This window comes from Paraburkholderia sediminicola, from assembly GCF_046027355.1.
Classification (GTDB): domain Bacteria; phylum Pseudomonadota; class Gammaproteobacteria; order Burkholderiales; family Burkholderiaceae; genus Paraburkholderia; species Paraburkholderia sediminicola_B.
In genome coordinates this window covers 113921-227734 of the sequence record NZ_JAQQEK010000008.1, presented here as the reverse complement: position 1 = coordinate 227734, position 113814 = coordinate 113921, and the positions used below count along the sequence as shown (strand labels likewise).

Below are 113814 nucleotides of genomic sequence, written 5' to 3'. Positions count from 1 at the left end.
GCATCGACACGACGGCGCGTCACGAGGCCGCATCGGCTGCGTTGCAGCGCGAAACGGAGCGCCTCGCCGAACTCGATGCACGCTGGCACAGCGAGCGCGAGATGGTGAAGGACATTCTCGCGCGCCGCGCCCAGCTTCGCGATGGTGCGCCCGAGGCCGATCTCGCCGCGCTGCGCGAGCAGCAAGCGCGCCTCGCGCAGCATCAAGGCGACGCGCCGCTGATTCTGCCGGGCGTCGATCGTCACGCGGTCGCGGCGGTCGTGCAGGACTGGACGGGCGTGCCCGTGCTGAACATGCTGAAGAACGAAATAGGCAACGTGTTGCGCCTGAACGAACTGCTCGATGGCCGCATCATCGGCCAGCAGCACGCCACGCAGATGATCGCCCGGCGCGTGCGGACTTCCCGCGCGGGATTGGACAATCCGGACAAGCCCGTGGGCGTATTCCTGCTCGCCGGCACGTCCGGCGTCGGCAAGACCGAGACCGCGCTGGCGCTGGCCGAGGTGTTGTACGGCGGCGAGCAGAATCTGATCACGATCAACATGAGCGAGTACCAGGAGGCGCACACGGTCTCGCTGTTGAAGGGCGCGCCGCCCGGCTATGTCGGTTTCGGCGAAGGCGGCGTGCTGACCGAAGCCGTGCGCCGCCGCCCGCATAGCGTCGTGTTGCTCGATGAAGTCGAGAAGGCGCATCCCGATGTGCACGAGCTGTTCTTTCAGGTCTTCGACAAAGGCCGGATGGAGGACAGCGAAGGCCGCTCCATCGACTTTCGCAACACGCTGATCCTGTTGACCACGAACGCGGGCACCGACTGCATTGCCGAACTGTGCCGCGATCCGCGCGACTGGCCGCCGCTGGACGTCATCGAACAGGAACTGCACGCGCAATTGCTGCACACGTTCCCGCCCGCGTTGCTCGGGCGCATGGTGACAATCCCGTATTACCCGCTCTCCGACGACATGCTGCGCGCGATCATCCGCCTGCAACTCGGGCGCGTGGCCGACCGCGTGACGCGCACGCATCAGGTGCCGTTCACCTACGACGAAGCGGTCGTCGCCCAGATTGCGCTGCGCTGCACGCGCCTCGAAAGCGGCGGCCGCATGATCGACGCGATTCTCACCAACAGCGTGCTGCCGCGCGTCAGCACGGAGTTTCTGGCGCGCGTGATGGACGGCCGGACACTCGCGCGCGTGCACGTCGGCGTCGAGCAAGAGGAGTTCACCTATGCCTTCGACTAGCACGCGCCATGTGCGCATGCAGTGCGCGCCGCTCGGCGACGAGGCCATCTTCCTGCGGATGTCCGCTAGCGAAGCACTGGGCCGCCTGAGCCGTTTCGAACTCGTGTTCCTGAGCACGCGCAACGATATCGACCCCGGCACGGTGCTGGGGGAGAACCTGTCCGTCACGCTCGACTATCCGGCCGGCGGCGAGCGCCAGTTCAACGGCATCGTGACGACGCTGCGTCTGATCGCGCCAGGCGACACCACCCGCAACCGCATGGCGCGCTACGACGCCGTCGTGCACCCGCGGCTTTGGCTGCTCACGCAGGCGTCGCACCGGCGGTTCTTCTATCAGCGCACGGTTCCGCAGATCGTCACGCAGGTGCTGGAGTCGTTCGACATCGACTTTCGCAATGCCTGCACGGCGAGCTATCCGGCGCTCGAGCATTGCGTGCAGTACCGGGAGACCGATTTCGATTTCGTCAGCCGGCTTCTGGAACGCGAAGGCATCCACTATTTCTTCGAGCATGCGGGCGGCAAGCATACGCTGGTGCTTACGGATTCGAGCGCCGAGTATCGGCCGATCTCACACTACGAGTCGATTCCGTTTCAGGCCTGGGATACGCCCGAGCAGGATGAAGAATGCGTGTACCGCTGGATGTCGGGTGCGACGCTCCAAACCGGCCGCTACGAAGTGAACGACTACGACTTCGAGAAGGCCTCGGTCAGCAACAGCGAAGGGATGGTCGCGCGCGCGACGCGCAGCGCGCCCTTCGATCCGCCGCGCTATCTGATGCAGGAGCACCTGACGGGGCACGTCAAGGCGGGCGATGGAGAACGGCTTGCCCGCGTCAACGTCGAGATTCACCAGGCGCAGAACGATGCCATCGAAGGGCGCTCCACGTCGCGCGGCATGGCGGCGGGCGGACTGTTCCGGCTGAGGGATCATCCGGGCAGCGCGCAGAACCGGCAGTACCTCGTGATCGAGAATCGCGCGGAAATCGTCTCCGACGCGTATGTGTCGACGAGCGATTCCACACTGCCCATTTTCGATTGCAGCTTCCGCGCGATTTGCAGCGACAACACGTTCCGCACGCCGAAGACCACGCCGGTTCCGAACGTGGGCGGGCCACAGACGGCTGTCGTGATCGGTCCGCCGGGCGAGGAGATTCTCACGGACCAGTACGGCCGGGTGAAGGTGCAGTTTCACTGGGAGCAACTCGCGCAGCCGGACGGCGCGAACCGGCTCGACCGGTGCTGGGTGCGCGTCGCGCAAAGCTGGGCGAACCGGCGCTGGGGCGCGATGTTCCTGCCGCGCGTCGGGCAGGAGGTGCTGGTCGAGTTTATCGAGGGCGATCCGGACCGGCCGGTCATCACGGGCGCGGTCTACAACTCGACGAACATGCCGCCCTACGAGCTGCCGGCCGGGAGCGCGGTATCGACGATGAAGAGCCAGTCCACCAAAGGCGGCAATGGCTACAACGAGGTGCGCTTCGACGACCGCAAGGGCGACGAACAGTTGTTCTTCCACGCCGAGCGCGATCACGAGACCTGGGTCCGGCACGACGCGCTGATGAACGTCTCCGGCGAGCGCCACGTGCGCATCGGCGGCGACGAATTCCGCGAGACGCGCGGTACGCGCAACGACGCGGTGCGCGGCAACAGCAAGTCCAGCGTGCTCGGCAGCGTGTCCGCCGCGACCATGACCACGCACAACCAGTTCGTCGGCGAAGCCTATGCGCTCAACGCGGGCGTGGCGGTGCAGATCAAGGCGGGCGCGGCGGTCGAGATCGAGTCGAGCGCGACCATCGCGCTGCGAGCCGGGGCGTCGTACATCCTCATCGGTCCTGAAACGATCGAGATGTCGAGCATCCCGATTCCGCTCGGCCCCGGCGTGCCTCCCGTGCCGCTCACGACACCGCCGCCGGCGCCCACGCCGCCGCGCGACGCCGACGACGGCACGCGCAAGGTCCGCAAATAGGAGAACCCGATGAAATTGATATTGACGGTGCAAAGCGGCGAGGGTGCGTCGCCGCGCGCTATCGAGATCGAAGGCGAGAGCGTCACGCTCGGCCGCGCGCCGGATTGCACGATGGTGCTGAGCGACGGGCAACGCGGCATCTCGCGCATCCAGGCGCGCATCGAGCGGCGTGAGAACGCGTACGTGCTTGTCGATGCGGGCAGCAATCCGACGCTGCTCAACGATCGCGCGCTGGACGGCACGCACGAGGCGCCTCTGAAGGAGGGCGATCGCCTGAGCATCGGCGCATACATGCTCGTCGTGTCGGTAACGGGCGAGATGCGCGGCGAGGCGGGCGGCGGCTTGGTGGTCGACGAAACCATCATGACGCAGTCGTGGCCCGACGCGCGGCCGTCCGCGAGTTCGTGGGGCAAGCCGGGCACACCGGAGTTCGAAGCGCCCCCGCCAGCACCCCTGATCCCCGACGACTGGAACGGACCGCACGACGCGGCACCCGCCGATGGAGCGCACGCGCTCTTCCTGCCGGACCCGCTGGCCGCGACGCCGCTCCTGCGCGAGCCCGGACACTTCCGCGGCGACGCTGATCAGGCGCTGATCGACGCGCTCAGTCCCGGCGATCCGCTGCGCGATATCGGCGCGCGTGCGGTGGAGAAGCCCGTGCCGTTGTTGCGGAGCTTCGAGCATGTGTCGCCGGAGCAGGCTGCGTCGGTGATGCCCGCGGTGCGGGAGCCGCCTTCGCTTTCGCTTTCGCGGGATGACGAGATACCAGGCCTGTCTCTGCCGAATCCCGAATTCACGTCGATGCCATCGCGCTTGCCGGTTCATGAAGCGCGCGAGCGCCGCGATCAGCACGTCGATCAGCAGGCCGATCACGCCTCGTTGCTCGACGCGCTGATCGAAGGACTCGGCATCGAGCCCGCCGCCGTGAGCCACGTCGAGCCCGCGGAACTTGCGCGCCTCGCGGGCGCGATGCTGCGCGAAGCGACGCAAGGCGCCATGACGGCCTTGCGCTCGCGCGCCATGACCAAGCGCGAGACGCGCATGGCGATGACGATGATCGAAGAGCGCGATAACAACCCGCTCAAGTTCTTCCCCGATGCCGACCGGGCGCTGGCGCAAATGCTCGGCGCGCGCGGCAACGGCTATCTGCGGCCGCAGGAGGCCATGCGTGCGGCGTTCCGCGATATCCAGGCGCACGAACTCGCGATGGTCGCGGGCATGCGCGCCGCGCTCGCCCACGCGATGGAGCGCATCGATCCGAGCGCCATCGAACGTTCGCTCGACGCGCCGACTGGTTTCGACGCGCTCATCGGCAATCGCCGCGCGCGCTTGTGGCAACGCTTCGTCGAGACCTGGGAGCACGTGGCGCGCGATGCGGGCGACGACCTTCAGCGCAGCTTCGGCGAACCGTTCGGCCGTGCCTATCAGGCACAGCTCGACGCACTGCAATCCTCAAAAAACTGACGCCATGTACTGGAACAACAAGGTTATCTGGTCGGAGGGCATGTTCCTTCAGCCGCAGCATCTGCAGCAGCATGACCGGCACATCGAGACGCAACTCGAGGGCCGCGCGGGCGGCCTGCGTGCGTACGGCTGGGGCTTCACCAAACTGGAGCTCGACGAGGCGCTCCTGAAGCTCGGCAAGCTCGCGCTGCGCTCGGCCGCGGGCGTGTTGCCCGACGGCACGCCGTTCAATCTGCCCGCCGACGGCGACTTGCCGGTGCCGCTCGATATTCCGGAAGGCACGTCGAACCAGTCGGTCGTGCTGGCGTTGCCGGTGCGCCGGCCGGGCTCGCCGGAGTCCGGAGGCCCCGAGAGTGTGGAGAATCTCGCCCGCTACAGCGCCGGCGATTTCGAGGTTCACGACAGCAACGACCCGGACGCGCTCGCCACGCTGTTGCAGATTGGCAAGCTGCGCCTGCGTCTCGCGCTCGAACCCGACGTGGCGCACGCGCACGCGTATGCAGGGGTCGCGCGGGTGACCGAACGCCTGAGCGACTCGCGCATCCTGCTCGACGGCGACTATTGCCCGCCGTGCCTCGACTATCGCATCGCGGGCGGGCTCGGGCGCTTCGCGGCGGAACTGAGCGGGCTCCTGCAGCAACGCGGCGAAGCGCTCGCGGGCCGGCTTGCGCAGCCCGACGGCGCGGGCATGGCGGAGATCTCGGACTTCCTGCTGCTGCAGATCGTCAACCGCGCGCAGCCGCTCGTCGCGCATTTCGGCGCGATGACCGGCCTGCATCCCGAAACGCTGTATCAGGCGTGCGTGGCGCTCGCCGGCGAGCTCGCGACCTTCAGCCAGCGCGAGCGGCGGCCGCCGCTGTTTCCGGCGTACCGTCACGAGCGCCTGAAGGAAACCTTCGCGCCGGTGATCGACGCATTGCGGCTTGCGTTGAGCCGTGTGGCGGACCCGCAGGTCGTGTCGATCCCGCTCGAGGAGCGCAAATACGGCTTGCGGGTGGCGCAGGTCGCGGATCGGTCGCTCTTCACGAGCGCGGCGTTCGTGCTCGCCGTGCGCGCGCAAGTGCCCACCGAGACGCTGCTCTCGGCGTTCGGCAGCCAGGTGAAGATCGGCAGCATCGAGAAGATCCGCGATCTCGTCAATCTACAACTGCCCGGCATTGGGTTGCGCGCGCTGCCGGTGGCCCCGCGTCAGTTGCCGTTTCACGCGGGCTACACCTATTTCGAGCTCGACGACAAGAGCGATGCCTGGGCTTCGCTCGGCTCATCGGCCGGCATGGCGCTGCACGTGGCGGGCGAATTCCCCGGGCTCGCGATGGAATGCTGGGCCATTCGCCGCTGACCGTGCCGACGACGCCACGCCCATGACGCCACGCCATTCAAAGGCGCCGAAACAAGGACTCTGCCATGACCAACGACACCGATCCGACGCTTGACGACGCGGATTTTCTCGACGCCGCGCGCACCATCAGAATGCCGACGCCGGGCCGCGGGCGCGAGTCCGCCAGGCCAGAGGCGAGGCTGCAGGGAAGGCCGGACGCGCTCGCGCCGCTCGATGCCTCGCTCGCCGGGCGCAATCCGCTCTTGCGGGCGGCCAATCCGCTCCTTGAACTCGCGCTGCCGCTGCGGCGGCTCACGAGTCATCCGGACCTCGACGCCTTGCGCACGCAACTGATCCAGATGATGCGCCGCTTTGAAGCCGACGGCCGTTCCTTCGGCGTGCCGGACGCGCAACTCGGCCCCGCGCGCTATTGCCTGTGCACGTTCATCGACGAGGCGATCGCGGCGACGCCCTGGGGCGCGGGCGTGTGGGGCCGGCGCAGCCTGCTCGTGACGTTTCATAACGAAGCGTCGGGCGGCGAACGGCTCTTCGTGATCCTGCAGCGCCTCGTGCAGACCCCGGCGGTCGACATCGACATGCTCGAGCTGATCTACGTGATGCTCGCGCTCGGCTTCGACGGACGCTACCGGCTGATCGACGGCGGCAAAACGCAGCTCGACGTGATCCGCGAACGGCTCGAGCAGATGATCCGCACGCAGCGCGGCACGATCGAACGGGCGCTCTCGCCGCACTGGCAGCCTGCGGCGCGCGAGCGCAAACGGCTGCTGCAGTTCGTGCCGCTGTGGGTCGCGCTGGCGCTCGCCGGACTGGTTCTGATGGCGACGAGCCTCGTGCTCGCCATTCGCATCAACGACTTCTCCGACCCGGTGTTTGCCTCCATGCGCGCGATCCGCGTTGCGCCCGCGCCGGTGCTCGCGGCGAAGACGAGCGCCGCGCCCAGGCTCTCGGCGGCGCTCGCCGGATTCCTCGCGCCGGAGATCGCGCAAGGCCTCGTCTCGGTCGGCGAGTCCGCCGACCGGACCACCGTGACGATCAACAACGCCGCCGAAGGCACCCAGCTCTTCGCCTCGGGCAGCGCGGAGCTCGACGCGCACTTCGCGCCGTTGATGCTGCGCATCGCGCTGGCCTTGCGGGACAAGCCCGGCAACATCGTCGTGGTCGGACATACGGACAACCAGCGCATCGTGTCGGCGCGGTTCCCGTCCAACGTCGCGCTGTCGCAGGCGCGCGCGGACACGGTGCGGGCCATCATCGCCGCGAAGCTCGACACGCCTTCGCGTGTCACGGCCGAAGGCCGCGGCGACACTGAGCCGGTCGCATCGAACGACAGCCCGGCCGGACGCGCGCGGAACCGGCGCGTGACCATCGACATTCTTTCGCCAGGAGCGGCGCCATGAAGTGGTTGAACGGATTGAGGAGACCGGTAGCCGTATCGTTTGCCGGCGTGCTGGCGCTGTCGGCGCTCGTGTGGTTCGAAGGCCCATTGTTCGCCTTCGACGGCCACGCGCCGCTCGAAAGCGTGTCGCGCCGCTGGCTGGCCGTCGCGTTCATCTTCGCGTGCTGGGCGCTCTGGTGGGGAATCCGCTTCGTGAAGACGCGCATCGCGAGCTCGAACTTCGTGCGCGGGATCGTCGCCGATGCGCTCGATCCGGCGAATCGCGAGCCGAGTCCGGCGCGCAAGGCCGCGGCTGCCGACCTCGCGGTCTTGCGCACGCGCTTCGAGGAGGCCATCAAAACGCTGCGGCACGTGCCGGGCCCGTCGGAGGGCAAAGGTAAAGGCCAAGGCAAAATGCGCGGCGTTCTTGCCTGGCTGAACCTGCGCCGCCGCACGCTCTACGACCTGCCCTGGTACATGTTCGTCGGCGCGCCAGGCGCGGGCAAGACCACCGCGCTCGTGCACTCGGGCCTGCGCTTTCCGCTCGCGGACCGGCTCGGCGCGCAGGCGATCGGCGGCGTGGGCGGCACGCGCCACTGCGACTGGTGGTTCGCCGACGACGCCGTGCTGCTTGACACCGCGGGCCGCTTCACGACGCAGGACAGTCACGAGGAAGCCGATCGCGGCGCATGGCTCGGCTTTCTTGCGTTGCTGCGCAAGTATCGGCCGCGCCGTCCGCTGAACGGCGTGATGGCCGTCGTGTCGGCGTCCGACCTGTTGCAGCAGTCCGACGCGGCACGCGCGAAGCATGCCGCGTCCGTGCGCGAACGCCTCGCCGAATTGAACCGGCAACTGGGCGTGCAATTGCCGGTCTATGTCGTCGTCACGAAAAGCGACCTGCTCGCCGGCTTCGCCGAATTCTTCGACGACCTGGGCCGCGACGAGCGCGAGCAGGTCTGGGGCGTGACGTTCCCGCTCGCGGAGCGCGACGACGCGGCAAACGCTGACTCGCCGCTGCAGCGTTTTCCCGATGAATTCCGCTTGCTGCACCGGCAGTTGCAGGATCGCGTGCTGCAGCGCATGCAGCAGGAGACCGACGTGCGCCGGCGCGCGCTGATCTACGCCTTTCCGCAGCAGTTCGCGGGCATTGAAGGCGCGTTGCAGCGCTTCCTCGACGACGCGTTCGGCGAGTCGCGTTTCGCTCGCGCCGCGATGCTGCGCGGCGTCTACTTCACGAGCGGGACGCAGACCGGCAGGCCGCTCGACCGGATGATGAGTTCGATGGCGGCGTCGCTCGGACTTCAGCGCGAGGTGTTGCTGACGGATTCATCGAGCGGGCGCGCTTACTTCGTCAAGCGCCTGCTTCGCGATGTGATCTTCGAGGAAGCGGGCATTGCGGGCAGCAATCCGCGCGTGGAGCGCCGCCGTGCGCGTTTTCAGCGGGTCGCGATTGGTGTGATCGGCGTGTTGCTGGCGGCGGGGCTGATCGGCCTTTTCGCGGCCGACCGGGCGAACCGCCGCTTCGTCGACGAAAGCCGCCAGCAGATCGCCGCGCTGACCCAGCGCGCGCAACAGACAACGGCCGGCGACGATCCGCTGGCGGTATTGCCGCTGCTCGACGCCGCGCGCGATCTGCCCGGCGGCGAGGCCGAACGCTCGGCGGGCCGTGACGCATGGTGGGCTAAGCTCGGCGTCAACCAGCGGCAGAAGCTTGGGCTGGAAGCGCAGCGCGTGTATCAGCGCCTGTTGCGCCAGACGTTGCTGCCGATCGTCGTGCAGCGCATGGAGGAGCAACTGCGCCGCGGCGATGCCGACAACGCCGCCACGCAATACGAGGCGCTGCGCGCGTATTTGATGCTCGGCGATCCGGCGCACTTCGATCCGGTTGCGCTGCGCGTCTGGGCGATGCACGCCTGGCAGCGCGGCGCGCTCCAGAACGCGACGGATGCGCAGCGCGCCAGCATCGACGGACATCTGGAAGCCTTGTTCCGCCGCGGGCAATTCGATGCGAACCTGCCGCTCGACCAGAACCTGATTGCGCAGGCGCGGGCCACGTTGAATCGGGTGCCGCTCGCGCAGCGTCTGGATGGCCGCATCGAGCAACAACTGGCGCAGCTTCGCCTGCCGGACTTCACGATCGCGAAAGCCGCCGGGCCGAGCGGCCTGCTGGTATTCGTCAGGAAGAGCGGAGCGCCGCTCACGCAAGGCGTCGATGGGGCCTACACGCGCGCGGGCTTCGACGCGTTCGTGCGTCTGCGTGAAGCCGCGCTCGTCGACTTGTCGAAGGACGACTGGGTGCTCGGCCGTGCCCAGGCGCGTCCCGATCCCGCCGGCACGGATGAACTGCGCGCCGCGCTGACGCGGCTCTATTGCGAGGCGACGATTCGTCAATGGGACGGCCTGCTCGCCGATGTGGGCGTCGTGCCGTTTGCCGCGCCGGATCAGGGCGCGCGCATCGCGAATCTGCTGGGGTCGCCCGCGTCGCCGTTGCGCGGTCTGATTCAGGCCGCCGCACGCGAGACGACCTTCACCCCGGCGCCCGCACCGCCGGGCAAGCTGGATGCGCTCAAGCAGAACCTCGGCAAGGCGCTCGTGACGGGAGCAGGCGCGGGGGACGCGCCTGCTCCCACGCTCGTCGATACGCATTTTCAGCCACTGCACGACCTGGCCGGTCCGGCACTCGATGAATCCATCGGCGCGTTCAAGGATGCCGCCGCCACGCTGCAGGCCGACGACACCGCGCGCAAGCAGTCGTTGCCGCTGCCCGCGACCGGCCCGCTCGATCGCCTGAAGCTGCTCTCACAGAACGCGCCCGCGCCGCTCGCGGCGGTGCTGCAAGGCGTGGCCGGCAATGCCGACACCGTGCAGCTGCAGAGCCAGCGCGCGCAACTGAGTGCGCTCTGGGCGGCGAGCGTGGCTCCCGCGTGCAGGCAGGCGCTCGACGGGCGCTTTCCGCTCGTGAGGACCTCGACGCGCGACGCCGCGCCGGACGACTTCGCGCGCATCCTGGCGCCGGGCGGCCTCATCGACGACTTCTTCCAGAAGAACCTGCAGAATCGCGTGGATACCTCGGGCACGGTGTGGAAATGGCGGCCGGAAGCAAAATCGCTCGGCATTCCGGACGATGTGCCGGTGCAATTCCAGAACGCGGCCATGCTGCGCGACGCATTGTTCCGCGACGGCGGCCGGGATGTCTCGGTGCGCTTCACGGTGAAGGTCGCGTCGGTCGATCCGTCGCTCAAGCGCTTCGTGCTCGATATCGACGGTCAGCAACTCACCGCGACGAGCGACGCGCCGAACGCCACCGCCGCGTTCCAGTGGCCGAGCGGAAAAGGCACGGCGCAGGCGCACGTCGAACTCGACCCGGCGCAAGGCACGCCGCCGCGCGCGGACGGGCCGTGGGCGCTGTTTCATCTCTTCGCTGCCGCGCGTATCCAGCAGTCCGGTCAAGCCGATCACTTCAACGTGTCCTTCGATGGAGGCCGCGTGTCGCTAGCGCTCGTCGCGAACAGCGTGGACAATCCGTTTCGCGCGGGCGTGCTCGACCGCTTTCGATGCCCCGCCTCGCTATGAAACCTGATGATCGGACGCGCGCGGGCTTCTACGGCAAAGTTCGCACGCACGGCGATTTCGTCGGACGGGGCTTGTCCGCCGGGTTCGTCGCGCAATGGGACGCATGGCTGCAGCGCGGCCTCGTCGCCGCGCGCGAGCGCTATGCCGACGACTGGCTGAACCGCTATCTCGCCATGCCCGTGTGGTGCTTCGCGACGCGGCGCGGCGTGATCGCCGAGGACGCGCACACGGGCGTGCTGATGCCGGGCATCGATGCGGTCGGACGCTACTTCCCCTTCGTGATCGCGCGGCCGGTCGACGGCGACGCCTGCGTGAGCGCTTCATCGTGGCATGCCGATGCCGCGGCACTCGCGCTATCCACGTTGAAGCCGGCTTTTTCGCTGATCGAGTTCGAGGCGTCATTGAGCCGATTGCGAGTGCAGGCATCCGGTACTGCGTCGCGTGCGGCAGACAGCGTGTGGTGGTCCGATGCGGGTGAGATCGTGCATCGGCATGACGGGCCGCTCGATGCCGCGTTGTTCCTGCGCCTGCTCGATGCCGATTAGTCGTGTTCTAGCCGTGTTCCTCATCCCACTCGCGACGTAGCGCGTCGCGGTCTTTCTGTTGCGGCACGGCGTCGAGCAGACGCGCATGGAACGTCTGCAGATCGGGGGCGCTCGCGGCCGCACGGCGCGCGATGACGCGCGCGATCGGGCCCAGATAGGTCGTGAGCTGACGCGCGGCGTCGCTCACCTGCTCGCCGCTGATCTTTTGCGCCGGCAGCGCGCGCGAAGAACCGGCCTCCAGTTGCGACAATAGCGAATCGAACTCGCGGCGCGCGGCGCCTTCGGGCAGGTACGTGACGAGCCGCTCGCGTAGCGCGCCGACGTCCGCGGCGCTCGCCGACGCGCGCCGCAGCAGCAAGGTCGCCACGGGGCCTACGTGACTGGCGAGCCGTTCCTCCAGTTGCGCGATCCATTCGGGCGGCCAATCCCTTGATGCCTTCGACGCCCCTGACGCGGGCGCTGCATCGAGCGTGGCGGCGGGACTCGCGTAGGCGAGCACGGTGCGCTCGGGGTCCTCGGCGTTTTCGTTATAGGCCGCCAGTTCGGCAAGCAGCGTGTCGCGCCATTCGCGCGCGGAAGCGAAACGGTCTTGCGGACGCTTCGACAAGGCTTTCATCAGCATGGCGTCGATATAGCCGGGCAACTCCGGTGCAATCGCACTCGGGGCAGGCGGCGTGTCGTTGAGGACCTTTTGCATGACCACGCTCGGCGTTCCCGTGAACGGGCACACGCAGGTCAGCATTTCGTACAGTACGACGGCGGCCGAAAACAGGTCGGCGCGCGCGTCGATGGCGTCGCCGGTGAATTGCTCGGGCGACATATAGCTCGGCGTGCCGAGCATCGTGCCGGATTGCGTCAGGTACGAGGTATCGAGATGCGCGATGCCGAAGTCCGCGATCTTGCATTCGCCACGCTGCGCGATGAGCAGATTGGCCGGCTTGATGTCGCGATGAACGATGCCCGCCGCGTGCGCGAAGTCGAGCGCATCGAGCAACTGCACGAACCATCGCAATGCACGCGGCGCACCCATGCGCGAGCCGGCGCGCACGTGCTGCGCGAGACGCGCCGCGAGGCTCTCGCCGCGCACGTATTCCATCGTGATGAAGGCGGTCTCGTCGGCTTCGCCGTAGTCGTACACCGCCACGATGTTCGGATGAACGAGACGGCCCGCCGCCCGCGCTTCGTTCAGGAAACGGGCGGTGAGATCGTGCGTGGAGTCGTGCGGCGTGTCACCCGGCGTCAGCTCGCGCCGGATGGTTTTCAGCGCCACCTGGCGCTCGATATGCGGATCGAAGGCCAGATACACGACGCCCATCGCGCCGCGTCCGAGTACCCGTTCGATGACGTAGCGGCCAAGCCGGGCGGGGAAGTCGGCCGGGGAGGGCATGGCCTAGGCCTCCTCTTCGTCGAGGATCCTGAACGCCTCGACGAGACTCGTCTGCATGCGTCCGAACGACACGGCAAGCGAGGCGATCTCGTCCGATCCGCTCGTCGGCAAGGGCGTCGCGCCGAGCTTGCCGAGGCTCATTTCATCGGCGGCGCGCGACAGCGACTGGATTGGCCGCGTGATCAGCAGATGCATCATCACGTTCATCACGATCAGGACGACCGCGAACACGCCGCCGAGCGACAGCATGAACGCGCGCCAGATCGCGCGGCCGCGCTCGATCGGCTGCGCCATCGGAACCGACACGAATTCCGCGCCGATCACTTCGTTCATCGGCCAGTTGAAACCGTTCGCGGAACCGTACTTGTCCAGCATGGTGGCGGGCGCCGCGCTCGGGTTGCTGTGGCATTGCATGCAGGCGGTATCGGTGATGCGGCTCGGGCGCGCGAGAAACAGCGTGCGGCCGCCGGGCGAATCGCGCTGGCCGGTCAGCTCCTTGAGTTCGGGCCGGTCATGCAGATGGCTGATGACATCGGCCTCCCAATCGGTGGGCCGGTCGCGCGGATTGGTCGGGTTGACCATCGTCGACTTGTACGAGAAGTTCGGGAAATCCTTCTGCAGCAGATTGAGCATTTCGATCGCCGAGAAGGCGGGTATGGATTCCGGCACGAAGCGATATTTGATCTGCGTGGCGAGGAGCGGCGTGATGTGGGCGGCCGTATAGTTCTGCATCGACGCCGCCGCGCTGATGAGTACGTTGGCGTCGTGAACGGTTTCTTCGAGCGCCTGTTTTTGCAGAAGGCGATCCGCAACGATACCGGCCGCGACCAGCCCGATCGAAAAGATCAGCAGGAACACGAGGTTGAATTTGACGCTGAGCGAAAGCTTGAGTTTCATGGCGTGCTTTGAGCGGTTTTGGCGCGACGTGTCATGGATAACGAACTGCGCTGCGAGCGGTACGCGCGGGCGGATAAAGGAACACGCGCCAGTCGGGCAGCGCATTCAGATGACTCTCGATCGATGCGCGGAACGCGCTGTCGGCGAGCCGCGTATGAAAGCGCCCGGCGAAGCGTTTGCGCGCGGGCAGCGTGCTCGTGAGCCACGGCGCGATGTCGTCGTAGGTAGCCGGGCGCAAGGGCTTCAAGGCGGCGTCGCTGGCAGGCGTGGCGCCGATGGCGAGCGGCTGCAACGCGTCGCGAAACGCAGCCGGCATGGCTGCAAGGAACGCGCTCGATGGACGCGGCGAAACGTGGGCGGGTGTGTTCCCGGAGATATCGGCGAAGCTTCCGGCGTCGATCGTCAGTGGCGGCTTGAGGGCGAGCGTTTGCACGCCGCTTTCGCTGAACACGGCGATATCGCCTGCGTCGTCGGGCGTGGCGACGATTGCCGCCGCGCTCGCACTGGTGCTCAGGCGAATGACGCCGCGCTCCGTTTCCACGATCCGCTCCGGACACGCCGCAGCCTTGCACGCGGAGGCGATCTTCATCCAGCCGCGCAGCAAGCCGATGCGCTCATCCGACTGCAGCATCACGCGCGACTGCGCACCGAGTGCGACGAGCGTGCCGTTGTCGTCCTGAATCTGCACGACGCCTTGTCGCGGCGACAGGATCAGATCGTCGGCGCGCAAGGATTCGCCCGCGCCGAACGCGAACACGTTGGCCGCGCGCACCACGGTGACGGGAGAATCCGCGCTGACGAGCGTCCAGGCCGCGCGTGCCGGCGAGGACAGCGCAGCCAGCAAGACGATACCCAAGGTCCATGCCCGCAGTCGAAAAACCATGTGCTTTGCTCGGAAGTTGACGATGCCGGACAACGCCGGTCTCTTCAACACAACAGCGAAGCGGCCGGATTATTCCGTGGCTGGAAGAAGCGGCGTGTCGAGGGCGGCAAGCGGAATGGATGCGGGCAGGGAACCGAACAGCGGCGCGGCGCGGTGGCTGGAAATGCTGTTGCTCAGCGCATTCAGATCGATGCCGTCGCGCGGGCCGATCAATGCGTAGCCGAGTTCGGACTGACGCCAGGTGACGACGTTCATCGACGCAACCTGCTGCGATGCCGAGCGCGTGTCGGGCTTGGCCTCCTTCATCACGCACAATGCGACGGGCGCGCCCCGTTCGGGCAGATAGACGATCTGAACCAGCGGCTTGTCGTTGAAACGCAGACGCTGCACGCGCTTGAATGTGAGGCCGTAAGCGCTCAGATCCGGAATGCGAACGGCGAGGCCATCGTCGTCGCGAATCTGCGCGGTGGTTTTCGCCACCAGCGCGGGATCGGCTTCGATGTTGGCGAGCGTGTCGCGAGAATAGAGTTGCTGATAGCTGGCGGCGGCCGCGACCCAGGGCGACACCCCCGTTCCGACCGACGCCAACGATGCGCCTGCCGTCGACGCGGGCCCAACCCCGCTGCCGAGACGTAGCACGAAGCCGCAGGCGAACGCACCCGCGACGAACGCGACGGCCAGCCACGCGGGCGCGATGCGCAAGCGCGAGCGGATCGCCGCTGACGCCGCGGCGCCAACAGGATGCGGCACGACGGCGTCGTTGGCGCTCGCATCGCGCCCGACCGGCGCGGCTATGGGCTGCGGGCCGGGCGGATCGTTCCACGCGAAATCCCGCGCGGGATTTTCCGCCGCGCGTGCCATGTCGCCAATCCGCGCGCTAAGGCTTTCGGGCACCGGCGGCAGCGTCTGCTGCGCGAACGCTTGCGCGTACGGCAGGCGCGACGTCCTGAGCCACGCGACGCGTCGCGTGGCCTCGGCAGAGGCACTCAGCGCGCGCTCCACGGCTACGCACTCGCGGGCCGGCAGTGTGCCGTCCACGTAGCCCATCAATTCGATGTCGTCCAGATTCATAAGGCCTGTCTTCGCTCTTGGCGGGAATGGGACGCCTCTCCCAAACCTGCATGACGCCATAAGGGCTAATGACATAACACCCGTGGCTCGACATTATTCCGTCGGGACCTCGAGATTTTTTCGGGCCCGCGCGAGCGCGTTCGCCATTGAGCGGCGGGGTGCGCGGCTGTGTTTTGTCGGCGTTTGAGTATGTCGTCTAACGCGCGCCTGGTCACGGTAAGGACTTACCGTCATTCACCGCGCCACGGCCCGATGCGTCGCTGTCGCGCGACGCATCGGGCATGCCGTTATCCGGACGTGGGACGCGTGATCAGCGAGGCATCGCTGAAAAGCGGGGCCATGTCGAGATTGGAGATGCGCTTGCCGAGCGCGGCAAGATCGACGTCACCCGACTGCCCGATGAGCGCATAGCTCAACTCCGCTTGCCGCCACGTCGCGACGTCCATTGCATCGACCGTCTTCGTCGCGACCGGCTGGTCCGGCTTCGCGTCTTTCATCACGCACAGCGCAACGGGCGGGCCGTTTTGCGGCAGATAGACGATCTGCACGAGCGGCTTGTTGTTAAAGCGCAGGCGTTGCACCGACTTGAACGTCAACCCGGCGCTGGTCAGGTCCGGAACGCGCAGGGCGAGCTTGTCGTCGCTGCGGATATCTCTGACGATCTTCGCGGCGGCCGCCGGATCTTCCTGCAAGTACGCGACGGTGTCACGCGTGTACAGCTTCTGATAACCGACCGCCGTCGCCACCCACGGCGATACGCCGGAGTTGGCGGCCATCTGCGCGCCGCCGCTCGTAAGCGGGCCGAGCTGCACGAACAGGCCGCAGGCGAAAGCGCCGGCCACGCAGGCCGCGGCAAGCCAGACCGGCACGCCGCGCAGGCGCGAGCGCACGGGTTCGGAGGGCGCTTTTTCGCTGGCAGGCAGGACCGGGTCGTTCGATTCCCGGGCGCGATGCGCGCGGACCATCTCATCGACCTTGAGCTTCAGCGAATCGGGCACCGGCGGGAGATTCTGTTGCGCGAAGGCGTCCGCGAAATCGAGCCGCGAAGCGCGCAACAGCGCGACCTTTTCCCTTGCTTCGGCGGACTCGCGCAGTCGCGCTTCGACCGCGCTGCGATCCTCGGGCGACAGGCCGCCATCCACATAAGCGAGTAGTTGAGCGTCGTCAGCCATCATGCGATTGAATCCTTTTGTGTCTTCGCGGGCCGAGTCTTCGGCGTCTCGCCGCCAAGCAGCGCGCCGACCGCCTGGCGGGCGCGCGACAGGCGGCTCATGACCGTGCCGATGGGCACCTCGAGCACGTCGGCGGCTTGCTGATAGCTCAGGCCTTCCACGGCGACGAGCAGCATCACGACGCGCTGCGCCTCCGGCAAGCGTTCGACCGCGTCGATGATCTGCCCGTGCATCAATTGCGTTTCGGGACCCCGGTCGACGGGGTCCGGAAGATTTTCGAGGAAGTCGTCATCCCAATCGAAACTGGACCGTCTTCGCACGCTGCGGGCGCGCAGTTCGTTGATCCAGGTCGAATGGACAATCGAGAACATCCAGCTCAACGGAGCCGTGTCGGGCTGAAGCTGGTGGGCGCGTTCGAGCCCGCGCAGGCAGGCGCGCTGCACGAGATCCTCGGCGTCATGCTGGTCCCCCGACAGGCGAAGCGCGAACGCCCACAAGCGCGGCAGCATTTCGGGAAGCATGCCAGGTAAATCTACACCGTTCATTGAACGAAAATCTCCCATGATCCCCGAGACGGGTTCGACAGCATTGCGAACCCGTCGACCTCGCACAAAAAATTGCACTATCGTTCGCCATCGTTTTTTTTCGTTACGAAGTTCGAACGGTGTAGTTTAACTTGAGACCGCGCAACGCGTGAAAGCGGTCTTCTCTTCAGTGCGTCGAGGAGGTCTCGATGCGGCCCGTTCTAGCGGCGATGCGTGCCAATTCCCGCCTCTTCGCGCGTGCGCCGGTTGAACGAAACCGCGTAGGCCGCCGAGCGCGCGGCGAGCAGCGGATCGTCCGAGGGCGCGATGCCATAGGGAAGGATCAGCGGATCGAAATTGATGTCGCGGCAGGCGCCGTCGATCTGGCTCTCGGCGCGCTCGATCACGATCGTGCCGGCGTCTACCCGATGCAATTCGCGCTCGGGCGGCCATGCGCGCGTCGCGTCGTCGACCGGGTCTCCCGGGCCTGCAGGCGTCAGCATGAGGCGCCAGGAGACGGGGCCTGCCTGCAAGCGCAGATAGAGATCGTGCGCGAGAAAGTCGGGATCGCGTGCCGGGTTGGTGCGTTCGTTCGACGGCGCATAGGGCGTGTCGGGAACCACACTCCAGCGGACGAAGCGCGCGTTGCCATTGGCATCGACGAAACGGAACGCGTCGATGCCGAAGTAACTCGCGTTATAGAAAGCCGTGGAAGGCGGATGGGTATCGACCCACTGGTGAAAGGCCGTTGTTTCGGGGTGCTTCGCAAGAAACGCGTTCAGTTTCGCGGGGTCCGGCTGGCCGGTTCGCGCATCCGGGCGCAGCGCCACCAGTTGCTCGTACAGCGCCTGTGGCGTGGCGACCTGGAAGATCGGCACGGAGTTCATTGCAGTGCGCCATTGCTCTCCGTTGCGCACCGAGAAGAGCAGTGCGAAGCTGCGCACGGATGCGTCGGCGTCGTCACGGGCGGGATTGCCGCCCGGTGCGGAGAGGCGGCCGATCACGGGCGTGCGGCCGCGCTCGAACACGCTCGCGCGCGAAAGCGCCGCGCCATTTCCGTTGCTGTCGAAATAGCCGCTCACGCATACGCCCTTGGCATGATTGCGGCGAAAGCCGGGGTGCCGGCCCATGCTGCTCTCGAAGGCGTCGATCATCCGGGCGGGCGTCAGTGCCGGCTCGCTGCCCGGCCAGCGAATCCAGCCCGCGACCCACGCGAACGCTCCTGCGACAGCCGTAACGACGATCACGATGAGGGCGTGGCGGAGCACAAGCGCCGGTGGTTGGGGTCGGGACATGATGCAGCGTGAAAGCGAACGCGCCGATCCAAAAAGTTGACGAGTATAGAGCAGGCTACGTTTCGGTGCAGGGCCGCGCAATGGAATCCATTCGCGGCGAAACGCGTGTTTCGCTATCTCGCGGCGGAATAAAAAAGCTTATGGAGTGTTATGCGAAGACGCACAGGGGGCGACGTTCTGCTCATCGGCGTCGGCATGGGTGGCGACGATGCGCGGCTGGCACCGGGTCTTGCTTGCGTGGTCAGAGTCGGCGTCCGCGGCGCCTGCGGATGCCGAGAGCGTCCTATGCATGCGCCGCTCGCGCCGCGTCCGCCGACTCGTTACTGGGCGACGTCGAGCCGACCATAGACGCCGGTCGTCGGTGTCGGGCCGGCGGCGAAGAACAGGGTATTGAGCGGTTGATTGGCAGCGTTGTTGCCGAACGAGATGCCCCAGATACCCGGTTGTTTGAAAGTCGATCCGTCGGCTTGCGTCACTGCACCGATGAACGCCCCGGAATTGGGATCGAACGCATCGAGCGTGCCGTCACCGAAATTTCCGACCAGCAGATCATTGCTAAGTGCACCGAAATTCGCCGGCGCGACCGCAAGACCCCAAGGCGAATTCAGCGATCCGCCCAAGGCAATGCGCTTCGTGAGGTGCCCCGCTGTATCGAACGCGTCGACCGCGCCGTTGCCCGGGCCGTTCACCTGTGTGTGTCCATCGGGACCGAGCTTCGCAAACGTCACATACACGGTTGTACCGACTACACGTATGCCGAAGGGGGACAAGCCGGCAGGCAAGTTGGGATCCTTGAATTGTCCGTCGAGTTGGATCTTGTTGAACGATTTGTCGAACACATCGACCTTGCCGTTATGAAAGTCCGCCGCGTACAGCAGGTTCTGACCGGCATTCGTGCCGATCGCGAGGCCTTTATAAACAGCGCCGCCGGTGCCGTCGTCGTGCGCGTTGACCGCTTGCGTCGGCAACACCTTCGGTGACCAGGCGGCGATCGTGCCGGCGTCGGTGGCCCAGAGGAAGACCGCGTTGCTCGTGAGGCCGTTTGCGCTAATCCCGAAGTCGGTGCTGGTATTGAACACGATGCCGGTCGGACCGGCAGCCTGTCCACTCGCTGCTGGCGGGATCGTCACGACGAGCGACTGCACCACGCCATTGCCGTCATAAAGCGTCGACTTTTTCGTATTGTTGTCGGACACCCACATGACGCCGGTTGGGTTGAAGGCGATACCCCAGCCGTTCTTGAGATTGGCGTCCGTGTTCGGTGCGCTCACGCTGCCATCGGAAACCAGCACGGTGGCTTTGAAAGGGCCGGTGGCCGGGGCCGGTGGCGTGGAATTGTCGCTGCCGCCGCCACACGCGGTGAGCGTTGCCGTGCAAGCGGCGAATGACCAGGCAAGGACTGCCTTTTGACGCAGTTTCATTTCGCGATTCCTTTTATGTTCGGAGTAGCGCCCGCCGCAATCGTCCTTGTATGTGCGATGCACGCGAACGAACGATCCCTGAGTGCGCAAAGGGATGGGCGTGCAATCAGGGAACAGTCATTCGCGGATTGAATTACCCGATCTCGTTGGCGCTGAATCGTCCTTCTCCGAACGCCTGGGGTTGCGGTTTTATTCCGTGACGGCAAACAGCCGCGAGCGAAAAGAAACGTTGCGCTTTTTCTGGAATACCTCGTCGGCCACGGGTGTTATGGGAATGACAGAACCGCCGCCACTCCCTTCGTCGCACGATTCGAGGATCCCATGCCTGACCACTACAATCTGCTCGTCTACTACGATGGATCGCCTGAATCCAGATCAGCGTTACTGCGCGTGACCCGTTTGGGATATGCGTTGACCGCTACTGTGCACGTACTGTCGGTCGTGGATATTGGTGCGGCTGTGGGCGGCAGTCTTGGATACCTATCGGACGTGGCGTGTTCACAGATGGAGGGCACGGCAAAACAGACCTTGCAGGAAGCGCTGGATCATTTGAGAGAGAGCGGAACGGTTGCGCGCGGCTATGTCTCAGTGGGTAACGTGGTCGATAGCATGGCTAACTATGCAAGCTTGCTCAACGCGGACCTGCTCGTTCTGGGTCACCGGAATCCGCGCGGACTGGCAAGATGGTTAGGCCAGCCATCCAACCACGCGGAGTTGGTAAAACGCGCGGCAGGGCGTGCTGTCATTACCGTGCCGTTGGACTAGTTCATGGCGCCATGGAGCGACTTGTCGTTGACGTTGTCGTCGTTGTCGAAGCGGGAAAAGAAATCGGCTGCGACACAGGCGCCGGAATAATCCAGGAGCGGTGCGTGTTGTGAGGGTAGACCTGTCATCGACAGCCAATCGACCCTTGGAGCAACCGCCATGTCTTGTCCCGGAACACGCCCGCAACCCATACAGGCACCGCAACTCATTACGCTGCACGAGCGTCTGTTCGACTCTGCCGCAGCCCGCCCGCATGCCATTGCGCTGATCGCCGGAGATGACACATGGACCTACGATCGCCTGACACGGTATATCAGAAGGCTTTCGCACGGCCTGCTCGCTCACGGTCTGAGACGTGGCGATCGCGTCGCGCTGCACATGACGAACAAGCCGGAAACCGTCGCCGCGTTTTACGCGTGCATGCTGACAGGCATGATTGCGGTGCCGCTGAACAACCGGCTCACACGCGCGGAACTCGAGCCGCAACTGCGACGCTTGCAGGTTTCGTTGTACCTGGGCCAGATTGATCTATACGGTGCGATTGCCGGCATGGATGCTTCGATTCTCGTTGCGGACAAGCGCTTTCTTGTCGACGGCTCGGCGCAAGGCACGGGCGCCAGAGCCTGGAGCGAGTTGATCGAGCACGAGGCAGACGAGCTGCGGCTCGAGCCGGTGCGCGTCGACGAACCGGCGCTTCTGCTGTCGACGTCCGGCACCACGGGAGAACCGAAATTCGTCACGCACACCCCGCGCACCGCGTGCGCGATGATGCAAGCTTGCCAGGCCATTGCGTCGAGGCCCTACGACGTCACGCTGATTGCCACGCCCATGATGCATGGTGCAGGGCTCTTCACTGCGCTGACGACGCTCGCCACAGACGGCACCTGCGTCCTGATGGACCGATTCGAACCGGCGGCCGCGCTTGACCTGATAGAACGGCACCGTTGCACGATGATGATGTGGTTGCCGTTCATGTATTCGGGGGCGATCGCCGAGCAGATTGCGCAGCCACGCAACGTCACGTCACTGGGCACCTGCCTCGTCGGAGGCGACACGACGCCACCGAGTTTGCAGGAGGAGTTTTTGCGGGTGTTCGGCGTCAGGATGCGCAATTTCCTCGGGATGAGCGAAAGCGCGGGCACCTTCACCTATGGATTCGATACCGGGCCCGTGTGCCGCGCGGTCGACATGGACCGGGTCCGTCTCGCCGACGCGGAAGGCAACACCGTCAGCCGCGGCGAAGCGGGCGAACTGATGCTGCGCGGACCGAACCTGTTCGTCGGCTATTGGCTCGGCCCCGGCCGCATCGACGACGCACGCAAGGATGGCTGGTGGGCCACCGGCGACGTGATGCGCCAGGACGAGTCCGGCGATTTCTGGTACGTCGCCAGAAAGAAAAACCTGATCATTCGCGGCGGCTCGAACATCTCGCCGACCGAAATCGAGCACGCGCTCACGGTCCATCGCGGCGTGCGCGAGGCGGCGATAGTCGGCGTGCCGGACGCCGTCCTCGGTCAGCGCGTGATCGGTTTCGTTGAACTGACCGAAGCCGCGACGCAGATCGAGGACGTGTTGCGCGATCTGTCCACCAGAGTTGCGAACTACAAGATGCCGGAGCGGCTCATCGTCGTCGACCAGTTGCCGCGCAATTCGTTAGGCAAACTGGACCGGGTCAAGCTGAAAGCAATCGGAGAACGTCTGGACGATTGGCGCGCGGCGTGAGCGGGCAATGTACGTCCGCTGGCTATCGAACACGAATCCGCACGATACGGGCTGCGCATAGTCAAATGGTCATCGTTCCGGTTGTTCGTCTTTGGTGTGTCCAGCGCGTTAGTTCTTCCTCACCTGCGCATTGCTTTCGAACGACGTGCGCTCTCAGGGGGAATCAGGCGCCAGGTCAGCAACACCACCAGACCGAAAGCGACGTACAGAAGCGTGAATACCCAGCCCGGCAAATCGTAATAGAGCAGGCGGCTCACCCAGCGCTGGATGAAGCCTTGTGTGAATCCTTGCGTATCCAGCGAACCCGTGCGCAGCCAATCTTCCAGCGTCGTCAACGGGCACGCGATACCTAGCAGCGATAGCGTGGCCACGATAACGATCGCTGACAGATGTACGAGCCGGAAGAGCCGCTGGCGTATCCACTTCCAGCGAAGGCCGGCACCCACCCAGATCGCGACGAATCCGCACACGATGAACAACGCAAGCAGCGCGTGCACGACAAGCACCGCATTGGCTAGCCAGTTCATGATCGGCTTTCTCGCGACTCGCCCGCTGCGGGTCCGATTGAATCGAACAGGTCTTCAGCGCCTGTGGCGCATCACTTCCCAGCAGTCGCGATGGTCCATCCGCCTGAGTTGCCGACGCCTTAGCATCTCGCGCCAATAATGTCCGGCGACCATCAGCACGGCGACACTCAGTCCACACAGACCCACGACGATTCCTGCCCCTGATTCGGCCATGCAACACTCCTTGACTGTGCAACTGATCAAGCGATACGTGTCATTCGTCGTTCAGGATACGAGCGGCGGCCTTCAGAAATATCTGTCCGTCATCGGTAATGAGAGGGCGTTGCTGTCCGGAAGCGAGTTCTTCCAGCGTGACGAGTTGGCGCTCCAGAAGCGCTTCCAGATCGGCACCGTCCAGACTCGGCAGATCCGGTGCATCCTTGAGCAACATGAGGGTCGCGAATTCGTGTGGACTGAGCATCGTCGTCTCCTGGCTGAGCTTGCTGCCTGGCTGGGAACCTGATCCGTTGGCCTCGCTTGGCGAGCAGGATCAATTCGGTGATGGCGGCTGCGGGATGTCACCTTGCGTTCAGGGTGGCATGTCGCGCGCCGAGGTGCTCATCTTAATGCGGACGCCTGCAATAGATCAACATGTGGGAAAAGCTTTTTTTGGATCTGCTTTGCGGCATGTGCTGGTCAGCGCCATACTTGTGCGTGCGAGATTTATCCTGATGAATATCCTGGCAGCGCTTCCATACGCCGGCCTCCATACTCGAAGCGAGGCCCGTATGTCCGGCGCTGCGATCGAAACCTGAAGGAGATAACACTTGACCAGCTTCCTCCTACGTAACGGCGCGCTTCTCGATCCTACCCACCCTGATCTGCTGGAAGGCTTTGAAATACTCATCGAGGACGGCTTCGTCCGCGAAGTGTCCGATAAGCCGATCAAGAGCAGCAACGCGCGCGTGATCGACGTCAAGGGCAAAACGATCATGCCGGGTCTGATCGATCTGCATGTGCATGTCGTTGCAATCGAGTTCAATCTGCCGCGCGTGGCGACGCTCCCCAATGTGCTCGTCACGCTGCGCGCCGTGCCGATCATGCGCGCGATGCTGCGCCGCGGCTTCACCACCGTGCGCGACGCGGGCGGGGCAGGGTATCCATTCAAGCAGGCGGTCGAGTCGGGGCTGATCGAAGGTCCGCGCCTTTTCGTATCCGGCCGCGCGTTGAGCCAGACGGGCGGTCATGCCGATCCGCGCGCCCGCTCCGACTACATGCCGCCCGATTCACCTTGCGGATGCTGCGTGCGCGTCGGCGCGCTCGGCCGCGTGGCGGACGGCGTCGATGAAGTGCGCCGGGCCGTGCGCGAGGAACTGCAGATGGGCGCCGACCAGATCAAGATCATGGCTTCGGGCGGCGTCGCTTCACCCACCGATCCGGTCGGCGCATTCGGTTACTCCGAAGACGAGATCCGCGCCATCGTCGCGGAAGCTCAAGGGCGCGGCACCTATGTGCTGGCTCATGCGTATACGCCCGCGGCGATCGCGCGCGCCGTGCGTTGCGGCGTGCGCACGATCGAACACGGCAATCTGATCGACGAGGAGACCGCCCGCCTCGTCGCGGAACACGGCGCGTATGTCGTGCCGACCCTCGTCACTTACGACGCCCTTGCAAGCGAAGGCGAGAAATATGGACTGCCGCCGGCCAGCATTGCCAAGGTCGCCGACGTGCATGGCGCGGGGCTGCACTCGATCGAAATCATGAAGCGCGCCGGCGTCAAGATGGGCTTCGGCACCGACCTGCTCGGCGAAGCGCAGCGGCTGCAAAGCGATGAGTTCCGGATTCTGGCCGACGTCATGTCGCCGGCCGAGGTGATTGCGAGCGCAACCGTGGTTGGCGCGGAAGTGCTCAATATGCAGGACAAGCTCGGCAGAATCATGCCGGGTGCTCATGCCGATGTGCTGGTGGTCGACGGCAATCCTTTGAAGTCCGTCGATTGCCTGTTAGGTCAGGGCGAGCATATTCCGCTCGTGATGAAGGATGGCCGGATCTTCGTCAACGAACTCGAAAGCGCTTGATCTTGAGAGTCGGCCCGCGTTCGCGGTACCCCAGAGTCCTAATCGGAGCTTGCCCATGTCGATGATTGCCGCCCGCATCGAGCGATTGCCGTTTTCAGGTTTTCACCGCCGTTTGCTGCTGATGGGCGGCCTCGGCTACACCTTCGATGCGATGGACGCCGCCGTCCTCGCGTTCCTGCTGCCGGTGCTGCGCACGCAATGGGGGCTCACGAGCGTGCAGACCGGCGTGCTGGGAAGCGGTACGTTCATGGGCTATTTCTTCGGCGCGATGCTCGCGGGCATGCTCGGCGACATCATCGGCCGACGCAAGGTCATGATGTATGCGCTCGTGATCTACTGTGTCGCGTCGCTTGCCAGCGCGCTCGCGAACGACTGGGGATTTTTTCTGGCGACGCGCATTGTCGCCGGCTTGGGGACGGGAGCGGAAAGCGCCATCGTCGCGCCGTTTCTCTCCGAATTCGTGGCGCGGCGATATCGCGGCAGTTTCACCGGCAGCCTTGCGGGGTTTTTCTCGTTTGGCTTCGTGGCGGCCGCACTGCTGGGCTATCTGGTGATCCCGCTCGCACCCAATGCGTGGCGCGCGGTCATGGTCATCACGGCGCTGCCCATTGTGATGCTGCTCTGGTGGCGCCGCGCGTTGCCCGAGTCGCCGCGCTGGCTCGAGGCACGCGACCGGCACGCGGAAGCCGATGCGATCGTGTCGCGAATGGAAGCGGAGGTGATGAAAACCGGCGTGCAGTTGGAGCCGCTGCCTCCCGCGCGCGAGGGAGCCGTTCCGCTCGCGGCCGGACGGGCCTCGATCATCGCCAACGTGAAGGCGTTGTGGGCGGCGAAGCTCGCGCGCATCACGGCCATGACGTGGCTGATGTGGCTATCCATCACGTTCAGCTATTACGCGTTTTTCACGTGGATTCCGGGCTTGCTGGTTCAGAACGGAATGACGATCACGCGGAGCTTTTCGTATTCGCTCGTGATATACATCGCGCAGATCCCGGGATACTTTTCGGGCGCGTGGCTCAACGAGAAGATCGGCCGCCAGGCGACGATTGCGTCTTACATGATATTGGGCGGCATCTCGGCGCTCGGGCTTGCGTTGACGGGTACGGATACAGGCATCATGGTGTCGGGCATCCTGCTTTCGTTCTTCATGAACGGCACCTATGCCGGCGTCTATGCCTATACCCCGGAGGTGTTTCCCACCGACGTGCGCGCGACAGGCACCGGGCTCGCTTCGTCGATTGGCCGGCTGGGCGCGATTGCCGCGCCTATCCTCGTTGGGTATGTCTATCCGCTGCTGGGCTTTGCCGGGGTGTTCGGGGCGACGACGCTCGTGCTGCTGATCGGCGCGTTGGCGGTGTTGCTCATGGGCGTGCCGACGCGCGGAAGATCGCTAGAGGACATTGCAGCAGGGCAGATCAACCAGTGAGAAAGGCAAACCCGGCTATCGCGATGAACCGTCCTCCTGCGGGATGCAGCGCGCGCTATTGCTTGACTCTGCCTCTTGGCGCTGAACGCGGGTCACCGCGTCCAGCGCCACGGAGAACGCCTAAGCGCGGGTCGTCACGATCGCCGTACGTGGCCGCAGCGTCGCCATGATCAGATAGGTGCCGCCGCCGATCAGCACGCCGAAGAACCAGCCGTAGGTATTCCACCAGACCGGCAGCAGGTTGGTGAAGTTCGGAAGAAAGGTCGAAAACACGCTGCCGATCGCCGCCGCGACCAGCGCGTTGACGTTCCAGCCGCCTTCGTAACGGTACTCGCCGTGCTCCTGATAGAGCTCCGCGACGTTGATGTTCCCCTTGGCCACCAGATAGTAGTCCACCAGAATGATCCCCAACAAAGGGCCCATCGTCGCGCCAATGGCGTTGACGAAGTGCGCGGCGTTACCTTCCCACGGCGCGAATGGGTAGAGCACCAGCGCGATGGCCGCGGCAATGTAGCCGCCTTTCTTGAAGCTGATCCGCTTGGGGAAAACGTTGGAGATGTCGAACGCCGCCGAGACGAAATTGGCGACCACGTTGATGCCGAGCGTGGCGACCGCGAAGGTCAGCGCCGCGATGAGCGCCAGTACCCAGCTATCGAACTTGGCCGAGATCTGCTCGGGGTGCAGCAGGACTTCGCCGTACACCTTGAAGGCGGCAATGGTGGTGATGCCCGCGACCAGCGAGAACGCGATCAGATTGACCGGCAGGCCCCACAGATTGCCTTTCTTCACGGCGTCGCGATTCTTCGCGTAGCGCGAGAAGTCGCAAAAGTTCAGGTACAGCGCCGCGAAGTAGGTGATCCAGGTCGCGCCCACGGCCATCAGCGCCCAGAACGAGCCGGGCTCGCCGCTGACACCGGCATCTTTGGTTTTCTCGAGCAGCACATCCATCGGAATGCCGTGCGAGAACGAGAAGCCGCCGGCCTTCACGCATAGGCCGATCGCGAGAATCAGCATCGCGACCCACACCGCCGGGCCGGCCCAGTCCTGGAATTTGCGCACCGTCTCCATGCCCTTCTGGATGATGAGCAACTGCAGCGCCCAGATGACCACGTAGCAGATCACCTCCAGTCCCGAGTGGCCGAGGAAGTGCGTGCCCTTGTAGAACGCCATCAGGCTGTCGTTGCGGATGAGCAGCGCGACCAGCGCGCCCGCCGCCGCGGCCGTCTGCGCGCCGTACCAGAAGCAGGCCACCACGGCGCGCACCAGCGCCGCGAGGTTGGCGCCCCACACGCCGAAGGAAGCGCGCGCCAGCACCGGGTAGGGCACGCCGGTCTTCTCGCCGGCGTAGCCGATCAGGTTCATCAGCGCGAAGATCACCAGCGAGCCGAGCCCGATCGCCAGCACGAAGTTGGTAAACGTGCCGCACAGCAGGAACAGGCTGGCGGCGAGGTAGTAGCCCCAGAGGCTGTGCACGTCCGAGGTCCACACGTTGAAGATGCTGAAGGCGCCCCAGTTGCGCACCCTGGCAGGGGCGAGATCTTCGTTGTAGAGGCCGGGGGAAGGGTTGCGGATTTCCATCTGTCTTCTCCTTTGAGTTCGTGGAACTGAGGAAACACCGCCGGAAGTCCCTGGGCGGTAATACCCCCGCGTCAGAAGCAAGCTCGTATGCAAGAACTGTATGCACTTTGATGCGCAGTTCTGAATGGGTTAACCCTTAATCGAGAGGCAGGCCGACGCAAACCAGCTGCCAAAGAAGTGTCTCTTGGCGATATGCGCGGAAGCGCACAGAGTGACCCGGGGGCACGGCGCTAGTCTGATGGATGCCGTAGAAAAGTCTCCCCAGCTTCCAGGCGCAGTATTTCTGCAAGTTCTTCGCAAGCCCCAGCTCTGCGAGCGGTCAGGGAATGATTGCTCATAACACCAGGCCGACATCAGGGAGCCGCGCTGTCCCGCGGAATGCAGCGTTTACGCCATCAGGTGCCACCGATGCGTCTCCAAGCCGCTCAATATGCGTTGCTTCTAGCCTGCGGATGCATGGCTGTCGCGAATGCGCTTGCCGACGATGCTGCCGGCGTCGTCAAGACGGTCAAGGGCACGGTGCAGATCGAGCGGTCCGGAGCAAGTTCGGGCGCGGCCATCGGCAGCGAGGTGTATGGCAGGGATCGTATCGTGACCGGCCCGCAGTCCTCCGTCGGCATCACGCTGCGCGACACCACCCAACTTTCGGCCGGCGCCGATACCATTCTCGACCTCAACAAATTCGCGTTCAATACCACGACCCATGACGGCGTGCTCGACGCCTCCGTCAAACGCGGTTCGCTGGCCGTGATTTCCGGCAAGCTGGCGAAGGCGAATCCGGATGCCGTCCGTTTCAGCACGCCGACGACCACGCTCGGCGTGCGCGGCACTGAGTTCATCATCGAAGTCGGCGATAAAGGGGAGGGCGCACGTTGAAGGCTGCAATCCGACGTCGCGGGCTGGCATGGGCAGCGGCATTCGTCATGCTGGCATTGCTGGCCGCGTGTAGCACTCCGGACAAAATTATTCTATTGCCGGATCCCGACGGTAAGGTCGGCGCGGTCGTGGTCCACAGCGCCACCGGAGAGCAGACCATAGACAAGGCTTACGCCGGAGTCGACGTCACCAGGGGCGGCGCCATCGAAAAAACGCTGGATAGCCAATCCAGTGTGCAGACACGATATGGCGAACTGCTCGCGGCCCGGCCGCCGCGGCCCATGACATTCACGATCTTTTTTCTCTTCGACTCCGCCACCGAATTGGCCCCGGAGTCGGCCGCCACGGTTCAAAAATTGAAAACCGTCCTCGCGACCTGGCCCGCGCCCCAACTCGTGGTGGTCGGTCACACCGACATGGCTGGGTCTCAGGAATTCAATGACAAGCTGTCCATGCAACGGGCGCAGACGGTTGCGACGTTCCTGATCAAGCAAGGCATTCCTGCCCGACAGATAGAGATCGCCGCCCGCGGCAAGCGCGAGCCACTGGTCCCCACGGCGGACGGCGTTCCCCATCGCATGAACCGGCGCACGGTCATCACCATCCAATGACCCGCGCCAGTCATCGGCGCTGAATGCCCTTTCCGTCGATGAAACGCTATTTCGACCCATGGATCGCCCGGATCAGGCATCTGCTGAAGGGGGCCCAGGGGCGTCCGGTGGCACTGGCGCTATTGTTCGGCCTGAGCCTGCTCAATCTGACCAGCGAATGGCCGAGCGACATACCGCGTCCGGCTTTCGTCGACGCGCTCGAAGCGGCGCTGCCTGATTCCTTCAAAACCGCCCGGCAAATTCTGTTCGATCAGTATCAACGTCACTTCCCGCGGGTTCCGACTGCGCAGCCCGTGACCATCGTGGAGATCGATGAGGAGACGCTGGCAACCGTCGGTCAATGGCCGTGGCCGCGAAATCGACTCGCGAGTCTGGTCGATGCCATTGACGCACTGAAACCGCTGGCTATCGGTCTCGACATCTACATGCCCGAGCCGGATCAGACCTCGCCCGACAAGGTGGCCGCCGATCTGCCGAAATCGGCTGCGGCTCTGGCCGCCGGCTTGCGGGCGCTGCCGAGTCACGAAGCCATTCTCGCGCGATCATTGCGCGCCGCGCCGAGCATACTGGGCGCCGCGCCGCTCGATCATGCCGGCTTCGCCACCCGCACCGACATGCGCAGCGCGCCGATTCTCGTGCATGGCGCCGATCCGCTCGACTCTGTGCAACGGTTCGACTATGTGCTCGCCAGCTTGCCGGAATTGCAGGCGGCGGCTCACGGACAGGCGATGCTGAGCGTGGCGCTCGAACAAGGCGTGGTTCGGCATATTCCGCTCATCATGGGTTTGCGGGAGAAGCTGGTCCCCAGTCTGCCGATGGAAATGCTCCGCCTCGCCACCGGATCATCGGCGATCGATGTCTTTGCCGACGCATCGGGCGTGCAGGCGGTGGGCGTCGCGGACGTGCAAGTGCCCACGCAGCCCGGCGGCGACATCTGGTTGCATTTCGCCTCCATTCGCTCGACGCTGAGCCGCTACGTGTCGGCACGCGACGTCCTGCAGGGGACAGTCGACCCCGACCGGATCCGGAACAAGCTGGTGCTGGTCGGCCTGACCGGCGCGGGCGTAACCGACATGCGCACGACCGCGCTGGGGGAACTGGTGCCGGGTATCGAGATTCAGGCGCAAGTCATCGAGACGATTGTCGAGGGGCGTTTCCTGCGTCGGCCCACCTGGCTGAAATGGGCGGAAAGCGCTCTCATCATGACGTTCGGGCTGCTGATCATCTGGTATGTGCCTCGTCGGCAATCGCGGTTTGCGGTGTTCATACGCGCCGTCCCGAAGGGTTCCACCGCTCTGGGCTTACTCCTGCATCTGCTGAATGTTTTGTGCTGCTTCCTGATTTTTATTCGTTTCGGGCTGCTGGTCGATGCGGCCTCGATTTTCATTATTCTGTCCGCCGTCATGGGCTGCTTTCTTACGCCCGCGTTGCTTCATGTCGACGAACCAGGCAGAACAGAAACCGCGCACGCGCAGGGGCGTGAGGAAGCCGACGATCGCACCGGCAAGGCGCCGGGACCTTGAGGGAGACGCTGATCAAGCGTACATCGGTCATCGACGAAAAAACTCGATGCGGGTGAAGCGCGCCCGCCTGAATGATGTCGGCTTGCAGCGCATCCGGCTGCAATTCTACGAGTCATCCAGGCGAGCACGAATCATCATTATTCCATCGAATCATGGCGGCTGGGTGACCGCACTCGTTAAAGCAATGCGGGTGAAATTCGCATTGAGCGCGCATGGCTAACGTGGGCCATTACTCGTTGACGAGACGAATCGAACTCCGTTTTTGCTGCGCTGCGTAAACGCCGGTAATCGACACGCCCTCGACGTCCGCGACTCGCGCCGCACAATAACCGTATATACTGTTTATACCGTTAATTTTTGCCTGGAGATCCTATGAGCGAACCGAGCCTCAAGAAAGCAACGAAGAAGACCTTTCATTTCCCGAAGGGTGCCGGCGCCGCCCCCGAAAGTGAGAGCGACGTTGCCGAACCCACCGCGAGCGTCGCGGTAAAAAAGAAGAGCGCAAGCGCAAAGAAAGTGTCGAAGGAGAAGACAATTGCCGCTGACGAGGCCGTGCCTGTCAAAGCAACTGTGGCGGTCAAGGACAAGCGCGCGAAGAAAGAGAAAGTCGTGCGTGACAGCTTCACGATGCCGAAATCGGATTACGACAAAATTGCTGCGCTGAAACAGAAGTGCCTGGCGGCTGGCGTGTCCGTGAAGAAGAGCGAAATCCTGCGTGCTGGTTTGGTTCTGCTTGAATCCGCAGCGCTACAGCGTCTCCTCGCAGCAGTGTCCGCTGTCGAGCAAGTCAAGACGGGGCGCCCTGCAAAGTCGTAGGCTTCGACGAGCTTTAATTCGCTGTAGATGCCGCCCCTTCAGGCAGTTATGGCTATGCTTGCTTGCCCCGGGGCGGTTTGCTCAGCGAGAGAACTGGGCTCCGATATCGGCTGCCTGGCCGTAGTCGCTGGGCAGTCTTGACGCGCCGTTGGACGCCATGGCCAGCACTTCAACGATCCCCTTCGTAGAAATACTGACCGGCAGATTGCCTACCTCCGTTACCTTCGCCCACGTACAACGCGTAATTTCGTTGCTGGGCACGGGCTGTTCGCCGTCGGCAATCGTTGCGACAAATACATGGTGACAGGTGTGGATGCCGGTGAAGCCGAATATGTACCGCATGTCCATTGCATGAAGGCGCGTTTCCTCCATCAATTCGCGCATCGCGGTTTCACGAAGATCTTCCCCTGCCTCGGGCTTGCCGCCAGGTAGCGACCAACGGGTGCCTTCCCGGCTGACCAGCAAGATTCGCCTGCCAAGCTGGCAGACAACAGTCGCTCGTTGCTTCACGGTGTCTCTCATATTTTTCGCCGCGTTGTGTCGAGCACGTCGCATGCCTGGATCTGGCGAAGCGGTGCAGCACTGCGGTCACTATCGTCGGGACGGCGACAGAATCTCTGCGCCATGCCGCCCGTCCGGGCCAGGGACGGTGCAATCACCGATCGTCGTTTTAAAGTGTGACAATAGTGTGGCGACGTTAGTGTGGCGCCGGTGCACCGGCGATTTCGCCTGTAGCGTGGCGCCGGCTATCGAAGCTTGCCCCTTCAAGCAAGCCTTGCCTGATCGCCAGCGCGACCATCGATCTCAAGGGAACTCAAGGAAGTGCCGTCTGGCGCGGACCAAGCTTGATCGTCGCTGCGGCAGATTGAACTCACGCGACGTCGGTAGTGATCCGGTCGCGCGCGCCGCTATCGGCAAGGCTCTCCAACGCGTGGCTCCCGTCCGTGCGAGCGGCGTCCTCAACCGCGAAGGTTCTTTCGCTGAAGGCGATCAGTTTGAATCCGCTTCCCTTCGCGCGCGGGACCGTGATGCCCCAATGCCAGCCTCCGGCTTGCTCGAAGACATGCAATACAGGGACGGTTGGAGTGTGTGAAGACTGAGTAGTCGTCATGGCGCATTCTCCCGTCATATTGCGACCGTGGGTGCACAATTGCAGTTGCCCCGTCTTTAGTCTACAGGTATTTTGCTGCACTGCAATATGCCGACCGTGGTAAAAATGTCAAATGATGGCCCGTCACAATTTTGAAAAGATTCGCCGCACGCTGACATGTGCGAACATGAATTGACGAATTTTTGATCCGACATGATCCACGGGGGCTCCATGGGTAGCCATTCGCTCATTTGGGCAGCGGTGCCGCACAATAGTGACGGCGTCGTCTTTCAGATTCGCATCGTCCACGGACTTCAACGTTTCCACGTCTCGCGCCGCGTGCTCGAAGATGCGTTCGACCTCGAACCACGAGCTTCGGACGCGAAACAACTGCAGCATTTCTACTTGCATCTAACGCACATCCTGACCCGAGCCAGCGCGAAGCGGTCGTTCTCCGGTCCAGATACGGTCCCCCTTCAGGCGGTCGATTTCACCTCGACGAGCATAGAGCAGTTCACATCGAGTCGGCATGCCGTGGCATGAAGCGCGGCTTAAGCGACGGCACTGACTAGGCCGCGTCTAAAGCCAGCGCCAGATGCCCGCCGCCCATCCGGTGAGCGGCCTATGAGCCCAGGTCGCCGCGAGCCAGACGACCAGGCCGCCCAACAGCGCGTGCATGCCAAACCCGCCCAGCCGCGCACGGCCGGCGGCGATCGCCGCGAACGGCAGGTAGCTGGTCTTCGACTCCCATGCGGGCCAGAGATCAGGTTGGAGTTGCTGCTTCTTCCGGTCCTGCAGCGCGGCGCCGACGAGCGCGAGAATCACCATGGCCGCTGCAAGGACGATGTTCTTGGCCACGGGGAACACGGCGATGTGGCACAGCCCCCAAAGCGCGAACGACCACATCATCGGGTGACGCGTTACCGCGAACACGCCGCGGGCGGCGTCGGGAAACGAGCCGGGCCGGCCGCCGGTTGGCAGCGCCGGATTGCGGATCAGGGAACCCATCAGCAGGATCGACGCGATCAGCATGACCGCGGTCGCCACCGCCCAGAGCGCGTCTCCTACCGGCCATAGCGGTGCCGAGAGGGGCGCCTTTCCGTAAGCCACGATCAGCCAGCCGAGCGTCAAGAACGCAACCAGCGAATAGACGCCTTGGAACGCCGCTTCGCCAATGGCGCGGACCAACGGTCTGCGCAGCGGATGAGATAAGAGAAAGTGGCTGCCCAGGAAAGCGACTGCCGCTGCCGCAACTGCGCTGGTGCTTCCCATTGACCCGGCTCCTCAAGTCATATCCTCAATGGACCGTATCGCCCTCATTGTCGAAGGCGCGGTGCGCGGGCTTTTGACCTTGAAACGGGGTTTCGCCCATGCGCCACTCTCGCACACCCACGCATGGTTTCGCACAAAAAAACGGTGCGACTCCGATAAAACGGAACTCGCACCGTCACCTGACACATCATCTTTCGCACGACAGCGGCAAGGTTCCGTCAAAGCCGAAACCCTGACGGAACCGCGGCGCCCATTCAGGCGAGGTCGAACCGGTCGAGGTTCATCACCTTGACCCACGCTGCAACGAAGTCGTTGACGAATTTCTCCTGCGCGTCCTCGCTTGCATAGACTTCGGACAGCGCCCGCAACTGCGCATGCGAACCGAACACCAGATCGACGCGGCTGCCGGTCCACTTCAACTCGCCGGTCTTGCGGTCGCGCCCCTCGAACACATCCCGGGCTTCCGAGGTCGGCTTCCATTCCGTGCCCATATCGAGCAGGTTGCGGAAGAAGTCGTTCGTCAGGGTTTCCGGCTTTTGGGTAAAGGCGCCTTGCGGATTTTGCCCGGTCCCTACGTTCAGGGCGCGCAAGCCGCCGATCAGCACCGTCATCTCCGGCGCGGTCAACGTCAGCAATTGCGCCTTGTCGATCAGCAATGCCTCAGCCGGGACACCAAACTTGCCCTTCAGAAAGTTGCGGAAACCATCGGCGACCGGTTCGAGCGCCCCGACGGATTCCACGTCGGTCTGCTCCTGCGAGGCGTCCATGCGTCCGGGCGCGAAAGGCACCGTCACCTGAAGGCCGGCGCTCTTGGCCGCCTGTTCGATGCCGGCGTTACCGGCCAGCACGATCAGGTCCGCCAGCGATATTTTCTTGCCGCCGGACTGCGCGCCGTTGACCTCGCTCTGGATGCCTTCGAGGACCTTCAGTACCTTCGCCAGCTGCTCGGGCTGGTTGACGGCCCAGTCTTTCTGCGGGGCGAGGCGAATCCGCGCACCGTTGGCGCCGCCACGCTTGTCCGAGCCGCGGAAGGTCGACGCCGACGCCCAGGCCGTCGACACCAGTTGCGAGACAGGCAGCCCCGCAGCCAGGATCTTCTGCTTGAGCGAGGCGACGTCCTGCTCATTGACGAGCGGGTGGTCGACTGCCGGAATGGGGTCCTGCCAGATCAGTTCTTCAGCAGGCACTTCCGGCCCGAGGTAGCGGGCGCGCGGTCCCATGTCGCGGTGAGTCAGCTTGAACCATGCACGGGCGAAGGCATCGGCGAGCTGGTCGGGGTTTTCCAGAAAGCGCCGTGAAATCTTCTCGTAGGCGGGGTCCAGGCGCAGCGAGAGGTCGGTGGTGAGCATCGTCGGCCGCAGCTTCTTCGAGGGATCGTGAGCGTGCGGGATCGTTTCGCCGGCCCCCTTGGCGACCCATTGGTTGGCGCCAGCGGGGCTCTTGGTCAGTTCCCATTCGTGCTTGAACAGGTTTTCCAGGTAGCTGTTGCCCCATTTCGTGGGTGTGTTGGACCAGGTGACTTCCAGGCCGCTGGTGATGGTGTCGCCGCCCTTGCCGGTGCCGAAGCTGTTCTTCCAGCCCAGCCCCTGGTTCTCGAGATCGGCGCTCTCGGGTTCGGGGCCGACGTTGTCGGCGGGACCGGCGCCGTGCGTCTTGCCGAAGGCGTGGCCGCCGGCGATCAGCGCGACAGTTTCTTCGTCGTTCATGGCCATGCGGGCGAAGGTTTCGCGGATGTCGTGTGCGGCGGCGACGGGGTCCGGATTACCGTCGGGCCCTTCCGGGTTGACATAGATCAGGCCCATCTGCACGGCGCCTAGCGGATTTTCCAGGTTGCGCCCGTTATCGTCGCGGCTTACCTCTTCGCCGTGCTTCTGTTCGTCGGCGACGATCACGCCACCGTCGTCTTCATTGCCCGCGGCTCCCTTGCCATAACGGACGTCGCCGCCCAGCCAGGTCTTTTCGTTGCCCCAGTAGACGTCCAGGTCCGGCTCCCACGTGTCGGGGCGGCCGCCGCCGAAGCCGAAGGTCTTGAAGCCCATGGTTTCGAGCGCGACGTTGCCGGTGAGGACCAGCAGATCAGCCCAGGAAATTTTCTGACCGTACTTTTGCTTGATCGGCCAGAGCAGGCGGCGCGCCTTGTCGAGGCTGACGTTGTCCGGCCAGCTGTTGAGCGGCGCGAAACGCTGCTGGCCGCGCCCGGCGCCACCGCGGCCGTCGCCGATGCGGTACGTGCCGGCGGCGTGCCAGGCCATGCGGATGAAGAGCGGACCGTAGTGGCCGAAGTCGGCCGGCCACCAATCCTGCGAATCGGTCATCAGCGCGGTGAGGTCCTTTTTCACCGCTGCCAGATCGAGGCTCTTGAAAGCCTCTGCGTAGTTGAAGCTGCCGTCCAGCGGGGCCGACCTGCTGGAGTGCTGGCTTAGCAGGTCCAGCCGCAGCTGCTTTGGCCACCAGTCACGGTTCGTCGTGCCGCCGCCGGCAGTATGGTTGAACGGGCACTTTGCTTCGGTTGACATGCGCTATCTCCTTGAGAGGACGTACCCACTATTTGTTCTGTTACGGTGTGTGTCTTCTATGGCGCATTGCACGATCCCGCGCCGAGGGGCTGCCGGAACATTACCTGGTGGGCTCTTGTGGGGGTACTGGGTGTACCACTGCGATTACCCGACGCACATGCTTTCCATCCAATACGGATATCGTGGCATGCATGGGACGAGGATAGCTCGCGTCGGCAGGCCTGCTGCAACTCAAAATATAGGTGAGAGTCACCATCAATAGAATGAGATTAAGGCAATGTCGTCGATAGTACACGGCTATGAAATGCAGCGGGTTTTCGGTGTCATAGCCGATGCCGACCGGCCCCATTGCTGGGGGCGGCCGAAGGCGGCAACGTTGCGGCAGGGGACGAAGCGGGTACCGGCGCTCGGGCGAACACCGGTGATCGACGGTCAAAGACGGCGAAGCAGCAAGGCGATACGGCGAGTTCTAAAAGGCCAATCAAGCACCGCGGGTGTCGGTTATCCACTCAATTCGGCGACAAGACGGGACAGGCGGGCAACGCGATAGCGGAACAGCGGCGCGTGTGGACAATTTTTCAGATGCTCGACGCGATCGCGCCAATAGGTGGGCGGAAAGGGTTCTCGTGACGCGCATGCGATGACGCGTTCCAGATGAACGAGTTCGCTTTCGAAAATGTGGTGATGCATTGTTTGAATCCCCGTGAATGGCCAGTGTGGTCGGCTCGCGAGGTCGCTAACAATCTGACGCCGCGTAGGGTTGCGAAAAGCAGATTCTGTTCCACGCAGTGGATCTGCGTGTTCACGCAATGCAAGGGGACCGCTTACCCGACGGTCCAGACCAATCTATCGGGACGGCCGGGCGTGCGGGTGCGGCAGGCCGCTGATTCAAAATACCCTGCGGAGGGTCGGCGGATTTGCCGCCGCGGTCGGCGCAGATCGATTAAAAAAGAGCGAGCCGCCGCTGCTTGTCTCCGGAAGGGAGGGCAACGACGGCCGAACCCCGTAGCAGCTCGCCTGGTGCATAGCCAGACGGTTTCCGCCATTTCGTAGTCGCGCATCGCAACGATCTTCTCTATGGAAGCATTCGGTCGCGATGCGCCGACACACGACAGTCACCACTACAACAACTGCACAGCCCTCTCTCGGTCTGTTGCCAACGACTCGATGTCGCTGGACTCGATCGGCGCGTCAACTATTGTTCGGATCACTAACCGAATGGCCTCGATGAATAGCGGCGGCTCCGGGTTTCGGCGGCGCCGGCGATTCAGCAGCAATCTGCACGTCGCCGGACATCGGTGTGTCGAACGCTTCGCAGCGCGTGATCTTGTTGGTCTCTCAGGTTCCCCCGGCTTGTCGGACGGATTTTTACCGCGCATTCCGGAAAACCGCCTGTCCAGGTTGTTTTTCAGGCGGTATCTTGTCTCACTATATAAGCAATGAGTGTGCCAGGCGCCAAAGCCGCATCGGAGCGGGCATGCCGGAGACTATCAGACGCGAAATTGGTCAGTCCCGTCCATGCACACCCTGAAGATTGGACGATTTCGTCCAATTGACCGCATCGAGCATGGCGAGAGGGCACTTTCGTCCACATGGGGACGAAAGCGATTGGGAGGCAGGGGAAGGGAGCAGGGAAGGCCAAGCGCATCCGGCGCGGCAAGCGCGCCGGACGAGTACGGAAAGAAGCGTCCCGCTTACGACTGGAGACTGACCTTGCTGTAAGTCAACCGGCTGGGGCGTACCTTCATCCGCACCAGCGAGACGAGGAAGCTGAAGCCGGCCTGATTCGGATCGATCACCGGCACATACGCGCCGAGCGCCTCGCCGAGCAGCGTGGAGACGCGGCTCGCGACGTCGACGAAACCCGTGCAGCCGAGCAGAATGGCTTGCGCGCCGTCGTCCTTGATGGCCTTCAGCGCCGCCTCGAAGGTGCGCACGACCACCACGTCGACGTTCTCCAACTGCGCGACCGGGCAATCGATCGCGCGGATCGACGCGAACGTGTCCTGGATGCCATAGCTCTGCGGATGACCCCGCTGCATCGCCAGCGTGCTTTGCAGGATCGTGATGATCGAGAAGCGCTGGCTGAGCGCGAGCGCGGTGAAGGCCGTAGCGGGAAAGCCGCCGATGATCGGAATGTCGATCACTTCGCGCGCGGCCTCGACACCGCACATATCGAAGTCGGTCAGCCAGATGCCGTCGAAACCGTCGTTGGCAATGGACTGCGCGAGTTCGACCACCGGCATGCCGTTCTGCAGCCAGTTCGTGCGGCTCTCGATATCGGGATGCCCTTCGGTGATATTGCGAATCTCGACCTGCACGTCCGGCGGCACGACCGGCGCGATCGCCTTCATGATCCGGTCGTTGTAGGCCGACGTGGCAACGGGCACGAGCACGCAGATGCGGATGGGTGAGTTCAAAGGCGCGCTCAAGATGCGTCTCCCTTGCGTGCCGACTGCAACGACTGAAGCGATTCAAGCGGCACATACGGCCCGAGATAACCGAGCGAGTTCAGCAACTGCATGAAGCTGTCGAGAATCAGGCCGGGCTTGCGCAATTCGGCTTCGGCACGCCAGCCGATCAGCGTCACGGGGCGCTTGCCGATCACCGGGTTCAACGAACCGTCATCCTTGAGCAGGTCGCCGTTGCTGAAGATCGCCTGGCCTTCGCCGCCGACGAAATACGCCACGCTGTCCGGCGCCAGCACGATCGGCTGCGGACATGCGCTGTCCCATGCGAGCAGCGACTCGTTCTGGTACATCACCGTATAGGTCCGCTGTCCCGCCTGAATATGAACCTTGCCGACGTCGAAGCCACCGCTCGTATCGACTTCGGCCGAGACCAGCTCGCCGGGCTCGGAGATGGTGCGCGCGGCGAGACCGCAATGTTCGGCGAGATAGCCGATCATCTGCTGGGCGCTGCCGATCCGGCCGGCCTGCAACGCGCGCCCGAGGTCCAACGCGCGCGTCAAGGTGCCATGGATCGGCGTCGCGCGGCGGATGTCGGCCGGTTTCATGACCCACATCGCGAGGCCGCCGAACTGGCCGAACTCGGGATCGGCGACGACCGGACGCATCATCTGCTCGACGATTGCCGACACGTCGCGTTGATGGGTCGGACCACCCTGATTGCTGGCGCGCGGCGTCACGTCGAGTTCGACGCACAGGCCGCCCTGGCTCACGAGGAACGCCGGGCGCGGATCGATCTCCGCGGCTGCGAAGGTGAGCATCGGCAGCGAGGGCACGGCGCGGCCGGCGCCGTCGGCGTCGATCACCGCGAGGCCGAGTTTCGCCGCCACGAGCGCCGCCACCGTGAAGCCCAGCGCGCCGCTTTCCGGCGGCATCACGTAGGCGAGCTTGGTCGATTGCGACGCGAGCCGGGTCTGAACGTTCTGCACGGCGGTCACGGGGCCGATCGGATAGATGGCGGAGTTGATCGCTTCAGGCGCGCCGAGATAGGCGACCATGACGGCCGCGCCTTCGGTGGCCTCGTCGACCGACACCACCTTGACCGTGTCGGTCGGATAATAGTCGCCGGTGACGAAATGCTCGGCGAGATGCCGCGCGGATTCGATCGTGCCGCCGCCGCCGCTGCCGAAGAACGCTGCTCCCAATAGCAGCGGTTCCAGATCTTCCCGGCGTAATTCATATGCCATTTGCGATTCCTTTACTGTCGAGGTTGAAAGAAGCATCCAGCTGAAGTTCGGCAAGCAAATTCGCGGCGCTGGTGACGCGAGTGGTTGGATCCGTCGTTAGCGAGCGCAGACCGCGCTCGAGTGTGTCGATGGCTTCGGCGCTGCGGCCGGTGGAGCGCAGCAGATCGGCGAGGTGGCGCGCGGCATCCACGCGCGCCGGCACCGAACCGAACGCGAGCGCAGTGGACAGCGCGGTGCGCAGACCGAGTTCGGCGGCGTTCACATCGCCGAGCGCCCACTGCGCACGCGCCCGGGTGACCAGCAGTTCGCCCAGGTAGACGCGCTCCTGACGGGCCAGCGTCTCGTCGATCGCGGTGGCGAGAATCGCCTCGCAGGTCTTCGCGCGGCCGGCGCGCAGCAGCAGTTCGCCGTGCTGCCACGTCTTGAAGGAATAGAACAGCGCCCCGCCATTGCAAACGACGTGGTTGTCGTAGCCGTCGAGCATGACGGTCTCCGCTTCGTCGGAATGGCCGAGCGCGCTGAGGTGGCATGCGCGCAGCACCTGGCCGACGCCCCGGTAGAACGCGAAGCCGTTCGCGATCGACACCGATTCGAGTTCGCTCGCGAGATGGCCGAGCCGGTCGACGTCATCGAACAGGCAGGCGAGCCAGGCGGCGCCCTGCAGGTTGACGGCATGAGCGAGCGCGTGCGCGCCCGGTTCGGATGCGCGCAGGATCAACATCTCCATGGCGCGCCGCGCCTGCCCGAATGCGCCGATCTGATAGGCGGCGAGCCCTTCGAAAGTCAGCGCGAGGCTGGCCAGATCGATCCCTTGCGAGCCGGTACGGGTGTCGTTGCGCCCCACGCTGAGCAGGTTGCCGCGCGCGAGACAAGCCAGGGCTTCCTCGCTGTCGCCCAGCCAGAAGAGGGTGTTGGTCATCGCGACGTGAGCTTCGTCGAGCGAAACCCGGTCGCCGCCGTTCTGCGCGCGCTCCAGCATGTTCTGCGCGGTCGCGCGCGCCTGCTTGAGCTGAAGCGTCGTCAACTGCGTGGTCCAGACGCCGAACTGGATCGCGGCGATTTCGGCGGGCTCGCAGACGCCTTCGCCGATCGTCAGCGCGGCGGCGTAGCAGGCGGTGGCCTCCGCGTACAGCCAGCCGTGCACGCTGCGCAAGCTCATGCCGAGCAGCCGGTAGGCGTCGAACTGCAGACGGCGCACCGCCTCCTGTTCGTGAGGCGTCTGCAACACGTCGAGGCAGCGGCGCAACAGCGGAATCGCTTCGGCGAACTTCGACTCCTCGATCAGCGCGCTCGCGTGTTCGAGACACTTGCGCGCTTCCCGGTGATGTTCCTCGCGCGACTTCAGACGCCGCTCGATGGTCTTGCGGCCCACGCCGAGCATCGTTGCGGCCGCACTCTTGTTGCCGCTGGTCCGCTCGAGCGCGCGGTCGATCAAAAGGTCCTCGGCGGCGGCGAGCTTGTCGCGGCCTTCGAGTTGCAACAGCATGTCGGCGAGGCTCGCGCGCGACACCGGCCCGCTGGTTTCGTTGGCGAGAAACGGCTCGAGCGAATCGACATCGATCAGCGTGTTTTCGGCGAGCACGCTCAACTGGCTGATCAGGTTGCGCAATTGCCGGATATGGCCCGGCCACGAATGCTGGCAAAGCCGCCGGATGGCAGCTGGCGAGAACTCGAGACGGCGCGCGTGCTGCGATGCGAAGTGGGTGACCAGCGCCGGGATGTCCTCGATGCGCTGTTCGAGTCCGGGGACTGCCAGCACGAAGACCGCGAGGCGATAGAACAGATCCTCGCGGAATAACCCTTCACGGGCGAGTTCGCGCAGGTCGCGGTGCGTCGCGGCGACGACGCGCCCCGCAAAATGCAGACTGGTGGACGAACCGATCGGACGGAAGGTGCGCGTTTCAAGCACGCGCAGCAGTTTGGGTTGCAGCGCGAGCGGCAGTTCGCCGATTTCGTCGAGCAGCAGCGTGCCCTTGCCGACCTGCTGGAAAAGTCCCTGGCGGTTTTCTCCCGCGCCGGTGAATGCGCCTTTCACATGCCCGAACAATTCGGCTTCGACGAGGTTCTCTGGAATCGCGCCGCAGTTGACGTCGACGAACGGTTGGTCCTGGCGCTGGCTGTGCGCATGCACTCGCCGGGCGACCAGTTCCTTACCCGAGCCCGTCGGGCCGAAGATGAGCAAAGGATGTTCGGTCGGGGCGACCCGATCGATCATGCGGACCAGTTGGCGAAATGCCGGGGCGCCGCCCACGAAGGCGCCCGAATCAGCCTTGTCGTGGGCGAACGGAACGACAGGGGTGTAACTCATTGCAAAGCACGCTCCACTTGAACCGCGCGTGGCGCTACGCGGAAATTGCCGTCGAAAGGACGGGACGGACGGTCATGCATCGATCGCGTTTCCGGCGAAGTTTTCCGGTTGCGTTGTCGGGACCGTCCGCCGCAAGAAGAGACAGAGTATGACGGCTTGTTGCCGATCTTGTCCTTTTCGAAATTATTCCTGGCGTTAGTGCATTTGCGGATTTCATCGCGATGTGCTGCGAGCAGTGCAGCGGTTCGAGCTGAAGGCTGATGAAAGCTTGCGGCGCTGCCGCCGATTCGGCGGCAGGCGTGGTGTATGGCGTGTAAGGGCAAGGCACGAATGGGTATTGGCCGCGACGACGGAAGCGCGCCTGGCCGATTGACGATGCGTTACCCTGATAACGGCTTTTCAGCGATGTTTCTTTAATGGAAGTCGGACTTCCTATTCAGGCTGCCGCGCCCCGTAGATCCCTGATATGTTGATAGACGGTGGCACGCCCCATCCCGAGCACGTTCGCCACATAATTCGCCGCGCTTTTTCCCTTGAATGCACCCTCGGCCCACAGCGCTTCAACCAGTTCGCGGCGATGATCGCGAGTCAGGGAGTTCAATGCCAACTGACGCTCCTGAAGCCACGTGTGGAGAAACGTGTTGATGCGCTCCTGCCAGTCGTCCTTGAACAGTTCCTCGGGCTGCTTCACCACGCCGGCGCCGGAGATCACGCGATCGATCACATGCTTCACGTCCTCGAATACCGCAATGTTGTAGTTCACGCACATCACGCCGATGGCGGCCTCGGCGTCGTCGAAGAGCACCGTGCTGACGCAGCGCATCCGCCTGCCATCCCAGTTGATTTTTTCATAGGGGCCGATGGTGCCGGACTCGGCTGAATGATCCATTTCTTCCAGCGCCGACTCGTCGCCGAGCTCGCGCTTGGACAGGTTATTCGCTATGTAAGCGACGGTCTGGCTTTGCAAGTCATGAATGACGATTTCGACGTACGGGAAGAACAGTAGCGCGATGCCGTCGGCGACACGGCTGTATCGATCCAGAAGAAGCCGGCGTGCGGCCGTGGTCTTGGTCTTTCGCATAGGGATGGATGAAGTTCCAGTTTTCGGAAAGTCCGCAGCGTGTTGCGTCATCGTGCTGCAAGTCCGTGTGTTATCCGCCATTTTGCCATGAGCGGGATCGCGATCCAGTCGCTCTTGCCGCGTTCGTCGCGCCGTGCTCGCCCCGCTCATCGCACGCCTTTGTGACAGCATTCAGCGCAATATCACGCATCCCGCCGCGTCAGATGCCTGAAGAGTTCGAACGCGATGGCCACGTCTTCCAGTCCAAGGCCAATCGAGCGGAAAAACGCGTGTTTCTGATAGGACGGCTTTTGCGCGACGCCCGACACGAGTTCGGGCAAATCGGCCACTACGTTTTCGGCGGACCAGCCGTATCGCTCTGCAGCCAACTTCATTTCGCCCGCGCTGGCCGGAGTCGTCTGCCGGTAATCGCAATAGACGTCCATGGCGGGAATCCATGAGGGCGGAATTTCGTGGGCGTTCACAGCGTTGGTGCTGATCGATGTAATGAGCGCCGGCTTGCCGAGCATGCCTTCGTGCAGCACGGGCGTACCCGATGAAGTGCACAAGGCCACCACATCGGCATCGCGCACGCAATCTTCAATCGTGGTGCAAATGGCGACGCGCTCGTCGAGGGCCGTGATCGCCGCGCGCTTCGCCGCGTTGTCCTTGAGGTCGGGCGAAAAAACCTGAATCGAGCGCCAGGGACGCACCGACGCCAGGTGGCGCAGATGCGCCTGGCCCACCGCGCCCGAGCCGATGATCGCGAGCCTGTCCGCGCCGGGCGCGGCGAGGTGCTCGACGGCGAGCGCCGTTGCGCCGGCCGTGCGCTCGACCGTGAGCAAGCCGGCATCGCACCACATCAACGGCTGTCCCGTTTCCATCGACATCAGCGCGGTCCACGCGGTAATGACCGGCTTCGATGGCGTGACGATGTAGGGCGACAGTTTCGCGCCGAATACCTTGGCGCTCGCCATGACGCCGAGGTACGTAATGAAGTCCCCCGCGTTGCCTGGAAACAGAGTCAGCGTTTGCGGCGGCTGCACCGCGGCGTCGTTCCCAAGCGCGCGAAACATCTGCGTCAACGCATCGCGCACGTCGAGATGAGGTAGCGCTTCGCGAACGGTTTCCTGATCGACGATCAACGGAACGGGTTTTTCTATCTTGCTCATTGGATTGCTCTCCACAACGTTGCCGGCCTCCGGCGTGGAAGCAATTCTAAAGTCAAAAAGTCCAGTCTGGACTTTTATTTTGAAAATTGCTTGCTTTTGCCGGAGTCCAGAATAGACTGTTGATCCAGAGAGAGTGTGAGGCCAGGTTCGCCCGGCGCCCCATGCGCCGTCTCGAGGCTTTGCAGTCAGCCGTTGTCCGTGCCCTCAATTCGCGATGCCCAACCCCACAGGGAGCCACCATGCTTCAGAAACTTTCACTTTCAATTTTCGTCGCTGCTGCGTTGCTCGGTTCGGTCGGCACCGTCGGCGCGGAGACTCAAAACACCTTGCGCTTCGGCATCGAGGCAGCGTATCCGCCGTTCGAAAGCAAGTCGCCGACGGGGCAACTGGAGGGCTTCGACGTCGACGTCGGCAACGCTGTCTGCGCAAAGATGGGCGTGAAATGCGAGTGGGTGGAGAATGCCTTCGACGGGCTGATTCCCGCGTTGCAGGCCCGCAAATTCGACGTGATCAATTCCGCCATGAACATCACCGCCAAGCGCAAGCAGACGATCGATTTCACGCGGCCCATTTATGTCGTGCCGATCGTGATGGTGGCGAAGCGCGGTTCGGGCTTGATGCCTGACGTGAAGAGTTTGCAGGGCAAACGCGTGGGCGTGCTGCAGGCGTCGTCGCAGGAAGACTTCCTGAAACGCCACTGGGCGAATGCCGGCGTGTCGATCGTCTCTTATGCCGACCAGGATCAGGTGTACACCGACCTCGTGGCCGGCCGCCTCGATGCCGCCGTTCAGGAAGCGCAGACTGTTCAGGACGGTTTCCTGAACAAACCGGCAGGCCATGACTATGCGATTGCCGGCCAGCCGCTCAGCGATCCGGCAACGCTCGGCGAAGGGACCGGTTTCGGCTTGCGCAAGGGCGACAAGGCGCTGGCCGGCAAAATCGATGCCGCGCTCGACGCGCTGAAAAAAGACGGCACGCTCAGCGCGCTTTCGCAGAAGTATTTCAAACGCGACATCATCGCGAAGTAACGCGTTGTCGAACCGGTGCGAACGGATTCGCACCGGACCCGTGTGCGTGCTGTCGCATGCATGCTTCCGGTCCCGTCAGGGAAAGCAGAGCGAGTGTATGGATTTCGATGTAATCGTGCTTGGCGCCGGGATCGTCGGCGTGTCGTCCGCGCTGCACTTGCAGGATCGCGGCCGCCGGGTGGCGCTGGTCGATCGGCGCGCTCCGGGTGAAGAAACCAGTTTCGGCAACGCCGGCCTGATCGAAAGTTCGTCGGTCGTTCCGTACGCTTTTCCGCGCAATCTCGGCACACTGCTGCGCTATGCGCGCAATCGCTCGACCGACCTTTACTGGGACTATCGGGCACTGCCGTCTTTTGCCGGCTGGCTCGCCCGCTTCTGGTGGGAGTCGTCGCCCGAGCGGCTGATGGCCGCGGCGCACGACATGCTGCCTCTGATCCGGCAAAGCGTTGCGGAGCACGATGTGCTGATCGGGCGTGCCGGCCTCGAGCAACTATCGAGTGACAAAGGCTGGATCGAGGCGTTTCGCACGCAGGCGGAATTCTCGCGGCAAGCAGCCGCCGCCGAAGTAACGGCGAACACCTATGGGTTGCGTGTGGCGGCGCTCGATGGCGCGGCGTTGGCCGCGCGCGAGCCCGGCGTCGCCACGGGATTCTGCGGGGCCTTGCATTGGCAGGATCCGAAAAGCATCGTCAACCCCGGCGCGTTGACTAAAGGTTACGCACGTCTGTTCGAGGAGAGCGGCGGCGCGCTGTTGATCGGCGAAGCGACGACGTTGAAGGCGGAAGGCGGCGCGTGGACTGTTGAAACCTCGTCGGGCAGGATCAGCGCGCGGGAGGTCGTCGTGGCGCTGGGCCCGTGGTCGGATCAGGTGTTCGCGCCGCTCGGATATCGCATTCCACTGCGGGCGAAACGGGGCTATCACATGCACTACCAACCCACGAAGCCGATTCTGTCGATGCCGCTCGTCGACTCGCAGCAGGGCTACGTGGTGGCGCCGATGGAAGGTCGTCTTCGGCTGACCACGGGCGTCGAAATAGCCCGGCGCGATGCGAAGCCGACAGGTATCCAGCTGGAGCGCGCGGAGCGCACTGCCAGACCGACATTCGGTCTCGGTGCGCGGCTCGACGAGCGTCCGTGGCTCGGCTTGCGACCGTGCACGCCCGACATGCGGCCGGTCATAGGGCCTGCGCCTCGCCATAACGGGCTCTGGTTTGCGTTCGGCCACAACCACCACGGATTGACGCTCGGCCCTGTGACAGGTCGTTTGCTGGCGGAGATGATGACGGGCGCTCAGCCTTTTATCGATGCGCGTCCATTCCGTCCCGAGCGGTTCGGTTAGCTGTTCACCAACGGATCGCCTGATTGAATAACAAAGGAGAGTGACATGAAGATCAAGGACTTTGGCGTCGAGCGCTGGATGGATCTGTACGAAACCAGGTGTACGTACAACCTCGCGGAAACCTGCGTGGAATCGCTGACCGTCGATCAGTTGCTGACGCTCGCGAACAAACAGGACAGCATTCTCGACGAGCTACGCGAGCTCAAGCTCACATACGGCGCCATTGAAGGTTCGACCCGGTTGCGTGAAGCGATCTCGGCCATGTACGCACGTCAGTCGCCGGAGAACCTGATCGTCACGCACGGCGCAATCGGCGGCAACGCGCTCGTGTACGAAACCCTGGTCGAGCCGGGCGATACGGTGATCTCCGTTCTGCCGACCTACCAGCAACACTATTCGATTCCCGAGAGTTACGGCGCCGATGTGCGAATTCTGAAGCTGCGCGAGGAGAACGGGTTTCTGCCGGATCTCGCCGAACTCCGCACCCTCGTGAACGACAAAACCCGACTCATCGCGATCAATAACCCCAACAATCCGACCGGTTCGCTGATGGACGAGGCGTTCCTCGCCGAGATCGGCGAGATAGCGCGTTCGTGCGGTGCGTATGTGCTATGCGACGAGGTGTATCGCGGCACGGATCAGGAAGGCAGTGGCTATACCGCTTCGATTGCGGATGTGTACGAGCGCGGCATCAGTACCGGCAGCATGTCCAAAACATACTCCCTCGCGGGACTGCGGCTCGGCTGGATCGCCGGTCCGAAGGATCTGATTCGCGCTGTTGCGATTCATCGCGACTACAACACGATCAGCGTCGGGATGATCGACGATCATTTCGCCTCCATCGCGCTGGAGAACCGCAAGGCGATTCTGGCCCGCAATCACGACATCGTGCGGACCAACCTGGCGATCGTCGATGCGTGGATTGCCAAAGAACCGGCTATGTCTTATATCAAGCCCAAGTCCGGCACCACGGCGCTGTTGAAATACGACCTGTCGATGTCGTCGCTCGAATTCTGCGTGGAGCTGATCGAACAAACCGGCGTGATGCTGACGCCGGGCAGCGCGCTCGACATGGAAGGTTATGTGCGCCTTGGGTACGCCAACAACCGCGACGTGCTCGAAACAGGGCTTGCCAAAGTTTCAGAGTTTCTCGCGAAGCGTCGAGCCTGATTCACTTTTGACGGAGCAGGGCGAGGGCATTCACTCCTCGCACTTCACGTCCTGTCTTCGCACGACGATGATCACCGGATAGGTCCCGTGTTCGAGTTCCACGCGCGCGACGACGGACATCGTCTCACTGTCGATATCGTCGTACACGCTGACCTTTTCATGCCGCAGGCTCGTGAGGCCGGTACAGCCGGACGCGCGGCCCTCGTCGGAGATCTTGCATTGAATCGGGTTGTCCGCAAGGAAGCGATACCGGTCTCTGTCAGAAGTCGCGAGGTATTCACGAAAACTCTGCGCCGATCCGCCGATGCCGGTGACATACCCAATGGCGCACTGCAGTCTGGGTGTGTCGCTGCTCCCGGCTGTCTGGGCTGTCGCGGCCGTGCTTGCGGCCGCGATGAGCGCCGCGAGTGTCGATGCAAGGAGGTATTTCATGGCGCGAATCATGGTTGTCGGATCGAAGTGCTGGATTGTAATGGCATCTCCGCAAGCGCGCTCCGCTAGACATTGAACAGCTCACTGCGCGCCGCGTCCAGAATCATCGCGACAGCCGGATGGCTGATTCGGCGCTCGATCGAGATCGCAAAGAATTCTTCAACGATGGAATTGATCTGTCCGACCGTCGTCAGTTTGTGCTCGGCCTGCAACTGGCTTTCCAGCACGGTGGGCGCGAACAGCAAGCCGCGGCCTTCACGGGCGAACGCCATGGTCATCGCCCCGTCGTCGAACTCGCCGACGATGCGCGGCGAAATGGCATGGGACGCCAGCCAGTGATCCAGCTTGCGGCGCACCGCCGACTCCGTACCGGGCAGCAACACCGGTAACTGACCGAGCGACAACGGGAAGCGTTTCCTGCCACTCTGGATCAGCGCCTCCGCACCGAAGCAACTGAGCGTCGAGCGGCCGAGCCGGTGATTGAACGCCTTGATATTGACGTCGGCGGGAATGGGGGCGTCCGCGATGATCAGGTCGAGGCGGTGCACGGCCAGTTGCGCGAGCAGCGCATGCAGCTTGCCCTCGTGGCAGATCATGCGCACTGACACGGACGCGCTCAGCGCAGGTTCCAGCAGCCGGTAAGCGATCGCCTTCGGCACCGAATCCGCGATTCCGACGCGAAACCGCGTTTGCGGGCCCGCTTCGTTCTCGCGCCGCACCGCGCTTTCCAGCTCCGAGCCTAGCGAGAATATTTCGTCGGCGTAATCGAGCGCCAGGCGGCCCGCATCGGTCAGCTCGAGCGTGCGGCCGCTTTTCCTGAACAGCTTTTTATCCAGCGCTTCTTCGAGCAGCTTGATCTGCCCGCTCAGCGTTTGCGGCGAAATGTGCAACTGCTCGCCCGCCCGAACGATGCCGCCCGCGTGCGCCGCGACCCAGAAGTAATGCAGATGCTTGAAGTTCACGATCTCTCCGTCGATTACACAATGCTACGGTTTTCTCGAAGTATCAGCATTGAAAATACGCATTTTACGCTACCTTGGGTTCGGGTAGATTGAGGTCTCGCCCTTGAGTTCATGCGGGGCGGCTAACGGTACCTGACGGAGGTGGCAGATGGCATCGGTCGCGCAATTCCTGCGTTCAAAGGCGTCCCAGACAGTATGGTCGACCCAGGCATCCGCTTCGGTTTACGACGCGATCGCGATCATGGCTCACAGGCAGGTGGGCGCGCTCATCGTCGTTCATGAAGGACGCGTGGCAGGCATCGTCACGGAGCGTGATTACGCGCGAAAAATCGTGCTGATGCACCGTTCCTCAAGGGATACGCCGGTACGCGACGTCATGTCGACTGCCGTGCGCTATGTCGGCCCGGAGCAGACCACCGAGGAATGCATGGCGCTCATGACGGAGCACCGGATCCGTTATCTGCCTGTGATTGCCGCGGGGCAGGTGATCGGCATGGTGTCGATCGGCGACCTGATCAAGAACCTGATTGCCGAGCAGGAAGACACGATCCGGCAGTTGGAGCACTACATCCACGGCAACAGTTTTCAGGCCGGTCAACATGGCTTTCAGGCGCAATCATCTGTAGGTTTGACCACTCAATAATATTACTGTTCGTAATGTACTCCGCGCGAAGAAGAGCGCGTGAAGCGGGCAGTCCCTGACTCACCAAAGAGGTATCTATGTACACGCAGATCATCAATCAAGTTCGACGGGCTGCCGGCGCGGTGACGCGCGGGACGGCGGCGCTCGGTTTGGCGGGGCTCCTTGCTCTCGGCGCCGTGGCTTCGAACGATGCCGAAGCGAAGCGCGTAGGCGGGAGCCAAAGCATCGGGCGTCAGTCGCAAACGGCGTCGCCGTCCGGGCAAACACAACGGAGCCAGCAAGCTCAACCGGCGCAGCAGGCCGCACAGGCGCCGGCCGCTGCGGGTAACCGCTGGATGGGCCCGCTCGCGGGGCTCGCCGCCGGACTGGGTATTGCGGCGCTGCTGTCGTCGTTTGGCCTTGGCGAGGGGCTCGCGCAAATGCTGTCGAATGCGCTGCTGATCGGAGCCGTGATTTTCGCGGGCGTGCTGCTGTTCCGCTTTATCGCCAACCGGCGTCGTCCGGATCTTGCGTATGGGCAGGGTGCCGCGAACCGGCAGCAAACGGGCGGCTCGCCATTTCTGAACCAGACGGGGCAATCGCGGCCTGAAACGAATTTTCGGGGCTGGCCGCGCGCGGCGATGGGTTCGACCGGAGCAGCGAACAGCGTGAAGGCGCCTGAGCTTTCGCTCGGGCCAGACCAGGCGGCATTTCTCGTATCGGCGAAGGCGATGTTCATGCGCCTCCAGGATGCATGGGACAGGAACGAGCAAGGAGACCTGTTCGAGTTGACCACGCCGGAGATGTTCGCGCGGCTCAAGCAGGATCTGGAATCGCGGGGCCGCGAGCCGAGCCGCACGGACGTGCCACAACTTGATGCCGAAGTGCTGGGCACCGAAAGCAATGCGGATGAAACGTTCGTCAGCGTGCGCTTTTACGGTCAGATCCGGGAAGACGATGCACAGACCGCGCAGCCGTTCCAGGAAATCTGGAACCTGGTCAGACAGGCGCAGGGTGACCAGGCGTGGCGACTGGCCGGTATCCAGCAGATCGACTGATAGCGGCACGGTTGAGGCCGGCGCGAGGAAGCGCCGGCCTTCGGCCGCTCATGCATCTCACGTCTCACGTCGAAAAGCGGCAACGAATTGACCCGCGACCGTCATCATCCGGACACTGAGGTCCGGTTGCTATCGATCGCCGCAACGCAATCGATCTCGATGTCGAAGTGTCCTGGCCACGCCGGCACATTGACGAAAATCCTCGCAGGCGGGTTCGGTCCGAAGAAGCGCGCATAGATCGCGTTGACGGCCGGAAACGCTTCAACCGACGTGCAATACACGTTGCACTTGAGCACCTGATCGAGCGATGAGCCCGCCGTCTCGACGCACAATTTCAGTTGTTCCAATACCCGTTCCGTCTGCAGCTCGATCGGTGCGTCCATGACTTCGCCGGTGTGGGGATCGAACGGCGGAAACCCGGACACGTAGATCGTATCGCCGTGGCGAGTGACGGCGGAAGTCGGCGCTTTCCAACGTTCGAGCCAGCTCGAAAGCGGTTCGACACGAATGATTTCACGGCTCATGGTTCGCTCCATGTAGAAAGGCCGAGCGTTTTTCAGCAGTAGGGTGATCAGCTCGTTCAGATTGCTGGGTGAAAGACGTGGTGACGAAATTGCTTGTGAAGCAGGCATGGATCATCCGCGGCAAGTGGGGCAATCAACAGATGTTTGAGCGTGGACGATGATTGTCGCAGGTTTCCGCTGAACGCAATTGTGCGGCGCAGGCGGCGGAGCCGCGCGTGGACTCGCCAGGCGGCTCGTGCAGTGGACACACGAACGTCGGACCGAAGCATACGGACAGCCCTTTGCCTGGCGTGAGAGGCTTATTTAGCAACCCGAACACACCGGTAATTTACGTATCGCTCGTTGAACGAAGTGCCCGCTGCCTCGACAAGCTGGAAAGGAGTGGCAAATGAAAAACAATCTTCATACCACGGAGAATCGGCTAGCCGGCGATGTCGCCCACGTTCGTTTGCGACGCGGTCGAGGATCCGCGCTTCAAACGCTTCTGTTTCTCGTCTTGTCGTGCTTCCTGGGCACGGCGCTTCCGGCGCAACCGCCGGCATCATCCGCCGATGCCAGCCCGGCGAGCGTAAAGGCAGCCCCGCGCCATCTCGATCGCTCCGGCAAGTCCCGCAAGGGCAAGGCCTCGTATTATGGCCGGGAGTTTTATAAAAAAGAGATGGCTGACGGTACGCCGATGAATCCGCAATCCAATGCCGCCGCGAGCAAGACGCTACCGCTTGGCACCAAGGCCCGGGTGACGAATCTGAAAAACGGTAACAGCGAGGTGGTCGAAATCAGGGATCGCGGCCCCTATGTCAAGGATCGAATCGTCGACCTGTCGCCCAAGACCGCGGATAAGCTCGGGTTGAAAAAAGATGGCGTTGCCCCAGTCGAAGTCAAGCCGATGGAAGTTCCGCAGGCCAACGGTACCGTGAAGCCGGGCGCAGGTGTACAGGAAAGCGAGCGCGGCAGGTCGTCGGTTGATGTGCAGGATAGTCATTCCTTGCATTGAACGGACGGCACTATGACGACGGGCGCTTCTCGTCGCTCGGCTTGTGAGAAGGCTTCGTGAGCGGATGTTTGCCCGCGTCGACTGCATGCCCGGATAGCGCACGCGGTTGGTACCGCCTTATGCAGGTGGGCAGCTCATCGCCTTAACATGCACGCTCTGGCAAGGATACGATTCAGGCAGTTGCGGGCTGCGCGCTGCACTCAGATTTGAATCGCCACCAGTCGCGGCGCAGCCGGCAAGCATCATCGCCAGACTCGATATGACCGCGACATGACTCCACACAGTAGATTGCATAGGTGCTCAACATAAAGGAACGGGTTGCGGTACGGGGATTTGCTTCGCGAACGCTATAAGTCTGTTGTCGATCTTCAAGGTCTGGTCACCGAAAGGTAAGCCGCGGCCTCTTCGATCTGCGCGTCGTTCAGCGTCGCCGCGACGGCTGTCATCGATCCCGGCGCCGGCGGTTTCCCCTTCGCGCGCGCCTGAAATTCGTGCAGCCGCGCAACGACAAACGCCGCCGGTTCGCCCGCGATACCCGGAAAGCGCGCGCCATTGCCTTTGCCACCGGCCCCGTGACAGCTGAAACAGGCGGGAACGTTGGATCCAGCACCCATCTCGGCGAGTTGCTTTCCGGCGATCACCAGACTCTGCTGCGGCGGCGCGCCTGCGGCAAGGGGCGGGTCCTGTCTGGAAAAGAAGTTTGCGAGTTCGCGTATTTCGCTATCGGACAGATTGAGTGCGACCGTTTGCATGACGGAACTTGCACGGGTGCCAGCCTTGAACATCGACAATGCATGCGCGAGATAATCTGCATCCTTGCCGGCAAGCCGCGGCCCACCGGTTACGGTGCCGGCGCCCAAGGCACCGTGGCACGCGACACACGTTGCGATGGAAGGCGCCTGCGCCCCTGCGGCGGTAGCCTGCGCATTCACTGCGGACTGTGCATGACAGGCGCCAGCGAAACCGACGAGCGCCACGATCGAAAGCGAACGCAAGCCGTCACGCAGCATGGTGGTGGAACGTGAATTGATCATCGTGGTCTTCCCGATATCCTCCGGACAAGCGCCCGGTGAACGACGCTATGAGGCGATTCTGCGGGAGTGATTCTGACCAGCGAGCGTCGAAAGCATTACGGATTTGTTATCTGAAGCGAGCACCGATCTGTCTGCCGCCTTCACGCGTTCCTCTACTGCCCATACAGCCAAACAGCCGGTGGCACGCCATTCCATTGCATAGAATCAGGTTACGCGCAGAACGCTTTCGGGCAACACGATCGCAGTCGCGTTCGCGGTCGAGCTTGCGCGTAGAGAACGCGATTCGTACTAATCGTAAGGAGAATCGTCATGGCGACTTATGTGGTTCTTGCACAATTCACCGATCAAGGCATACGCAACATCAAAAACAGCCCGCAGCGGGCCGGTCAGGCGGCGGAGTTAGCCAAGAGCTTTGGCTGTGAAATGAAAGAGATCTATTGGACAGTGGGCAAATACGACATCGTCACGGTCATCGACGCACCGGATGAGCAAAGCTTCGCGGCATTCGGCTACGCGTTGGGGTCGGCAGGCAATGTCCGCACGCAAACGCTGCGTGCGTTCACGAAGGATGAATGCAGCGCGATTATCGGCAAACTTCCATAAAACAGGCAGTCATCTGGCACGTGAGCCGTTCTCTTTCCGCGACTCTTTCTCAGGAGATCACAATGAACGCAAAAGCAAACGACAGCGAAGACGTACGTGCATTCGTTCAAACGGCCGAGCAGGCCGGCGAGTTTGTCTGGGTCATTACGCTGGTGGACTTCGGGGCACAAAAGGTCAAACGGTCGATGGTTTCGGACGACACGTTCGCCATGCGCGCCGCGGCTCAGGACGCCGGCGAAGCCTATTTGAAGGCGCTCACGGAAGACCGGTAGCGAGCTGGGCAGGCGCCTTGTTTTCGTTCGCGGACAGATTAAGGTTGGACCAGGGGCAAAGGGCCGGAATACGCAGTGTCTTCGAGGCGAGGGTGACTATACTCAAAGAGGCCGCCTCTGATTCAGGTTCGCCGGGTTCAGGCGGTGGAGGCGCCGTGCAGGATTTCAACGCGAGCCGGCCGGGTCGCGGGGGAGAAATGTATGTTCAAGCATCTGCTGGTGCCGACCGACGGCTCGACGCTTTCCGAGGCCGCCATTCAGATGACGGTTACGCTCGCCTTGGAAAGCGGAGCCAAAGTCACGGGCCTTCATGTCATCCCGGAGTTTCATGTCCTCGCTTATGGCACGGAGATGATCGCGGACAACGAGGATCGAATCATTCAGGCCGCGCGACAGCGCGCGGACGACTACCTGGAGATTATCAAAAAAGCTGCTGCGCAAGCGGGTGTGGAGTGCAATACGGTTGCCACGAGCCGGGCTCATCCTTATGAGGCGATTATCAGCGTTGCTGCAGAGCAGAACTGCGATCTCATTGTGATGGCGTCGCACGGTCGAAGTGGCATGCGGGCGTTTTTGCTCGGCAGCGAGACCCAGAAGGTCCTGACGCACAGTCAGATTCCGGTTCTCGTCGTCCGGCAGTCGACGCCAACCGGTGTGCCTCCGGGGCGATAGCCCGGCTGGTAGCTGAACGAGCGCGCTCGCCCGGAAGTGTACGAATGAATTGCGTCGGAATCCTGATATAGGGTCCGGCATCCGCGCCAGGCGAGCGGTTCGTAACTCGTGTGGCGCCGTACCATCACCCCTTGCGGGCGGCGACTCGTTGTTGCCGCAAAATCCTCGCAAAGTTCAGTACGGTGGGCGACTTTTCGCGCGGCCGATGGATCAACGCGATACCCGTCGACAGGGGATTGCCGCGCAGTGCGTGATACGACACGCTTTCGACCTGGATCTGCCGGATGGACGCGGGCACCACCGCAACGCCGAACCCAGCCGCCACGAGATTCGCCGCCGATGATATCTGCGGCGACTCCATGCCGATCGAAGGCGCGAAGCCGGCTTCGCGGCAGGCGCCGATGATCGAGTCATACAAGTCCGGGCCGATCGGCCGTGGAAAAAGGATGAACGGATCGTCCGCGAGGTCCGCCAGATCGATGCGCCGTCGCCGGTTCAAGCGATGGTTCGCCGGCAACACCGCCAACATGTCTTCGTCGACGAGCGGTTCGACGATCAGATCGCGGCAGTTCAGCGGCATGCGCACCAGAGCCGCATCGAGCTGCCGCTCGGCGACCTTATCCAGCAGCAGCGAACTGTTGCTCTCCTCGCAACTGATCGACACGCGCTCATACGCATGCCGGTAGCGCTGCATGGTCATCGCGACCGCTGGATGAAACACCGTCGAACCCGCGAAACCGAGCGAGAGCCGCCCGGTCTCTCCGCGTCCCGCGTTCTGCACCTCGACGAATGCCTGCTGCGTGTCCTCGACGATGCGCCGCGCGCGCTCGCGAAAGAGTCGCCCTGCCTCGGTCAATTCGACGCGGCGCGGATGACGGATAAACAGCGGCGTGCCGATTTCCCGCTCGAGCTTCAGGATCTGCTGGCTCAAAGGCGGCTGGGCGATGCCGAGGTGGGCTGCGGCATCGGTGAAATGCAGGTGTTCGGCGACGGCGAGGAAGTAACGCAATTGGCGAAATTCCATATGTTTTTCGTCTCCAAATAGCGACTTCAAGATATTGGACTAATGGCCGGACTGATTTTAACCTTCGTGTCAATCCGATGCGCTCAAAGGTCGCAGCCAACACCGCTTGACCCAGTCGATGCGCGTCGCGCCCAACGCCTCACGAGGAGAATTCGATGTCAGCAGCGCACACACCATGGGTAGCCGGCCGGCCCGACGTGGCTCACACGTTGATCGCGGAGTTACGCAGCATAGTCGGCAGGAAACACACGCTGACCGACGACGCCGCGACCCGCCGCTTCCGGACCGGCTTTCGTTTTGGCGCGGGCAAAGCGCTCGCGGTGGTACGCCCCGGTACGATCGTCGAGCAATGGAAAGTACTGCAGGCATGCGTCGCGGCGAACGTGATCGTGATCACGCAGGCATCGAACACGGGCCTCACTGGCGGCTCGACGCCCGACGGCGACGACTACGATCGCGACATCGTGATTGTTAGCACGAGCCGCATGAGGAAGGTGTTTGTGATCGACGGTGGCAAGCAGGTCGTCTGCCTGCCCGGTGCAACACTCGACCAGCTGGAAAAAACGCTGAAGCCCCTTGGCCGGGAACCGCATTCGGTGATTGGCTCCAGTTGCATCGGCGCGTCGGTGTTCGGTGGTGTCTGCAACAACTCCGGCGGCGCGCTGGTGCAGCGCGGCCCGGCGTATACGGAAATGGCGGCATTTGCGCAGGTCGATGAAACGGGCAAGCTGCGCTTCGTCAACCATCTCGGGATTGAGCTCGGTGAGACGCCCGAGGAGATTCTTGGCCGGCTCGAGGATGGCAAGTTTGCGGATGCCGATGTCCGGCACGACACGGGCGCCGGGTCGGATCACGGCTACGCGAGCCACGTGCGCGAAATCGATGCCGATACGCCGGCGCGCTTCAACGCCGATCCGCAGCGTCTTTATGAAGCGTCGGGCTCGGCTGGCAAGCTGATGGTGTTTGCAGTGAGGCTCGACACGTTCCCGATCGAACAGAACGCCAAGGTGTTCTATATCGGCACGAACCATCCCGACGAACTCACCGAGATCCGCCGCCACGCGCTGCACGACTTCAAATTCTTGCCGATCTCGGGCGAATATCTCCATCGGGACGCTTTCGACGTCGCTGAGGAGTACGGTAAGGATACCTTTCTGGCGATCGACTATCTCGGCACGTCGCGGCTCCCAGCGCTGTTCGGACTAAAGAGCCGTTTCGATGCGCTGTTCGATCGTCTCGGCTTTCTCCCTTCGCATTTCACCGATCGCGTCATGCAGGCCGCGAGCCGGTTGTTTCCGAGCCATTTGCCACCGCGAATGAAACAGTATCGCGACAGGTACGAGCATCACCTGATGCTGAAGGTCGCGGCTGGGAGCGTCGACGAAACCCGTGCGTTCCTCTCCGGCTACTTTGCGAACGCCACGGGTGGTTATTTCGAATGCACTGAGGAAGAGGGCAGGAAAGCGTTCCTGCATCGTTTCGCTGCCGCCGGTGCCGCGGTTCGCTATCGCGCCGTGCACACCCGCGAGGTGGAGAACATCGTCGCGCTCGACATCGCACTGCGCCGCAACGATCGCGACTGGATCGAGACACTGCCGCCCGACATCGAGGAAACGATTGCCATCAAGTTGTATTACGGCCACTTCCTGTGCCACGTGTTCCACCAGGATTACATCGTCAAGAGGGGCAACGACTGCCTCGAGGTCGAACACAGGATGTGGACGCTGCTGGACCGCCGCGGCGCCGAATATCCGGCGGAACATAACGTCGGTCATCTTTACCGTGCGAAGCCCCAGCTTGCAGCGTTCTATCAGCAACTCGATCCTTGCAACTGCTTCAACCCGGGGATCGGACAGACATCGAAGTTCAGGAACTATCGGGAAGCGGCGGTCTAGTTGGTCACCGTCATTGCGAAGTGCCCGCGCTCTTCAGCGGAATCCCTCCCGGATGCGGATTGGCGTCGTTCATATCCTCCGGCAGCAGATTGCCGTCCCCAAGACTCGCATCGGCGCGCGCAGTCTCCGGGTACCGCTCAGGATAGAGATGCCGCTGCGCGACGCTTGCATCGAACGTCCGCGACCACTTTGCGATGACTACTGTCGCGAGGCTGTTGCCGATCGTATTGCACGTCGCGATCGCCATCGACATGAAGCGATAGACACCGAAGATGATCGCGAGCCCTTCAACCGGCAGAATACCCGTCGAGGTCACGGTCGCGGCGAACACCACGAACGAACCGCCCGACACGGTCGCCGCGCCTTTGGACGTGAGCAGCATGAGCAACAGCAAGCCGATCTGATGTTCGAACGTGATCGGCACACCATACGCATGAGCAATGAACATCACGCCCATCGACATGAAAATGGAGGTGCCGTCGAGGTTGAATGCGTAGCCGGTGGGCAATACGAGCCCGACCGTCTGCTTGGCGCAGCCGAGCCTTTCCAGCTTGATCAAGAGGCGCGGCAAGGCGCTTTCCGAGGAGGCCGTGCCGAGCACAATGAAGATTTCGTCCTTGATGTACCGCAGAAAGCGCCACAAACTGAATCCCGCCAGCTTCGCAATGATGCCCATCACGACAACGATGAACAGCACTACCACCGCATAGAAGCTGAACACGAGCTGCGCCAGCGCGATCAGCACGGCGGTACCGTTACTGCCCACCGAGTAGGCTACCGCGCCAAGGGTGCCGAGCGGGGCAAGCTTCATCACGAGATTGATGAACGAGAACAGCACCTCGGAGACGAGATCGAGCCCTTCGGTGATCCTCACGCGGCGGCGCTCCGGAATCGCGAGTATGCCGATGCCAACCATCACCGCGAGGACCACGACCTGCAGCAATTCGCCCTTGGCGAACGCACCGATGAAGTTGTCCGGCACGAGATGCATGACGAACTCGCTGAACCCTTGCGGCGTCGCTTTGGCCGCGATCGTAGGCACCGTGCCGACAGCCAGTGAGGTCATGCCTTTGCCGGTTTGCAGCAGGTTGCCGGCGAGCAGGCCGACCATCAACGCGATCGTCGAGACCACCTCGAAGTAGACGATCGAGCGCCAGCCGACACGTCCCGCGCTCTTCACGTCGCCCGCGGAAGCAATTCCGTGCACAATCGTGAGGAACACCAGCGGCGCGACGCCCGCCTTGATGAGCGAGAGAAAGATATCGCCCAGCACTTTCAACTGTGCGCCGAACTTCGGAAACACCAGACCGACGGCGATACCGAGTACCAGCGCCAGCAATACCTGCATGCCGAGTTTGCGATACCACGGCAGTTTCCTGGGCGGTGCGACGATCGATTCGTCGCGTGATGTGTTTGCGTGATTCATCAAGTGCTCCTCCAAGTCCTTGCCGGACGCCTTCAGATATCGCTGGACAGTTCGACAGCCCGATCGACCATGCGGGGTGCAAGGCCGAGGTAATTGGCGGGGTCGGTCATGCGGTCGATCGCGGCGCGGTCGAAATGCGCGGTGACCTCGGGCAGCGCGGCGAGCGCGTCGGCCAGCGTGCCACCGTGCTCGTTCACCGTGCGGCAGGCGTCGTAGACGATGTCATGGGCCTGCTGGCGGCCGGTGAAAGGCGCCATCCCCATCATCACGGCCTCGGCTACGATCAGCCCGCGGCTGATACCGAGGTTGTGCTTCATGCGCTCCGTGTCGACGATCAGGCCTCCGAGCGCGAACTTCGCCTGATGCAGCGCGCCTGCCGACAGGATGAAACTCTCGGGAATCGCGATCCATTCGGCGTGCCACGGGCCGGTTGCGCGTTCGAAATCCTGGATCATCGCGTCGACCATCAGGCCCGCGTGCTGGCGCACCGCTTTCGCCGCGGCCAGCATTAGTTCGCTGGAAATCGGGTTGCGTTTTTGCGGCATCGTGCTGCTCGCGCCGCGCCCTTTGACGAACGGTTCGTACACTTCGGCGAATTCGGTCGAGGCCATGATCATGATGTCGAGCGCGATCTTGCCGAGCGAACCGGTCACGAGCGCAAGCAGATTGACGGTTTCGGCGAAGCCGTCGCGCGCCACGTGCCATGTCGTCGCCGGCACGCCGAGCTTGAGTTCTTCGGCCAGTGCCTTCTGTACCTCGAACCCTTTGTCGCCGAGCGACGCCAGTGTGCCCGCCGCGCCTGCAAATTCGACTACGGCCACGCGCGGTCGAAGTTGCGCGAGGCGTTCCTGATGCCTGTCGAACATTGCCAGCCAGATTGCGACCTTGTACCCGAACGTCACCGGCAGCGCCTGCTGCAAGTGAGTTCGACCGGCCATCGGCGTATCGCGGTGTTGCTTCGCCAGATCGGCGAGGATCGCGCGCAACTCGCGTATGTCGCTGTCGATCACGTCGAGCGCGTCGCGCACCTGAAGAGATACGGCCGTGTCCATGATGTCCTGCGTCGTCGCGCCCCAATGCACATAGCGGCCGGCTTCGCCGCACATGCCGACGAGCTGGTGCACGAGCGGCAGGATCGGATAGCCGACGATGTCGGTTTCCTCGCGCATGTGGTCGAAATCGATCCGCTCGATGCTCGATTCGCGCGCGATCACCTCGGCGGCTTCAGCGGGGATCACGCCAGCACGCGCCTCAGCCTTCGCCAGTGCCACTTCGACATCGATATAGCGCTGCACGAGCGCGTAGTCGGAAAACAGCGCGCGCATTTTTGCCGTGCCGAAGGCGTCGCGGAACAGGATGGAGTCGACTACGGTGCTGGCCATCGGAATAGTGCGGTTCGTCATTGCGACCTCTTGAAAGTGCGAAAAGGACGGACTTGATGGGGCCAGCTCGCGATGCCGACGAATCAATAAGTCCGGACATATGTAAATTTAATATGTTCGAACATATGGAACAAGCTATGATTTACCCTGGCGTCCCAAAAACCCGATTTCCACTCGCACAAGAGATGAACAGACCGCACTTCGCCGATATCGCGCGCGACCTGACCGAAGGCATCGCATCCGGCCGCTATCCCGTCGGATCGGTGCTGCCGACCGAGCTGGAACTGCGCGACCTTTACCAGACGAGCCGCCATACGGTTCGCGCAGCGCTGCATGAGTTGCAGCAGCTTGGCCTTGTCTCGCGGCGCAAGAATGCAGGTACGCGCGTCGAGTCCGCGCGGCCGAGAAACGACTTCAGGCCGTCGCTCGCGTCGGTGGACGACGTCGTGCAGTTCGGCTCCGAGCACCTGCGTCTGGTGCAGTCGACGGAGGAGGTCGCCGTGACCGGCAAGCTCGCGAGGACGCTGCAATGCGCGGAGGGTGCGAGGTGGCTGCGCGTGTCGAGCCTGCGTATCGATGGAGACAGGCAGAGTCCGCCGATTGGCTGGACCGATGTCTATATCGACCCGGTCTACACGGAAGTCGCGGAGGCGGCGCGAGCGCAACCGGACACGCTGATCAGTTCATTGATCGAAGCGCGCTACGGTCGATGCATTGCGGAGATCCAGCAGGACGTGCACGGCACGCTGATTTCGGAGGAGATGGCGGAACGGCTGAAGGTCGGCAAGGGGGCCGCCGCGCTTGAAATCGTGCGGCGATATCTCGACTCGACGGGCGAGACGTTCGAGGTGTCGATCAGCGTTCATCCGGCGGAGCGCTTCTCGGTTTCAATGCGGCTGAAGCGCTCCGACGCGTAGTTCAGGCAGCCAAACGACCCGTCTGCGTGCAATTGGCGGCTTTGCCGATTGATAGTCTGGCCCAGTGCGGATGGCGCTTGGTGCCCGCACGGTGCGCTATGCCAGGGCGGCCAGAAATCACGGCAAGTCCATTGCTAGTCGAGAGGCAGCTGCGCCGACCGGCCCCAGCCGCGCGGCGCAGCACTACGTAACGCTAGCTAACTCACGAATGGCGATGCAGGAAGCCGACGACCAGGTCTGTCGTCGCCTGCGGCTGCTCTTCCGTGATCCAGTGCCCGCAATCCGGGATGATCACCTCTTCGACGTTATCGGCGGCACACCGAATCACCGCGCCGATCATCGGGCCGAATGTAGCTTCGCCACCCAAGGCCAGGACCGGCATCTGAAGCTTGCCCTGCGCGAGGAACGTCCTGTTGTCGGCTGCATCCTGGCTGAATGCCAGGAACTGGGCAAAGCCCGCACGCATCGCGCCGGATTGCGCATAGAGCGCCGCATAATGCTGGCGCTTTGCTTCATCAAACCGCTTCCGGTCCCGGGAAAGTTCGTTCCAGAAGCGGTCGAGATAGATGCGCTCGCGGCCGGCGACCAGGCGCTCCATGTCCTGACCACCGAAGCCAAAGTGCCACATCGCCGGATCCTGTGTGATCTGATCCCAGGGTCCGACGCCGGGCAGCGGCGCATCGATCGCCACCCATCGGCTCACGCGTTCGGGGTGGGTGGCTGCAACTGCGAAGCCGACCATGATGCCGATGTCGTGCGTCACCAATTCGGCCGTACGCACACCCAGGGCGTCCAGGACGCCCACCACGTCCGCCGCCTGATTCTTCTTGTCGTAGCCGCCATCAGGCTTCGACGAGAGGCCCAACCCACGCAGGTCGGGCACGATAACCATGTGGTCTTCGATGAGGGCACTCGCCAGATGCCCCCACATGTCCCCCGTTGTGCCGAAGCCGTGCAACATGACCACTGCCGGGCCATGACCGCCGACCCGCACATGGATGGACGTACCGTTGGTTTCGATCGTCCGCGTCTGCATCACGGCCGGGAAGGGATAAATCCCATCTACGTGGGCATGCTCGCTCATCTGTGTACTCCAGGTTTGCTTCTGGTTGACGGCACATCGATGAGGATCAGCCGGGGCGCGACCATCAGACCCAGCCCGACGCTGATCCGGTTTTACTCCATGGGAATACATATCAATTGCCCGACGAACCTGCGCACAAGTGCAGCTACTTCATCAGGATTCTCATCCAATGCAAAATGGCCTGCATTGAGAACATGAGTCTCAGATTTCGACAAGTCCGCTAATATGTTGATTGGGGTACCGCTGCGCGCTTAACACTTGAACGGATGCTCGACACCGGTTTAAGTTGGATCAGGATCGCTAACGAATCTGTCCACAGTCAAGTAACCATATTTGCAACGTTCATGCGGTTATCCTATCCGGGTGACTCGACGACGACAAGTGAACAGGTTGCTCATTCTTTTTCCATCTGCGCAACAATGGCGAGACAACGGATATTCTTGCGTGAATGATGTCAATCGCGTCGTCGAGCTTTCCCGTCATTCACGGTTGCAAGACGCGGCCGTTCAGCAGACGCGATCAGTCTTGGTCAGCGCTTCATCCCTCAATGGGCGCTGACGTCGTGTCGATCTCGGTAGAGGCTATCTACAGAACGTAAAGCCAGGCGAGCAGCGTGAAGACTGAAAAGAGCGTAGTCATCGAGATCACTGCGCCCACTACGGTTTTTTCGACGTCGTATTGAACCGCGAGCACGTACGCGCTCTTCGCGGTGGGCACGGCAGCGCACACGACGGCAGCGACGGTCGCAGTCCGGTCGAGGTCTGCCGCAAGGCAAAGCGCGTAGACCACGAGCGGCATGATCGCCAGTTTGAGCGCCGTCAGCAATGTATAGAAACCCAGGCGCTCGCGCAGTTCGGCGATTGTTAGATCAAGTCCAATCGCGAACAGCGCGCATGGCGTCAACGCTTCGCCGAGCATCGTGAGAAACGACGTGACCGGTCCAGGCAGTTCCGAACCGAGGACCGACCAGAGCAGTCCGAAAATCGTGGCAAGGATGACGGGATTGGTCGCGATCTGCCGCAACAGCGCCGCCGTCCGTATGTTGCGCGATGTATCGTATCGCCCGATCTCGAGCAGCAGAACCAGTATCGGAAACATGACGGCGCCGACGAATACGGTCGCAATCGCCGCCGCGAGCACGCCCGGTTGGCCAAAAAGCGTCTTCAATATAGGGAGCGCGACGAAGCCGGTGTTCGTCATCGACACGGCAGCGGCCAGTATTCCGCTCTTTCCGACGCCCGCGCCGCGCGCGATTCGGACAAACATCATCACCGCCACAAAGCAGATCATGGAACCGCCGCCGAACGCAGCAAGAAAACGCCAATCAAGGAGCGAGTGGAGCGACTCATCGGCGATCGTCAGGAAGACCAGGGAAGGCATCGCCACGTAGTAGGCGAAGCGCATCAGCGGTGCGGACAGCGCTCGCGGCATATAGCCGGAGGCGCCGGCAAACCATCCCGTTAGAATGATGGCAAAGATCGGAAGTATGGTGCCGGCGAGATGCATAGTGAGCTCCCGTAGCTATGGAACTTAGGCGCATCGCGAAGCGGCGCTACGCACCGTCCTGATACTTCGGCAAGTCGTCGCTCAACGAGAGACCAGGAAACATGCTCGCGCACCACACGTGCCATGACGGGCGAACCCTTGTGGGATCGTCGAGCGTTGCGTAGTTGATTTCGACCGTTTGCGGCGCCGCCGACTCGCGATACTCGAGTTGCGTCCCGCAATGACCGCAGAAGCGCCGTTCGCCCCATGTGCTCGACCTATACACCCGCGGTTGACCCCGGACGTATTCGAACTCGCCGATCGGCACCGACGCGGATGCGGTCACCGCGGCGCCAGTGGTCTTCTGGCACAAGCGGCAGTGGCAAAAGCCGGCGTCGGTCGGAACAGCCGTGACCTGATAGCGGATAGTGCCGCATGCGCAGCCTCCTTCCAATACGTCATCGCTCTTCATCCTTGTCCCCGCATGTTCTGTCGCGAACGTCTTGAAGGATACGCAGGCGCGGGCAGTGCAAGCGTATGGGTGATGCAGCCATATCGGCGGCCCGCCGTTTCATTCGCGTGCCGTTCGGGCATTGTCCGGGCGCCCATTCGACAATGCCAGCTTCCTTGCGATCATTCGAGAATCAAGATGTCACCCGTCTGCGCCGCCCACTCCCACACATGCAGAGCTATTGATGTACGGGGTTCCGCGGGATGCCAGGTGCTTAGGCGGTGCCCAGGCGCGATTCGGCAATCCGTTTCAGATCATCGGGGGTGGAAGCCGATTCAGCCAACTGCTCAAGCAAGTCCGTGGCTCTCTTTTCGTCTTTGGGTCCACCATCGCCAAGCGTCAAACTCGTCGCCAGGTTAAGTATCGACCGGGGCAGTCCTCGCGAGGCCAAAGCCTCAAGGAGGTGACGAGCCACTTCGGGTTCCCGGTTTCGGTTGCCGCTTAGCAACTCATCGGCAATCGATTCTACAAACCTCAGCGAGCTTTCGTTTTCTGTTCTGTGTATGCCATTCACGAGCGCTTGTTCGAAGTGGCCAACGGTAAGGTGGGTGGCGTGAGCCAACGTGCTAAGCGCCTCCTGAAAACTCAGATCTTCCTTCGAGCCGGCAAACGGCGTTTCTGTCGCGTTGCGGCCCTCTTCGTGCGCATGCGCGGCCGATGGTTGCCACCATCGAACAAAGTCGTCCGCGGATTCACCGTGAAGATCAACTGAGGATGCGAGCAATTGCGACACCTGATAGACGCGTCTTTCGGTGAGTGTCGCGCTATCACACGCCTCGTCGAGCGCGGAAGCTACTTTGCTGCCCAGCTCGCTGTGGAGGTCGGTCCAGTCTCTATAGCCGAACACTTCGGATGTCACCTGTCGCGCCTGGGATTCCTTTAGAGAAAGGCGGTATTTCAGTCGATTGGCGGCCCGCGTCGGGATAGACGCGTTCTGGAAGTAGATACGCATGGCTTCGGTCCGAGTATCCGTGCCGACGAGCCTCCACAGCCGGCACGGAATCGAAATGAACTGTGAGGCGGCGCAGGGGGCGTGATGCCCCGTCAGAAAAAATACCGTCGGTTTCTCATCCAGTCAATCCAATTCTAGGAGATAGGCATTTTGCGCATTGTCGACGAAGGGCGCGCCACAGAGCGCGCGCCTCGCCTCGCCATATCAAACGTGGTAATAGCCGTCGCCAGCAGAATTCTGCAGCACGCCGTCGACATAAACGCCCACGGGATCCCCGTCGGCCGACGTCAATATTGTGCCGTAGCCATGTTGGCCGATGATCTTCATGCGGCCTCCGTGAATGTCGGCCATCGCCTCGTGGTCCAGGTCAATGGAGGTGGAAAGGTCCATGATCGTTAGTACTTTCATGATGCGCTCCTTAGGTGGGTAAAGGATGAGGACTGAACGAGCGGCCGGACGCTTGCAGGAATCGACGCATATGTTGTGCCATCGCGCTGGTTCACGCTGGCTTGTCCATCCAACCGCATCGGAGTGAGGCGCGGTGGGCTAACGGCCGCCACCTGAGATGATTTCAGTTGCCCGCACGCCAACACTACAGCAGCGAAGAGAGCCGAAACGTCCCATTGCGTCGTTCGAGTCGCGCAGCCCACCGGGCTAGTGAAAGATCGGCAACGCGAGATAACCCTTGATGACGATTGCGTTGACGATGTCGATAAAGAATGCCCCCACCATCGGCACAATGAGAAACGCCAGATGCGAGTGGCCGAAGCGGTTCGTGACCGCCTGCATATTGGCAATTGCGGTCGGTGTCGCTCCAAGCCCGAACCCGCAATGGCCCGCGGCCAGTACAACAGCGTCGTAGTTACGGCCCATCACGCGGAACGTCACAAAGATCGCATACAGCGCCATCAACGCCGTCTGCGCGGCGAGAATCGAAATGACCGGTAACGCCAACGCGGCCAGATCCCACAGTTTCAGGGTCATCAGTGCCATGGCGAGGAACAGCGCGAGGCTGACATTGCCGAGCAGTGCGACAGCGTGTTCGGCCACGGGCTTGCCCGCCAATGCGAGCCCATTGCTTAGCAGTACGCCAATAAACAGCACGCAGACAAAAGTCGGCAATTCAAAGGGCGTGCCGGCCAGCAGGTTCGAGAGCACCTCGCCGACGGCCAGGCTGATTGCGATCAGCGCCAGCGTGGCGATGAACGCGGCGGGCGTGGTGGGTTGTTCCGCTTTCGGCTCTTCAAAGGCGAGTGAGGAGTCGGCCGGCAGGGCAGTCTGTTGCGAGACTGGTTTCGTGACGCGGCGCATCAGTAGGCGGGCCACCGGCCCGCCCAGGATACCGCCCATCACGAGACCGAACGTCGCACACGCGATGGCGGCTTCGGTAGCCGATTGCAGACCATGATGCTCGGCAAAGACCTTGCTCCACGCGGCCCCCGTTCCGTGTCCGCCCGATAGCGTGACCGAACCGCCCAGCAAGCCAAGCAGTGGGTCGACGCCGAGCGCATAAGCGAGACCGATGCCAACGGCATTCTGCAGTACCAGCAAGCCGAACACGACGGCGAGAAAGCGCAGCAGCAGTGGGCCGCCTTGTTTGAGGCTCGCGAGATTGGCATTCAACCCGATAGTTGCAAAGAAGGCGAGCATCATGGGCGTTTGCAACGCCGCGTCGAAGCGCACCTCGGCGTGCCCTGCGACGCGCACGACCAACAGCACGATCGCGACGACGAGGCCGCCGGCAACGGGCTCGGGAATCGTATAGGTATGCAGCACCGGAATCCATTCGACGAGGCGGTTGCCGAGCAGCAGAACCAGCGAAGCCGCGACGAGAGTCCCATAAATGCCGATGTTCATGTTGACTCTTTCCTGCCTGAAGTGCGATTGGACAGGCGCTTGAGCGCTCAGGGCAACGCATGACGATCGGCACGAACTGACGGCGATTCGCAGTAGCCTCGATTGCCTGACACCACGCGAGCGGGACGTGATGAACCTGGAAGCGGCTACTTCTTGACCGCCGGCTCCACGGAAATCGCGAGGGCCTCGGTGTAGACGGCCTCCACCTGATCACCCTTTTTGATGTTGGCGAACTGTTCGGGGTCCTGCACTATCAGGTCTAGTGTGTTGCCCTTTGGACCTTTCAACGTGACCGTCCTGTTTTTTGGATTGACGGCGACGACATTAGCCACGATTTTCACTTCCCGGCCCAAGGTTCCGCCGGGCTTGCCGCCAGCGGGTGCGCGCTCCATCGACGGGCGCTCTTCGACCGAACTAATGCCGTCACCTCCTTTCTTCAGGTTCAGGCTAAGTGCTTCCCGGTAAACGACTGTGACGACGTCGCCAACGTTGAGCTGGTCAAAGTTGCGCGCCTCGTCCCCGACAGCCACCTCGACGACCTTGCCGTTTTTGCTCTTTAGCAGAACGGTCCTCGTCGCGCGATCGATGTCCTGCACGGTGGCCGTCACGCTCCTCGTGCCCTTGATGGTTACCGTGCCAGGCGCCTTCGTCACTTGCGCGCCGGTTTCCTCCTGTGCCAATGCCGTGGGCGCCACGGCCACCAAGGCGGCGATGACGAGAAATTTTGCGTTCGTCATGAACTGCTCCTTTGAGACGCTGAGGCTTCGTTGGTCGTGGACCGGCCGTGCGCAGATCGCGTTGGCGCAGACGCAGTTGTTGCGCTTTGCACAATGACGCAGAACCCAACCGGATCGCTCATTCAAATCAACTATCGTCGCCAGGCAAGCGCCTTGCAATAGGACCTTAGGCCAATGGTTTTCTGCCCGGACGATCTCGGTGGGACAGTTCTCACGCGGCTCATGGTTGCTTGAGTGGTCTTCGGCAATGCGCTCAAAAGCGCAAGCCTACGCCGGCCTCGATCAGATCCGTGTCGCGGTCGTAGCGCGTGACGATGCGATTCCATGTGATGCGCGTGAGCCAGTGCTGGCCGAGCCTGTAGCTCGCTGATACGGCTACGAGCGCCGAGACGCGGCCGTCGCCGGTGCGGTTTTGCGGAAGGTCATCGTTCTGTGTGATGGCAACATATGGCCCAACGCCGATTGACAGCGTGAGCCCATCGTCGAAGAAGGCACGGGTCGCCCAAAGCTGCGCGGCAATACCGTCGCGGCGCGACTGGATTTTCCCTCCCTCGTGGATGTATGAGGCCGTCACGTCGACATAGCGCCACAACCCGCGCCGGTATTCGAGACTGCCGGCATTGGCCGACTCGGAGTCGTCGCTGTTCAGGATCGTCTTGCCGAACATCACGGTGACTTCGTTATTCGTCACCTTCGATGTCCGTGGTATCGGGCGCTCTCGTGGACCGGGCTCGCCCTTGTCTTCGAGTTGATAGCCGATGCCGAACAGCAGCGCGGTCGTGTCTGGACCGCCAAACGCCTGGACGTGGTTCAACTGCGCCTGAGCAATCCACCGGCGATCGAAATAATATGCGGCACGTAGGCTCCACAGGAGACCCCAACCGTGCGTGTTCGAATAGTCGCCTCCGGATTGAGCCGCGGTTGTGTCGAAGTATCGGTACGGCCCAGTACCGGCCGATAACTCGAGCCGGTCGTTCCACAACGGCAGGCGCCCCCAGGCTTGCACGGTCTGGCCGTCGCGGTGATGCTGCGGAATGTGACCTTCGTTGATCCAGGAAAAGCTCCACGCGGCAAAACGGCCGAGGCCTTCGCGATAAGTGGCGCCCCACGAATAGGTGGTTGTACTGTCACTAAAGAGGGGGCCGGCCAGCAGCGAGAATTCCTGCGCACTTACGGGCGAAGACAAGACGAGGAGGGTGCCGATCAGAAGTGTCGACAGGGAAGTAACATGGTCCTTCTCACGTTGGATTGCAGACACTATCTCGCGCTTAGCAGACTGTGTAGAAGAAAGATAGCTTCTTGGGACTGATTCTGCTACCCGAAACGATATCTGCAGAAAGGAAGGTGATGAATCAGACGCATGACACGCGGAAATTACCTCACCGACATGATCCATGTATGTGTGTTAGCGAACGTATCCAGCCTACGTTGCGGCGAAGACATGTTGCGTGTGAACATCTGCTGTTCGTTATGCCCTGTGGCGAAACGACACTGACATACGTCACGGAACGGATGGCTTAGCCGCACTTATCCATAACAGTTCTTAAGCAATCAGACGGTCTCTGTCTCGCGACGATGGGTCGTCGCGCGGTGCTGGATGGACGGCGGTTTCGTGCAACGATGCGCGGCTTCGGCGAACAAGAAAGCGATCGCAATCAGCGCGGCGGCAACGAGACTCAGGTACTCCCCGCCGATCGACTGAAGCACTGCACCGCCAAGCACGCCGGAGCAGGCGAGCCCGATGTATGTCGCGGTATTGTTGAGGGCCAGCAGCAGGGGCGCCACGCCCGGCGTGAGTTGCACCAGCCGATGTTGTTGCGGGACGATGAGCCCCCAGCCGCATATGCCCCAGATAGTGAGCGCAACTGAAGTGCTGAATGCATGCGCGGATGTCCACGGCAACGCACAAAAATTGATGATGGCAAGCCACAGCATCGCATTGATGATGTTGCGGCTCTTGAATCGGTCCACAAGGCGGCCGGATAAGAGGTTCCCGGCCGTCGCCGCCACGCCCCACAACAGAAACATCCCGGCGAGAATGCGTGCGTCGCCGTGCGTGACACGCTGCAGCACCACGCCCGCATACGTGTACACCATGAGGAACCCGCCGAAGGCGAATAGCGAAGTGAGCAAGGTGAGCGCGATCCGCACATCGCGGACCGGTGCAAGCCGTTCTCGCAACCTGACGGATGCAGGCCGCGGAACGGATGGCAACATCGTCCAGACGCCGATCATCGCCACAATCCCGAGCAGAGTGACGAACCAGAGAGTCGTTCTCCAGCTTCCGAATCCCCCGATAAACGTACCGATCGGCGAGCCGAGCGCTGTCGCTCCGGTCAATCCGGCCGTGACTGCAGCCAACGCACGGCCGCGTTTTTCGGGCGGTGCGAGCGCAGAGGCAACGCCCAATGCAGTAGGCGAGAACAGAGCTGCGCCGAATCCTGACAGAGCCCGGGCAAATAAAACCCAGTGCAAGTCCGTCGCGACCGCGCTGAGCATGTTGCCGGCGACGAAAATACCGAGCGCGGAAACCAGCAGAAGCTTGCGCGGCCAGCCTCCCGCCAAAGCCGCCATGACCGGGGCAGCCAACGCGTAAGTCAAGGCGTAAAAGGTGACCATCAACCCGGCAAGGCTGACGGATGTATTCAGTGATGCAGCGACGCCTGGAAGAATACCGGCGACCACGAAGTTGTCGGTACCCATTGCGAACATGCCCACGGCCAGTATCAGTAGTCGACGATCCATACGAAAGCTCTTGCGATAAGCGGTTTGAGGTTTGGTCCGAAGACGCGCGCCACACGTTGACTGGCACGCGATCGCGGTGTCCACCCGGCCGGCGTTTTGCGCCGGAACGGTACGAGTAGAGAATAAGCCTCGTTGACCGTGTCTCAAATGTCATATATACAAGCGATTCAGGACATGACCTCGGCAAGCCATGCATACGATCGGCTTCGTTGTATTCCCGAATTTCTATCTAATGGGCTTCGCGGCAGTGACCGCCTTTGAACTGGCGAACGTCGTGCTCGGCGAGCCGGCATACCAGGTGACGGTCCTGTCTGAAGAGGGCGGACTTGTATTGTCGTCGGCAGGTATCCGTGTCGAAACGCAGCCCTTTTGCGACGCCGCATTTGACACCGTCATGTTTGGCTCTGGCGTCGAGATCGACATTGTCTCCACCGCACTGACTGCCTTCGTCAGGCGCGCCCTAAGTACGTCGCGGCGAATCGCGGCGCCATGCACAGGCGCTTTCATCCTGGCCGAAGCGGGGGTTCTGAACGGTCGCCGAGCGACGACACATTGGCGCTTCGCGCACGATCTGCAGTGCCGTTTTCCCGCGATAGCCGTCGAAGAGGACCAGATTTTCATCGTCGACGGACCGATCTGGACGTCGGCAGGCATGACAGCCACGATCGACATGGCACTCGCCATGATCGAGAGGGATCATGGCCAGGACGTTTCACGCGCCGTCGCCCGCAAGCTTGTGGTTTATCATCGCCGCGCCGGCGGGCAATCGCAGTTTTCCACGTTGCTCGACCTGGAGCCCAAATCCGACCGAATCCAGAAGGCGATCGACTATGCGAACGCCAATCTGCGCAACGCGTTGACCGTCGAGGAATTAGCCGATGTCGCGGGTTTAAGCCCACGTCAGTTCAGTCGGGCTTTCAGTGCTGAAACGGGCCAATCTCCTGCCAAGGCCGTTGAACATTTGCGAGTGGAAGCCGCCAGGCTGTTGCTGGAAAAAGGGCGTTTATCCTTGGATGTGATCGCAGACGAAGTCGGCTTCTCGGATCGGGAGCGAATGAGGCGGGCGTTCCTGCGGACCGTTGGGCAACCGCCCCAGGCGGTGCGTCGCTCCAGCAGGGACACCCGTGGGCCGATTGGGCGCGACCAGCAATAGTCGCGCGCCCGTTGCCGTCAGCTTCACGTTTGTACGAGGTCGCTTAGCACCCGGTGGAAGGTTTTCACCCGTTGGATTCGCCAGATTGCTGACGCGAATTGGCTGGACTGGCCAGAGGGTAGTCCGTCCGGTCCTGCGGTGACGAGCGGTTTCGTGCAGCCATGAAGCGTCACTCGGTTGTTGGACGGAAGTGACATTCAGACGGGCGACTTTGGTAGCAACGATGGACGCACCCACCAATCAAGCACCCAGTCAGCCGATAGCTAGCGCTGTTTGCTTTGGAGAAAATCCGGTTCCTGTCGAATTTTTTAAGTGGAGACGCGACAAGTCACTACACGGGTTTTCCCGGCAGTTTTGCAATCTTGCCCAGTTTCCTGCATTCCGCGCAGCTACTCATCTTTTCGACGGAGGTGGATTTTGGGTGATTGAACATAATGCATTCCCAGTCGTACCTCTCTCGATTATTTTTATATTCTGAATAGTCAAATTTCCGGCGCAGGCCGTGCTTGGCTCCTCTTTCATCGAGATCCTGTTGTGACAGCCGGCGTCCCTGTATCACCGGAAGTCGACTGCAAACGGGACATCGACCACCACGGTCGCTCCCGTCCTTCGAGGGCAGAACATTGACTGCCAGTGGGCTCCAGGTGAAAGGCACGTCGTGATTTTCACTATCGCATACGAGATTGAAGGACCTCTCGACGGGATCGTAGCCTTCTATGTGGATGTGGGTAGCGCGTTCCTCCTTTAATGCCTCGAGAAGCCTTCTCGTTGGCAGTGAAGCAAGGCCCACCTTGCTGACGAAACTTAGCAAATGCAATGGGTCTTCCAACTCGCGCAATCTCAAGTCGAAGCCAGGCACGTCTTGAATCTCAGGCGCTTGTTTGAGAGCGTGATCAACAATCCACGCGAGAGCGTCGGCGATGTTCCGACAGTTCCTTTCCACATCTGGAATGCAGACAAAAATCACGTCTTCTTTACGCGCTTCGGCCGCGGCCCTTTTCAATTTGTCGGAGTTCCTGGACTTTTCCTGATGCCTAAGGTCTTGAGTTGGGAATACCGCAGCAGCCTTAAGGTCGTCAAAGTGCTGAAATCCGTCGTGTTCGACGATCAGATCTCGGCGGCTGGGCAAAATATTCCCTCCGAAATAGGCATCATGCCGTAGGTGACCGGCGCTATTTATCTCGTCCTTTTTGAGCCAGGATGGTGTGACTTGCCGAGCCGCATAAATTTCAGCGCTGTTCAGACCAAGCAGATATCCTATGATCGACACGGAAAGCGTCTCACCGACATATTGATTGCATTCCGGGCAGACCTTAATTTCACCGTCTCTTCGGAAACTGTCGTACGCTCTTGAAAAGGCATGCCCACATTCATTGACCACAACCTTGATGCGCGATTTCCCATTCTTGTAGACATCCACTTCGGCTCCGCTGACGTAAGTCAGGCCAAGCACGTGGCTTTCGATTCGCGCTCTGATCTGAGAGGTTTGCAGGCGTCGCTTCGCAGCAGCAGCCTCCTTTGCGCATGCTGGGCAGCCTTGGTGAAACTTGTCGACGGATTTGGGATATGGTTTGTAGTCGGGCTTTATTCGGCACCGTCGGCAACTGAAATAGAAATTTGTCCGGTTGTACTTGTAGTAACGGTCATAGGCATCTTCCGCAAGGATTTCTCGCCCATTTGTTGTCACCAGGTCTACTACGTTTGATTGACAGTACTCAGTCACGCGTTGACAGAAGCTCTCGATGCCGAGGCGATCTTCCAGGCGAAGCATAGCGAGTACGTCGTTCATCGCAAGATGAAGGACCTGGTTCCTTTGAAGGCATTGACGCTGCCTCTCCTCAAGTACTCGATCGGCGAAGGTGCGTCGCTCGATCCTGATTGCGTCTTTATTTGCGACTATGATGGCGTCGTACAACCGCGCGGCATTCGGATAGCGCACCCCATCCAAAGAAACTGGATTTGATTCGATCCTCCCTCCATGCCCGGGGGTGCCGTGTTTAAGCTGGCTTAGCAGCTCATCAAGTGACTCAAACGTGATTCGGTCTGGATGCTCTCTGGCGAAAGCCTTAAGCGCATTCAGATAACGCGTGCCGGTCCCTTTAAGCTCACCGAGCAGTTTGGAGATACGGGTAAGCGCTATCCTCTTTCCCCCGATCTCAAGTTCAGTTGGAATGACCGCCAGCCGCTTACGAGCCCAAAGGCTAGGGCTGGCGGCAAAGGCCTGAGCCGTCAGGGATGGATTCCTTGTCCTTTCAGCTAAAAACCTCTTGGAAAACCCTACGAGGGTAAGGGTGGTCTCGCAGCCTTCGTAAGCGAGTTTAATTGCTTTTGAGGGGGTGGGCATGAAGATCTTTTTTGGAAGTCCAGAGTGGATGCCAGGTACGCGATCTCGGTTCGCCATACTCGACATACCCAATCCAAAGGAAATGATGGAAAGAACTCGCCCGCGGGACGAGATCGACTTGCCAGCAATCATAAGTCGGAACCTCTGTACCTTCAGCGTCGCGTTCCCATAAAGTGATGTCGATTTTGCAACTGGGTGAACGCCCACTATGAATGCGCTTTGAAACACCAGATTGGTGCCGATGATCAGCCGGCAATTGCTTAGCCGGGGACGACCGTTTGATATCGAAGGCTGCGCATACCGCGACGATCTTTCGTCGGTCAACTTGGTGTCGAGGTCGGCCCTTGGCTTTTCCGGAAGTAGCCATTCGCTGCATGCCGATGCGGCAACGTCTTCGTGCGGCCATCAAGAATCATTCGCCTGCACCGGCGCCCGGACATTGGGGCTTCGGCTCTACCCGGCGGATTCAACCGGTGGAAGCACCACCCAGCGGCCGAAACACTACCGAGCCATGACCGGTGCGGCGTCTTCTCCCACTGGCGCATCCACCGACGCAACATCAGCCGCAACATGGGATAGCTTCATCATGCGCGGCTGCAGCAGCAGCGCGACGAGCCCGCTCCAGCCGGTCTGATGCGAAGCTCCGACGCCGCGTCCATTGTCGCCGTGAAAGTACTCGTGGAACAGTACGAGATCCTGCGACTGCGGGTCGGCTTGCAGCATCGGATAGGCCGCCATCACCGGCCGCACGCCTTGTGCATCTTTGAGAAAGAGCGTGGTGACGCGCCGCGCGAGGTCGTCGGCAATCTCGCTCAGCGAAAAACGCTTGCCCGAGCCCGTCGGATACTCGACGCGAAACTCATTGCCGTAGTAACGATGGAACTCATACAGCGACTCGATCAGCAAGTAGTTGACCGGTATCCAGACCGGCCCGCGCCAGTTCGAATTGCCGCCGAATACGCGCGAGTCCGATTCGGCCGGCTGGTATTGAATGCAGACGTTCACGCCGTCATGGTCGAAGACATAGGGTGCATCGCGATGCACCCGGGACAGCGCCCGCACGCCGTACCCGGAGAGAAACTCGGCTTCATCGAGTGCGCGGCGCAGCAGCGCGGTCATCCGTTGTCCGCGCAACAACGACAGCAGCGTGGTGTTACCCGTGCCGGGTTCGGTCCAGCGCGACACCAGCCTGGCAAGATTCGGCCGATGATCGAGAAACCACGCCAGCCGTTCGCGCAATCCCGGCAGATGGCCGTACACACGATCCTCGAGCACGTGAACGGCAAACAACGGAATCAGCCCGACGATCGAACGAATGCGCATCGGCACACGGGTGCCGTCCGGAAGGTGGAGTACGTCGTAGAAGAATTCGTCTTGTCCGTCCCATAACCCGGTTCTGCACCCTTCGCCGCAACTGACCGCTTCCGCGATATACAGAAAGTGCTCGAAGAACTTCACCGCGATTTCAACGTACGCGCTGTTCGTCATCGCCAGTTCGAGGCCGATCTGCATCAGGTCGAGCGCGTAGGAGGCCATCCATGCCGTGCCATCGGCCTGATCGATGCGGCCGCCGGTAGGCAGCGGCGAAGACCGGTCGAAGATGCCCACGTTGTCGAGCCCGAGAAAGCCGCCCTGAAAGATGTTGTGGTCCTCGGCGTCCTTGCGGTTGACCCACCACGAGAAGTTGAGCAGCAGCTTGTGGAACATGACTTCGAGAAATTCGTGATCGCCGACGCCCGTCACCTCGCGGTCGAGTTCGTACACACGCCATGCGGCCCACGCATGAACCGGCGGATTCGCATCGCCGAACGCCCACTCGTAGGCGGGCAATTGCCCGTTCGGATGCATATAGCGTTCCTTCACGAGCAGCAGCAATTGCTTCTTCGCGAAGTCAGGATCGATCACGGCGAACGCGACCGCATGAAATGCAAGATCCCACGACGCGTACCATGGGTACTCCCACTTGTCGGGCATCGACACGATGTCGCCATTGCACATGTGCCGCCAGTCCGCGTTGCGGCCGTGTCTGCGCGCTCCCGGTGGATTCGGTTGCCCGGGGTCGCCGTCGTGCCAGCGCGTCACGTCGAACTGGTAGTACTGCTTCGTCCACAGCATGCCGGCGAGCGCCTGACGCTGCACGAGCCGCGCATCCGCGTCGGGGATGTCGTGCTGAAGCGCGGCATAGAATTCGTCGGCTTCCGCTTGCCGGCGCGTGAAGAGCGCTTCCATGTCGAGAGGCACGGCATCCGCGGCCGCTTCGGGACGCCAGCGCAGATACAGCACCGAGCGCTCATGAGGCGCGAACTGCAGACACACATGCGCGGCGGCGCGGGTGCCCTTGTCACGCCGGATTGCCTGCTCGTCGCCGTCAACGAGGTAGTCATTGAAGCCGTCCTTGAACGGCCCGGCACCTTCGAAGCCGAAAATGCGGCGCACATTCGTTTCGTTTTCGCAGAAGATCCATTCGACCGGCTGTTGCGCCGACGCCGTCACGATCATCGTGCCAAGCGCGGGATTGCGCGCGACGACGCACGCGCCTGCCTCGCTATTCGACTCCAGCGTGAGCGACGGCTTGCCGGGCTTGCCCGACCACGCCCATCGGTTGCGCGCCCAGAATTGCGGCAACACATGAAGCGCCGCGCGCTGATCCGCGCGGTTTTCGACGCTGACGCGCATCACGATATCGTCGGGCGTGTGCTTCGCATACTCGACGCAGACGTCGAAATAGCGGTTATCGTCGAACACGCCCGTATCGAGGATTTCATATTCAGGCTGATCGGCGCCGCGCCGCAGGTTTTCGTCGAGCAGATCCTGGTACGGGTACGCATCGTGAGGATACTTGTACAGCATCTTCATGTACGAATGCGTCGGTGTGCCGTCGAGATAGAAGTAAAGCTCCTTGACGTCCTCGCCGTGATTGCCTTGCTCGTTCGTCAGCCCGAAAAGCCGTTCCTTGATGATCGGATCGTGGCCGTTCCAGAGCGCGAGCGACACGCACCAGTCGAGCGGGTCGTTGCCGAATCCGGCAATGCCGTCCTCACCCCAACGGTACATGCGGCTGCGTGCATGATCGTGCGGAAAGTAGTCCCAGGCGGTGCCGTATTCGCTGTAGTCCTCGCGAACAGTGCCCCATTGCCGCTCGCTCAGATAAGGCCCCCAGCGGCGCCAGCGGTCGAGCTCCGGACCATGGAGCCGGGCACCTTCCGTCGACTGGAGAAGATTGATTGCGCGTAGCGGTGGCATGGAACCTCCCGACCCGACATCGACCATCCAACATGTTCAGCAGATGAAAGTCTGTCCTTTTTCATCAGGGAGCGGCGGCCAGACTGTACCGTAATGATAGGCGCCATCGCGCTGCAGCGTGTGAACCGTGGACCGGCTGTGTGTTGCATACTTGAGCGAATCACACTGCCGGAAACATCGATATGGTTGCGAATCTTGCACGCTCATGGCTGACCTGCAGCGCACCGGTGGCCGCGGCACAGGCCGCCGGCCGGCCGCTCGTGGCGCTTGAATCGACCATCATCGCTCACGGCATGCCGTACCCGGAGAATGTTCGCACGGCACGCGAAGTGGAGGCCTTGATCCGTGACCTGGGAGCCGAGCCCGCCACGATCGCACTGATCGGTGGGCGAATCCGCATCGGCCTTTCGGACGACGAGCTGGAACTGCTCGGCCGTTCGGACCACGTGCACAAAGTCAGCCGCCGCGACCTGCCGGCTGTGCTCGCCGACGGCGGGCTCGGTGCCACCACAGTGGCTGGCACGATGATATGTGCCGCGCTGGCCGGCATCGAGGTCTTCGTCACCGGAGGCATTGGCGGCGTGCACCGGGGCGCGCCAGAAACCTTCGACATCTCGGCCGACCTCCAGGAACTGGCGAAGACCTCCGTGGCGGTGGTCTGTGCCGGTGCGAAGTCCATCCTGGACATCGGGCTCACACTGGAATACCTGGAGACGCACGGCGTGCCGGTGCTCAGTTGCGAGCAAGACAATTTCGCTGCGTTTTACACGCGGGACAGTGGCTTTCGCTCGGACTTCAGGCTGGACGACCCGGCGCAGCAGGCGCGTTTCATCCGCACCAAGTGGGACCTGGGGCTCGTGGGCGGCGTGGTATTGAGCACGCCGGTGCCGGAAGCGGCAGCGATGAGATTCGAAGAGATCGACGCGCTGACCCAGCAGGCGCTCGCCGAGGCCACGGCGCGAGGAATCACGGGTAAGGCCGTGACACCGTTCCTGCTGTCTCGCATCAAGGCGCTGACGGGGGGACGCAGCCTGGCGACAAACATCGCGCTCGTGAAACACAATGCCGAGGTGGGGGCTAGGCTGGCGCTGGCGTTGGCACACGCAGGGCGCGGGGCGGGCGCGGCGTAGCCGCCGGAGCGGCGGTCATCGAACTTCCGCATCCGGCGAGTAACGGGTTTCGATCGTGGCCCCAACGCGAACCATCGAACGGCCGCCCGTCGCTCATCGCCGAACATCGAGGCAACTACAGCGAACGCTCGATCGCCTGCCCGAGCAGCGCCAGGCCCAGGTCGATCTCATCCTCGTGGACGGTCAACGGCGGGGCGATCCGGAACACGCCGCCCATACCAGGCAACTGCACGATGTTCATGCTGAGCCCCAGGTTCATGCACTCGCGGGTGATCTTCGCGCCAAGCCCATCCGCCGGTTCCTTCGTGCGGCGGTCCTTGACGATCTCCATGCCGAGAAGCAGCCCTCGGCCGCGAATGTCGCCGATGCACTCGAAGCGTTCCATCAGATCCAGCAGGCCGCGTTTGAGTCGCTCGCCCATCAGGTTCGCACGCGCTACCAGCCCCTCGCGCTCGACCACATCCAGCACCCGCAGACCGACGGCGGCGGGGAGGGGATCGGAAACATGGGTCGTATAGAACAGGTAACCCAATTCGTGGGCCCGCTCCTCTATCTGCGCGGAAGTCACGACGGCCGCGAGCGGCAGACCGGCGCCGAGCGTCTTCGACAGGGTGAGAATGTCGGGCGTGACGCCATCGCGCTGACACGCGAACATCGTGCCCGTGCGGCCGACCCCGGTTTGCGCTTCATCGAGGATCAGCAGCATGCCGCGCTCCTCGCATTTGCGCTTCAGTGCGGCCATGTAGCCTTCCGGCAGTTCGATGATCCCGCCGGAACTGAGGATCGGCTCTGCGATGAAAGCGGCGAGATTGCCACTGGACTGACGATCGATGAGATCGAACGCATAGTCCAGTTCCGCCAGGTAATCGTACTCGCCATGGCGCTCGAAACGTGGCCGGTACAGGAAGGGGGCGGGGATCGCGAAGGAGCCGACCGCTGCCGGACCGACGCCCTTGCGACCGGCGCTGTAGGTGGCCGATGCTGCAGCTCCCGTCATGCCGTGCCAGGACTGCGCAAAACCGACGATTTCATACTTGCCGGTGACCAGCTTCGCCATGCGAATGGCGGCCTCGTTCGACTCGGCTCCCGTGCTGAGCAACAGTGCCCGGTCGAGTCCGTCAGGCGTGATGTCGGCGAGGCGGGTCGCCAAGTCGACCACGGGTCGCGAAAGCATCCCGCTGAAGAGGTGATCGAGCTTGCCTGCGTATTCGTTGATGACCGAGACGATTTCCGGATGGCTGTGCCCCAGCACCGCGCTCATCTGGCCGGAGGTGAAATCCAGGATCGCGCGACCGTCCGCGTCATAGACAAAGCTGCCCTGGGCGCGCTCGATGATCATCGGCTCGAAGGTGCCGCCGTAGCGGATCAGGTGCTGCCTGGCGTTGCGCCAGAAAACTGCATCATTGTTCAGGGACACCTTGCTTCTCCTTGGCGGGTAGCGGGAATAACTTGCAGTCTAGATGGCTCTCTGGTTTCATAGAATCGAATAGTTCTTATCGAAGCTAGAAGCGAGCCTAATACCTTGAGTCTTTCACTCGAAATCGATCTGCTGCGATCGTTTACTGTCGTCGCCGAAGTTCGGGCGCTCAGTCGTGCGGCGAACCGGATCGGCCGGACGCAGTCGGCGCTGAGTCAGCAGATGAAGCGCCTCGAGGAAATCGTCGACCAGCCGTTGTTCCAGCGCACGGGTCGCGGGGTGGTGCTGACGAATCCCGGCGAACGCCTGTTGATCCACGCCCAACGCATTCTGCGGCTGCACGACGAGGCGATGGCCGATCTGTCCGGCAAAGGACTGTCGGGGACGATCCGCTTCGGCTGCCCGGACGACTACGCCGCCGTTTTCCTGCCGCATTTACTGCGTCAGTTCTCGAGCCAGCATCCGCATGCGCTGGTCGAAGTGATTTGTGCCCCCACGCCGCGACTGCTCGAACAACTGGAGATGCATGCGCTGGACCTTGCCATGATCTCGTTGCCGGAGGACGCCTCGAACGACGACATCATTCGCCGCGAGCCGCTGGTCTGGGTTGGCTATCCAGGACTGGATTCCGCACACTTCGACCCGTTGCCGCTGGCGCTTTCCGATCCGGACACGCTCGACCACGTGGCGGCCTGCGAAGCGCTGCAATGCGCGGGCAGGGCCTACCGCATCGCCTATGCGAGCAGCAGTCTCGCCGGCCTCACGGCCCTGGTCCGCTCGGGGCAGGCCGTGGCCGTCATCACACAGACTGCCGTCGCACCGGACCTCTACATACTCAATGGCGATCCCGCGCTTCCGCCTTTGCCCACCATAGGCATTACCCTGAAGTTCGAGCGGGAGCGTCCGTCCCATCTGATCACGGTGTTCGCTGAGCACATCAGACTGACGCTGCCGTTGCTGTGATCGAACCGGCTCGCGCGCAGAGCGTTGCGCGAGTTCAGTCGTGAAGCTCCTTGTAGAACGCTCGATTCACATTAGACATGCCATGGATTATTTTGCCGCGGTACGCGCCTTCGTTTGCGCAGCGGAACTGCAGAGCTTCAGCAAGACGGCCCATGAAATGGCAGTCAAGACCTCGACCATCTCGCGCTACGTCAGCGAGCTGGAAAAGGATCTGGGCATTGCGCTGTTTAACCGGTCGACGCGGGGGCTCGTCCTGACCGAGGGCGGCAGGCTATTTCGTGAGCACGCCATGCTTGCCCTGCAGGCGCTCGATGACGCGCGCCAGGTGACGTCGTCGCTGAATCGCACACCGCAAGGCGTGCTACGCGTCACGATGCCGTCCGCATTCGGGCGCCGGCATATCGTGCCGCACCTGCCGGCGTTCATGACGCGCTACCCTGACATCGGCCTCGATATCGTGTCGACCGACGAAACGCTCAACATGATCGAAGCCGGCATCGACGTGGCGATCCGCATCGGCGTGCTGCCCGATTCGTCATTGATGGCCAAACGCATTGCGTCGCATCGCCGTATTGTCTGCGGCAGCCCGGCGTATTTCGAGCGGAGCGGAATGCCTCGTGTCCCCGAAGATCTGGCCGCTCATGATGTGCTTCGCTTGTCCCTGCTGCCGGACGACAAATGGTCTTTCACTCGCATCGCGGATGCACAGGCATCGCCTGAGCAGGTGCTGGTGGCATTGCGAGGGCGCTTGCGCGCCGACGATTCCGAAGCCGTGCTGGAACTCGCCGTGGCCGGCTGCGGCCTTGCGCTCCTGCCGACGTGGCTCGCGTCCACGGCCCTGCGCGACGGGCGGCTGCAGCACGTGCTGCCTGAATGGGAGGCGCGCACGGGGCGGGCCGAACCAGCGGTCTGGGCGGTCTACCCGCCGAAGAAAATCGTATCGTCGAAGGTGCGCGCGTTCGTGGACTTCTATGCCGAGGCGATTGGCGAGCCGCCGTACTGGGACGACGGACTCGCACTGGCGCTTCAGGCTTAACGGGCGAAGCGGATGTCGAGCGTGCGCAGCCAGGTCTGCAAGCCGGCATCCTGGATCGGAATCACATAAGCGTTTTCGTCCGTTTCATTGAAATGCGCATGCCAGTATCCCGGCGGCGTCACGAACGCCATCCCGGCTTCCCAATCGACGCGGGTCGGATGGGCGATATTGCCGTTCTCATCCAGCTCGGTGCCGACCAGCGTATAGACGCCTGGCTTGCCCCCGGCGATGAAGTCGAGTGCGATCGACTGATGGCGGTGCGGCTTCTGCATCGAGTTGGGCGGCACGATGCCGAACATGGCCCACAACACATGCGTGACCGTTCGCGTCTGCGGAAAGTTGGCGTTGCCCATCAGCACGCTGATGCGGTTGCGGCGGCCCGCATTGGCTTCTTCCGCGACCTTGCGCAATTCCGCCTGCGCCTGGGCGGCCGGATAGCGCGTCGGCGCAAAGCGCGCCACGACGCCGGTCGTGCCGAGATAGGTGAGCAACGGTGCGTCGTTGACGTAATAGAGCGTGGCTGTTGCGCCGGCGGACAGCACGGCGGCATCACCGCCGGGCAGGGTGAAGAAATCGCCCTGCGCGAACGGGAAGTGGGTCTCGGCCTGGGTCACGCTGCCGGTCCCGCTGATGACATAGCAAACCTGCGAGGTCGCGTTCGGGGCGAGTGTCAATGCATCCCCGGCGTTGATGCGCAGGAAATTGGCGCTCAGGCCGGGACTGGTCGCGGGGCCGGGGCAACCCAACTCCGCGGAGAGGTCGAGCGGCACGACCCGGGTTGCGCCGTCCGCGTACAGCGAAGGCGGGAAATTGCGGAAGGGTACGCGCGAGATGAGCTTCGCGCCGATCGGATTGGCTGACGACGTGTATTCGAAGTATTGCGCATCGAGGGTCACGGCAGCGGGTTCGGCGAAAGGCGTCGGAGACGTACGGGTCAACATGGTCTGCTCCTTTGGATTTAGAAAACTTCGTGCGGGCCCATCACGAAGTTGGGTTAGCGTCCGAAAGCTGAGCTGACTATAGGCGCGGGTCGCCGGCCTCAGAAGTGCCTAATATCGAAATCACCTTTGCGCAAAGGGGTATGCCGTTCATTCATTGCCTCTATTCCGCGCAAGGATAAGGTTAACTTAAGGTGATTTATAAAATAATTAAATGCCGCACAGATATTCCAGATAAAAACATATTGCTCATAAGGGTATGTGTGGAAATACTAAATTCAATTGTAATGTCTCTAGTTACATATAAAGCACGCAGCGCCTGCCAACGTGAAATCGTTCTGCAGAGCGGTGCTGCGTTCATTGCCTCCCGGTATTCCGCACTTGTTATTTTTGAAAGTTATTCGGCCTCTATTGATATGATAGGAAAAAGAGATTGGCTAATCGAATAGCCGAGCCATAGGATTCCTCCGGTTTCCAACCGAACCCAGGAATACAACGTGAAAATACTGAAGACACAGATTGCAGCAAGCATTTTCTCGATCATCTCGGCAATCTCGATCGCTCAACCGGCGCATGGCGCGGATATGACTCAGGATAGCGGGTCGCCGGTCGGCGACAACCAGAACTCGCAGACGGCGGGCCCTGAAGGCCCGGTTCTTTTGCAGGACTCTCATCTCATCGAGAAGCTGCAGCGCTTCGATCGCGAGCGCATACCCGAGCGCGTCGTGCATGCGCGTGGCACAGGTCTCTTCGGCGAGTTCGTGCCGACTGCAGACCTCAGTTCGCTGACCACTGCCCAGGTGTTCACGCCAGGAACGAAGACCCCGGTCTTCGTTCGGTTCTCGACGGTGATGGGCTATCGCGGATCGCCCGAGCAGGCACGCGACCCGCGCGGTTTCGCTATCAAGTTCTACACGCAGCAAGGCAACTGGGACATGGTCGGCATCAACTGGCCGATCTTCTTCATCCGCGACGCCATCAAGTTTCCTGACTTCGTGCATGCGAACAAACCGTCGGCGGTGACGGGTGTGCAGGATCCGAATCTGGCGTTCGACTTTTTTGCTCACTCGCCCGAAGCGACGAACATGCTGACGCATCTCTACACGGACGAGGGCATGCCGGATTCGTATCGCCACATGGACGGTTTCGGTGTGCACGCATTCAAGTTCGTGAACGCGAAAGGGGAAGTGCACTACGTGAAGTTCCACTGGAAAAGCCGTCAGGGCATCGAAGGTATTCGTCCCCAGGATATCCCGCATTCGATCGGCGCCGACTGGAACATGATGACCAACGACCTGTACAACTCGGTCAAGGCGCATTCCTACCCGCAATGGGATCTTTATATCCAGGTGCTCTCGCCGAAGGATCTGGACAAGTTCGATTTCGATCCGCTCGATGACACGAAGGTGTGGCCATCCTCCATCCCGGAGCAGAAGGTGGGCACGATGACGCTCAACCGCATTCCGGATAACTATTTCGAGTCCACGGAAGAATCGGCATTCGCGCCGTCGCGGCTCGTGCCGGGCATCGAGCCGTCCGAAGACCGGATGTTGCAGGGCCGCCTGTTTGCCTATGCCGACACGCAGATGTATCGCCTCGGCCCGAATTACAACCAGTTGCCGATCAACCGTCCGATCGTCCCGGTCTACAACAACAACCAGGACGGCTTGATGAATGAGGATGATCGAAAGGGCGAAGTGAACTACGAGCCATCCGGAGTCGCCGAAATCGCCCAGCAGGACAAGTACAAGTCCGTGCAGACGCCGCTGAAGGGGACGACCCAGCAAAGAGCGATCCACAAGACGCTCGACTTCCGTCAAGCCGGCGAGTACTACCGGACGCTGTCCGAGACGGACAAGACAGATCTGATCACGGCGCTATCGGGCGACCTTGGCCGCGTGACCAACGACGCAAACAAGTACGCGATGCTCTCGTACTTCTATAAGGCTGATGCCGACTACGGCACCCGTCTCGCGCGTGCGACTCATGCGGATGTCACCCGTGTGAAGGATGCGGCAGCACACCTGAGCGATAACTGAAATTTGCACGGGAGGCTTGCGCAAGCAAGCTTCCCGACTCGTTAGGTAAGCTTTCTCACGGAGGACGTAATGCGATGTTCTTTCACCGCCCGGCGCCTTGTTCGGACCGTGGCGGCCGCCACCCTGACCGCACTGTTGACAGCCAGTTGTGCGCAGCACGTGTATCAGCCCGGAACGTATTCGGCAGCGACGGACACGCCACGTTACACCGAAGACTGGTTTGCCGCGGCGCGCGCGGGACGCACGGATATTGTCCAGGCGTTGATCGATGCCCATTTCCCGCTCGAGACGACGACGCCCGAAGGCTATACCGCGCTGATCCTCAGCGCGTATGACAATCATCCGCAGACATTGAAGGCTTTGCTTTCCGTAGGCGCCAATGCTTGCGCCGCCGACCGGCATGGCAACACGGCGCTGATGGGGGCGCTCTTCAAAGGCGAGACGAAGATTGCAATGATGCTGCTCGACACGCATTGCGCCATCGATCAAACCAACAATGCGGGGGAAACGGCGTTGTCGTTCGCCGCGCTATTCGGCCGGCTCGATATGATTCCGGTGCTTGTCGCGCACGGCGCCAACGCGAATCATGTCGATGCGCGCGGCGGGACCGCGTTGCAAATGGCGATCGCACAACACAACCCGGCCGCGGAGGATGCATTGCGGCACATCGGCGCGACACAGTGAGTACTGAAGGTCAGTTCGCTGCACAGCGTGGTGCCGAGTGCCATCACCACCGCCTCCTGTCACGCTACGAGCACGCGTTCCGGTGGCGCCATGAATTCCGGCCCTACGGGATCCTTGACGAACTGCGCGACAATCGCGTCGATCTGCGCGAACGCTTTCTCGTCGAGACGCCAGCCGAATACATCGTCGATGCCGTCCAGTTGCGCCGGACGGCGTGCGCCCCACAGCGCGATCGTCGGGCCGCGGTCGAGCACCCAGCGCACAGCCAGCGCGAGCACCGACTTGTCGAAGTTATCGCGCGCGAACACGTTCAGTGCTTTCACCGCCGCGACATACTGCTCGCGACGCGGCTCGCGAAACTTCGGATCGCGCTGGCGCAGATCGTCGCCCTCAAAACGCGTCTCGACGCCGATGCGCCCCGCCAGCAGTCCGCGGCACAGAGCCCCATAGGCCAGCGCGACGAGCCCATGCTGTTTTGCATACGGCAGCACGTCACGGTCGATGTCGCGCTCGAACAGGTTGTACGGCGGCTGTGTGGCCGACAGCGGCGCCACGCGGCGGAACGCATCCATTTGCGCAGGCGAGAAGTTGCTCACGCCCAGCGCGCGCACCTTGCCTTCCTTGCGCAGAGCGTCGAGCACCGCAGCGGTCTCTTCGATCGGCACCAGCGGATCGGGCCAGTGGACCTGATACAGGTCGATGTAATCTGTCCGCAAGCGCCGAAGCGTATCCTCTACTTCCTGACGAATGCGCTCTGGCGACGAATTGCGGAACACCGCGCCGTCGCGCCATTCCAATGCGACCTTGGTCGCGATGACCGCCTTGTGCCGATACCCATCGGCCAGCGCCTTGCCGACGATCTCCTCCGAAGCGCCGAAGCCGTACACCGGTGCTGTGTCGATCAGATTGACACCGCTGTCGAGCGCCCGGCGGATCACCGCGATCGAGTCTTTCTCGTCCGTGCCACCCCACATCCATCCGCCGATCGCCCAGGTGCCAAGGCCGATGCGTGAGACGGGGGTCGTTAAACCTTCAATTGCGATTGTTTCAATAGTCATGTGAAGCTCTCTAATCAAAGCACTACGTAAAGCACCGCATACGGGTCGAATGCGATCTGATTAACGGCGACGTGCCCATCGGACGGGCAGGCGAGCCGATTATTTCAGCGGCATCCGGCGATCACAAGAAGGCACCTGACGGTTTCATACTTTCCCCATGGAAACTAATTGCTACGACAGCGCTTACGCGCACGACAACCCGCAAAAAAAAACCGATGACCTGGCGCGCAACATCATCGAGCAGATCGCGGACAAGTGGACGATCCTCGTCATCGACGCGCTCGGCACGCATGGCGAGATGCGTTTTTCGCGGCTGCGCGAAGTGGTGGAGGGCGTGAGCCAGAAAATGCTCACCAAGACATTGCGACAGCTCGAGCGTGACGGCCTCGTTACGCGCTACGTGCATCCGGTGATACCGCCGCGGGTCGACTATCAACTGACGCCATTGGGACGCAGCCTGCTCGACAAGATCTGCGGGATATGGGATTGGGTCGAAGCCCACATGAGCGAAATGGAATTGGCGCAACGCGAGTTCGACCACGGCGAAAAGCGGACCGATCATCTACGTCCGCGCGATGTGCCCATCGCTTAACGTAGTCGCAGCAAGAGGAGATCGACGCTGAGCACGATCGTCGAGCTGTCAGCAAGACCGTGAGAAATTGCCCATAATTGCGCGCACTGTTCGAGCAACCGTTGGGACGCTTCATGAAAGCCGCTTCTGCCGCACCGCAATCCCCGATCGCATTTCTGGCCGTCGCGTTGGCGTTCGCGATCAACATGATGGGCACCACGCTACCGACGGCAATCTATCGGTACTACCAGCTGCAATATGGTTTTACTCCGACCATCATCACGGTGATCTATGCGTCGTATGCAATCGGCGTGCTGGGTGCGTTGCTGCTGGTCGGCAACTGGTCCGATCAGCTAGGCCGTCGTCGCATGCTGCTGGCGGGACTGTGTGCGTCGGCCGCGTCGGCGCTGACGTTCCTGCTCAGCGACGGGCTGGCGCTTCTGATGCTGGGCCGCCTGCTGTCGGGAATCTCCGCCGGCATCTTCACAGGAACCGCCACCGTAGCCGTGATCGAACTCGCGCCGCCTGCGTGGCGCGGCAAAGCCATGCTCGCGGCGACCGCCTCCAATATGCTGGGGCTGGGTTGCGGTCCGTTGCTAAGCGGCATCCTCGTCGAACTATTTCCCTGGCCGATGCGCTTGGCCTTTGCGGCGCATCTCGCGCTGGTCGGTGTCGCCGCACTGATCGTCCTTGGCGTGCCGGAGACCGCTGCGACTGCGTCGCGAGTGAAGCTCGGCATCCAGAAAATTTCGCTTCCCGCCGAAGTACGCCCTGCGTTTATTCCCGCCGCGTTGGCGGGCTTTGCCGGTTTCGTCGTGGTGGGCTTCTTTGCGGCGGTCGCCCCTCAACTGATCCGGAGCGTACTCGGCTCTCACAGTGGCATCGTGACCGGCGCGATCGTGTTCCTGCTGTTCGCGTGCTCCGCCCTCGGACAGATTGTGCAGACGGTCATTACCGCCCGATGGCGGCAAGCGGCTGGCTGCGTTGGACTCGTCGTGGGGCTGATGTGTGTCGGCCTGTGCGTGCCGGCACAATCGCTCGGGGCGCTTTTGCTCGGCACGGCCCTGGCAGGCATTGGGCAGGGCATCAGCTTCCGCGCCGGGTTGGGCGAGATCGCGGCGGCGGCGCCCGCGCACCGGCGAGCGGAAGTCACGTCCAGCTTTTTCGTCGTGCTTTATGTGGCGATCTCACTACCTGTGATCGGCCTTGGTATCGCCGTGCAGGTGTCCGACATTCAACGCGCGACGCTGCTGTTTGTCGGCTTGACGATAGTCCTTGTGCTTATCGCGTTGCTTCTGCTGATGCGTAGGCAAGCGGACACAGGGCGAGATGCCAGAACGATCGGTGATTGATAGACCATTCGGCATCCGCATCTGATCGTCAACTATCAATCGTTGAAGTCGGTCGATGCCGACAGCGCCTTCCAGGTTTCCGTTTCCTGCGCGACATAGGCGTTCTTGTCAGCGATGGCCTTCAGTGTGTCGGTGCCAAGCGGCAGACGCAGCGGAGGCGTTTGCGCATCGACCAGTTCGATCATCGCCGTTGCGAGCTTCGCGGGATCCCCCGGCTGGTTGTGATTCATGTTGGCAGCATGCCGACGCACGTTGCCCGATGTCGCGTCATAGTCCGCAATGACCTCGCGTGCGACGACAAGCGATGACGCGTCGAGGAAGTCAGTCCGGAAGTAACCCGGCTCGACGACCGTCGCATGAATGCCGAGCGGCTTCAATTCGGCGTGCAATGCTTCGGTCAAGCCTTCGACCGCAAACTTTGTCGAACTGTACGCGCCGAATCCGGCGGCGGCCCGATAGCCGCCAATCGACGACATATTGATGACGTGACCGGCGCGCTGCGAGCGCATTGCCGGCAAAACGGCGCGCGTGACGGTCAGCAGCCCGAACACGTTGGTGTCGTACATGCGGCGCACGTCCGCGTCGGTAGACTCTTCGATCGCGCCGAGCAAACCGAATCCCGCGTTGTTGACCAGCACGTCGATACGGCCGAATTTTTCGATCGCGGCTTGAACCGCGGCTTTCGCCTGCGCTTCGTCCGTGACGTCCAGCGCCACGGGCAGCAATGCCGGCGAGTCGCCGAGGCGCTCGACGATCGCCGCAACATTGCGGCCGGCGGCGACCACCGCATTGCCGTCAGCCAGGGCCGCCTGGGCGATCAGGGCGCCCAGGCCGCGCGACGCGCCCGTGATGAACCAGACACGCTTGATGCCGTTCTTCGTGAGCTCAACCATGATGCTTCTCCTACGTTTGGGGTGGGTGTGAACGGATCATAGGAGTATTGATTCGCACGAACTAGGCGTAGATTGCTAGACTGATAATCAACTTTTATTTGCTAATGGGGGCGGCGATGAATGAAGTTCGCGCGATCACCATATTCGTCCGGGCGGCGGAGCTCGGAAGCCTGCGCAAGGCGGCCGTCGATCAGGGCATTTCGCCGCAGGCCGCGAGCCATGCGGTGATGCAACTGGAAAAGGAGCTGGGCGTGCGGCTCTTCCATCGAACCACGCGCAAGCTGAGCTTGACCGAGGAGGGGCAGGGCCTGCTCGACAGCGTGAAGCCTGCTTTGGCTGTCCTGTCGTCCGCACTCGACGACGCGCGACGCTCGAAAGCAGAGATTGCGGGCCCGCTGCGGGTCAGCGCGCCAAGGGCAATGGGGCACGTGGTGCTGTGGCCTTACTTTCTGGAATTCGCCGAATTGCATCCGAACGTGCAGCTCGATGTGCAACTCGACGACCACTTCACCGACCTCATCAGCGATCGCGCCGATGTGGGCTTTCGTGGCGGGTCTCCGCCGTCGGGCGGCAGCATCGCGCGTCGGCTTTTGCCGATTCAGTTGATCGTCTGCGCGTCGCCTGCCTATATCGAGCGCCATGGCGCGCCGCGGACTATCGACGAACTCGACGCTCACCGCTGCACGGGATACCGGCGCGCGAATACGGGCAAGCAGGCCCCGTGGGAATTCCTGATCGGGGATGAAATCGTCTACCGCGACATCGCGACGGCCTTATGTGTCAACGACACCGACGCCGAGACTGCAGCCGTGATCGCGGGACTCGGCATTGGTCAACTCGGCAGCTTTTCAGCCACCGCGCCGATCAGGAGCGGCCAACTGGTTCCGTTGCTGGTTCAGCATGTCACCCAGCGCGAAGCGGTCTATATCTACTATCGCCATCGGACCGAGCAGCCGTTGCGGGTGAGGACATTCATCGACTTCATGGTCGCGCGCCTCGTGGGGAACAGGAATTTCTATTTCGAACCGTCAGAACTTCGTGCTGCCGGTTGACTCAGCCAGGTTACCGGTGTGCGCATGCTCCCGAAAACGGACGGTCAACAACGGCTCTGAACCTGGGCGATGTCCGGGTCGTGGGTACGTGAGCGGAAAGCAATGGCGGAAAGAATGACCGGAAGCTGGGCCGGTTTGGCGAAATGGTGATCGAAACCGGACCTGAGCGATACCGCTCTCTCGGACTGCGATGACAACCCGGACACCGCGACAAGCAAGGGTATGGGCTTGCCCCTGAGACCCCTGATTTTCCTGGCCACCTCTCGACCGTCGAGTCGCGGCATCTGAACGTCGAGAATAACCACTGCGGGAAACCACCGGCTGTACTCGGATAACGCATCGGCTCCGTCTCGAGTGGCTCGAATCTCGTAGCCGTGAAGCTCGAAATACTGGACGTATGCGGCGAGCAGAGCAGGGTCGTCGTCTGCAATGAGTAAATGGTGAGAGCGGACAGGCTTCATCGCCGTTTCTCCGGACTGTGTATCGTACGAACGCAATTGGCGGACCCGCCCGGATCACACGACGGATTTCCGCGTAACATGGGCGCCACGTATGTATGCTGTTCAAAGGTTTTTGCCACCATTCGAGGCGGACATGCGACTGGCTGACTTCATCTTGCGGAACATGGAAGCAATCCTGGCGCAATGGGAGGCGTTCGCCGGCACCTTGTTGCCAGCCGCCGCGAACATGCAATCGCCGGCTTTACGCGACCACGCGCAACAGATCCTCGAGGCAGTGGCGAAGGATCTGTCGACAGCCCAGACGAGGGAAGCACAGCTTGAAAAATCAAAGGGGCACGCGCCCCGGATGATCGATGCCCCTGAGACGGCGGCACAAACACACGCCATTCTTCGAGCACGAAGCGGTTTCGACATCAGGCAACTGACGGCCGAGTACCGCGCTCTGCGCGCCAGCGTTCTGCGTCTATGGATGGACCAATGCCCGCGCGAGGAACTGGTGATGGACGACATCATCCGCTTCAACGAAGCAATCGATCAGGCACTCGCCGAATCGGTCAGCTTTTTCAGCGCGCAAGTGGAGCAGGCTCGCAACCTGTTGCTTGGGATGCTTGGGCACGACATGCGCAGCCCGCTTCAGACCATCCAGATGACAGCTTCGTATCTCGCCGCGTTGAATGCCGGGGAGAGTGTGGCGAGTGCTGCAGGCCGCCTGATCAGAAGCGGCGCCCGCATGCAGGCCCTGCTGGACGATCTGTGTGATTTCAACCGGACGAAGCTAGGTCTGGGTATCAACATCGTTCCGACTCACATTGATCTCGCGACCGTCTTTCGCGACGAACTGGACCAGCTTCGCACGATCCATCCCGATCGCCAGTTCGATCTGGAGATGCGGGGCAAATCCGAGGGTGTCTGGGACGGCCAACGTCTGCAGCAATTGCTCGGCAATCTCGTTCTGAACGCAGTCAAGTACGGCGCGCCGAATACGCCAGTGCGGGTCATTGTGACCGGTGAGGAGGAGGCTGTTCGTATCGTTGTCGCGAATAGCGGAACCTCAATTGAGCCGTTAGCCATGGAACAGATCTTTGAGCCTCTGAAGCGCGGCGTGGGTCCTGAGGAAGGCTACGAGGAGGACAGCCACCTCGGCCTCGGACTGTATATCGTGCGCGAAATTGCGAAGGCTCACGGTGGCGAGATCGAAGTGCGTTCCGAACAAGGCGAAACGGCGTTCGCCGTACGACTGCCGCGCAGCAGGTAGAGATTCACTGTGCCGTTACCCGAATGCCTGGCGGCGGGCACGTAAATAACTCTTCTATACCCTGCGGGCGCACCCGTCGATCGAGCTCGCGAGAAGTCGACGTCAACTCGCTGGTTTTTCCGCAGAGCCATGGCGGCGGCCCCGCATGGCCAGTTAAGCAACGGTATTTGCACGATGGGCACAGCGCATGCTGAACAATGAGCGGCAATGCGTTGCCATGCACGGCATTTCCGCCGTGCATCCGCCAGAGCGTCCGCTCTGAGAGCCGGACGCCCACCGTTGGGTGCGGGCAACCATTCGGTTGCACCGCTGTCCGGGTTGATCCATGGTCGCACGCGATTCTCGACAGGTACAGGGACATAACAGGTCCACGTCTGCACCCGTACGGAGTTGCTTTGGCCAGTCACCGGAGAAGTCGCATGTTCATCCATAACAAACGCCTCCAATACACCGTGCGCGTCGCCGCGCCGAATCCGGGTCTTGCGAATCTGCTGCTGGAGCAATTCGGTGGACCTCAGGGCGAGCTCGGTGCCGCCTGCCGGTACTTCACCCAGGCGCTCGGTGAAGATGATCCTGGCAGAAAGGATCTGTTGTTCGATATCGCAACCGAAGAACTGAGTCATCTGGAAATCGTTGGCTCGATCGTGGCGATGCTGAACAAAAGTGCCAAGGGCCAACTGGCCGAAGCCGTGGAGGCAGAGGCGGAACTCTATCGTTCGATGACGGGTGGAGGAAACGATTCCCACACAACGGCGTTGCTGTACGGTGGCGGCCCGGCCCTGACCAATTCGGCTGGTGTGCCCTGGTGCGCTTCCTATGTCGACACGATCGGCGATCCGACAGCCGATCTGCGGTCGAACATTGCGGCCGAGGCTCGCGCGAAGATCGTCTACGAACGCCTGATCAACGTCACCGACGATCCGGGCATCAAGGAAACACTCGGCTTTCTGATGACGCGAGAAATCGCCCACCAGAAGTCGTTCGAGAAGGCGTTGCATTCGATCCAGCCAAACTTTCCGCAGGGCAAGCTTCCTGGCGTGCCGGAATACACGAGCGTCTACTACAACATGTCGCGAGGCGATGATGCGCCGCGTGGGCCTTGGAACGAAGGCCCGGATTGGGAGTTCGTCGAGTCTCCGGAGCCGGCCGTGGATGGCGGTGACGGCATGGCCACCGTCAACGTGTCGCAACGCGATGTGAAGGTGTTGCAGGCAATGGCATCGAGAACCGCGTCGGATGCTGACTCGGATCCGACGACAGGCGCGGACCTCGGCGCGGGTCAGACTGTTTGACGTTGTTGGCGAAAGGCGCGGCCGTCCTGACGGCGGCGCGCTGACATGCGCCGTATGCATGAGTTGATTTTTTTAATGAATTGGTAAGACCGGACGAATTACGGTCGAATGGCGGGCGCTGCGCGCCGGATGCGGCTCCGACAGCGGGGCCCGCCGCTCATTCGTTTAAAAAGTCATGAAAGGAGAAACATGAAATCCCTGCTTGCAAGCCTGACCATTGCGCTGCTGGCTATCTCATCCGGCAGCGCGATCGCGAAGGAATGGTCGACCGTGCGGTTCGGTGTCGACGCGAGCTATCCGCCATTCGAATCGAAATCCGCCGACGGCAAGCTCGTCGGTTTCGACATCGACCTGGGCAACGAAATCTGCCGCCGTCTGAACGCAAAATGCGTGTGGGTCGAAAACGCATTCGACGGGATGATCCCCGCGCTGAAGGGGCGCAAGTTCGACGGCGTGCTATCGACCATGTCGATGACGCCGGCGCGTCAGGCGCAGATCGCGTTCTCGTCGAAGGTATTCCGTATTCCGACACGCCTCGTCGCGAAGAAGGGCTCAACGATCACGCCAACGCCAGAAGCGCTGAAAGGCAAGCGAATCGGCGTAGAGCAGGGCTCGATCCAGGAAACGTACGCGAAGACGTATTGGGAGCCGGCCGGCGCGGTGATCGTGGCTTACCAGGATCAGGATCTCGTTTACTCGGACCTGATTGCCGAGCGCATCGATGCATCGCTGCAGAACGCCGTGCAGGCTGATGTCGGTTTCCTGCGCACGGCGCGAGGCAAGGACTTTGCGTTTGCCGGCAATGCGCTCTACGATGCGAAGACGCTCGGAAGCGGCACCGCGATCGGTTTGCGCAAGGAAGACACCGACCTGAAGGCGCAGATCGACAAGGCAATCGCCGACACGCGCGCGGACGGCACATATGACAGGATCGCGAAAAAGTATTTCGACTTTGACGTTTATGGCCAGTGAACGCGGCGACCTTCGCTAAGGCCGGAATGTCTTGCCCAACTCATGCATGAAGTGTTCGCAACGGGTGCGGCACCGTACCGACTTCTCATACGGATTCGGGCATTCTGAAGGTCTCGCACGCCGTGCAATATGACTGATCGGTAGCGAGACGTTCAGATCGGCACTACGTTGTTGTAGAAAGAGGGGCAACTTGTTCAGTACCTCACTCGCGTTTCTCTCGGATGGTCTGCTGGCCCTTTCTGGGTGGCAGATTCTGTTAGCTACGCTGATTTCGACGCACGTCACGATTATCAGCGTAACCGTCTATCTGCACCGCTGCCAGGCTCACCGCGCGCTCGACCTGCATCCTCTTGTCAGCCATTTTTTCCGCTTCTGGCTATGGATGACGACCGGCATGGTGACGGGCACGTGGGCCGCGGTCCACCGCAAGCACCACGCGAAGTGCGAGACCCAAGAGGATCCTCACAGTCCACAGATCAGGGGCATCTGGAAGGTGCTGCTTGGCGGTGCCGAACTCTATCGCGCCGAGGTGAAAAACGAGGAGACACTTCGCCGGTTCGGCCACAGCACACCGGTCGACTGGATGGAGCGCAACGTCTATGCGAAGTATCCAAACCTTGGCATCAGCCTGCTGATCGTGATCGATGTCGCGCTGTTTGGCATCGTCGGCGTGTCGGTGTGGGCCATCCAGATGATGTGGATTCCTTTCTGGGCTGGCGGGGTAGTCAACGGGCTGGGTCATTTCTGGGGTTACCGCAACTTCGGTCCTCCTGATGCGAGCACGAACGTGATCCCGATCGGTATCCTGATCGGCGGCGAAGAACTTCACAACAATCACCATGCGTATGCGACATCCGCAAAATTGTCGAACAGATGGTACGAGTTCGACATGGGCTGGATGTACATTTGCGTCCTTGCCTCGCTTGGGCTGGCCACGGTCAGGAAAGTGGCGCCGCGGCCGCATCTGGTCAAAGGCAAAGCGGAGATCGACGACGATACCCTGCAAGCCGTACTTCGAAACCGCTTCGAGGTAATGGCAAGCTATGCCCGAACGGCTGAGCGCGCCTTCCGGCAGGAACTGGCGCATGTGAAACACACTAGTCGCCGAGAGAAAGCCCTGCTTATGCGTGGCGTCAGACACTGGTTTCGCGACGACGGGCAGGCAGGGCAAGCCAAGGCGTGTCAACCGGTGCCCAAGGGGCTATACGACAATGCGCCGACGCTTCGTATCTACGCGGAATTGCGCGAGGATCTGTCGGCAATCTGGGAGCGCTCGAATCTCTCGCGTGAACAACTACTCCGCCAGTTGCAGGACTGGTGCCATCGTGCGGAACAAAGTCGCATCGACGCCCTGCGACAATTTTCGCAACGTCTTCGTCTTTACGGCTGATGCCTGGGATTAGACCATTTCCGGCCATGCGCATTTAAATGCGGATATGACGGTGATCAGAAGCGGATTTCCCCAACCGGTACGCCACCGTACCGACTTCCGCTCACTGCACGAGCACCGTCATTACAAGGTCCTGACGTAACGTAACAACAGGAAACGAAGCAATTTCTCGACTCACGATCTCCGTGACCGATCTACATTGGCTTGGCCGGTGACTTGCGCCGCGATGGCGCAATGGCTCGCCGGAAAGCATTTCTCAAGCACGCGTGAGAGCGTGCGAGGAAGACATGATGTCAACTACCGATTCGATTCTGGAGGAGCCCCAGTCATTCCTCCCGCACCCCAGCGTGGCGGCGTACGCCGCGATATCCGGCATGGATGCCTATCGCGCGCTGGTTGCCGAGGCGGAGCGCGATTACACCGGATTCTGGGCCCGTCTCGCACGCGAAACGCTGCAATGGAAAACGCCGTTTTCTTCGATTCTCGATGAATCCCGCGCGCCGTTCTATGAATGGTTCAAAGACGGGACCCTGAATGCCTCGTATAACTGCCTCGACCGCCATGTCGAAGCGGGTAACGGCGACCATGTCGCCGTGATTTTCGAAGCCGACGACGGTACCGTCACGCAGATCACCTATCGCGCGTTGCTCGAACGGGTAAGCCGCTTTGCTAACGCGCTGCGAACCCGCGGTGTGAAAAAAGGCGACCGCGTGGTGATCTATATGCCGATGTCGATCGAGGGCATCGTCGCCATGCAGGCCTGCGCCCGGATCGGCGCGACCCATTCAGTCGTGTTCGGCGGCTTTTCGTCGAAGTCGCTCAATGAGCGGATCGTCAATGTGGGTGCGATCGCGCTCGTCACCTGCGATGAGCAGATGCGCGGCGGCAAGGCGTTGCCTCTGAAGAACATTGCGGATGAAGCCCTCGCGATGGGCGGCTGCGACGCGGTGAAGAGTGTGATCGTCTATCGGCGCACGGGTGGCAAGGTCGCGTGGCATGAAGGGCGCGACCTGTGGATGCATGAACTGACGCAAGCCGAAGGCGACGTTTGCGAGCCGGAATGGGTGGGCGCGGAGCATCCGCTTTTCATCCTGTACACGTCCGGTTCGACCGGCGTGCCGAAGGGCGTGCAGCACAGCACGGCGGGCTTCCTCATGTGGGCCGCGCAGACCATGAAGTGGACTTTCGACGCAAAGCGTAGCGACGTGTTCTGGTGTACCGCCGACATCGGCTGGATCACCGGTCATAGCTATATTGCGTATGGTCCGATGGCAATCGGCGCAACCCAGGTCGTGTTCGAGGGTGTGCCGACGTGGCCGAACGCCGGCCGTTTCTGGGAGATGATCGCGAAACACCGGGTGACGGTGTTCTACACCGCACCGACCGCCATCCGCTCGCTGATCAAGCTGGCCGAGTCCGACCCGAAGGTTCATCCGGACCGTTTCGACCTCTCGACGCTGCGTCTGCTCGGCACGGTCGGCGAGCCGATCAACCCGGCTGCGTGGACGTGGTTCTATGAGCACGTCGGTCACAGCCATTGCCCTGTTATCGACACCTGGTGGCAAACCGAAACGGGCGGTCACATGATCGCGCCGATGCCGGGCGCCACGCCGCTCGTGCCGGGTTCGTGCACGCTGCCATTGCCGGGCATCATGGCAGCGGTGGTCGACGAGACCGGGCGCGACGTGCCGAACGGGCAGGGCGGCATTCTCGTCGTCAAACGTCCATGGCCTTCGATGCTGCGCAACGTATGGGGCGATCCGGACCGCTACACGAAGAGCTACTTTCCTGAAGAACTCGGCGGCAAGCTGTATCTCGCGGGCGACGGGGCGGTGCGTGACGAAGACACGGGCTACTTCACGATTACCGGCCGGATCGACGACGTGCTCAACGTGTCGGGGCACCGGCTCGGCACCATGGAGATCGAGTCGGCACTGGTCGCCAATCCGCTGGTTGCGGAGGCCGCTGTTGTCGGGCGCGCTGACGATACGACCGGCGAAGTCGTCGTCGCGTTCGTGGTGTTGAAGGGCGAGCGCCCCACCGGCGACGTGGCGATCAGAATCGCGAATGAGCTGCGCAATTGGGTCGGCAAGGAGATCGGGCCGATCGCAAAGCCCAAGGAAATCCGCTTCGGCGAGAATCTGCCGAAAACCCGATCAGGGAAGATCATGCGCCGTTTGCTGCGCTCGCTTGCGGCTGGCGAAGAGATCACCCAGGACGTATCCACGCTGGAGAATCCGGCCATTCTCGATCAGCTCGGGTGATTCGTCGCGAAGGCCACGGGATCGCCCGATTGTTTTCTATCTTCAGGAGCAGGCCATGGCCAGCGCACCGAACCGAACACTACTCGCGAACCCCGCGCCACTGGGTCTCGCCGGCTTTGCATTGACGACGTGGCTGCTGAGCATGATCAACGCCGGCTGGTTCCCGGGCGAGTCGATGGGCCTCGTGCTCGCCTGCGCGCTCGCCTACGGTGGGACCGCGCAGGCGATTGCCGGCGTGATGGAACTGCCGCGCGGCAACACCTTCGGCGCGACCGCCTTTCTGAGCTACGCGGCTTTCTGGTGGTCATTCGCACTCTTCGTGTTGTTTCTGCACGATAAAGTGCCGGCCGCTTTCGTTGGCTGGTATCTGTTCCTGTGGGGTGTATTTACGTTCTATATGTGGCTGGCCACTTTTCGTTCGCCCCGCGCGCTGCAGGCTATCTTTCTGGCACTGTGGATCACGTTCGGCTTGCTGGCGGGTGGCGAGTGGACGGGTTCGGTCCTCTTGCGGATGGCCGGTGGTTACATGGGACTTGTCACGGCCGCGCTCGCGTTCTATCTGTCCGCAGCCGATGTGATCAACGAGGTGCACGGCCGGATAGTCATGCCGATTGGCGAGCCAAGCGTCTTCAGCCAGCACGCCGTTGCGCTCTGACGAAAGCGGCATTGAATTTGGCTGCCGTATCAGCACGAACGTCGTGACGCCGCGTGCTGCGATCACTCGCGAGTTCTCGCACGACGACCCGCACCCCACGCATGCAAACGGAGTTACCGACAATGAAGGCTCTCGTCTATCTCGGCCCAGGCAAGAAAGCGGTTGAAGACCGTCCCAAACCGATCATCGACGCGGCCACCGACGCCATCGTCAGGATCAGCAAGACGACGATCTGCGGAACAGACTTGCACATTCTCAAGGGCGACGTCGCGACCTGCCAGCCGGGTCGCGTGCTCGGGCATGAAGGCACGGGCGTCATCGACGAGGTAGGGCCGGGCGTGACCACCTTCAAGCCGGGTGAGCGCGTTCTCATCTCATGCATTAGTGCTTGCGGCAAGTGCGAGTACTGCCGCAAACAGATGTACTCCCATTGTGTGAGCGGCGGCTGGATTCTCGGCAACAAGATCGACGGTACGCAGGCCGAATTCGTCCGGATCCCGCATGCGGATACCAGCCTTTACCGCATTCCCGACAACGCCGACGAAGAGGCACTTGTGATGCTGAGCGATATCCTGCCGACGGGGTTCGAATGCGGCGTGCTCAATGGCAAGGTTGAACCGGGCAGTACGGTGGCTATCGTCGGTAGCGGGCCAATCGGACTCGCGGCGTTGCTCACGGCCCGCTTCTATTCGCCTGGCGAAATCATCATGGTCGATCTGGACGACAACCGGTTGGAGACCGCGACGCGTTTCGGTGCGACCGCGGTGATCAACGGCACGGACGGCAATGCAATGAAGGCGATCATGACGCTCACATCCGGGCGTGGCGTCGATACTGCCATCGAAGCGGTGGGCATACCCGCCACCTTCGAATTGTGCGAGGAGATCATCGCGCCGGGCGGCACGATTGCCAACGTCGGCGTGCATGGCGTGAAGGTGGATCTTCATCTGGAGCACCTGTGGGACCGGAATATCACGATCACCACGCGGCTGGTCGATACCGTGAGCACGCCGATGCTGCTGGAGACGTTGCGTTCCGGCAGGCTCGATCCCCAACTTCTGATCACCCATCGCTTCACATTCGAGCAGATCCTCGACGCGTACGAAACCTTTGCGCACGCGGCCGACACCCGCGCGCTCAAGGTGATCATCGCGGCCTAGTTCGCCGCGATGCATCGGCCGCCATTAGCGGGGCAGTTCGTACATCGCAGCGGCGACGTCGGTGTGTGCGGGGCTGACGGTCTCCGCGACCGTGGTTTGCGCTTGCCGGCTCGGGACCAGCAACACCGGCAGGCTCGCACTGCGCACGACGCGTTCAGCCACGCTGCCCAGGAACAGACGCTTGAAACCCCGTCGCCCGTGCGTGCCGAGCACCAGCAGGTCCGCATTGAATTCGTTGGCCGAAATCCGGATCCTCTCCGAGATGTCCTCGCCGATCGGCGCGACGTCGACGATCCGCGGTGTGCCGGCTACGTTTTCGTGTTTCATTCGCGCCAGCGCGTCGGCCATCAGTCTCTGGCCTTCCTCCATGCAGGCGTCGCGCAGGATCGTCGGATCGTAGCCGGACGCGTCGTATGCCATCAGCGGGTTGTCGATCACATAGAGCGGCTGTAACTGCGCGTCATTGTCATGTGCGAGTTGCAGTGCACTGTCGAACGCGTGCTCAGACGTCTCGCTGCCGTCGATCGCTACCAGAATGCGTTTATGCATGTCGGCCCCGAAAAAAACGTTCGGACGGCGAGCGCCGTCGCGGGATTGGTTTGTGTGCGCTCAGGGCGCCGCAGCCTCAAGCTTGCCGTCGACGATGTCTTGCCGCACGGTTTAGGCGAGGCGTTCGCGCCGTGCACCGCGCGGATTCGAAGTGCGATCCTATGTTATTTCAGATTGTTGAGTTCGGCACGTGCGAGCGTCTCGACCGATTCCCACGCGACATCCTCATGTTCGAAAAAAGTGTCGAGTTTGATGAGTTCCTTGCCCTTTGACGCGCCTTTCCGAACAAGACACACGCTCGCGACCCAGCCGTCGGCAACATGATCCTTGACCGTCATGTAAGCGTCGTGTGTTCTGCCTGAAATGATTCTGTCTGCCATGGTTCCGCCTGTCTGATTGGTCGACAGCCACAGTGGCCGTCGGCGCTGCTATATCCCGAACTTATGTTCGGCAATGTATTTGTCGCCATAGGCGAGTGCAGCCTCATAGCCTTCCTCGCTGGTTGCAAAAACGCCGACCTCATAGTGCTTGTCGGCCGATGGAAGACAACCTTCCACAGCATGCCGGAGATGGAAATTGAAGGTGCCGTCCTGCAGTTCCAAGCATTCGGGGGTGAATGTATGAATACGGGCTTGATACAACTTCTGGATGTTTTGTCTCATGACTTGCTCCTGCCTTTTATGCCTTTGAATACGCGCGTTTTCGATCGGTCCAGGACCGCCTGGATCGGGCGAGAACGTGTGGTCTGCGCGGCGCCTCATTCCGATGCAACACGCTCGCCGGTGCCGGCATCCAGCATTGGGCTGTCCCTCACTTGCTGGTGGGAACGGCCGACGTGCACGATATCCGATCCGGGGCCGGTGTGTTCACGGAATACGGCGAATCCAGCACTTGCCGTTCACTGAGCCAATTGCCTGTTTCGACCACCGGATACCGCACACCCCAATGACTCGTCGTCGAAACAGGCCTGACTGACTGAGCCGATGTCGCCGTTCACTGCGCTGACGGTGCTGCCGTGCAAGTCTCGTACGCTTCGCAACATGGTTTCTCCATACTGTGTCGGCGAGGGCGGGCATGGCGCCGCGTCCCTCGGTCTGAATTTCAAAGCGACGCGAGCCGCGTGACTTTGGTGCCTTGCAGCGACGCGCCCGCCATCAGGCCAGTATTGGTCAGCACGAAAGCTTCGACCTGTCCGGTAGCTGTGCTGGTGTCGAGATTGCCGTTTGCGCCGACCTTCAGCACGGCCACGGAGGCATCGCCGCCAGCCGACCATCCGTCGCTGCTACGGAAGCGGGTCAGCGACTCGTCGGTCATGAACAGGAACACGATCGCGCGCGACTGCGCGCCGATCTGCCAGCCGATCGAACCGGTCGCCGTGCTGTAGTAGCCGGCGGTGCGTCCGCCGATGCGCAACGAACCTTCGCCATACTGGCCGCCGACCACGAAGCCGGCGTCGATTACCGACGGAAACGTTAGTACCCCGCGCGCCTTGCCGACCAGTTCACGCGAGCCGTTCGCCATGCCATAGAGGCGGGTCAGCGTCGAGTCGACGCCTGCGTCGATAGTGCGGCGTTTGTCCATTTGCTCACCGCGGCTCGCGTTGGAAGAAGAGGTGGTGGTGCAACCCGAGAGCGCCGCGCCGAGTGCCAGAAGCGATCCGGGCGTACTCCAGATGAAGGTTCGTCTAAGCATGATTTTCTCCCCGCTGGTCGACGATAAAGACACGCTACGCGCACTCGTGGGAGAAAGCGGTACGACAACGTACAGACGCCCGTCTATGTTCAACCGCACAATCCGCGCCGATCCCGAGAGATTCCTCCGATGCCGGCGGGCACGGGTCCGCAGAGGCGTGCGGCAATCATCAGACGTACGGTAGACCCTCACCGAGATTCCACGCAACCCGGTCGTTTTTTCCGATCCGCACGCCACCGTACAGACTTACCGGACGGCATCGGCGAGTCTGTTGTTTCAACCTGTTTTCGTTGCGCGATTTCCTGATCGCGCCAGCGAGGCAGGCGTTGACGAACCGCGCGCTTCTGGTGCTCTGCAAGCAAGCTGTTGCCGTTGACCACCAGCCTGATACGCGCCTCTCGTCGCTCTTCGTTGCCTACCCAGGCGCGAAATGGGGATCGAAATGTCAGCACATCTGGCGTCCATCGAGTCGTTTTCGGACGGTTCTGCCTTGAACTATTTCGTCGTGACAGATGCCGTGATGACGCGTGGCACCCGGGCGGCCCCAGATAGCTCCCTGGAGGACGCTTGCACGACGGCTCTCGGCGGCGCGGCACCGCCGGTCAACAACCAGATCCTGGCGGTGGTGGCGCATGAGTTGCGCGGCCCGTTGACGCCGTTGCGACTCGCCAGCCAGTTGATCCGCCACGCGTCGGCTGAACGCCCGGAGATACTCCGTTTGATCGATATGATCGACCGGCAGGTGAACGGGATTGCGCGGTTGGCGCAAGATTTGATGGACGCGACCCGTGTCGATCGTGACGCGCTCCGTCTCAGCAAGGCCGACATCGAGATCGCGGCCCTGCTGGCTGACATCTGCGAGATCACGGCAGCAGCCGCCGCCGAGAAAAACCAGGTTTTCACCGTGTCGATTCCCGACGCGACTTTGCGCGTTGAAGGGGATCCCGTCCGCTTGACGCAGGCTGTCAGCAACCTGTTGCATAACGCGGTGAAATACACGCCGGGGAACGGCAATATACGAATGACCGTGCTTGCAGAAGGAAACGATCTTGTCATCAAGATCAATGACGATGGTGCGGGGATTTCGGCCGTCATGCTGCCGCATATTTTCGAGCTATTCGCGCAATCGAGCAGAACGGTAGCCGCCAGTGCGGGCGGCCTCGGCATTGGCCTCGCAGTCGTGAGAGCCATTGCTCAATCTCACGGTGGCACGGTGTCGGCAACCAGCCCAGGTCCCGGGGAGGGCGGTGAATTCACCCTCAGGTTGCCGATTGTCACGTCCGGCGGCGCCTTCTTTGGCAACCTGCAAGTCGAATCAACGATTGCCGTTCAGCCGATGCGTTAGTTCGGCAAGGCCGGGCATGGCAATCGTTTTCGAAGCTCGTGCAATCCGCATGCACGTGCGTGTCGCACCGCGAACTCATGCCAGGACGCGGATCGGCGCGTAATTTCGACGCGACCTATAATCTCTCTGTGTATCGGCCAGATCCCGAGTAACGCGAAGATTACCGCATCGTGACGCGCTGCGGCACAAGCCGCAAAGGTGTTGGAGCATTCCTCCTTCTATCCATATTCACCCGTCAGGAAATCGTCGGCGAAAGCGGCGCGGTTCCGGGCGAGCTGCGGAGAGTGTGAAATGTCTCAAGATCACCGTCAAAACGAAAATCATCTGCTGGTAGTTTTGCCTGACCTGGAGTGGGAACGTCTGACACCGCATCTGTCACTCGTGGATATGCCGCTCGGCAACGTCGTCTACGAATCCGGCGATCGCCTCAATTATGTTTATTTCCCGACCACCTGCATTGTGTCGCTGCTGTATGTGATGGAGGACGGTGCGTCCGCCGAAATCGCGATCGTCGGCAACGAAGGGCTCATCGGCATCGCGCTTTTCATGGGCGGTGAGACCACGCCGAGCCGCGCGGTCGTACAAAGCGCGGGGCAGGCATATCGCCTGGACGCTCAAATCATGAAAGAGGAATTTCATCGTGCAGGGCCTGTCCAGCGCCTTTTGCTGCGCTACACGCAGGCGTTGATTACCCAGATGGCGCAGACGGCTGTTTGCAACCGTCACCATTCGATCGACCAGCAGTTGTGCAGGTGGCTGCTGCTCAGCATCGACCGCCTCTCGTCGAACGAACTGAAGATGACGCAGGAACTGATCGCCAATATGCTGGGCGTGCGCCGTTCCGGCGTAACCGAGGCCGCACTGAAACTGCAGGATGCGGGTTTGATTCGGTACAGTCATGGCCACATCGAGGTATTGGATAGGCCGGGACTCGAAAAGCGTGTGTGCGAATGTTACGGCGTAGTGAAGCGCGAATTCGACCGGTTGCTGCCCGCTTTGAAAGCGTTATAGAAACGGTGTGAACTGAGAGCGAATTGGACGATCCCTTCAACCTTCAGCGCTTTATTGACGCTCAGGATCCGCTGTATGCACAGGTATGTGACGAACTGCGCAACGGCCGCAAGCGAAGCCACTGGATGTGGTTCGTGTTTCCGCAGATCCACGGGCTCGGAACGAGCGCAATGGCGCAGCGGTTCGCGATTTCGTCGTTGGCCGAGGCCGATGCTTACCTGCGCCATCCGATGCTGGGCGAACGGCTGAGGCAATCGACGCAACTCGTCAACGTTGTCGAAGATCGCTCAATCGAGGAAATTTTCGGGTATCCGGATTACCTCAAGTTTCATTCGTCGATGACGCTATTCGAGCGCGCGGCGGTCGACAAAGAGCCCTTTGGGGAAGCGCTCGGGAAGTATTTCCATGGCCAAGGGGATCCTCTAACGTTGGAGCGCCTCTAGCAGGCATTTGCCGGGCTGGCGCAAGCTTGCCACGCCCCGCGTCGATTCGATCCACCCTCTTGTTGCGATCGCTGGCATTCGCATCCAGCGTGTCATGGGCTGCACGGCGATCACCTTTGTCGTATCGCTCGTTATCTATGCAGCCGCGGTTTGGCTGATTCCGTGGTTCGATTGCGCCTGCGCCTGGCAGAAGAAGCTGCGCGGCGTGCGCGGTTGGGCCTATTGACGGACCTGGATTCAAAAACTCAGGTGCGTCGCTCGGAAGCGGGTGGTGGTCTGATGAATCGCATGCTGCACCAAGCTCGACATGCCATACACGGCTCAAGTCAGCGACGCGTTCGCCTTTTCTTTTTGGGTTTCGGCGGCGCGAGCGCAGCAGTCCAGAAAGCGGTGGTCCCGCGCTTCGCCGCCGCCGTCGCGTGACCGCGCGCTGAACCCGCCACGGCATTTGCGCCGCTCAACCACATGCTGAGGAAGGGATTCTTTTTCATCCACGGATTTTTCATATCAGGCCCGATCGAATAAGGGTTGTCCAGCGTATGCCGAATGAAGATCGCAACGGGCATACCTATCGGGCTGCGATCGGTGCGCCGGTGCAATTCGGGCACGGAATCGATCCTGGCGAGCCTAAATTGGCAAATCGCGCGCGCTAGACGGCGGCTGTCGGCGGAAACCGCTTCTCTGACCGACTGCGAATTGAACACGCCAGATGTACATTCGCGCAGCCGGGCTGACACGAACACGTCCGACCGATCACTTCCCCGCAACTCACGGTAGCTGGGCATGACGTTTGCTCGTTTAAACGTTCAACCGCATGACCGAGGAGAGCAGCATGGAAGCGACGAAGCAGGACAACAAGGCGACAGAATCCGGCTCGCACGATGCATTAGCCTTTCTCGAGGCGGAGCATCGCGCGGTCGAAAAATTGTTCACGGCGTTCAAGAAAGCCGCGGACGATGATCTTGAAGCGAAGTCGGCACTCGCGCAGCGTGCCTGCGAGGAGCTATCCATTCACACGATGCTCGAAGAGGAACTGCTTTATCCGGCGGCGCAGGAAGCTCTGCCTGGCAGCGACAAGGTCGACGTCGAAGAAGCGTACGTCGAGCACTTCCTCGTCAAGACGCTGATCGCGAAGTTTGAAACGATGAAAGCGGGCGACAAGGGCTTCGACGCGACCTTCAAGGTGATGAGCGAGATGGTGGGCCATCACGTGGAGGAAGAGGAGGAGGAGCTCTTTCCGGAACTGCGCAAGTCGAATTGCAATCTGCGCACGCTGGGCGAGAAGATGGCGAAACGCAAGGCGGAACTGCAGGGCAAGCTCGATGCGGTGGGCAGCAGATTAGTGGGCGACAAGACCGCAGCGCTTTAAGTCCGGGACCGCGACAGTAGATTGCGAACGCCAGGCAAAACGCAAAAACATATAACGCCAGAGCAACCCGTTGCGAGAATGGCACGCCGTGTGCCGCCGTCGTTTACCTGGCAGCCGCTTCGTCGAGCGGTTGCCTCTTTAAGACTCTTTGATCGATAGGAGAGGATCATGCCGCTGAAGAAAGGGACGTCGAAAGGCACTGTGTCGCACAACATCAAGACTGAGACGAAACAGGGCAAGCCGCACAAACAGGCGGTGGCGATTGCGTTGAACCAGGCGCGCAAGTCGGGCGCGAAGATTCCGAAGAAGAGCGACAAGTAAGCGATGGCACGCAGTCCTCGGAATCCGCGAAGGAGGGCGTGGTGACGACGACGAGTGAATCAGTCGAAGAGACCGGCGGATGTGCATGCGGCGCGGTGCGATTCCGCGTCAGCGCGCGGCCCCGGCGAGTGTCGATATGCCATTGCATGACATGTCGGCGCATACATGGCAACGTGTTTGGCGGTTATGCCATGTTCGAGCGTGGCGCCGTGGAGTTTTCCGGCGCTACCTAGGCGTGGGGGAGTTCGCCCGGGGCGCGAAGGCATTTTTGCCCGACATGCGGATCGGTCGCGTTCATGGAATACCTCGACAGCGACGAACTGGATCTCCCGCTGGGAGCTTTCGACCGCGTTGGCCTGTATGAGCCGAGCTACGAGCTTTGGTGTTGCCATAAAGAGCCATGGCTGCCCGCCGGAGTGCGCGTCGAATATAACGAGAACGGGCCATGATGTCCACACGAGCCGTCACATAGTCCCGACGCAATGAGCGTCTGGGGGGCTCATTCACCAAGCAAGAAGTACAAAGCCGGTATCGGTTGCCAAAGTGCAATCTACGCCGATGCAGTTTGGAACGGCCGATCGACGGCGGCGGTGGCTCTATCCTTGCAGAACGATTTCAAACGACAGCGGCATGACGTTTGCAGAAGAGGACACACGCAACCTTCTGGAGCCGGTCATGACTACCCCACCTGCCGCACCTTCGCCGACTGACGAACTCGACACCGTTCCAGACACATCGAGCCCTGCCTACGCCGGCCGTCACCCGCTAACGCGTCTATTCGACCGGTTCGCATGCCTCGTCACGCGATGGGCCGGCTCACCCGCTGCGTTCTGTCTTGCCGTGCTGACGGTCGCTGCCTGGGTCGTGACAGGGCCTATCTTCCACTATTCGGACGGATGGCAACTGGTCATCAACACCGGCACCACCATCGTTACCTTTCTGATGGTCTTTCTGATCCAGCAGAGCCAGAACAAGGACAGCGTCGCGTTGCACCTGAAGCTAAATGAACTGCTTTCATCGCATCGAGCCGCAAACAACAATCTGATTGGCATCGAGGACGCGTCTGAAGAAGAACTCCGAAGGCTGGCGGCAGCCTACCTACGTTTGTCCACTCAGTCTGATGCTCAAGGTTCGCCCGGAAAGGACGGCGTGATGGAGCAATCGGTCGGGCAACCCGTCGATAGTTGACATCAGCGTTGGTGGACAATGTCGCGCGAAGCGTTGCGCCAACGTTTCATGGCGCGCTTTGATGAGCAGGCGTTCAGGATGGAGGGCGAGTCGCTCGCCCAGTTGAGACGATTGTGTGGGACTGCGCTCGCTCGCGCGCTGTCCCGCCGGCAGCGTTGACTGCATGGGAAGGGCTATTCGATCGTGGCGGCGTGAAAGCCGGCCTGTACTTGCTGATCAACGACTGCGTACGCTGCTGCTTTACAGGCGGGTGACCCCGCTGTCTATCTGGTCAAACATGCACAGCAGGCGAGTCACTCGCCGGGCACCGCCAGGAAGCAATGTCTGCGCAGTTTCGAGCGCTGTAATACGCTGGCGCCAATAGACAAGTCCAAGAACACTGTTAGCGTCGAGTTGTGGGAGTATGTGTTCGAGGTGAGCGAGATCTCTTTCTAGCTGATGATGCGACATATTGATCCTTTTGACCGAGATTGAAGCTCCGGAAACCTGACGCTCCAGTGGATATGGCGGGCATTCCCCCCGCCATTCATCGGCAGAGCCCTGCATGCAGTTCGCCTGCCTTCGCGGTCCAGTTGATCCGCGAAGGCAACCAGGAGCCTCGGAAAGAAGGGGGGTGAAGATTTCCTGTCGGTCGACCTGCCGGGCATTAGTATCTGGAGTGGACAGGCGGCAGCGAAATTTTCATTTCGCCCATAGCGACGCTATCCAATCGGGAATCACCACGTGGAGTGCTTTAACAACCATAAGCGCGGTTCATCGTGCATCTCTGCGGCATCGCGCGATTGTCTTTTCCACTCTATCTGGCATGCGGGAGCGTGTCTGTACGGTGCCGTACCGCGCCTCGTTTCTCGCGTGGGAATGGGTAACGACGCTACGAGGCATTCATACGTGGCGAATCAATATCGAGTTCCGCCGCAGGCCCGTGAATATCCAGTTCCTGCGGGCATTTCCCGTGTGCCTGATCCATCGTTTGGTCGTTACGGATTGAATCGACTCCGTGCCGCGCTCCTTTTCTTCCGCAATCACTGGCATGCCGTCATCCGTCGCATTTTCCGCGGCTTCTCTTCGCCTTCTGTTTTCTTCCAATTCCTCTGTATTGACCTGGTCATCATTCATGATTCTCTCCTACCGATAGAAAACGGCTTCACCAACGGGATGTCGGCATCCGTCCCATAGCGTCGGCGACGGGGCACATTCGTAGTTCGGGGCACCGGTCTTCTTTGCGCGTCAGGGCGTACGATCTTTTTCGTACGCGAAGTGCCGCCGGCACCGACGTCCGGAATAATTGCGTTGCGGCGACCGCGGCAACGAGTGAAAGCGGCGAGACACGATTCGGACAGGACGATACAGAAACGCGTTCGTTGAGCGAGCGGCAAGTGACACCGTTGACTTCTCAGGCCTTGCAGTCAGTGTGCAGATCCGAAACGGCCGCCTGCCGCAATGCGAGAAGGCTTGCCGGTCATCACGTGGATGAGGGTCTGAGACCTCGGCGTCAACGCTCTGCCAACGGCGCTGAATAGCGCCACTTGCTTGCGTTTGAGTCGATGAGGGCGTCATTGACGCGTCGTTTTTCCGCCCGTGCCCGATCCGCCTGTTCGAGGGTGAGTGCCTGTGCCTGACGCGACAGAGCATACTCGCTCACGTTGCCAGACGTACGTGGTGCAATTTTGATTTGTGATCGCATGATGATTCCAGAACAAGGGACACTGAGTGCGACCCATGTACTGACTGTATACCCATCGCTCGATGCAAGCACGCTTTCCTTTACAAAGGTTAAAACCGGAACGGTAGGGCTGCGTTTTTCTCGAACGCGAAACGGCACGCCAGAAATCTTCGGCAATGCATCCTCTTCGCGCGTTCTTGCAAAAAAGGTGTTCATCAAAACAGTGCCCGGGAGGAATTGCGGGCACCGTTGACTCTTCAGCCTTCTTCAGAGCGTACTTATCAGCCGGACTGAAGTAACAGGCCCAGCATCGCACGCGACAGATGTCGGGGCCGACTCCATGACCTTTGAGGGCATCTCAAGCGACCGCGGACGACGCGCGCCTCGCGCATACAAAAAGCAATCCTTCGACCTAGAACAGCGGGTGCTCGTGCGGATACAGCGCCGTCCTGAGGGCGAAGCCACCGAGGACAACGAAGATGACGGCGGCCAGAATGTGGACCGCCTTGGTTGGCAAACGGTCGGCGAACTTGTGTCCCAGGTAGATGACGGGCACGTTCGCCAGCATCATGCCGAGCGTGGTGCCGGCGACCACTCCGAAGAACTCGTGAAACCGCGCGGCCAGAGCGATCGTTACAACCTGCGTCTTGTCACCCATTTCGGCGAGAAAGAACGTCAGAGCCGTGGTGCCGAACACACCCATCGGATGCGTGGTCGAAACCGCCTCGGCACCGTCGAGCTTGTCGGGAATCAGAATCCAGACGGCCATGACGGCAAATGATGCGACGACTGCCCAGTTCAGGATCGTGGGACTCAGAACGCTGGCAAGCCATGCTCCCAACGCGCCGGACGCAGCATGATTGATGAGCGTTGCGACAAAGACGCCGAGAATAATAGGAATGGGCTTGCGATATCTGGCGGCCAGCACCAAGGACAGCAGTTGGGTCTTATCGCCGATTTCGGCTAGGCCGACCACGCTGGTCGAAACGAGGAACGATTGCATAGGTTGTGGGCCGGGCCGCGCGATAAGTACGCGATGACGCGCATTCCGGCGACCCGGTCAGGTCGGAATGCGAGTCATCGGTCTTGCCAGGCATAGTGCTGTGCACGCCATGGCGGTCTGTCGACCACCAAGTATGTTGACGGGCACCCTCGAGCATTGCGGTCGAGGCGGCTACTCCCCAATGAGTGGGGCGATTCTACAGTGTCCTGGCCCGGTAACGCAAATCGTCAGCTTTCAGAGAGTCGGTGCGTCGAGATAGAACGGCGAAGTTACGGATGCTGAATCTGGAAACGACGGAGGCAAGGGTGAGCATCGACGGCGCAACGATGATCGACACAACCGTTCCCGCAGAGCGGACGACAAGTCGCAACGGCCCGACCCCGACGACCCCGGCACGCATCGGCGCATCCTGCTGACGGCAGCGCTCGCGTTAGCGGAGCCCGCCGCACCTGGGGTTACATCCGCCGCGCGAGCGTGTCGGACGGGGATTCGCCGAATCGTTTCTTGTACTCGATCGAGAATCGCCCCAGGTGCATGAACCCGCAATCCATAGCAACGTCTGAGACATAGACATCAGCTGTCGCTTCACGAAGAATCTCATGCGCCTTGTCGAGACGTATTTGTCGTAGATACTGCGTGGGACTGATGCCCCGGAACTGTTGGAAGCCATCACGCAGTGTCCGCTCGGCCAGCCCTAGCGCCATCGCTATATCTGGCAGTCTCAAGACTTCTCCGCAATGTTCGTGCATGAAATCCTCGGCCCGCTTGACGAAGCCTGGCGACGCCGCCCGACGATTCGGCTCAGGCGCCACCGTTGCGTGACCTGGCGTCAGCAACTCGAGCAGAAGTCGACCCAGTTGCCTGCCAACGCCATCATTCTTTCGAGCCAGATCGAGCAAAGCCGAGGAATTGGCAATCAGATTGAGTTGCTGCATCCAGCCTCCCAGCGCCGGACTGTCGACGTGAATGTGCGAGCCAGGACCGAGGCGCGCGGACCACGCTTGAGTGCCTGGCAAACCGGTGTCGATGCGCAGAATGAACTGCTCGCAATCCGGCGAAAGAACGGCGTCGAACGGCTCGCCTGCCGCGCATAGAACCGCGTTCGACTGATCCACGCAGACAGTTCTCCCTCTTGTCCGTACTTTCGCCTGACCGGTGACGCAAAACATCAACAGGTGATAACCGTCAACCGCCTCGACATCAACGCGCATCGCGGTTCCGAACGCAATGGTGCCGATCCCGACTCCGCCGAGCCTGACAAAGTCCATATGCGAGAGACCTGCCTTTGCGCTGGAGGGCACGAGAAGGTGTGGCTGCATCACACGGGAGATACGCTCACGCGTTTCATCGAGATCAGCGGATTCGAAAAGTCTGAATTCGCGCAAGGCCGGCGCGCTAAACGGAGACGTGAGCATGACTAACCGATGGGTAAGTGCCGCAATGATCAACTGTGGAAGTGTGGCTTAAAAATGGCCACGGCAAAATACGATTCACCCGTCCCGACGAAACGTGCCGAAAATGGATAGCGCCTCCTGTTTCCACCGGAAACGGATAGCGAATGCATTTTGGCGGCGTCAGCATTCCTCCATGGCGATATTTCAAACATGGAGGAACATGATGCAAACGACTGAGATACCCCTGCGGCCAGCCGCCGAGCTGGACGATGATTTCGTCAGATTTCCGCACACGGACGGATCGCGTGTTCCGTACAAGGTGTTCAGCTCTCAAGCGGTATTCGAACGGGAGCAGGCACGGATTTTCCGCGGCCCGACATGGAACTTTGTGGCCCTCGAGGCTGAGATTCCAAATATCGGCGACTTCAAGAGCACCTTCGTCGGCGATACACCGGTTGTCGTTACCCGCATGGAAGACGGCGTGGTTGCTGCGTGGGTCAATCGCTGCGCGCACCGTGGCGCGATGGTTTGCCGAAAGGCGCGCGGCAACGCGACGTCGCACACCTGCGTCTATCACCAGTGGAGTTTCGACAACGGCGGCAATCTGCTCGGCGTTCCGTTTCGCCGCGGGCAGAAAGGCATGTCCGGGATGCCCGCGGACTTCGATC

106 protein-coding genes, 2 pseudogenes and 1 riboswitch (2 of these 109 only partly in view) are annotated in these 113814 nt (G+C 61.9%); of the genes and pseudogenes, 53 read left to right on the top strand and 55 right to left on the bottom strand.

The features are described from left to right. The 7 genes from tssH to tagF form a co-directional block, all read left to right on the top strand. On the top strand, positions 1–1238 hold the final stretch of the coding sequence (gene tssH, locus PQR42_RS16425) for a type VI secretion system ATPase TssH (RefSeq protein WP_408386540.1). The gene continues 1363 nt to the left of window position 1, outside the view; only the last 1238 of its 2601 coding nucleotides appear in the window; the start codon falls outside the window, past its left edge; it ends in the stop codon at positions 1236–1238. Beyond that, positions 1225–3201 (top strand): type VI secretion system Vgr family protein, encoded by a 1977-nt coding sequence (locus PQR42_RS16420; protein ID WP_408386542.1) that lies wholly within the window; start codon positions 1225–1227, stop codon positions 3199–3201. The genes tssH and PQR42_RS16420 overlap by 14 nt, the downstream gene beginning before the upstream one ends. Positions 3202–3210: 9 nt before the next feature. Continuing rightward, complete coding sequence (tagH, locus tag PQR42_RS16415) at positions 3211–4665, top strand: type VI secretion system-associated FHA domain protein TagH (protein ID WP_408493673.1); 1455 nt, start codon at positions 3211–3213, stop codon at positions 4663–4665. Positions 4666–4669: 4 nt separating this feature from the next. Then, positions 4670–6004 (top strand): type VI secretion system baseplate subunit TssK, encoded by a 1335-nt coding sequence (gene tssK / locus PQR42_RS16410; RefSeq protein WP_408386546.1) that lies wholly within the window; start codon positions 4670–4672, stop codon positions 6002–6004. 65 nt (positions 6005–6069) lie between these two features. Continuing rightward, on the top strand, positions 6070–7401 hold the full coding sequence (tssL, locus tag PQR42_RS16405; protein ID WP_408493672.1) for a type VI secretion system protein TssL, long form: 1332 nt from the start codon (positions 6070–6072) through the stop codon (positions 7399–7401). Beyond that, the gene (gene tssM, locus PQR42_RS16400; protein WP_408386550.1) at positions 7398–10952 is read left to right on the top strand and encodes a type VI secretion system membrane subunit TssM; all 3555 of its coding nucleotides are present in this window, start codon (positions 7398–7400) and stop codon (positions 10950–10952) included. Before tssL ends, tssM begins: the two co-directional genes overlap by 4 nt. Next, a complete protein-coding gene (gene tagF, locus PQR42_RS16395; RefSeq protein WP_408386552.1) occupies positions 10949–11497 on the top strand; it encodes a type VI secretion system-associated protein TagF in 549 nt (182 codons plus the stop codon). Before tssM ends, tagF begins: the two co-directional genes overlap by 4 nt. 7 nt (positions 11498–11504) lie before the next feature. Here the strand turns inward: tagF and PQR42_RS16390 are convergent, their stop codons facing one another. From PQR42_RS16390 to PQR42_RS16355, 8 genes are all read right to left on the bottom strand, one after another. Continuing rightward, positions 11505–12884 carry a serine/threonine-protein kinase gene (locus PQR42_RS16390; RefSeq protein WP_408386554.1) on the bottom strand — a complete coding sequence of 460 codons (1380 nt, stop codon included), beginning with the start codon at positions 12882–12884 and terminating at the stop codon, positions 11505–11507. Between the two features lie 3 nt (positions 12885–12887). Then, a complete protein-coding gene (locus PQR42_RS16385) occupies positions 12888–13781 on the bottom strand; it encodes a c-type heme family protein (protein WP_408386556.1) in 894 nt (297 codons plus the stop codon). A 31-nt stretch (positions 13782–13812) separates the two neighbouring features. Then, positions 13813–14664 carry a hypothetical protein gene (locus PQR42_RS16380; RefSeq protein WP_408386558.1) on the bottom strand — a complete coding sequence of 284 codons (852 nt, stop codon included), beginning with the start codon at positions 14662–14664 and terminating at the stop codon, positions 13813–13815. A 69-nt stretch (positions 14665–14733) separates the two neighbouring features. Beyond that, a complete protein-coding gene (locus tag PQR42_RS16375; RefSeq protein ID WP_408386560.1) occupies positions 14734–15735 on the bottom strand; it encodes an anti-sigma factor family protein in 1002 nt (333 codons plus the stop codon). A 287-nt stretch (positions 15736–16022) separates the two neighbouring features. Then, entirely contained in the window at positions 16023–16910 is an 888-nt protein-coding gene (locus tag PQR42_RS16370; RefSeq protein WP_408205481.1) for an anti-sigma factor family protein, read from the bottom strand. After that, a complete protein-coding gene (locus tag PQR42_RS16365; RefSeq protein ID WP_408386564.1) occupies positions 16907–17452 on the bottom strand; it encodes an RNA polymerase sigma factor in 546 nt (181 codons plus the stop codon). The genes PQR42_RS16370 and PQR42_RS16365 overlap by 4 nt, the downstream gene beginning before the upstream one ends. Before the next feature lie 200 nt (positions 17453–17652). Next, the gene (locus tag PQR42_RS16360) at positions 17653–18726 is read right to left on the bottom strand and encodes a catalase family peroxidase (protein WP_408386566.1); all 1074 of its coding nucleotides are present in this window, start codon (positions 18724–18726) and stop codon (positions 17653–17655) included. Between the two features lie 320 nt (positions 18727–19046). After that, positions 19047–20147, bottom strand: coding sequence for a TIGR03118 family protein (locus PQR42_RS16355; protein WP_408205483.1), 1101 nt, complete (start codon positions 20145–20147; stop codon positions 19047–19049). A gap of 321 nt (positions 20148–20468) precedes the next feature. Between PQR42_RS16355 and PQR42_RS16350 the strand changes: the two genes are divergently transcribed. After that, positions 20469–20912, top strand: coding sequence for a universal stress protein (locus PQR42_RS16350; RefSeq protein ID WP_408386567.1), 444 nt, complete (start codon positions 20469–20471; stop codon positions 20910–20912). Here the strand turns inward: PQR42_RS16350 and PQR42_RS16345 are convergent. Continuing rightward, the gene (locus PQR42_RS16345; protein ID WP_408386569.1) at positions 20909–21073 is read right to left on the bottom strand and encodes a hypothetical protein; all 165 of its coding nucleotides are present in this window, start codon (positions 21071–21073) and stop codon (positions 20909–20911) included. The genes PQR42_RS16350 and PQR42_RS16345 overlap by 4 nt on opposite strands. Here PQR42_RS16345 and PQR42_RS16340 point away from each other — a divergent pair. Beyond that, entirely contained in the window at positions 21072–22634 is a 1563-nt protein-coding gene (locus PQR42_RS16340) for a class I adenylate-forming enzyme family protein (protein ID WP_408205486.1), read from the top strand. The genes PQR42_RS16345 and PQR42_RS16340 overlap by 2 nt on opposite strands. 119 nt (positions 22635–22753) lie before the next feature. Here the strand turns inward: PQR42_RS16340 and PQR42_RS16335 are convergent, their stop codons facing one another. Next, the gene (locus PQR42_RS16335) at positions 22754–23161 is read right to left on the bottom strand and encodes a DUF2784 domain-containing protein (protein WP_408386571.1); all 408 of its coding nucleotides are present in this window, start codon (positions 23159–23161) and stop codon (positions 22754–22756) included. A gap of 253 nt (positions 23162–23414) precedes the next feature. Next, a complete protein-coding gene (locus PQR42_RS16330) occupies positions 23415–23621 on the bottom strand; it encodes a hypothetical protein (RefSeq protein WP_132374486.1) in 207 nt (68 codons plus the stop codon). Between the two features lie 346 nt (positions 23622–23967). Here PQR42_RS16330 and PQR42_RS16325 point away from each other — a divergent pair, with 346 nt between their 5' ends. Next, on the top strand, positions 23968–25218 hold the full coding sequence (locus PQR42_RS16325; protein WP_408205488.1) for a metal-dependent hydrolase family protein: 1251 nt from the start codon (positions 23968–23970) through the stop codon (positions 25216–25218). A gap of 55 nt (positions 25219–25273) precedes the next feature. After that, positions 25274–26644 (top strand): MFS transporter, encoded by a 1371-nt coding sequence (locus PQR42_RS16320; RefSeq protein ID WP_408205489.1) that lies wholly within the window; start codon positions 25274–25276, stop codon positions 26642–26644. Positions 26645–26764: 120 nt separating this feature from the next. Here PQR42_RS16320 and PQR42_RS16315 read toward each other — a convergent pair whose 3' ends face one another. After that, the gene (locus PQR42_RS16315) at positions 26765–28222 is read right to left on the bottom strand and encodes an NCS1 family nucleobase:cation symporter-1 (protein WP_408205490.1); all 1458 of its coding nucleotides are present in this window, start codon (positions 28220–28222) and stop codon (positions 26765–26767) included. Positions 28223–28678: 456 nt separating this feature from the next. On the opposite strand from PQR42_RS16315, the gene PQR42_RS16310 reads away from it, so the two are divergent. The 5 genes from PQR42_RS16310 (at position 28679) to PQR42_RS16290 (ending at position 32048) form a co-directional block, all read left to right on the top strand. Beyond that, complete coding sequence (locus PQR42_RS16310) at positions 28679–29098, top strand: FecR family protein (RefSeq protein WP_408205491.1); 420 nt, start codon at positions 28679–28681, stop codon at positions 29096–29098. Between the two features lie 47 nt (positions 29099–29145). Next, positions 29146–29709 carry an OmpA family protein gene (locus tag PQR42_RS16305; protein ID WP_408205492.1) on the top strand — a complete coding sequence of 188 codons (564 nt, stop codon included), beginning with the start codon at positions 29146–29148 and terminating at the stop codon, positions 29707–29709. A gap of 23 nt (positions 29710–29732) precedes the next feature. Next, positions 29733–31232 (top strand): CHASE2 domain-containing protein, encoded by a 1500-nt coding sequence (locus PQR42_RS16300; protein ID WP_408205493.1) that lies wholly within the window; start codon positions 29733–29735, stop codon positions 31230–31232. Positions 31233–31278: 46 nt separating this feature from the next. Then, the gene (locus PQR42_RS16295; RefSeq protein ID WP_408205494.1) at positions 31279–31452 is read left to right on the top strand and encodes a hypothetical protein; all 174 of its coding nucleotides are present in this window, start codon (positions 31279–31281) and stop codon (positions 31450–31452) included. Positions 31453–31604: 152 nt separating this feature from the next. Continuing rightward, complete coding sequence (locus PQR42_RS16290; RefSeq protein ID WP_408386575.1) at positions 31605–32048, top strand: hypothetical protein; 444 nt, start codon at positions 31605–31607, stop codon at positions 32046–32048. A gap of 81 nt (positions 32049–32129) precedes the next feature. Here PQR42_RS16290 and PQR42_RS16285 read toward each other — a convergent pair whose 3' ends face one another. The 3 genes from PQR42_RS16285 to PQR42_RS16275 form a co-directional block, all read right to left on the bottom strand. Next, complete coding sequence (locus PQR42_RS16285; protein WP_408205496.1) at positions 32130–32570, bottom strand: NUDIX hydrolase; 441 nt, start codon at positions 32568–32570, stop codon at positions 32130–32132. Between the two features lie 349 nt (positions 32571–32919). Next, positions 32920–33159: a hypothetical protein gene (locus tag PQR42_RS16280; protein ID WP_408386577.1), complete on the bottom strand. Its 240-nt coding sequence runs from the start codon at positions 33157–33159 to the stop codon at positions 32920–32922. Between the two features lie 123 nt (positions 33160–33282). Further along, complete coding sequence (locus PQR42_RS16275) at positions 33283–33549, bottom strand: hypothetical protein (protein ID WP_408205705.1); 267 nt, start codon at positions 33547–33549, stop codon at positions 33283–33285. Between PQR42_RS16275 and PQR42_RS16270 the strand changes: the two genes are divergently transcribed. Further along, positions 33433–33681: a hypothetical protein gene (locus tag PQR42_RS16270; RefSeq protein ID WP_408493679.1), complete on the top strand. Its 249-nt coding sequence runs from the start codon at positions 33433–33435 to the stop codon at positions 33679–33681. The two genes, PQR42_RS16275 and PQR42_RS16270, sit on opposite strands and share 117 nt — an antisense overlap. A gap of 36 nt (positions 33682–33717) precedes the next feature. On the opposite strand, the gene PQR42_RS16265 is transcribed toward PQR42_RS16270, so the two are convergent. From PQR42_RS16265 to PQR42_RS16235, 7 genes are all read right to left on the bottom strand, one after another. Further along, the gene (locus PQR42_RS16265) at positions 33718–34410 is read right to left on the bottom strand and encodes an NnrU family protein (protein WP_408386579.1); all 693 of its coding nucleotides are present in this window, start codon (positions 34408–34410) and stop codon (positions 33718–33720) included. 254 nt (positions 34411–34664) lie between these two features. Continuing rightward, complete coding sequence (gene katG / locus PQR42_RS16260; RefSeq protein WP_408493671.1) at positions 34665–36926, bottom strand: catalase/peroxidase HPI; 2262 nt, start codon at positions 36924–36926, stop codon at positions 34665–34667. A 1694-nt stretch (positions 36927–38620) separates the two neighbouring features. Further along, positions 38621–39346: an aspartate/glutamate racemase family protein gene (locus PQR42_RS16255; protein WP_408205690.1), complete on the bottom strand. Its 726-nt coding sequence runs from the start codon at positions 39344–39346 to the stop codon at positions 38621–38623. A gap of 8 nt (positions 39347–39354) precedes the next feature. Next, positions 39355–40581 carry an S-methyl thiohydantoin desulfurase domain-containing protein gene (locus PQR42_RS16250; protein WP_408386583.1) on the bottom strand — a complete coding sequence of 409 codons (1227 nt, stop codon included), beginning with the start codon at positions 40579–40581 and terminating at the stop codon, positions 39355–39357. Further along, positions 40571–42889, bottom strand: a complete 2319-nt coding sequence (locus tag PQR42_RS16245) for a sigma 54-interacting transcriptional regulator (protein WP_408205501.1) — start codon at positions 42887–42889, stop codon at positions 40571–40573. Before PQR42_RS16245 ends, PQR42_RS16250 begins: the two co-directional genes overlap by 11 nt. 436 nt (positions 42890–43325) lie before the next feature. Then, the gene (locus PQR42_RS16240; protein WP_132374504.1) at positions 43326–43970 is read right to left on the bottom strand and encodes a helix-turn-helix transcriptional regulator; all 645 of its coding nucleotides are present in this window, start codon (positions 43968–43970) and stop codon (positions 43326–43328) included. Positions 43971–44152: 182 nt separating this feature from the next. Further along, complete coding sequence (locus PQR42_RS16235) at positions 44153–45121, bottom strand: ornithine cyclodeaminase family protein (RefSeq protein ID WP_408386584.1); 969 nt, start codon at positions 45119–45121, stop codon at positions 44153–44155. 239 nt (positions 45122–45360) lie between these two features. Between PQR42_RS16235 and PQR42_RS16230 the strand changes: the two genes are divergently transcribed. From PQR42_RS16230 to PQR42_RS16220, 3 genes are all read left to right on the top strand, one after another. Further along, entirely contained in the window at positions 45361–46149 is a 789-nt protein-coding gene (locus PQR42_RS16230; protein WP_408386586.1) for an ABC transporter substrate-binding protein, read from the top strand. Positions 46150–46246: 97 nt separating this feature from the next. Then, positions 46247–47488 (top strand): NAD(P)/FAD-dependent oxidoreductase, encoded by a 1242-nt coding sequence (locus PQR42_RS16225; protein WP_408386588.1) that lies wholly within the window; start codon positions 46247–46249, stop codon positions 47486–47488. Positions 47489–47533: 45 nt separating this feature from the next. Continuing rightward, entirely contained in the window at positions 47534–48658 is a 1125-nt protein-coding gene (locus PQR42_RS16220; protein WP_408386590.1) for an aminotransferase, read from the top strand. A gap of 30 nt (positions 48659–48688) precedes the next feature. On the opposite strand, the gene PQR42_RS16215 is transcribed toward PQR42_RS16220, so the two are convergent. Both PQR42_RS16215 and nhaR read right to left on the bottom strand, forming a co-directional pair. Then, entirely contained in the window at positions 48689–49090 is a 402-nt protein-coding gene (locus PQR42_RS16215) for a hypothetical protein (protein WP_408205506.1), read from the bottom strand. 65 nt (positions 49091–49155) lie between these two features. Beyond that, on the bottom strand, positions 49156–50052 hold the full coding sequence (nhaR, locus tag PQR42_RS16210; protein ID WP_408386592.1) for a transcriptional activator NhaR: 897 nt from the start codon (positions 50050–50052) through the stop codon (positions 49156–49158). A 148-nt stretch (positions 50053–50200) separates the two neighbouring features. Between nhaR and PQR42_RS16205 the strand changes: the two genes are divergently transcribed. Beyond that, on the top strand, positions 50201–50695 hold the full coding sequence (locus PQR42_RS16205) for a CBS domain-containing protein (RefSeq protein WP_408205508.1): 495 nt from the start codon (positions 50201–50203) through the stop codon (positions 50693–50695). A 77-nt stretch (positions 50696–50772) separates the two neighbouring features. Next, positions 50773–51732, top strand: a complete 960-nt coding sequence (locus PQR42_RS16200) for a Tim44 domain-containing protein (RefSeq protein ID WP_408386594.1) — start codon at positions 50773–50775, stop codon at positions 51730–51732. 104 nt (positions 51733–51836) lie between these two features. Here PQR42_RS16200 and PQR42_RS16195 read toward each other — a convergent pair whose 3' ends face one another. Beyond that, the gene (locus tag PQR42_RS16195; protein WP_408205510.1) at positions 51837–52256 is read right to left on the bottom strand and encodes a RidA family protein; all 420 of its coding nucleotides are present in this window, start codon (positions 52254–52256) and stop codon (positions 51837–51839) included. Between the two features lie 388 nt (positions 52257–52644). Here PQR42_RS16195 and PQR42_RS16190 point away from each other — a divergent pair, with 388 nt between their 5' ends. Further along, entirely contained in the window at positions 52645–53250 is a 606-nt protein-coding gene (locus PQR42_RS16190) for a septal ring lytic transglycosylase RlpA family protein (RefSeq protein WP_408493670.1), read from the top strand. 368 nt (positions 53251–53618) lie between these two features. On the opposite strand, the gene PQR42_RS16185 is transcribed toward PQR42_RS16190, so the two are convergent. Beyond that, on the bottom strand, positions 53619–54284 hold the full coding sequence (locus PQR42_RS16185; RefSeq protein ID WP_408386598.1) for a c-type cytochrome: 666 nt from the start codon (positions 54282–54284) through the stop codon (positions 53619–53621). Between the two features lie 309 nt (positions 54285–54593). On the opposite strand from PQR42_RS16185, the gene PQR42_RS16180 reads away from it, so the two are divergent. The 3 genes from PQR42_RS16180 (at position 54594) to PQR42_RS16170 (ending at position 55831) form a co-directional block, all read left to right on the top strand. Beyond that, a complete protein-coding gene (locus PQR42_RS16180) occupies positions 54594–54887 on the top strand; it encodes a GYD domain-containing protein (RefSeq protein WP_408205513.1) in 294 nt (97 codons plus the stop codon). Positions 54888–54949: 62 nt separating this feature from the next. Continuing rightward, complete coding sequence (locus PQR42_RS16175; protein ID WP_408205514.1) at positions 54950–55159, top strand: hypothetical protein; 210 nt, start codon at positions 54950–54952, stop codon at positions 55157–55159. A gap of 201 nt (positions 55160–55360) precedes the next feature. Beyond that, positions 55361–55831, top strand: coding sequence for a universal stress protein (locus PQR42_RS16170; RefSeq protein WP_408205515.1), 471 nt, complete (start codon positions 55361–55363; stop codon positions 55829–55831). Positions 55832–55955: 124 nt separating this feature from the next. Here PQR42_RS16170 and PQR42_RS16165 read toward each other — a convergent pair whose 3' ends face one another. Then, complete coding sequence (locus tag PQR42_RS16165; RefSeq protein WP_408386600.1) at positions 55956–56855, bottom strand: LysR family transcriptional regulator; 900 nt, start codon at positions 56853–56855, stop codon at positions 55956–55958. A 155-nt stretch (positions 56856–57010) separates the two neighbouring features. Between PQR42_RS16165 and dld the strand changes: the two genes are divergently transcribed. Further along, positions 57011–58750 carry a D-lactate dehydrogenase gene (gene dld, locus PQR42_RS16160; RefSeq protein ID WP_408386602.1) on the top strand — a complete coding sequence of 580 codons (1740 nt, stop codon included), beginning with the start codon at positions 57011–57013 and terminating at the stop codon, positions 58748–58750. A 10-nt stretch (positions 58751–58760) separates the two neighbouring features. Here the strand turns inward: dld and PQR42_RS16155 are convergent, their stop codons facing one another. Together PQR42_RS16155 and PQR42_RS16150 are read right to left on the bottom strand one after the other, a co-directional pair. Continuing rightward, positions 58761–60176: a cation:dicarboxylate symporter family transporter gene (locus tag PQR42_RS16155; protein ID WP_408205518.1), complete on the bottom strand. Its 1416-nt coding sequence runs from the start codon at positions 60174–60176 to the stop codon at positions 58761–58763. Positions 60177–60208: 32 nt separating this feature from the next. After that, positions 60209–61579 (bottom strand): class-II fumarase/aspartase family protein, encoded by a 1371-nt coding sequence (locus tag PQR42_RS16150; protein WP_408386604.1) that lies wholly within the window; start codon positions 61577–61579, stop codon positions 60209–60211. A 164-nt stretch (positions 61580–61743) separates the two neighbouring features. On the opposite strand from PQR42_RS16150, the gene PQR42_RS16145 reads away from it, so the two are divergent. Then, positions 61744–62475 (top strand): GntR family transcriptional regulator, encoded by a 732-nt coding sequence (locus tag PQR42_RS16145; RefSeq protein WP_408205520.1) that lies wholly within the window; start codon positions 61744–61746, stop codon positions 62473–62475. 202 nt (positions 62476–62677) lie between these two features. Here PQR42_RS16145 and PQR42_RS16140 read toward each other — a convergent pair whose 3' ends face one another. From PQR42_RS16140 to PQR42_RS16100, 9 genes are all read right to left on the bottom strand, one after another. After that, positions 62678–63559, bottom strand: coding sequence for an alpha/beta fold hydrolase (locus PQR42_RS16140; protein ID WP_408386605.1), 882 nt, complete (start codon positions 63557–63559; stop codon positions 62678–62680). 585 nt (positions 63560–64144) lie between these two features. After that, entirely contained in the window at positions 64145–65065 is a 921-nt protein-coding gene (locus PQR42_RS16135; RefSeq protein WP_408493669.1) for an AEC family transporter, read from the bottom strand. Between the two features lie 46 nt (positions 65066–65111). Further along, the gene (locus PQR42_RS16130) at positions 65112–65516 is read right to left on the bottom strand and encodes a GFA family protein (protein ID WP_408386609.1); all 405 of its coding nucleotides are present in this window, start codon (positions 65514–65516) and stop codon (positions 65112–65114) included. A gap of 253 nt (positions 65517–65769) precedes the next feature. Continuing rightward, entirely contained in the window at positions 65770–66507 is a 738-nt protein-coding gene (locus PQR42_RS16125) for an SEL1-like repeat protein (protein ID WP_408386611.1), read from the bottom strand. A 204-nt stretch (positions 66508–66711) separates the two neighbouring features. After that, positions 66712–66915, bottom strand: coding sequence for a hypothetical protein (locus PQR42_RS16120; RefSeq protein ID WP_408386613.1), 204 nt, complete (start codon positions 66913–66915; stop codon positions 66712–66714). 246 nt (positions 66916–67161) lie between these two features. Continuing rightward, positions 67162–68364 carry a sodium/glutamate symporter gene (gltS, locus tag PQR42_RS16115; protein WP_408386615.1) on the bottom strand — a complete coding sequence of 401 codons (1203 nt, stop codon included), beginning with the start codon at positions 68362–68364 and terminating at the stop codon, positions 67162–67164. Between the two features lie 146 nt (positions 68365–68510). Next, positions 68511–69101 (bottom strand): hypothetical protein, encoded by a 591-nt coding sequence (locus tag PQR42_RS16110; RefSeq protein ID WP_408386617.1) that lies wholly within the window; start codon positions 69099–69101, stop codon positions 68511–68513. 253 nt (positions 69102–69354) lie between these two features. After that, positions 69355–70497 carry a hypothetical protein gene (locus tag PQR42_RS16105; RefSeq protein WP_408386619.1) on the bottom strand — a complete coding sequence of 381 codons (1143 nt, stop codon included), beginning with the start codon at positions 70495–70497 and terminating at the stop codon, positions 69355–69357. A 155-nt stretch (positions 70498–70652) separates the two neighbouring features. Next, complete coding sequence (locus PQR42_RS16100) at positions 70653–71846, bottom strand: MFS transporter (RefSeq protein WP_408386621.1); 1194 nt, start codon at positions 71844–71846, stop codon at positions 70653–70655. Positions 71847–72036: 190 nt separating this feature from the next. Between PQR42_RS16100 and PQR42_RS16095 the strand changes: the two genes are divergently transcribed. Continuing rightward, positions 72037–72999: a GlxA family transcriptional regulator gene (locus PQR42_RS16095; RefSeq protein ID WP_408386623.1), complete on the top strand. Its 963-nt coding sequence runs from the start codon at positions 72037–72039 to the stop codon at positions 72997–72999. A gap of 331 nt (positions 73000–73330) precedes the next feature. On the opposite strand, the gene PQR42_RS16090 is transcribed toward PQR42_RS16095, so the two are convergent. Further along, the gene (locus PQR42_RS16090; RefSeq protein WP_408386625.1) at positions 73331–75475 is read right to left on the bottom strand and encodes a hypothetical protein; all 2145 of its coding nucleotides are present in this window, start codon (positions 75473–75475) and stop codon (positions 73331–73333) included. Positions 75476–75844: 369 nt separating this feature from the next. Continuing rightward, a complete protein-coding gene (locus PQR42_RS16085; protein ID WP_408386627.1) occupies positions 75845–78586 on the bottom strand; it encodes an MGH1-like glycoside hydrolase domain-containing protein in 2742 nt (913 codons plus the stop codon). Between the two features lie 182 nt (positions 78587–78768). On the opposite strand from PQR42_RS16085, the gene PQR42_RS16080 reads away from it, so the two are divergent. Then, complete coding sequence (locus PQR42_RS16080; protein WP_408386629.1) at positions 78769–79716, top strand: pseudouridine-5'-phosphate glycosidase; 948 nt, start codon at positions 78769–78771, stop codon at positions 79714–79716. A 115-nt stretch (positions 79717–79831) separates the two neighbouring features. Here PQR42_RS16080 and PQR42_RS16075 read toward each other — a convergent pair whose 3' ends face one another. Next, positions 79832–81133 (bottom strand): aspartate aminotransferase family protein, encoded by a 1302-nt coding sequence (locus PQR42_RS16075; RefSeq protein WP_408205534.1) that lies wholly within the window; start codon positions 81131–81133, stop codon positions 79832–79834. A gap of 105 nt (positions 81134–81238) precedes the next feature. Between PQR42_RS16075 and PQR42_RS16070 the strand changes: the two genes are divergently transcribed. Then, complete coding sequence (locus PQR42_RS16070; protein ID WP_408386631.1) at positions 81239–82096, top strand: LysR family transcriptional regulator; 858 nt, start codon at positions 81239–81241, stop codon at positions 82094–82096. Positions 82097–82178: 82 nt separating this feature from the next. Continuing rightward, positions 82179–83132 (top strand): LysR family transcriptional regulator, encoded by a 954-nt coding sequence (locus PQR42_RS16065; protein ID WP_408386633.1) that lies wholly within the window; start codon positions 82179–82181, stop codon positions 83130–83132. Here the strand turns inward: PQR42_RS16065 and PQR42_RS16060 are convergent. Beyond that, positions 83129–84073 carry a cupin domain-containing protein gene (locus PQR42_RS16060; protein WP_408386635.1) on the bottom strand — a complete coding sequence of 315 codons (945 nt, stop codon included), beginning with the start codon at positions 84071–84073 and terminating at the stop codon, positions 83129–83131. The genes PQR42_RS16065 and PQR42_RS16060 overlap by 4 nt on opposite strands. 581 nt (positions 84074–84654) lie before the next feature. Here PQR42_RS16060 and PQR42_RS16055 point away from each other — a divergent pair. Then, positions 84655–86109, top strand: coding sequence for a catalase (locus PQR42_RS16055; protein ID WP_408205692.1), 1455 nt, complete (start codon positions 84655–84657; stop codon positions 86107–86109). A gap of 69 nt (positions 86110–86178) precedes the next feature. Next, entirely contained in the window at positions 86179–86793 is a 615-nt protein-coding gene (locus PQR42_RS16050) for an ankyrin repeat domain-containing protein (RefSeq protein ID WP_408205538.1), read from the top strand. 59 nt (positions 86794–86852) lie between these two features. Here PQR42_RS16050 and PQR42_RS16045 read toward each other — a convergent pair whose 3' ends face one another. Continuing rightward, complete coding sequence (locus PQR42_RS16045; RefSeq protein ID WP_408205539.1) at positions 86853–87851, bottom strand: aldo/keto reductase; 999 nt, start codon at positions 87849–87851, stop codon at positions 86853–86855. Positions 87852–88008: 157 nt separating this feature from the next. Here PQR42_RS16045 and PQR42_RS16040 point away from each other — a divergent pair, with 157 nt between their 5' ends. Both PQR42_RS16040 and PQR42_RS16035 read left to right on the top strand, forming a co-directional pair. Further along, positions 88009–88443 (top strand): winged helix-turn-helix transcriptional regulator, encoded by a 435-nt coding sequence (locus tag PQR42_RS16040; RefSeq protein WP_408386637.1) that lies wholly within the window; start codon positions 88009–88011, stop codon positions 88441–88443. A 113-nt stretch (positions 88444–88556) separates the two neighbouring features. Further along, positions 88557–89774 (top strand): MFS transporter, encoded by a 1218-nt coding sequence (locus tag PQR42_RS16035; RefSeq protein WP_408386639.1) that lies wholly within the window; start codon positions 88557–88559, stop codon positions 89772–89774. A 35-nt stretch (positions 89775–89809) separates the two neighbouring features. On the opposite strand, the gene PQR42_RS16030 is transcribed toward PQR42_RS16035, so the two are convergent. Further along, a complete protein-coding gene (locus PQR42_RS16030; RefSeq protein WP_408386641.1) occupies positions 89810–90667 on the bottom strand; it encodes an oxidoreductase in 858 nt (285 codons plus the stop codon). Between the two features lie 116 nt (positions 90668–90783). Between PQR42_RS16030 and PQR42_RS16025 the strand changes: the two genes are divergently transcribed. Continuing rightward, positions 90784–91719, top strand: a complete 936-nt coding sequence (locus PQR42_RS16025; protein WP_408205543.1) for a LysR family transcriptional regulator — start codon at positions 90784–90786, stop codon at positions 91717–91719. 44 nt (positions 91720–91763) lie between these two features. On the opposite strand, the gene PQR42_RS16020 is transcribed toward PQR42_RS16025, so the two are convergent. Continuing rightward, entirely contained in the window at positions 91764–92180 is a 417-nt protein-coding gene (locus PQR42_RS16020; protein WP_408386643.1) for a response regulator, read from the bottom strand. 133 nt (positions 92181–92313) lie between these two features. Between PQR42_RS16020 and PQR42_RS16015 the strand changes: the two genes are divergently transcribed. From PQR42_RS16015 to PQR42_RS15980, 7 genes are all read left to right on the top strand, one after another. Continuing rightward, the gene (locus tag PQR42_RS16015; protein WP_408386645.1) at positions 92314–93435 is read left to right on the top strand and encodes an ATP-binding protein; all 1122 of its coding nucleotides are present in this window, start codon (positions 92314–92316) and stop codon (positions 93433–93435) included. A gap of 419 nt (positions 93436–93854) precedes the next feature. Continuing rightward, on the top strand, positions 93855–94727 hold the full coding sequence (locus tag PQR42_RS16010) for a manganese catalase family protein (protein ID WP_408386647.1): 873 nt from the start codon (positions 93855–93857) through the stop codon (positions 94725–94727). Between the two features lie 189 nt (positions 94728–94916). Next, positions 94917–95699: an ABC transporter substrate-binding protein gene (locus tag PQR42_RS16005; RefSeq protein ID WP_408445230.1), complete on the top strand. Its 783-nt coding sequence runs from the start codon at positions 94917–94919 to the stop codon at positions 95697–95699. Positions 95700–95889: 190 nt separating this feature from the next. After that, a complete protein-coding gene (locus PQR42_RS16000; RefSeq protein ID WP_459252320.1) occupies positions 95890–97089 on the top strand; it encodes a DesA family fatty acid desaturase in 1200 nt (399 codons plus the stop codon). A 290-nt stretch (positions 97090–97379) separates the two neighbouring features. Then, positions 97380–99353, top strand: a complete 1974-nt coding sequence (gene acs, locus PQR42_RS15990) for an acetate--CoA ligase (protein ID WP_408205693.1) — start codon at positions 97380–97382, stop codon at positions 99351–99353. A gap of 55 nt (positions 99354–99408) precedes the next feature. Continuing rightward, on the top strand, positions 99409–100008 hold the full coding sequence (locus tag PQR42_RS15985) for an acetate uptake transporter (protein ID WP_408205548.1): 600 nt from the start codon (positions 99409–99411) through the stop codon (positions 100006–100008). Between the two features lie 122 nt (positions 100009–100130). Beyond that, positions 100131–101168 carry a zinc-dependent alcohol dehydrogenase family protein gene (locus tag PQR42_RS15980; RefSeq protein WP_408386652.1) on the top strand — a complete coding sequence of 346 codons (1038 nt, stop codon included), beginning with the start codon at positions 100131–100133 and terminating at the stop codon, positions 101166–101168. Positions 101169–101192: 24 nt separating this feature from the next. Here the strand turns inward: PQR42_RS15980 and PQR42_RS15975 are convergent, their stop codons facing one another. The 5 genes and pseudogenes from PQR42_RS15975 to PQR42_RS15955 form a co-directional block, all read right to left on the bottom strand. Beyond that, on the bottom strand, positions 101193–101717 hold the full coding sequence (locus PQR42_RS15975) for a universal stress protein (RefSeq protein ID WP_408386654.1): 525 nt from the start codon (positions 101715–101717) through the stop codon (positions 101193–101195). Positions 101718–101881: 164 nt separating this feature from the next. Continuing rightward, complete coding sequence (locus tag PQR42_RS15970) at positions 101882–102097, bottom strand: hypothetical protein (RefSeq protein ID WP_408205551.1); 216 nt, start codon at positions 102095–102097, stop codon at positions 101882–101884. 48 nt (positions 102098–102145) lie between these two features. Continuing rightward, on the bottom strand, positions 102146–102379 hold the full coding sequence (locus PQR42_RS15965) for a hypothetical protein (protein WP_408205552.1): 234 nt from the start codon (positions 102377–102379) through the stop codon (positions 102146–102148). Between the two features lie 128 nt (positions 102380–102507). Continuing rightward, positions 102508–102759: pseudogene (locus PQR42_RS15960) on the bottom strand (PRC-barrel domain containing protein); the annotation flags it as partial. Positions 102760–102818: 59 nt separating this feature from the next. After that, positions 102819–103409, bottom strand: coding sequence for a BPSL1445 family SYLF domain-containing lipoprotein (locus PQR42_RS15955; RefSeq protein ID WP_408386656.1), 591 nt, complete (start codon positions 103407–103409; stop codon positions 102819–102821). A gap of 442 nt (positions 103410–103851) precedes the next feature. Between PQR42_RS15955 and PQR42_RS15950 the strand changes: the two genes are divergently transcribed. The 4 genes from PQR42_RS15950 to PQR42_RS15935 all read left to right on the top strand — a co-directional run bounded on the left by PQR42_RS15950 (position 103852) and on the right by PQR42_RS15935 (position 106434). Next, positions 103852–104754, top strand: coding sequence for a sensor histidine kinase (locus tag PQR42_RS15950; RefSeq protein WP_408386658.1), 903 nt, complete (start codon positions 103852–103854; stop codon positions 104752–104754). A 291-nt stretch (positions 104755–105045) separates the two neighbouring features. After that, positions 105046–105765: a Crp/Fnr family transcriptional regulator gene (locus PQR42_RS15945; RefSeq protein ID WP_408205694.1), complete on the top strand. Its 720-nt coding sequence runs from the start codon at positions 105046–105048 to the stop codon at positions 105763–105765. A gap of 23 nt (positions 105766–105788) precedes the next feature. Then, positions 105789–106208, top strand: a complete 420-nt coding sequence (locus PQR42_RS15940; RefSeq protein ID WP_408386660.1) for a DUF1810 domain-containing protein — start codon at positions 105789–105791, stop codon at positions 106206–106208. A gap of 7 nt (positions 106209–106215) precedes the next feature. Then, entirely contained in the window at positions 106216–106434 is a 219-nt protein-coding gene (locus tag PQR42_RS15935; RefSeq protein WP_408205556.1) for a hypothetical protein, read from the top strand. A gap of 100 nt (positions 106435–106534) precedes the next feature. Here the strand turns inward: PQR42_RS15935 and PQR42_RS15930 are convergent, their stop codons facing one another. Next, positions 106535–106993, bottom strand: a complete 459-nt coding sequence (locus PQR42_RS15930) for a hypothetical protein (RefSeq protein WP_408386662.1) — start codon at positions 106991–106993, stop codon at positions 106535–106537. A 47-nt stretch (positions 106994–107040) separates the two neighbouring features. On the opposite strand from PQR42_RS15930, the gene PQR42_RS15925 reads away from it, so the two are divergent. From PQR42_RS15925 to PQR42_RS15910, 4 genes and pseudogenes are all read left to right on the top strand, one after another. Then, positions 107041–107577: a hemerythrin domain-containing protein gene (locus tag PQR42_RS15925; RefSeq protein WP_408205558.1), complete on the top strand. Its 537-nt coding sequence runs from the start codon at positions 107041–107043 to the stop codon at positions 107575–107577. Between the two features lie 168 nt (positions 107578–107745). Next, complete coding sequence (locus PQR42_RS15920; RefSeq protein WP_408386663.1) at positions 107746–107898, top strand: hypothetical protein; 153 nt, start codon at positions 107746–107748, stop codon at positions 107896–107898. A 41-nt stretch (positions 107899–107939) separates the two neighbouring features. Continuing rightward, positions 107940–108347, top strand: a pseudogene (locus tag PQR42_RS15915) (GFA family protein). A gap of 226 nt (positions 108348–108573) precedes the next feature. After that, positions 108574–109086 (top strand): low affinity iron permease family protein, encoded by a 513-nt coding sequence (locus PQR42_RS15910; protein ID WP_408386795.1) that lies wholly within the window; start codon positions 108574–108576, stop codon positions 109084–109086. 882 nt (positions 109087–109968) lie between these two features. On the opposite strand, the gene PQR42_RS15905 is transcribed toward PQR42_RS15910, so the two are convergent. The 4 genes from PQR42_RS15905 to andR form a co-directional block, all read right to left on the bottom strand. Further along, on the bottom strand, positions 109969–110202 hold the full coding sequence (locus PQR42_RS15905; protein WP_408205561.1) for a hypothetical protein: 234 nt from the start codon (positions 110200–110202) through the stop codon (positions 109969–109971). Positions 110203–110578: 376 nt separating this feature from the next. Further along, positions 110579–110965 carry a hypothetical protein gene (locus tag PQR42_RS15900; RefSeq protein ID WP_408493668.1) on the bottom strand — a complete coding sequence of 129 codons (387 nt, stop codon included), beginning with the start codon at positions 110963–110965 and terminating at the stop codon, positions 110579–110581. Between the two features lie 196 nt (positions 110966–111161). Beyond that, positions 111162–111752 carry a TMEM165/GDT1 family protein gene (locus tag PQR42_RS15895; RefSeq protein ID WP_106307143.1) on the bottom strand — a complete coding sequence of 197 codons (591 nt, stop codon included), beginning with the start codon at positions 111750–111752 and terminating at the stop codon, positions 111162–111164. A gap of 9 nt (positions 111753–111761) precedes the next feature. Then, positions 111762–111944: riboswitch (yybP-ykoY riboswitch) on the bottom strand. 263 nt (positions 111945–112207) lie between these two features. Then, positions 112208–113167 (bottom strand): anthranilate 1,2-dioxygenase regulatory protein AndR, encoded by a 960-nt coding sequence (gene andR / locus PQR42_RS15890; protein WP_408386797.1) that lies wholly within the window; start codon positions 113165–113167, stop codon positions 112208–112210. A 202-nt stretch (positions 113168–113369) separates the two neighbouring features. On the opposite strand from andR, the gene andAc reads away from it, so the two are divergent. Further along, positions 113370–113814: the 5' end (the start) of an anthranilate 1,2-dioxygenase large subunit AndAc gene (andAc, locus tag PQR42_RS15885; RefSeq protein WP_408386799.1), read on the top strand. The gene runs 827 nt beyond the window's last position; the window shows 445 of its 1272 coding nt (coding positions 1–445); its start codon is at positions 113370–113372; the stop codon falls past the right edge of the window.

Bases quoted from the DNA above. Each gene is read 5' to 3' on its own strand.
- PQR42_RS16420 (WP_408386542.1), top strand. From the start codon at position 1,225: ATGCCTTCGACTAGCACGCGCCATGTGCGCATGCAGTGCGCGCCGCTC.
- tagH (WP_408493673.1), top strand. From the start codon at position 3,211: ATGAAATTGATATTGACGGTGCAAAGCGGCGAGGGTGCGTCGCCGCGC.
- tssK (WP_408386546.1), top strand. From the start codon at position 4,670: ATGTACTGGAACAACAAGGTTATCTGGTCGGAGGGCATGTTCCTTCAG.
- tssL (WP_408493672.1), top strand. From the start codon at position 6,070: ATGACCAACGACACCGATCCGACGCTTGACGACGCGGATTTTCTCGAC.
- tssM (WP_408386550.1), top strand. From the start codon at position 7,398: ATGAAGTGGTTGAACGGATTGAGGAGACCGGTAGCCGTATCGTTTGCC.
- tagF (WP_408386552.1), top strand. From the start codon at position 10,949: ATGAAACCTGATGATCGGACGCGCGCGGGCTTCTACGGCAAAGTTCGC.
- PQR42_RS16390 (WP_408386554.1), bottom strand. From the start codon at position 12,884: ATGCCCTCCCCGGCCGACTTCCCCGCCCGGCTTGGCCGCTACGTCATC.
- PQR42_RS16385 (WP_408386556.1), bottom strand. From the start codon at position 13,781: ATGAAACTCAAGCTTTCGCTCAGCGTCAAATTCAACCTCGTGTTCCTG.
- PQR42_RS16380 (WP_408386558.1), bottom strand. From the start codon at position 14,664: ATGGTTTTTCGACTGCGGGCATGGACCTTGGGTATCGTCTTGCTGGCT.
- PQR42_RS16375 (WP_408386560.1), bottom strand. From the start codon at position 15,735: ATGAATCTGGACGACATCGAATTGATGGGCTACGTGGACGGCACACTG.
- PQR42_RS16370 (WP_408205481.1), bottom strand. From the start codon at position 16,910: ATGATGGCTGACGACGCTCAACTACTCGCTTATGTGGATGGCGGCCTG.
- PQR42_RS16365 (WP_408386564.1), bottom strand. From the start codon at position 17,452: ATGAACGGTGTAGATTTACCTGGCATGCTTCCCGAAATGCTGCCGCGC.
- PQR42_RS16360 (WP_408386566.1), bottom strand. From the start codon at position 18,726: ATGTCCCGACCCCAACCACCGGCGCTTGTGCTCCGCCACGCCCTCATC.
- PQR42_RS16355 (WP_408205483.1), bottom strand. From the start codon at position 20,147: ATGAAACTGCGTCAAAAGGCAGTCCTTGCCTGGTCATTCGCCGCTTGC.
- PQR42_RS16350 (WP_408386567.1), top strand. From the start codon at position 20,469: ATGCCTGACCACTACAATCTGCTCGTCTACTACGATGGATCGCCTGAA.
- PQR42_RS16340 (WP_408205486.1), top strand. From the start codon at position 21,072: ATGTCTTGTCCCGGAACACGCCCGCAACCCATACAGGCACCGCAACTC.
- PQR42_RS16345 (WP_408386569.1), bottom strand. From the start codon at position 21,073: ATGGCGGTTGCTCCAAGGGTCGATTGGCTGTCGATGACAGGTCTACCC.
- PQR42_RS16335 (WP_408386571.1), bottom strand. From the start codon at position 23,161: ATGAACTGGCTAGCCAATGCGGTGCTTGTCGTGCACGCGCTGCTTGCG.
- PQR42_RS16330 (WP_132374486.1), bottom strand. From the start codon at position 23,621: ATGCTCAGTCCACACGAATTCGCGACCCTCATGTTGCTCAAGGATGCA.
- PQR42_RS16320 (WP_408205489.1), top strand. From the start codon at position 25,274: ATGTCGATGATTGCCGCCCGCATCGAGCGATTGCCGTTTTCAGGTTTT.
- PQR42_RS16315 (WP_408205490.1), bottom strand. From the start codon at position 28,222: ATGGAAATCCGCAACCCTTCCCCCGGCCTCTACAACGAAGATCTCGCC.
- PQR42_RS16310 (WP_408205491.1), top strand. From the start codon at position 28,679: ATGGCTGTCGCGAATGCGCTTGCCGACGATGCTGCCGGCGTCGTCAAG.
- PQR42_RS16305 (WP_408205492.1), top strand. From the start codon at position 29,146: ATGCTGGCATTGCTGGCCGCGTGTAGCACTCCGGACAAAATTATTCTA.
- PQR42_RS16300 (WP_408205493.1), top strand. From the start codon at position 29,733: ATGCCCTTTCCGTCGATGAAACGCTATTTCGACCCATGGATCGCCCGG.
- PQR42_RS16295 (WP_408205494.1), top strand. From the start codon at position 31,279: ATGCGGGTGAAGCGCGCCCGCCTGAATGATGTCGGCTTGCAGCGCATC.
- PQR42_RS16290 (WP_408386575.1), top strand. From the start codon at position 31,605: ATGAGCGAACCGAGCCTCAAGAAAGCAACGAAGAAGACCTTTCATTTC.
- PQR42_RS16285 (WP_408205496.1), bottom strand. From the start codon at position 32,570: ATGAGAGACACCGTGAAGCAACGAGCGACTGTTGTCTGCCAGCTTGGC.
- PQR42_RS16280 (WP_408386577.1), bottom strand. From the start codon at position 33,159: ATGACGACTACTCAGTCTTCACACACTCCAACCGTCCCTGTATTGCAT.
- PQR42_RS16275 (WP_408205705.1), bottom strand. From the start codon at position 33,549: ATGCAAGTAGAAATGCTGCAGTTGTTTCGCGTCCGAAGCTCGTGGTTC.
- PQR42_RS16265 (WP_408386579.1), bottom strand. From the start codon at position 34,410: ATGGGAAGCACCAGCGCAGTTGCGGCAGCGGCAGTCGCTTTCCTGGGC.
- katG (WP_408493671.1), bottom strand. From the start codon at position 36,926: ATGTCAACCGAAGCAAAGTGCCCGTTCAACCATACTGCCGGCGGCGGC.
- PQR42_RS16250 (WP_408386583.1), bottom strand. From the start codon at position 40,581: ATGGCATATGAATTACGCCGGGAAGATCTGGAACCGCTGCTATTGGGA.
- PQR42_RS16245 (WP_408205501.1), bottom strand. From the start codon at position 42,889: ATGAGTTACACCCCTGTCGTTCCGTTCGCCCACGACAAGGCTGATTCG.
- PQR42_RS16240 (WP_132374504.1), bottom strand. From the start codon at position 43,970: ATGCGAAAGACCAAGACCACGGCCGCACGCCGGCTTCTTCTGGATCGA.
- PQR42_RS16235 (WP_408386584.1), bottom strand. From the start codon at position 45,121: ATGAGCAAGATAGAAAAACCCGTTCCGTTGATCGTCGATCAGGAAACC.
- PQR42_RS16230 (WP_408386586.1), top strand. From the start codon at position 45,361: ATGCTTCAGAAACTTTCACTTTCAATTTTCGTCGCTGCTGCGTTGCTC.
- PQR42_RS16225 (WP_408386588.1), top strand. From the start codon at position 46,247: ATGGATTTCGATGTAATCGTGCTTGGCGCCGGGATCGTCGGCGTGTCG.
- PQR42_RS16220 (WP_408386590.1), top strand. From the start codon at position 47,534: ATGAAGATCAAGGACTTTGGCGTCGAGCGCTGGATGGATCTGTACGAA.
- PQR42_RS16215 (WP_408205506.1), bottom strand. From the start codon at position 49,090: ATGAAATACCTCCTTGCATCGACACTCGCGGCGCTCATCGCGGCCGCA.
- PQR42_RS16205 (WP_408205508.1), top strand. From the start codon at position 50,201: ATGGCATCGGTCGCGCAATTCCTGCGTTCAAAGGCGTCCCAGACAGTA.
- PQR42_RS16200 (WP_408386594.1), top strand. From the start codon at position 50,773: ATGTACACGCAGATCATCAATCAAGTTCGACGGGCTGCCGGCGCGGTG.
- PQR42_RS16195 (WP_408205510.1), bottom strand. From the start codon at position 52,256: ATGAGCCGTGAAATCATTCGTGTCGAACCGCTTTCGAGCTGGCTCGAA.
- PQR42_RS16190 (WP_408493670.1), top strand. From the start codon at position 52,645: ATGAAAAACAATCTTCATACCACGGAGAATCGGCTAGCCGGCGATGTC.
- PQR42_RS16185 (WP_408386598.1), bottom strand. From the start codon at position 54,284: ATGATCAATTCACGTTCCACCACCATGCTGCGTGACGGCTTGCGTTCG.
- PQR42_RS16180 (WP_408205513.1), top strand. From the start codon at position 54,594: ATGGCGACTTATGTGGTTCTTGCACAATTCACCGATCAAGGCATACGC.
- PQR42_RS16175 (WP_408205514.1), top strand. From the start codon at position 54,950: ATGAACGCAAAAGCAAACGACAGCGAAGACGTACGTGCATTCGTTCAA.
- PQR42_RS16170 (WP_408205515.1), top strand. From the start codon at position 55,361: ATGTTCAAGCATCTGCTGGTGCCGACCGACGGCTCGACGCTTTCCGAG.
- PQR42_RS16165 (WP_408386600.1), bottom strand. From the start codon at position 56,855: ATGGAATTTCGCCAATTGCGTTACTTCCTCGCCGTCGCCGAACACCTG.
- dld (WP_408386602.1), top strand. From the start codon at position 57,011: ATGTCAGCAGCGCACACACCATGGGTAGCCGGCCGGCCCGACGTGGCT.
- PQR42_RS16155 (WP_408205518.1), bottom strand. From the start codon at position 60,176: ATGAATCACGCAAACACATCACGCGACGAATCGATCGTCGCACCGCCC.
- PQR42_RS16150 (WP_408386604.1), bottom strand. From the start codon at position 61,579: ATGACGAACCGCACTATTCCGATGGCCAGCACCGTAGTCGACTCCATC.
- PQR42_RS16145 (WP_408205520.1), top strand. From the start codon at position 61,744: ATGAACAGACCGCACTTCGCCGATATCGCGCGCGACCTGACCGAAGGC.
- PQR42_RS16140 (WP_408386605.1), bottom strand. From the start codon at position 63,559: ATGAGCGAGCATGCCCACGTAGATGGGATTTATCCCTTCCCGGCCGTG.
- PQR42_RS16135 (WP_408493669.1), bottom strand. From the start codon at position 65,065: ATGCATCTCGCCGGCACCATACTTCCGATCTTTGCCATCATTCTAACG.
- PQR42_RS16130 (WP_408386609.1), bottom strand. From the start codon at position 65,516: ATGAAGAGCGATGACGTATTGGAAGGAGGCTGCGCATGCGGCACTATC.
- PQR42_RS16125 (WP_408386611.1), bottom strand. From the start codon at position 66,507: ATGCGTATCTACTTCCAGAACGCGTCTATCCCGACGCGGGCCGCCAAT.
- PQR42_RS16120 (WP_408386613.1), bottom strand. From the start codon at position 66,915: ATGAAAGTACTAACGATCATGGACCTTTCCACCTCCATTGACCTGGAC.
- gltS (WP_408386615.1), bottom strand. From the start codon at position 68,364: ATGAACATCGGCATTTATGGGACTCTCGTCGCGGCTTCGCTGGTTCTG.
- PQR42_RS16110 (WP_408386617.1), bottom strand. From the start codon at position 69,101: ATGACGAACGCAAAATTTCTCGTCATCGCCGCCTTGGTGGCCGTGGCG.
- PQR42_RS16105 (WP_408386619.1), bottom strand. From the start codon at position 70,497: ATGGATCATGTCGGTGAGGTAATTTCCGCGTGTCATGCGTCTGATTCA.
- PQR42_RS16100 (WP_408386621.1), bottom strand. From the start codon at position 71,846: ATGGATCGTCGACTACTGATACTGGCCGTGGGCATGTTCGCAATGGGT.
- PQR42_RS16095 (WP_408386623.1), top strand. From the start codon at position 72,037: ATGCATACGATCGGCTTCGTTGTATTCCCGAATTTCTATCTAATGGGC.
- PQR42_RS16090 (WP_408386625.1), bottom strand. From the start codon at position 75,475: ATGATTGCTGGCAAGTCGATCTCGTCCCGCGGGCGAGTTCTTTCCATC.
- PQR42_RS16085 (WP_408386627.1), bottom strand. From the start codon at position 78,586: ATGCCACCGCTACGCGCAATCAATCTTCTCCAGTCGACGGAAGGTGCC.
- PQR42_RS16080 (WP_408386629.1), top strand. From the start codon at position 78,769: ATGGTTGCGAATCTTGCACGCTCATGGCTGACCTGCAGCGCACCGGTG.
- PQR42_RS16065 (WP_408386633.1), top strand. From the start codon at position 82,179: ATGGATTATTTTGCCGCGGTACGCGCCTTCGTTTGCGCAGCGGAACTG.
- PQR42_RS16060 (WP_408386635.1), bottom strand. From the start codon at position 84,073: ATGTTGACCCGTACGTCTCCGACGCCTTTCGCCGAACCCGCTGCCGTG.
- PQR42_RS16055 (WP_408205692.1), top strand. From the start codon at position 84,655: ATGACTCAGGATAGCGGGTCGCCGGTCGGCGACAACCAGAACTCGCAG.
- PQR42_RS16050 (WP_408205538.1), top strand. From the start codon at position 86,179: ATGCGATGTTCTTTCACCGCCCGGCGCCTTGTTCGGACCGTGGCGGCC.
- PQR42_RS16045 (WP_408205539.1), bottom strand. From the start codon at position 87,851: ATGACTATTGAAACAATCGCAATTGAAGGTTTAACGACCCCCGTCTCA.
- PQR42_RS16040 (WP_408386637.1), top strand. From the start codon at position 88,009: ATGGAAACTAATTGCTACGACAGCGCTTACGCGCACGACAACCCGCAA.
- PQR42_RS16035 (WP_408386639.1), top strand. From the start codon at position 88,557: ATGAAAGCCGCTTCTGCCGCACCGCAATCCCCGATCGCATTTCTGGCC.
- PQR42_RS16030 (WP_408386641.1), bottom strand. From the start codon at position 90,667: ATGGTTGAGCTCACGAAGAACGGCATCAAGCGTGTCTGGTTCATCACG.
- PQR42_RS16025 (WP_408205543.1), top strand. From the start codon at position 90,784: ATGAATGAAGTTCGCGCGATCACCATATTCGTCCGGGCGGCGGAGCTC.
- PQR42_RS16020 (WP_408386643.1), bottom strand. From the start codon at position 92,180: ATGAAGCCTGTCCGCTCTCACCATTTACTCATTGCAGACGACGACCCT.
- PQR42_RS16015 (WP_408386645.1), top strand. From the start codon at position 92,314: ATGCGACTGGCTGACTTCATCTTGCGGAACATGGAAGCAATCCTGGCG.
- PQR42_RS16010 (WP_408386647.1), top strand. From the start codon at position 93,855: ATGTTCATCCATAACAAACGCCTCCAATACACCGTGCGCGTCGCCGCG.
- PQR42_RS16005 (WP_408445230.1), top strand. From the start codon at position 94,917: ATGAAATCCCTGCTTGCAAGCCTGACCATTGCGCTGCTGGCTATCTCA.
- acs (WP_408205693.1), top strand. From the start codon at position 97,380: ATGTCAACTACCGATTCGATTCTGGAGGAGCCCCAGTCATTCCTCCCG.
- PQR42_RS15985 (WP_408205548.1), top strand. From the start codon at position 99,409: ATGGCCAGCGCACCGAACCGAACACTACTCGCGAACCCCGCGCCACTG.
- PQR42_RS15980 (WP_408386652.1), top strand. From the start codon at position 100,131: ATGAAGGCTCTCGTCTATCTCGGCCCAGGCAAGAAAGCGGTTGAAGAC.
- PQR42_RS15975 (WP_408386654.1), bottom strand. From the start codon at position 101,717: ATGCATAAACGCATTCTGGTAGCGATCGACGGCAGCGAGACGTCTGAG.
- PQR42_RS15970 (WP_408205551.1), bottom strand. From the start codon at position 102,097: ATGGCAGACAGAATCATTTCAGGCAGAACACACGACGCTTACATGACG.
- PQR42_RS15965 (WP_408205552.1), bottom strand. From the start codon at position 102,379: ATGAGACAAAACATCCAGAAGTTGTATCAAGCCCGTATTCATACATTC.
- PQR42_RS15955 (WP_408386656.1), bottom strand. From the start codon at position 103,409: ATGCTTAGACGAACCTTCATCTGGAGTACGCCCGGATCGCTTCTGGCA.
- PQR42_RS15950 (WP_408386658.1), top strand. From the start codon at position 103,852: ATGTCAGCACATCTGGCGTCCATCGAGTCGTTTTCGGACGGTTCTGCC.
- PQR42_RS15945 (WP_408205694.1), top strand. From the start codon at position 105,046: ATGTCTCAAGATCACCGTCAAAACGAAAATCATCTGCTGGTAGTTTTG.
- PQR42_RS15930 (WP_408386662.1), bottom strand. From the start codon at position 106,993: ATGCCCAGCTACCGTGAGTTGCGGGGAAGTGATCGGTCGGACGTGTTC.
- PQR42_RS15925 (WP_408205558.1), top strand. From the start codon at position 107,041: ATGGAAGCGACGAAGCAGGACAACAAGGCGACAGAATCCGGCTCGCAC.
- PQR42_RS15920 (WP_408386663.1), top strand. From the start codon at position 107,746: ATGCCGCTGAAGAAAGGGACGTCGAAAGGCACTGTGTCGCACAACATC.
- PQR42_RS15910 (WP_408386795.1), top strand. From the start codon at position 108,574: ATGACTACCCCACCTGCCGCACCTTCGCCGACTGACGAACTCGACACC.
- PQR42_RS15905 (WP_408205561.1), bottom strand. From the start codon at position 110,202: ATGAATGATGACCAGGTCAATACAGAGGAATTGGAAGAAAACAGAAGG.
- PQR42_RS15900 (WP_408493668.1), bottom strand. From the start codon at position 110,965: ATGAACACCTTTTTTGCAAGAACGCGCGAAGAGGATGCATTGCCGAAG.
- PQR42_RS15895 (WP_106307143.1), bottom strand. From the start codon at position 111,752: ATGCAATCGTTCCTCGTTTCGACCAGCGTGGTCGGCCTAGCCGAAATC.
- andR (WP_408386797.1), bottom strand. From the start codon at position 113,167: ATGCTCACGTCTCCGTTTAGCGCGCCGGCCTTGCGCGAATTCAGACTT.